Annotated in this window: 102 protein-coding genes and 7 tRNA genes (2 of these 109 only partly in view); 67 read left to right on the top strand and 42 right to left on the bottom strand. The window is 71.3% G+C overall.

What is annotated here, in order from left to right; all coding sequences use genetic code 11:
• The 3 genes from IE250_RS01550 to acnA all read left to right on the top strand — a co-directional run.
• On the top strand, positions 1-64 hold the end of the coding sequence (locus IE250_RS01550) for a class I SAM-dependent RNA methyltransferase (RefSeq protein WP_189667507.1). Its footprint begins 1,337 nt before the window's first position; the window shows 64 of its 1,401 coding nt (coding positions 1,338-1,401); the start codon falls outside the window, past its left edge; the stop codon is at positions 62-64.
• A 48-nt stretch (positions 65-112) separates the two neighbouring features.
• On the top strand, positions 113-874 hold the full coding sequence (locus tag IE250_RS01545; protein ID WP_189667506.1) for an SGNH/GDSL hydrolase family protein: 762 nt from the start codon (positions 113-115) through the stop codon (positions 872-874).
• 142 nt (positions 875-1,016) lie between these two features.
• Positions 1,017-3,779, top strand: coding sequence for an aconitate hydratase AcnA (gene acnA, locus IE250_RS01540; RefSeq protein ID WP_189667505.1), 2,763 nt, complete (start codon positions 1,017-1,019; stop codon positions 3,777-3,779).
• Positions 3,780-3,910: 131 nt separating this feature from the next.
• On the opposite strand, the gene IE250_RS01535 is transcribed toward acnA, so the two are convergent.
• The 6 genes from IE250_RS01535 to IE250_RS01510 all read right to left on the bottom strand — a co-directional run bounded on the left by IE250_RS01535 (position 3,911) and on the right by IE250_RS01510 (position 14,301).
• Complete coding sequence (locus tag IE250_RS01535; protein ID WP_189667504.1) at positions 3,911-4,804, bottom strand: alpha/beta fold hydrolase; 894 nt, start codon at positions 4,802-4,804, stop codon at positions 3,911-3,913.
• 184 nt (positions 4,805-4,988) lie between these two features.
• The gene (locus IE250_RS01530) at positions 4,989-6,860 is read right to left on the bottom strand and encodes an OmpL47-type beta-barrel domain-containing protein (RefSeq protein WP_189667503.1); all 1,872 of its coding nucleotides are present in this window, start codon (positions 6,858-6,860) and stop codon (positions 4,989-4,991) included.
• A 29-nt stretch (positions 6,861-6,889) separates the two neighbouring features.
• Positions 6,890-10,858, bottom strand: coding sequence for a ThuA domain-containing protein (locus IE250_RS01525; protein ID WP_189667502.1), 3,969 nt, complete (start codon positions 10,856-10,858; stop codon positions 6,890-6,892).
• A gap of 46 nt (positions 10,859-10,904) precedes the next feature.
• Positions 10,905-12,002 carry a multicopper oxidase domain-containing protein gene (locus tag IE250_RS01520; RefSeq protein WP_189667501.1) on the bottom strand — a complete coding sequence of 366 codons (1,098 nt, stop codon included), beginning with the start codon at positions 12,000-12,002 and terminating at the stop codon, positions 10,905-10,907.
• A 266-nt stretch (positions 12,003-12,268) separates the two neighbouring features.
• A complete protein-coding gene (locus IE250_RS01515; RefSeq protein WP_189667500.1) occupies positions 12,269-13,555 on the bottom strand; it encodes a glycosyltransferase in 1,287 nt (428 codons plus the stop codon).
• A 128-nt stretch (positions 13,556-13,683) separates the two neighbouring features.
• Positions 13,684-14,301, bottom strand: coding sequence for a hypothetical protein (locus tag IE250_RS01510; RefSeq protein WP_189667499.1), 618 nt, complete (start codon positions 14,299-14,301; stop codon positions 13,684-13,686).
• Between the two features lie 176 nt (positions 14,302-14,477).
• Here IE250_RS01510 and IE250_RS01505 point away from each other — a divergent pair, with 176 nt between their 5' ends.
• From IE250_RS01505 to IE250_RS01485, 5 genes are read left to right on the top strand one after another with little or no spacing between them, the layout of a single operon-like run.
• Positions 14,478-15,110: a TetR/AcrR family transcriptional regulator gene (locus IE250_RS01505; protein WP_189667498.1), complete on the top strand. Its 633-nt coding sequence runs from the start codon at positions 14,478-14,480 to the stop codon at positions 15,108-15,110.
• 53 nt (positions 15,111-15,163) lie between these two features.
• Positions 15,164-15,946, top strand: a complete 783-nt coding sequence (locus IE250_RS01500; RefSeq protein ID WP_189667497.1) for an alpha/beta fold hydrolase — start codon at positions 15,164-15,166, stop codon at positions 15,944-15,946.
• A 35-nt stretch (positions 15,947-15,981) separates the two neighbouring features.
• On the top strand, positions 15,982-16,668 hold the full coding sequence (locus IE250_RS01495; protein WP_189667496.1) for an NUDIX hydrolase: 687 nt from the start codon (positions 15,982-15,984) through the stop codon (positions 16,666-16,668).
• Positions 16,668-17,414, top strand: a complete 747-nt coding sequence (locus IE250_RS01490) for a nucleotidyltransferase domain-containing protein (protein ID WP_189667495.1) — start codon at positions 16,668-16,670, stop codon at positions 17,412-17,414. The genes IE250_RS01495 and IE250_RS01490 overlap by 1 nt, the downstream gene beginning before the upstream one ends.
• Positions 17,411-18,343 (top strand): threonine/serine dehydratase, encoded by a 933-nt coding sequence (locus IE250_RS01485; protein WP_189667494.1) that lies wholly within the window; start codon positions 17,411-17,413, stop codon positions 18,341-18,343. The genes IE250_RS01490 and IE250_RS01485 overlap by 4 nt, the downstream gene beginning before the upstream one ends.
• Positions 18,344-18,355: 12 nt before the next feature.
• On the opposite strand, the gene IE250_RS01480 is transcribed toward IE250_RS01485, so the two are convergent.
• Entirely contained in the window at positions 18,356-19,057 is a 702-nt protein-coding gene (locus IE250_RS01480) for a phosphotransferase (protein ID WP_189667493.1), read from the bottom strand.
• 126 nt (positions 19,058-19,183) lie between these two features.
• On the opposite strand from IE250_RS01480, the gene IE250_RS01475 reads away from it, so the two are divergent.
• Positions 19,184-19,612 (top strand): DUF1801 domain-containing protein, encoded by a 429-nt coding sequence (locus IE250_RS01475; protein WP_189667492.1) that lies wholly within the window; start codon positions 19,184-19,186, stop codon positions 19,610-19,612.
• 138 nt (positions 19,613-19,750) lie between these two features.
• A complete protein-coding gene (locus tag IE250_RS01470; RefSeq protein ID WP_229872042.1) occupies positions 19,751-21,793 on the top strand; it encodes a HelD family protein in 2,043 nt (680 codons plus the stop codon).
• Positions 21,794-21,873: 80 nt separating this feature from the next.
• Here the strand turns inward: IE250_RS01470 and IE250_RS01465 are convergent, their stop codons facing one another.
• Positions 21,874-23,325: a GuaB1 family IMP dehydrogenase-related protein gene (locus IE250_RS01465; protein ID WP_189667491.1), complete on the bottom strand. Its 1,452-nt coding sequence runs from the start codon at positions 23,323-23,325 to the stop codon at positions 21,874-21,876.
• 173 nt (positions 23,326-23,498) lie between these two features.
• Here IE250_RS01465 and dxs point away from each other — a divergent pair, with 173 nt between their 5' ends.
• Together dxs and IE250_RS01455 are read left to right on the top strand one after the other, a co-directional pair.
• Entirely contained in the window at positions 23,499-25,397 is a 1,899-nt protein-coding gene (gene dxs / locus IE250_RS01460; protein ID WP_189667490.1) for a 1-deoxy-D-xylulose-5-phosphate synthase, read from the top strand.
• Between the two features lie 35 nt (positions 25,398-25,432).
• Positions 25,433-26,530, top strand: a complete 1,098-nt coding sequence (locus IE250_RS01455; protein WP_189667489.1) for a carboxylate-amine ligase — start codon at positions 25,433-25,435, stop codon at positions 26,528-26,530.
• A 40-nt stretch (positions 26,531-26,570) separates the two neighbouring features.
• Here IE250_RS01455 and IE250_RS01450 read toward each other — a convergent pair whose 3' ends face one another.
• On the bottom strand, positions 26,571-26,936 hold the full coding sequence (locus IE250_RS01450) for a helix-turn-helix domain-containing protein (RefSeq protein WP_189667488.1): 366 nt from the start codon (positions 26,934-26,936) through the stop codon (positions 26,571-26,573).
• A gap of 398 nt (positions 26,937-27,334) precedes the next feature.
• On the opposite strand from IE250_RS01450, the gene IE250_RS01445 reads away from it, so the two are divergent.
• Positions 27,335-28,000, top strand: coding sequence for a GNAT family N-acetyltransferase (locus IE250_RS01445; RefSeq protein ID WP_189667487.1), 666 nt, complete (start codon positions 27,335-27,337; stop codon positions 27,998-28,000).
• 33 nt (positions 28,001-28,033) lie between these two features.
• Here IE250_RS01445 and IE250_RS01440 read toward each other — a convergent pair whose 3' ends face one another.
• A complete protein-coding gene (locus IE250_RS01440) occupies positions 28,034-28,678 on the bottom strand; it encodes an MSMEG_1061 family FMN-dependent PPOX-type flavoprotein (RefSeq protein ID WP_189667486.1) in 645 nt (214 codons plus the stop codon).
• A gap of 97 nt (positions 28,679-28,775) precedes the next feature.
• Here IE250_RS01440 and IE250_RS01435 point away from each other — a divergent pair, with 97 nt between their 5' ends.
• The 3 genes from IE250_RS01435 (at position 28,776) to IE250_RS01425 (ending at position 32,748) form a co-directional block, all read left to right on the top strand.
• Entirely contained in the window at positions 28,776-30,977 is a 2,202-nt protein-coding gene (locus tag IE250_RS01435) for a DEAD/DEAH box helicase (RefSeq protein WP_189667485.1), read from the top strand.
• A gap of 119 nt (positions 30,978-31,096) precedes the next feature.
• Positions 31,097-31,960, top strand: coding sequence for a hypothetical protein (locus tag IE250_RS01430; protein ID WP_189667484.1), 864 nt, complete (start codon positions 31,097-31,099; stop codon positions 31,958-31,960).
• A gap of 41 nt (positions 31,961-32,001) precedes the next feature.
• Positions 32,002-32,748, top strand: a complete 747-nt coding sequence (locus tag IE250_RS01425) for a metallophosphoesterase family protein (RefSeq protein WP_189667483.1) — start codon at positions 32,002-32,004, stop codon at positions 32,746-32,748.
• Here IE250_RS01425 and IE250_RS01420 read toward each other — a convergent pair whose 3' ends face one another.
• A complete protein-coding gene (locus IE250_RS01420) occupies positions 32,749-33,387 on the bottom strand; it encodes a class I SAM-dependent methyltransferase (RefSeq protein ID WP_189667482.1) in 639 nt (212 codons plus the stop codon).
• A 382-nt stretch (positions 33,388-33,769) separates the two neighbouring features.
• Between IE250_RS01420 and IE250_RS01415 the strand changes: the two genes are divergently transcribed.
• Positions 33,770-34,000: an excisionase family DNA-binding protein gene (locus tag IE250_RS01415; RefSeq protein WP_189667481.1), complete on the top strand. Its 231-nt coding sequence runs from the start codon at positions 33,770-33,772 to the stop codon at positions 33,998-34,000.
• A gap of 254 nt (positions 34,001-34,254) precedes the next feature.
• Here the strand turns inward: IE250_RS01415 and IE250_RS01410 are convergent, their stop codons facing one another.
• Positions 34,255-35,871 (bottom strand): tetratricopeptide repeat protein, encoded by a 1,617-nt coding sequence (locus IE250_RS01410; protein ID WP_189667480.1) that lies wholly within the window; start codon positions 35,869-35,871, stop codon positions 34,255-34,257.
• A gap of 101 nt (positions 35,872-35,972) precedes the next feature.
• On the opposite strand from IE250_RS01410, the gene pdxR reads away from it, so the two are divergent.
• On the top strand, positions 35,973-37,403 hold the full coding sequence (gene pdxR, locus IE250_RS01405; protein ID WP_229872041.1) for a MocR-like pyridoxine biosynthesis transcription factor PdxR: 1,431 nt from the start codon (positions 35,973-35,975) through the stop codon (positions 37,401-37,403).
• On the opposite strand, the gene IE250_RS01400 is transcribed toward pdxR, so the two are convergent.
• From IE250_RS01400 to IE250_RS01370, 7 genes are all read right to left on the bottom strand, one after another.
• The gene (locus IE250_RS01400; RefSeq protein WP_189667479.1) at positions 37,348-38,646 is read right to left on the bottom strand and encodes an amino acid permease; all 1,299 of its coding nucleotides are present in this window, start codon (positions 38,644-38,646) and stop codon (positions 37,348-37,350) included. The genes pdxR and IE250_RS01400 overlap by 56 nt on opposite strands.
• 96 nt (positions 38,647-38,742) lie before the next feature.
• Positions 38,743-40,554 (bottom strand): potassium channel family protein, encoded by a 1,812-nt coding sequence (locus IE250_RS01395; RefSeq protein WP_189667478.1) that lies wholly within the window; start codon positions 40,552-40,554, stop codon positions 38,743-38,745.
• 80 nt (positions 40,555-40,634) lie between these two features.
• Positions 40,635-42,716, bottom strand: coding sequence for a 3-hydroxyacyl-CoA dehydrogenase NAD-binding domain-containing protein (locus IE250_RS01390; RefSeq protein WP_189668272.1), 2,082 nt, complete (start codon positions 42,714-42,716; stop codon positions 40,635-40,637).
• 66 nt (positions 42,717-42,782) lie between these two features.
• The gene (locus tag IE250_RS01385) at positions 42,783-44,033 is read right to left on the bottom strand and encodes a thiolase family protein (protein ID WP_189667477.1); all 1,251 of its coding nucleotides are present in this window, start codon (positions 44,031-44,033) and stop codon (positions 42,783-42,785) included.
• A gap of 349 nt (positions 44,034-44,382) precedes the next feature.
• Complete coding sequence (locus IE250_RS01380) at positions 44,383-45,438, bottom strand: lipid II:glycine glycyltransferase FemX (protein WP_189667476.1); 1,056 nt, start codon at positions 45,436-45,438, stop codon at positions 44,383-44,385.
• 33 nt (positions 45,439-45,471) lie between these two features.
• Positions 45,472-46,737: an HRDC domain-containing protein gene (locus IE250_RS01375; RefSeq protein WP_189667475.1), complete on the bottom strand. Its 1,266-nt coding sequence runs from the start codon at positions 46,735-46,737 to the stop codon at positions 45,472-45,474.
• Entirely contained in the window at positions 46,734-47,402 is a 669-nt protein-coding gene (locus IE250_RS01370; protein ID WP_189667474.1) for a DUF3000 domain-containing protein, read from the bottom strand. The genes IE250_RS01375 and IE250_RS01370 overlap by 4 nt, the downstream gene beginning before the upstream one ends.
• 162 nt (positions 47,403-47,564) lie before the next feature.
• Here IE250_RS01370 and gnd point away from each other — a divergent pair, with 162 nt between their 5' ends.
• The 6 genes from gnd to zapE all read left to right on the top strand — a co-directional run bounded on the left by gnd (position 47,565) and on the right by zapE (position 53,323).
• Positions 47,565-49,001: an NADP-dependent phosphogluconate dehydrogenase gene (gene gnd / locus IE250_RS01365; protein ID WP_189667473.1), complete on the top strand. Its 1,437-nt coding sequence runs from the start codon at positions 47,565-47,567 to the stop codon at positions 48,999-49,001.
• Positions 48,998-50,302: a carboxylate--amine ligase gene (locus IE250_RS01360; protein WP_229872040.1), complete on the top strand. Its 1,305-nt coding sequence runs from the start codon at positions 48,998-49,000 to the stop codon at positions 50,300-50,302. The genes gnd and IE250_RS01360 overlap by 4 nt, the downstream gene beginning before the upstream one ends.
• Before the next feature lie 211 nt (positions 50,303-50,513).
• A complete protein-coding gene (locus IE250_RS01355) occupies positions 50,514-50,951 on the top strand; it encodes a DUF805 domain-containing protein (RefSeq protein ID WP_189667472.1) in 438 nt (145 codons plus the stop codon).
• Between the two features lie 151 nt (positions 50,952-51,102).
• A complete protein-coding gene (locus tag IE250_RS01350) occupies positions 51,103-51,540 on the top strand; it encodes a DUF805 domain-containing protein (protein WP_189667471.1) in 438 nt (145 codons plus the stop codon).
• Between the two features lie 14 nt (positions 51,541-51,554).
• Positions 51,555-52,229, top strand: a complete 675-nt coding sequence (locus tag IE250_RS01345) for an SDR family oxidoreductase (RefSeq protein ID WP_189667470.1) — start codon at positions 51,555-51,557, stop codon at positions 52,227-52,229.
• Between the two features lie 53 nt (positions 52,230-52,282).
• Entirely contained in the window at positions 52,283-53,323 is a 1,041-nt protein-coding gene (gene zapE / locus IE250_RS01340) for a cell division protein ZapE (RefSeq protein ID WP_189667469.1), read from the top strand.
• Between the two features lie 78 nt (positions 53,324-53,401).
• Here the strand turns inward: zapE and IE250_RS01335 are convergent, their stop codons facing one another.
• The 3 genes from IE250_RS01335 to glgX all read right to left on the bottom strand — a co-directional run bounded on the left by IE250_RS01335 (position 53,402) and on the right by glgX (position 58,288).
• The gene (locus tag IE250_RS01335) at positions 53,402-54,259 is read right to left on the bottom strand and encodes a PPK2 family polyphosphate kinase (protein WP_189667468.1); all 858 of its coding nucleotides are present in this window, start codon (positions 54,257-54,259) and stop codon (positions 53,402-53,404) included.
• A 59-nt stretch (positions 54,260-54,318) separates the two neighbouring features.
• Entirely contained in the window at positions 54,319-56,079 is a 1,761-nt protein-coding gene (locus tag IE250_RS01330) for an alpha-amylase family protein (protein ID WP_189667467.1), read from the bottom strand.
• A gap of 70 nt (positions 56,080-56,149) precedes the next feature.
• Positions 56,150-58,288 carry a glycogen debranching protein GlgX gene (gene glgX, locus IE250_RS01325; protein WP_189667466.1) on the bottom strand — a complete coding sequence of 713 codons (2,139 nt, stop codon included), beginning with the start codon at positions 58,286-58,288 and terminating at the stop codon, positions 56,150-56,152.
• 141 nt (positions 58,289-58,429) lie between these two features.
• Between glgX and IE250_RS01320 the strand changes: the two genes are divergently transcribed.
• Positions 58,430-58,675, top strand: coding sequence for a hypothetical protein (locus tag IE250_RS01320; protein ID WP_189667465.1), 246 nt, complete (start codon positions 58,430-58,432; stop codon positions 58,673-58,675).
• 12 nt (positions 58,676-58,687) lie between these two features.
• Here the strand turns inward: IE250_RS01320 and IE250_RS01315 are convergent, their stop codons facing one another.
• The 4 genes from IE250_RS01315 to IE250_RS01300 all read right to left on the bottom strand — a co-directional run bounded on the left by IE250_RS01315 (position 58,688) and on the right by IE250_RS01300 (position 62,043).
• Positions 58,688-58,963: a hypothetical protein gene (locus IE250_RS01315; protein ID WP_373301553.1), complete on the bottom strand. Its 276-nt coding sequence runs from the start codon at positions 58,961-58,963 to the stop codon at positions 58,688-58,690.
• A 58-nt stretch (positions 58,964-59,021) separates the two neighbouring features.
• Positions 59,022-60,185 (bottom strand): cystathionine gamma-synthase, encoded by a 1,164-nt coding sequence (locus IE250_RS01310; protein WP_189667464.1) that lies wholly within the window; start codon positions 60,183-60,185, stop codon positions 59,022-59,024.
• A gap of 46 nt (positions 60,186-60,231) precedes the next feature.
• Positions 60,232-61,599, bottom strand: coding sequence for a cystathionine beta-synthase (locus tag IE250_RS01305; protein ID WP_189667463.1), 1,368 nt, complete (start codon positions 61,597-61,599; stop codon positions 60,232-60,234).
• 120 nt (positions 61,600-61,719) lie between these two features.
• Positions 61,720-62,043, bottom strand: coding sequence for a DUF2277 domain-containing protein (locus tag IE250_RS01300; protein WP_189667462.1), 324 nt, complete (start codon positions 62,041-62,043; stop codon positions 61,720-61,722).
• Positions 62,044-62,173: 130 nt separating this feature from the next.
• Between IE250_RS01300 and IE250_RS01295 the strand changes: the two genes are divergently transcribed.
• The 3 genes from IE250_RS01295 (at position 62,174) to IE250_RS01285 (ending at position 64,138) form a co-directional block, all read left to right on the top strand.
• Positions 62,174-62,632 carry a MarR family winged helix-turn-helix transcriptional regulator gene (locus IE250_RS01295; RefSeq protein ID WP_189667461.1) on the top strand — a complete coding sequence of 153 codons (459 nt, stop codon included), beginning with the start codon at positions 62,174-62,176 and terminating at the stop codon, positions 62,630-62,632.
• An 80-nt stretch (positions 62,633-62,712) separates the two neighbouring features.
• Positions 62,713-63,282 (top strand): GNAT family N-acetyltransferase, encoded by a 570-nt coding sequence (locus IE250_RS01290; protein WP_189667460.1) that lies wholly within the window; start codon positions 62,713-62,715, stop codon positions 63,280-63,282.
• A gap of 13 nt (positions 63,283-63,295) precedes the next feature.
• Positions 63,296-64,138, top strand: coding sequence for an LLM class flavin-dependent oxidoreductase (locus tag IE250_RS01285; protein ID WP_229872039.1), 843 nt, complete (start codon positions 63,296-63,298; stop codon positions 64,136-64,138).
• A gap of 8 nt (positions 64,139-64,146) precedes the next feature.
• Here the strand turns inward: IE250_RS01285 and IE250_RS01280 are convergent, their stop codons facing one another.
• Together IE250_RS01280 and IE250_RS01275 are read right to left on the bottom strand one after the other, a co-directional pair.
• On the bottom strand, positions 64,147-64,617 hold the full coding sequence (locus tag IE250_RS01280; RefSeq protein ID WP_189667458.1) for a VOC family protein: 471 nt from the start codon (positions 64,615-64,617) through the stop codon (positions 64,147-64,149).
• 49 nt (positions 64,618-64,666) lie between these two features.
• Positions 64,667-65,056 carry a helix-turn-helix transcriptional regulator gene (locus IE250_RS01275; RefSeq protein WP_189668269.1) on the bottom strand — a complete coding sequence of 130 codons (390 nt, stop codon included), beginning with the start codon at positions 65,054-65,056 and terminating at the stop codon, positions 64,667-64,669.
• A gap of 150 nt (positions 65,057-65,206) precedes the next feature.
• On the opposite strand from IE250_RS01275, the gene IE250_RS01270 reads away from it, so the two are divergent.
• From IE250_RS01270 to IE250_RS01260, 3 genes are all read left to right on the top strand, one after another.
• Positions 65,207-66,163: a GlxA family transcriptional regulator gene (locus IE250_RS01270; protein WP_189667457.1), complete on the top strand. Its 957-nt coding sequence runs from the start codon at positions 65,207-65,209 to the stop codon at positions 66,161-66,163.
• Between the two features lie 128 nt (positions 66,164-66,291).
• Complete coding sequence (gene gap, locus IE250_RS01265) at positions 66,292-67,290, top strand: type I glyceraldehyde-3-phosphate dehydrogenase (RefSeq protein ID WP_189667456.1); 999 nt, start codon at positions 66,292-66,294, stop codon at positions 67,288-67,290.
• A 68-nt stretch (positions 67,291-67,358) separates the two neighbouring features.
• On the top strand, positions 67,359-68,114 hold the full coding sequence (locus tag IE250_RS01260; protein ID WP_189667455.1) for an alpha/beta fold hydrolase: 756 nt from the start codon (positions 67,359-67,361) through the stop codon (positions 68,112-68,114).
• A 38-nt stretch (positions 68,115-68,152) separates the two neighbouring features.
• Here the strand turns inward: IE250_RS01260 and IE250_RS01255 are convergent, their stop codons facing one another.
• Positions 68,153-68,590, bottom strand: a complete 438-nt coding sequence (locus IE250_RS01255) for a protein-tyrosine phosphatase family protein (RefSeq protein ID WP_189667454.1) — start codon at positions 68,588-68,590, stop codon at positions 68,153-68,155.
• Positions 68,591-68,674: 84 nt separating this feature from the next.
• Here IE250_RS01255 and IE250_RS01250 point away from each other — a divergent pair, with 84 nt between their 5' ends.
• Positions 68,675-69,256 (top strand): dihydrofolate reductase family protein, encoded by a 582-nt coding sequence (locus IE250_RS01250; RefSeq protein WP_189667453.1) that lies wholly within the window; start codon positions 68,675-68,677, stop codon positions 69,254-69,256.
• Between the two features lie 93 nt (positions 69,257-69,349).
• Positions 69,350-69,730, top strand: coding sequence for a RidA family protein (locus tag IE250_RS01245; RefSeq protein ID WP_189667452.1), 381 nt, complete (start codon positions 69,350-69,352; stop codon positions 69,728-69,730).
• A 109-nt stretch (positions 69,731-69,839) separates the two neighbouring features.
• Here IE250_RS01245 and IE250_RS01240 read toward each other — a convergent pair.
• From IE250_RS01240 to IE250_RS01230, 3 genes are all read right to left on the bottom strand, one after another.
• A tRNA-Val gene (locus IE250_RS01240) sits at positions 69,840-69,911 on the bottom strand.
• Positions 69,912-69,992: 81 nt separating this feature from the next.
• Positions 69,993-70,841, bottom strand: coding sequence for an aminotransferase class IV (locus tag IE250_RS01235; protein ID WP_189667451.1), 849 nt, complete (start codon positions 70,839-70,841; stop codon positions 69,993-69,995).
• Positions 70,842-70,854: 13 nt separating this feature from the next.
• On the bottom strand, positions 70,855-71,445 hold the full coding sequence (locus tag IE250_RS01230; RefSeq protein ID WP_189667450.1) for a dihydrofolate reductase family protein: 591 nt from the start codon (positions 71,443-71,445) through the stop codon (positions 70,855-70,857).
• 213 nt (positions 71,446-71,658) lie between these two features.
• Here IE250_RS01230 and IE250_RS01225 point away from each other — a divergent pair, with 213 nt between their 5' ends.
• From IE250_RS01225 to IE250_RS01215, 3 genes are read left to right on the top strand one after another with little or no spacing between them, the layout of a single operon-like run.
• Entirely contained in the window at positions 71,659-72,984 is a 1,326-nt protein-coding gene (locus IE250_RS01225; RefSeq protein ID WP_189667449.1) for an ABC transporter substrate-binding protein, read from the top strand.
• Between the two features lie 28 nt (positions 72,985-73,012).
• Positions 73,013-74,017, top strand: a complete 1,005-nt coding sequence (locus tag IE250_RS01220; protein WP_189667448.1) for a carbohydrate ABC transporter permease — start codon at positions 73,013-73,015, stop codon at positions 74,015-74,017.
• The gene (locus IE250_RS01215; RefSeq protein WP_189667447.1) at positions 74,014-74,955 is read left to right on the top strand and encodes a carbohydrate ABC transporter permease; all 942 of its coding nucleotides are present in this window, start codon (positions 74,014-74,016) and stop codon (positions 74,953-74,955) included. Before IE250_RS01220 ends, IE250_RS01215 begins: the two co-directional genes overlap by 4 nt.
• 8 nt (positions 74,956-74,963) lie before the next feature.
• Here IE250_RS01215 and IE250_RS01210 read toward each other — a convergent pair whose 3' ends face one another.
• Positions 74,964-75,983: a LacI family DNA-binding transcriptional regulator gene (locus tag IE250_RS01210; protein WP_189667446.1), complete on the bottom strand. Its 1,020-nt coding sequence runs from the start codon at positions 75,981-75,983 to the stop codon at positions 74,964-74,966.
• A 52-nt stretch (positions 75,984-76,035) separates the two neighbouring features.
• Here IE250_RS01210 and IE250_RS01205 point away from each other — a divergent pair, with 52 nt between their 5' ends.
• The 3 genes from IE250_RS01205 to IE250_RS01195 are packed head-to-tail and all read left to right on the top strand — an operon-like array spanning position 76,036 to position 80,882.
• A complete protein-coding gene (locus IE250_RS01205) occupies positions 76,036-76,992 on the top strand; it encodes a family 43 glycosylhydrolase (protein ID WP_229872037.1) in 957 nt (318 codons plus the stop codon).
• The gene (locus tag IE250_RS01200) at positions 76,989-79,166 is read left to right on the top strand and encodes a glycoside hydrolase family 36 protein (RefSeq protein WP_189667444.1); all 2,178 of its coding nucleotides are present in this window, start codon (positions 76,989-76,991) and stop codon (positions 79,164-79,166) included. Before IE250_RS01205 ends, IE250_RS01200 begins: the two co-directional genes overlap by 4 nt.
• 9 nt (positions 79,167-79,175) lie before the next feature.
• On the top strand, positions 79,176-80,882 hold the full coding sequence (locus tag IE250_RS01195; protein WP_189667443.1) for a glycoside hydrolase family 43 protein: 1,707 nt from the start codon (positions 79,176-79,178) through the stop codon (positions 80,880-80,882).
• A 50-nt stretch (positions 80,883-80,932) separates the two neighbouring features.
• Here the strand turns inward: IE250_RS01195 and IE250_RS01190 are convergent, their stop codons facing one another.
• The gene (locus tag IE250_RS01190; protein WP_189667442.1) at positions 80,933-82,690 is read right to left on the bottom strand and encodes an HNH endonuclease signature motif containing protein; all 1,758 of its coding nucleotides are present in this window, start codon (positions 82,688-82,690) and stop codon (positions 80,933-80,935) included.
• Between the two features lie 359 nt (positions 82,691-83,049).
• On the opposite strand from IE250_RS01190, the gene IE250_RS01185 reads away from it, so the two are divergent.
• Complete coding sequence (locus IE250_RS01185) at positions 83,050-86,598, top strand: discoidin domain-containing protein (protein WP_189667441.1); 3,549 nt, start codon at positions 83,050-83,052, stop codon at positions 86,596-86,598.
• A 7-nt stretch (positions 86,599-86,605) separates the two neighbouring features.
• Here IE250_RS01185 and IE250_RS01180 read toward each other — a convergent pair whose 3' ends face one another.
• Positions 86,606-87,706 carry a chorismate-binding protein gene (locus tag IE250_RS01180; protein WP_189667440.1) on the bottom strand — a complete coding sequence of 367 codons (1,101 nt, stop codon included), beginning with the start codon at positions 87,704-87,706 and terminating at the stop codon, positions 86,606-86,608.
• A gap of 193 nt (positions 87,707-87,899) precedes the next feature.
• On the opposite strand from IE250_RS01180, the gene IE250_RS01175 reads away from it, so the two are divergent.
• The 3 genes from IE250_RS01175 (at position 87,900) to IE250_RS01165 (ending at position 88,195) form a co-directional block, all read left to right on the top strand.
• A tRNA-Gly gene (locus IE250_RS01175) sits at positions 87,900-87,971 on the top strand.
• A gap of 65 nt (positions 87,972-88,036) precedes the next feature.
• Positions 88,037-88,107, top strand: a tRNA-Cys gene (locus tag IE250_RS01170).
• Between the two features lie 13 nt (positions 88,108-88,120).
• Positions 88,121-88,195: transfer RNA gene (locus IE250_RS01165), tRNA-Val, on the top strand.
• 58 nt (positions 88,196-88,253) lie between these two features.
• Here IE250_RS01165 and IE250_RS01160 read toward each other — a convergent pair.
• Positions 88,254-88,832 (bottom strand): dihydrofolate reductase family protein, encoded by a 579-nt coding sequence (locus tag IE250_RS01160; RefSeq protein WP_189667439.1) that lies wholly within the window; start codon positions 88,830-88,832, stop codon positions 88,254-88,256.
• 198 nt (positions 88,833-89,030) lie between these two features.
• On the bottom strand, positions 89,031-89,429 hold the full coding sequence (locus IE250_RS01155) for a PPOX class F420-dependent oxidoreductase (protein WP_229872036.1): 399 nt from the start codon (positions 89,427-89,429) through the stop codon (positions 89,031-89,033).
• 56 nt (positions 89,430-89,485) lie between these two features.
• Here IE250_RS01155 and IE250_RS01150 point away from each other — a divergent pair, with 56 nt between their 5' ends.
• The 6 genes from IE250_RS01150 (at position 89,486) to IE250_RS01125 (ending at position 92,650) form a co-directional block, all read left to right on the top strand.
• Positions 89,486-90,400, top strand: coding sequence for a S1 family peptidase (locus tag IE250_RS01150; RefSeq protein WP_189667437.1), 915 nt, complete (start codon positions 89,486-89,488; stop codon positions 90,398-90,400).
• Positions 90,401-90,632: 232 nt separating this feature from the next.
• Complete coding sequence (locus IE250_RS01145) at positions 90,633-91,514, top strand: S1 family peptidase (RefSeq protein ID WP_189667436.1); 882 nt, start codon at positions 90,633-90,635, stop codon at positions 91,512-91,514.
• A 189-nt stretch (positions 91,515-91,703) separates the two neighbouring features.
• Positions 91,704-91,775: transfer RNA gene (locus IE250_RS01140), tRNA-Gly, on the top strand.
• A gap of 27 nt (positions 91,776-91,802) precedes the next feature.
• Positions 91,803-91,873, top strand: a tRNA-Cys gene (locus IE250_RS01135).
• A 1-nt stretch (position 91,874) separates the two neighbouring features.
• Positions 91,875-91,949 (top strand) — tRNA-Val (locus IE250_RS01130).
• Between the two features lie 143 nt (positions 91,950-92,092).
• Entirely contained in the window at positions 92,093-92,650 is a 558-nt protein-coding gene (locus tag IE250_RS01125) for a hypothetical protein (RefSeq protein WP_189667435.1), read from the top strand.
• 96 nt (positions 92,651-92,746) lie between these two features.
• Here IE250_RS01125 and IE250_RS01120 read toward each other — a convergent pair whose 3' ends face one another.
• Together IE250_RS01120 and IE250_RS01115 are read right to left on the bottom strand one after the other, a co-directional pair.
• A complete protein-coding gene (locus tag IE250_RS01120) occupies positions 92,747-93,451 on the bottom strand; it encodes a tyrosine-protein phosphatase (RefSeq protein WP_189667434.1) in 705 nt (234 codons plus the stop codon).
• A gap of 9 nt (positions 93,452-93,460) precedes the next feature.
• A complete protein-coding gene (locus IE250_RS01115; RefSeq protein WP_308434099.1) occupies positions 93,461-95,230 on the bottom strand; it encodes a cation:proton antiporter in 1,770 nt (589 codons plus the stop codon).
• A 170-nt stretch (positions 95,231-95,400) separates the two neighbouring features.
• Here IE250_RS01115 and thrS point away from each other — a divergent pair, with 170 nt between their 5' ends.
• From thrS to IE250_RS01075, 8 genes are all read left to right on the top strand, one after another.
• Positions 95,401-97,428 (top strand): threonine--tRNA ligase, encoded by a 2,028-nt coding sequence (thrS, locus tag IE250_RS01110; RefSeq protein WP_373301550.1) that lies wholly within the window; start codon positions 95,401-95,403, stop codon positions 97,426-97,428.
• 21 nt (positions 97,429-97,449) lie between these two features.
• Positions 97,450-98,028, top strand: coding sequence for an HIT family protein (locus tag IE250_RS01105; protein WP_189667433.1), 579 nt, complete (start codon positions 97,450-97,452; stop codon positions 98,026-98,028).
• Entirely contained in the window at positions 98,028-98,684 is a 657-nt protein-coding gene (pgsA, locus tag IE250_RS01100) for a phosphatidylinositol phosphate synthase (protein ID WP_189667432.1), read from the top strand. Before IE250_RS01105 ends, pgsA begins: the two co-directional genes overlap by 1 nt.
• The gene (locus IE250_RS01095) at positions 98,684-99,637 is read left to right on the top strand and encodes a phosphatidylinositol mannoside acyltransferase (protein WP_189667431.1); all 954 of its coding nucleotides are present in this window, start codon (positions 98,684-98,686) and stop codon (positions 99,635-99,637) included. The genes pgsA and IE250_RS01095 overlap by 1 nt, the downstream gene beginning before the upstream one ends.
• Positions 99,638-99,666: 29 nt before the next feature.
• A complete protein-coding gene (locus IE250_RS01090; protein WP_189668266.1) occupies positions 99,667-100,863 on the top strand; it encodes a glycosyltransferase family 4 protein in 1,197 nt (398 codons plus the stop codon).
• Positions 100,860-101,447, top strand: a complete 588-nt coding sequence (locus IE250_RS01085; RefSeq protein ID WP_189667430.1) for a hypothetical protein — start codon at positions 100,860-100,862, stop codon at positions 101,445-101,447. The genes IE250_RS01090 and IE250_RS01085 overlap by 4 nt, the downstream gene beginning before the upstream one ends.
• Before the next feature lie 122 nt (positions 101,448-101,569).
• Positions 101,570-102,484 carry a pyridoxal 5'-phosphate synthase lyase subunit PdxS gene (pdxS, locus tag IE250_RS01080; protein ID WP_189667429.1) on the top strand — a complete coding sequence of 305 codons (915 nt, stop codon included), beginning with the start codon at positions 101,570-101,572 and terminating at the stop codon, positions 102,482-102,484.
• Positions 102,485-102,813: 329 nt separating this feature from the next.
• Entirely contained in the window at positions 102,814-103,521 is a 708-nt protein-coding gene (locus IE250_RS01075) for a 4a-hydroxytetrahydrobiopterin dehydratase (RefSeq protein WP_189667428.1), read from the top strand.
• Between the two features lie 31 nt (positions 103,522-103,552).
• On the opposite strand, the gene IE250_RS01070 is transcribed toward IE250_RS01075, so the two are convergent.
• Complete coding sequence (locus IE250_RS01070) at positions 103,553-105,052, bottom strand: SDR family NAD(P)-dependent oxidoreductase (RefSeq protein WP_189667427.1); 1,500 nt, start codon at positions 105,050-105,052, stop codon at positions 103,553-103,555.
• Between the two features lie 83 nt (positions 105,053-105,135).
• Here IE250_RS01070 and IE250_RS01065 point away from each other — a divergent pair, with 83 nt between their 5' ends.
• A complete protein-coding gene (locus IE250_RS01065) occupies positions 105,136-105,972 on the top strand; it encodes an MBL fold metallo-hydrolase (protein ID WP_189667426.1) in 837 nt (278 codons plus the stop codon).
• 66 nt (positions 105,973-106,038) lie between these two features.
• Positions 106,039-106,899 carry a phosphotransferase family protein gene (locus tag IE250_RS01060; protein WP_189667425.1) on the top strand — a complete coding sequence of 287 codons (861 nt, stop codon included), beginning with the start codon at positions 106,039-106,041 and terminating at the stop codon, positions 106,897-106,899.
• A gap of 13 nt (positions 106,900-106,912) precedes the next feature.
• Here IE250_RS01060 and IE250_RS01055 read toward each other — a convergent pair whose 3' ends face one another.
• Entirely contained in the window at positions 106,913-107,692 is a 780-nt protein-coding gene (locus IE250_RS01055) for a class I SAM-dependent methyltransferase (protein ID WP_229872035.1), read from the bottom strand.
• 134 nt (positions 107,693-107,826) lie between these two features.
• Between IE250_RS01055 and IE250_RS01050 the strand changes: the two genes are divergently transcribed.
• The 4 genes from IE250_RS01050 to IE250_RS01035 are packed head-to-tail and all read left to right on the top strand — an operon-like array spanning position 107,827 to position 109,453.
• Positions 107,827-108,240, top strand: a complete 414-nt coding sequence (locus IE250_RS01050) for a hypothetical protein (RefSeq protein WP_189667424.1) — start codon at positions 107,827-107,829, stop codon at positions 108,238-108,240.
• 38 nt (positions 108,241-108,278) lie between these two features.
• A complete protein-coding gene (locus IE250_RS01045) occupies positions 108,279-108,845 on the top strand; it encodes a DUF6000 family protein (RefSeq protein WP_189667423.1) in 567 nt (188 codons plus the stop codon).
• 21 nt (positions 108,846-108,866) lie between these two features.
• The gene (locus tag IE250_RS01040; protein WP_189667422.1) at positions 108,867-109,115 is read left to right on the top strand and encodes a CopG family ribbon-helix-helix protein; all 249 of its coding nucleotides are present in this window, start codon (positions 108,867-108,869) and stop codon (positions 109,113-109,115) included.
• A complete protein-coding gene (locus IE250_RS01035; protein ID WP_308434098.1) occupies positions 109,112-109,453 on the top strand; it encodes a type II toxin-antitoxin system PemK/MazF family toxin in 342 nt (113 codons plus the stop codon). Before IE250_RS01040 ends, IE250_RS01035 begins: the two co-directional genes overlap by 4 nt.
• Positions 109,454-109,658: 205 nt before the next feature.
• Here the strand turns inward: IE250_RS01035 and IE250_RS01030 are convergent, their stop codons facing one another.
• The gene (locus IE250_RS01030; RefSeq protein ID WP_189667420.1) at positions 109,659-110,525 is read right to left on the bottom strand and encodes a hypothetical protein; all 867 of its coding nucleotides are present in this window, start codon (positions 110,523-110,525) and stop codon (positions 109,659-109,661) included.
• Positions 110,526-110,571: 46 nt separating this feature from the next.
• Here IE250_RS01030 and hrpB point away from each other — a divergent pair, with 46 nt between their 5' ends.
• The 4 genes from hrpB to IE250_RS01010 all read left to right on the top strand — a co-directional run.
• On the top strand, positions 110,572-113,097 hold the full coding sequence (hrpB, locus tag IE250_RS01025) for an ATP-dependent helicase HrpB (RefSeq protein ID WP_229872034.1): 2,526 nt from the start codon (positions 110,572-110,574) through the stop codon (positions 113,095-113,097).
• A 123-nt stretch (positions 113,098-113,220) separates the two neighbouring features.
• A complete protein-coding gene (locus IE250_RS01020) occupies positions 113,221-113,880 on the top strand; it encodes an NUDIX hydrolase (RefSeq protein WP_189667419.1) in 660 nt (219 codons plus the stop codon).
• 43 nt (positions 113,881-113,923) lie between these two features.
• On the top strand, positions 113,924-114,559 hold the full coding sequence (gene pdxT, locus IE250_RS01015) for a pyridoxal 5'-phosphate synthase glutaminase subunit PdxT (RefSeq protein WP_189667418.1): 636 nt from the start codon (positions 113,924-113,926) through the stop codon (positions 114,557-114,559).
• A 58-nt stretch (positions 114,560-114,617) separates the two neighbouring features.
• On the top strand, positions 114,618-115,032 hold the 5' portion of the coding sequence (locus IE250_RS01010; protein WP_189667417.1) for a YebC/PmpR family DNA-binding transcriptional regulator. It continues 347 nt past the right edge of the window; the window shows 415 of its 762 coding nt (coding positions 1-415); its start codon is at positions 114,618-114,620; its stop codon lies off the right edge, out of view.

Here is a 115,032-nt window from a genome sequence, read left to right as displayed (position 1 = left end):
GTTCGATCTCTTCCCGCACACGCACCACGTCGAGGCGGTAGCCGTGCTCGACCGGCAGGGTTGACGGGCAAGATGGACAAAGCGCCCTGTTCGGGCGCATAGGATGCGCATCGTGAAGCGGTGGCTGGTAGTCGGCGGGATCGTAATTTCCGTGGTGGTGGCGTTCGCCGTCGCCGTCGCGGTGGGCATGATCGTGGGTGGCGGCGGCATGACGTCCGGCGAGCCCACCCTGGCGCCGGACAGCTCGTCGGCCCCGGTCGCGACGGTGTCGCCGTCGCCGACGCCGGCTCCCACGCCGTCGGCGACGAATGCCGAGACCGAGCCGCTCACGGCGCTGTTCGTCGGCGACTCGTACACGGTGGGCCAGGGCGCGTCGTCGCCCGCGAAGCGGTGGAGCACGCTGGTGGCCCGCGAGCTGGGCTGGACCGAGCGCAACGTCGCGGACGGCGGGACCGGCTTCGTGCGCAGGTATCCGGAGCGGGACCTGCTCTCGTACCGGGAGCAGCTGCGCTCCGTGGGCCCCAAGGGCGTGGACGTCGTGGTGATCGCGGGCGGCCAGAACGACTTCGGCGAGCTGCGGACGAGGCCGGCGCGCGTCTTCGAGGCGGTCGCCGACACGTACGCGCTGGCCGCACAGCGGTTCCCAGAGGCGCAGATCGTCGCGGTCGGGCCGTCCACGCCGTGGGCCATCGGGCTGGAGGCTCGCGCCCTCGACAGCGCGGTGCGGGCGGCGGCAGAGAAGCACGGGGCAACGTACGTCTCGCTGATCGACCCCGACGTGGTGCGGGAGGGCTACGTGCACGAGGACGGCGTCCACGTCACCGACCTGGGCAACGCAGCGATCGCGCGCCGGGTGATCTCGCAGATATCTTGACGTCAAGATAAATGCGTTATGCTGGCCTGAGCAGCCCGGCCTAGGCTGGGTGAAGCCCCCTGGAACCCATGCGAAGGCTCCTTTGCGCGATGACCGCGCCTGTGAGAGCCGACGCCCCGTCAGCCCCGCAGAAGGAGCCACAGTGAGCACCGTGGACACGTTCGGATCGAAGGGAACGCTGGAGGTCTCCGGCAAGTCCTACGAGATCTTCCGGCTCAGTGCGGTCGAGGGAGTGGAGCGCCTCCCGTACTCGCTGAAGATCCTCGCCGAGAACCTCCTGCGCACCGAGGACGGCGCGAACATCACCGCCGACCACGTGCGCGCCCTCGCGTCCTGGGACCCCGACGCGCAGCCCGACACCGAGATCCAGTTCACGCCGGCGCGCGTGATCATGCAGGACTTCACCGGCGTCCCCTGCGTCGTGGACCTCGCCACCATGCGTGAGGCCGTCGCCGCCCTCGGCGGTGACGCGACCAAGGTCAACCCGCTCGCCCCCGCCGAGATGGTCATCGACCACTCCGTGCAGATCGACGTCGCCGGCCGCGCCGACGCGTTCCAGCGCAACGTCGAGTTCGAGTACCAGCGCAACCACGAGCGCTACCAGTTCCTGCGCTGGGGCCAGACGGCGTTCGACGACTTCAAGGTGGTCCCGCCGGGCACCGGCATCGTGCACCAGGTCAACATCGAGTACCTGGCCCGCACGGTCATGACCCGCGAGGTCGACGGCGCGCTGCGCGCCTACCCCGACACCTGCGTCGGCACCGACTCGCACACCACCATGGTCAACGGCCTGGGCGTGCTGGGCTGGGGCGTCGGCGGCATCGAGGCCGAGGCAGCGATGCTCGGGCAGCCGGTCTCGATGCTCATCCCGCGCGTCGTCGGCTTCAAGCTGAGCGGCTCCATCCCGGCGGCCGTGACCGCTACCGACGTGGTGCTCACGATCACCCAGCTGCTGCGGGAGCACGGCGTGGTCGGCAAGTTCGTCGAGTTCTACGGCGAGGGCGTGGCCCAGGTGCCGCTCGCGAACCGCGCCACCATCGGCAACATGTCGCCGGAGTTCGGCTCCACGGCCGCGATCTTCCCGATCGACTCCGTCACCGTGGACTACCTGCGCCTGACCGGCCGCTCCGAGGACCAGCTCGCGCTGGTGGAGGCGTACGCCAAGGAGCAGGGCCTGTGGCTCGACGCCGAGACGCCGGAGCCGCTGTTCTCCGAGTACCTCGAGCTCGACCTGTCGACCGTGGTGCCCTCGATCGCCGGGCCGAAGCGCCCGCAGGACCGCATCGAGCTGTCCCACGCCAAGAGCGCCTTCACGCGCGACCTGCCGAACTACGCGCCCGAGGTCACGGACCAGGTGGACGAGGCCGAGAAGGAGTCGTTCCCCGCGTCCGACTCGCCGGCCATCACGCCGAACGGCCGCAAGCACGTGCACGTCACGAACAGCGAGGGCAAGGAGTTCGACCTGTTCCACGGCGCCGTCGCGATCGCCTCGATCACGTCCTGCACCAACACCTCGAACCCGTCGGTCATGATCGCCGCGGCGCTGCTCGCGAAGAACGCCGTCGAGAAGGGCCTCGTGTCCAAGCCGTGGGTCAAGACCTCCATGGCGCCGGGCTCGCAGGTCGTGACCAACTACTACGAGAAGGCCGGCCTCTGGCCGTACCTCGAGAAGCTGGGCTTCCACCTGGTGGGCTACGGCTGCGCCACCTGCATCGGCAACTCCGGCCCGCTCGACGAGAAGGTCTCGGAGGCCGTCAACGAGCACGACCTGTCGGTCGTCTCGGTGCTGTCGGGCAACCGCAACTTCGAGGGCCGCATCAACCCGGACGTCAAGATGAACTACCTGGCGTCCCCGCCGCTGGTCATCGCGTACGCCCTGGCCGGCACCATGGAGTTCGACTTCGAGCACGACCCGCTGGGCCGCGACGAGGCCGGCAAGCCGGTGTTCCTCCGGGACCTGTGGCCCTCGCCGGACGAGGTCGAGAAGACGATCGCGTCCTCGATCGACCGCAAGATGTTCGAGTCGGACTACGCCGACGTCTTCAAGGGCGACGAGCGCTGGGCCGCCCTGGAAACTCCCGAGGGCGACACGTTCTCCTGGGACCCCGAGTCGACCTACGTGCGCAAGCCCCCGTACTTCGACGGCATGGGCATGACGCCGGAGCCAGTCGCCGACGTCACGGGCGCCCGCGTGCTCGCCAAGCTGGGCGACTCGGTCACCACCGACCACATCAGCCCGGCCGGCTCGATCAAGCCGGACAGCCCGGCGGGCAAGTACCTCGCCGAGCACGGCGTGGGCCGTCGCGACTTCAACTCGTACGGCTCCCGCCGCGGTAACCACGAGGTCATGATCCGCGGCACGTTCGCGAACATCCGCCTGCGCAACCAGCTCCTGGCCTCGGAGAACAACGGCGCGGGCGTCGAGGGTGGCTTCACCTTCAACTTCGTGAAGGGCGCGCAGGACACGATCTACGACGCCGCGCAGGACTACGCCGCGGCCGGCACCCCGCTCGTGGTGCTCGGCGGCAAGGAGTACGGCTCCGGCTCGTCGCGTGACTGGGCCGCCAAGGGCACCGCGCTCCTGGGCGTCAAGGCGGTCATCACCGAGAGCTTCGAGCGAATCCACCGCTCGAACCTCATCGGCATGGGCGTGCTGCCGCTGCAGTTCCCGGTCGGCCAGAGCGCCGAGTCGCTGGGCCTGGACGGCACTGAGACCTTCGACATCACGGGCGTCACGGCGCTGAACGAGGGCATCACGCCCGAGACGGTCAACGTCACGGCGACCAAGGCCGACGGCTCGCAGGTCGAGTTCGGCGCCGTGGTCCGCATCGACACCCCGGGCGAGGCGGACTACTACCGCAACGGCGGCATCCTGCAGTACGTGCTGCGCTCGCTGGTCGCGTGAGGTAGTACCGGGTCTCGACAGGCTCGACCACCGGTGGTCGAGCCTGTCGAGGAACCCTTCGTTGTGGGCGCGATCGTTGCGCCTAAAACGGGCGCGTAGTCGCAACGATCGCGCCCACAACATGGTGGTGGTTAGGCGTCAGCGGGGACCGGGGCTGTGAGGTGGTCGACGACGCGGCCGCGGACGGCGTGGTCCCGGACGATCCGGTTGTGGCCGAGGCCTGTGGTGGTCACCAGCTCCGCGGAGTCTGCGTGCACCGCGAGCAGGAGCTCGGCATGGCGATACGGGACCTGCCGGTCGTCCGTGTCGTGCAGGAACAGGGCGGGGACCGCGCCGGGCACCGGCCGCCGCGTGAGGTCGTACCGCTCGTAGACGTCGGGCACGTCGGGGAACCTGCGGCGGCGGACGACGTCGTCGAACTGCGGGCGCAGGCTCGGCGGCAGGCCGGCGAGCGCGAAGAACCCTTCGGCCAGCGCGGACGCGGACGAGACGCCGGACAGGCTGGTGAACCGGCGCGCCGCCACCCCGTCCGCCAGCGCGACGCCGCCGGCGAGGGCCCCGGCGGAGTGGCCGACGACACCCGCCCACGCGGCCGGCTCGGCGTCCGACAGGCGGTGGATGATCGCCACGTCGTCGACGATCGTTCGCCGGCGGCCGCCCGAGTCGCCGTGCGCGGGCGCGTCGTAGGCGACGGCGCGCAGGCCGGCCGCCAGCAGGTCCTCGACGAACGGCGCGAAGAACGACGCGCGGGACTGCCAGCCGTGCACCAGGAGGACGCCGGGCGCGTCGGTCTCGCCCCAGGTGTACACGACGACGTCGACAGGCTTGCGCCCGGTGGTGGCCATGCGCTGGTGCCGGATCGTGCTGGTGCGTGCCGCCTCGTGGACCGCGCGCTCCTGCGGGCGGACCGCGGCAGGCGGCCCGACGCGGAAGTAGAGCCGGGTCGCGACCTCGGCCGCGAGCGGCGGCGCGATGCGGGCGAGGGCCCGGAGCGAGGCGGCGGTGACGCGCAGGGCGGGGGGCATGGTGCGCTCCTTGGGTGCTGAAGAAACTGTCCGTACGATCGTTCGGACACTAGCACGCTGTCCGAACGGTCGTACAGTTTCTTTCGGTTCCCAGGCGGCCCAGGGCCCGGTGATCGGCAAATGGTCAGGAGATCGGCAGCTCGGACTGCCGATCTCCTGACCATTTGCCGACCGTTCTGCTTGGCTACCGCCCGACGTCGGACCGCTTGGCCGCGGCCACCAGCTTGTCGGCCTGCCTCGTGGTGAGGACGCCGGCCGTGCTGAGCCGGTCGGTGACCTGGCCGACGTGGCTCACGAAGGCGGTGTGGCTGACCCACGGCCCGTCCGCGTCGATGAGGTCGGCAACGGTGCACCCGTTGCCGGTGTCGACGTTGGCCACCTTGCTGTCCACATCCGAGATGATCACCGTCGGGCGCTCGTCGGAGACCGGGCAGGCGTCGATGCCCTCCCGCGACACGGAGAACCTGAGCGTCCCCGTCCGGGTGACGTTCCCGGCGTTGTCGGTGGCCCGGTACCGCAGCTCGTGCGCCCCGGAGCCGGTGACGTCGAACGGGCCCGTGTACTCCCGGAAGGCGGTGTCGCTGAGCGCGTACTCGATGAACGCCACCCCGGACTCGTCGTCCCGGGCGCTGATGGACACCGTCGCCGAGTCGATGTAGGCACCGAGCTCGTCCTGCTCCCCGTCGACCTGCGCCGACGCGATCGGCGGCGTCCGGTCCGGCGGATCGCTGCCGCCGACGACGACCAGCTCCACCGAGCCCGGTGGAGAGGTGTTGCCGGCGTTGTCGGTGGCCCGGTACAGCAGCCGGTGCGGGCCTGTGACGTCGACGACGACCGGGGCCGTGTAGGCCACGTACCCGGCGCCGTCCAGGTTGTACTCGACCCCCGCCACCCCCGTTCCGGCGTCCTCGGCCAGGACCGCCACCGTCGCCGAGGCGATGTACGCGCCGCCGCCGTCCTGCTCGCCCGTGACCTGGGTGGTGACGGTCGGTGGCGTGGTGTCCTCCGCCGACGGTTCGACGACGGTGAACGTCGCCGAACCGGGTTGGGACGTGTTGCCGGCGTTGTCGGTGGCCCGGTAGGCCACCGTGTGCTCGCCCGGCGTGTCGACGACGACAGGGCCCGTGTAGGTCGCGTACCCCGCCCCGTCCACGTCGTACTCGACGGTGGCCACGCCCGAGCCGGCGTCCAGGGCCGTGAGGTTCACGGTCGTGGACCCTACGTAGGCACCGTCGTCGTTGAGCTCGCCCGTTATCTCGGGAGTGACGACGGGCGCCGTCGTGTCCTCCCCGTCGGCGGCCACGACCACCACGTGCACCGTCCCGGGGTCCGAGGTGTTGCCGGCGTTGTCCGTGGCCCGGTGCTCCAGCATGTACATGCCGGGCTGGTCGAGGACGACCGGCTCGGTGTACGGGACGTACGCGCCGCCGTCGACCGAGTACTCGACGGAGGCGACGCCCGAGCTGTCGTCCTCGGCCGCGAGGCTCACGGTGGCCGAGCCGATGTACGCGCCGTCGGCGTCCTGCTGGCCGGCGACCTGCGCCGTGACGACCGGGGCGGTGGTGTCCTCGCCCGGCCCCTCCGTGACCACGAGCTCGCCCACCATCGTGCCGTGGCCCGGGATCGCGCAGAAGTACCGGTAGGTGCCCGGGGTCAGGACGACCTCGGCCTCGTAGCGGCCGCCGTTGTTGTCCAGGGGGTTGGCCAGGATGTCCAGGGTGACGTCGTGGTTGTACCCCGGCGTGCTGGTGTCGAACGTCAGGGTGTGGGACATGCCGATGTTGTTGCCCGTGGCGACGCTGTTCTCGAAGACCACGGTGGCGGCCCCGGCGGTCGCCGTGGCCGGCGCCGAGGCGTACGCCGAGACGCCGGCGTTCGCGGTCCAGGTGAGGACCTGGTCCGCTGCGGCCTGGTCCGCCACCTCAGCGGTGGACCAGGCGGTCACGCCGTCGCCGCGGTACTCCACGGCGGTGGCCCCGGTCGAGGCCAGCGGCAGCGCCACGAGTGCGCCGGCCGCGGCAGCGGCGAGCAGGCGGGACAGCTTCTGTCTGAACATGGGGGCGCCTCTCATCTTCGCGGACGTGGTCACAGGTCTCGCACCCGGATGTTGCGGAACTCGATGAGGTCCGAGCTGCCGTGGTTCTGCAGCCCCACGAACCCACTGAGGAACTGCCGCAGGTCCGTCGGCGGGTCACCGGGGCGGGAGGACTCCTTGCCCGGAGAGTTGTCGAACTCGTTGATCACCGCGCCGTTTCGGATGATCGTGTACTGCTGGCCGACCACCCGGACCTCGTACTCGTTCCAGACGCCCTTGGGGGTCGCCCCGGCGCCGTCGAGCGTGACCGGGTCGAAGTTGTAGACCGAGCCCGTCTTCTGGGGCTCGCCCGCCTCCCCGTCGTAGATCTGGATCTCCTGGCCGCAGTAGATGGCGACCCAGGCCTCGGCGTCGGTCAGCTGCCCGCACTCCGGAAGTTCGTCACGGGGGACCCGCGGGTCGGGGAACCGCGTGAAGATGCCGCTGTTGGCACGGGTCGCGCCGGCCGACACGTCCTGGAACTCCAGCTTCAGCGAGAAGTCCTCGAACTCCTCCGCCGCGTACCAGAGCATGCCCAGACCGCCCTGCGACCGCAGGGAGCCGTCCGGCCGCAGGTCGAAGCTGCCGCCCGGCGCCTGCCGCCAGCCCCCGAGGGACTCGGAGGTGCCGTCGAACAGCCACCGGTACCCGGTGCTGCCCTCCGTCCCGATGCCGGACTTCGTGGCGGTCGAGACCAGCGCCGTCTTCTCCTTCCTGGTGATGACCCTGTCGGCCAGGAGCTGGTCGGCCACCGCGGTCACGTGGTTCACGAACTGCCCGCTGGTGTCCCACTCGGCCTCGTCGCGGATCAGGTCGTTGATCGTGCAGCCGCCCAGGTCGTCGTTGGTGACACCGCTGTTCTCGTCGCCGATCCAGACGGTGTCCCGGTCGTCCGGGACTGTGCACGTGGTCCTGACCGGTACGTCCACTTCTCTCGACTCGCCGTCCGCATAGGTCACCGTGAGCTTCGCGTCGTAGCTGCCGACGCGCGGGTAGGTGTGCCGCGGGTTCGCCTCCGTCGACGTGGTCCCGTCCCCGAAGTCCCAGGCGTAGGAGACGCCGCCCGAGCGGTCGCCGGTGAAGGCGACGGTGAGCGGGTCGCTCTGCACGCTCGCCCCGGAACCGGCCGGTGCCGGCGTGGCCGGACCGCCCGTGTAGCTGATCCGGACCAGCTTCTGGCGATCGGTCAGGGAGAAGAAGCCGCCGCCGTAGTCGAGCAGGTACAGGGCGCCGTCGGGACCGAACTTGGCGTCCATCCACTGCTCGACGTCGTTGTCGCCGTTGCCGCCGTGGACGATCTGGCGCAGGTCCTCGGCGAAGACCGGGGGACCGGCCTCCTCGACGGTGTCCGGGTTCACCGTGACGGCTACCCGGTTGTTCGCGTTCGACTGGTCACCGATGAACCACTTGTTGTCCCAGTACGCGGGCCAGGCGACGCCGCTGCCCGTGTCGACCTCGGACCGGTGGTAGGTCGGACCGTTCATCACGGCCTGCCCGCCGCCCCGCAGGTACGGCTGGGTGTAGGTCGCCTCGGAGTCCACGTAGGACGGGACGCCGTTCTCCCGGGCGGGGAACACCGGCCCGCCGCCGCTCGGCGAGTACCAGATCATGTTGTCGCGCACCGGCGGGAGGTCGACCAGGCCGGTGTTGCGCGGCGACGTGTTCTTCGGGTTGTCGCAGTCGTACCAGCCCGTCAGGACCGTCGCGTCCTCGTTGCTGCGGTCCCGGTAGGGCTGCCCGTTGCCCATGCAGTAGGGCCAGCCGTGGTTGCCCGCCGAGGTGATGATCGTGGCGGTCTCGTACTTCGCCGGCCCGAGCTCCGGGTCCGGCAGGCCCGCGTCCGGTCCGACCCACGCCGCGGTCAGCCAGTCGTTCTTCGTGTCGTAGGCCAGCCGCGAGATGTTGCGCACGCCCATGACGTAGATCTCCGGGAGCGTCTTGTCGCCCGGGTCGTCCGCCTCCGGGAACAAGTTCCCCTCCGGGATCGTGTACGTGCCGTCCGGCTCCGGGTGGATCCGCAGGATCTTGCCGTTCAGGTCGTTCGTGCTGCCGGCGGTGCGCCGCGCGTCCTGGAACGAGATGCCCGCGTACTCCTGGGTCCAGTTGTTGCCGGAGTAGCCGCTCGACCCGCCCGACGAGTTGCTGTCGCCCGACCCGATGTAGAGGTTGCCCTCGTTGTCGAAGTCCATGCCGCCGCCCGCGTGGCAGCAGCTGTGGATCTGCGTCTCCCACTGCAGCAGGTCCTTGCGGGTGGACTGGTCGATCGTGTTCGCCTCGGCGTCGTACGTGAAGCGCGACACCGTCCGCTGGCCGACGCGGCGCTCGCGGTCGATCGACTCGTGCGGCATCCAGTAGAGGTAGACCCACCGGTTCTCGTCGAACTGCGGGTCGAGGGTGATGCCGAGCAGGCCCTCCTCGTTCTTGACCAGCTCGCTGCCGCTGCCGCGGTTGCCCATGACGTCGAGGGTGGTCAGGAGCTTCGTGGTCCCGGACTCCGGGTCCCAGCGGTGGACGGTGCCGCAGCCCAGCCCCACGTTCGCGTCCTCCCACGCCACGACCGGTCCGGAGGGGCAGGCGGCCTTGCCGATGTAGAAGACGCCGCCGTCCGGCGCCACCGTGAGTCCGTGCGGCTCGCCGATCTGGTCGAGCGCGCCCGCGGCGTTCTTCACCGTCAGGCGCTCGGACTCGTAGTTCGCCGCGATGGTCGCCTGGCAGTCGCCGCGCACCATGCCGGTCGACCAGAGCAGGCCGCCGAGCAGGTGGTCACGGAACTCCGCCTCCGCGTAGCTCGCGGCGGTGCCGCCCATGCCGGTGTAGAACGACCGGCCGCCGTCGTAGTCGCGGCACCACGAGACGGGGTGGAACGGGCCGTTCGCGCCCTCGCCCGGCTCGTAGTCCCACTCCTCGACCTGCGCCACGGTGTGCACGTCGCCGACCGGGTTCGGCGACCAGTTCAGCCACCGGTCCGAGCGGGTCCAGCTCAGTGGGAGCCCGCCGCCCGCCGGGTGCGCGCGGTCGACGACGTTGACCGTCGCCTCCTGCACCGGGACCTCGGGGTCCGGCTCCGCCTCGCCGGAGCTGTCGAAGAGCTGGATCTCCGCGAGCTGGGTGAGGTCGTCACCCGCGTTCGCCGTGATGTCGAGCCGGTAGTGCTGGTAGGCGACCGTGTTCTCGAACCGGTAGTCGTTGGGGGTGAACCGCTCAGGGAAGTCCTGGTCGGTCTGCGTGTCCAGGTCGGTCCACGTCGTACCGTCCGTGGAGCCCTGCAGGGTCCAGCTCTTCGGGTCACGACCGGCGAAGTCGTTGGCCGACGTGAGCGCGTACCGGGAGGCGACGACCGGCTCGGCCATCTCGAGGTCGATCACCGCCGTCGGCTCGAAGGCGAGCCACTTGGTGTTCGCATCGCCGTCGATCAGGTTCGGGGCGTCCTCGTTCGGCGGGTTCTCCGCGCTCGCGGTGACGCTCGCGACGGCCAGCGGGTCCGGCAGGTTGCCGGCCGGCCGGGTGCCGATCAGGCCCGTGAACCACTGCGAACGGTCCTGCGCCCGCGCCGCGTCGCGGATGCCGAGGAACCCGCCGCCGCCCTGTACGTAGGCCTTGAGGGCATCCTCCTGCGCGGTGGTGAGCTGCGTACCCTCGGCGGACAGGAAGACCACGCCGCGGTACTCCGCGAGATTCTTCGCGGTGAAGACCTTCGGGTCGCTCGCCGTGTGCACGGTGAACCCGTGCTCCGCGCCGAGCTCCCGGATGGTCCTGGTGGCGACCGCCACCGGGTCGAGCTGCTTGTCCGGCGCCCCGTGGAACACGAGCACGGTGACGTCTGCCGCGTCCGGGGTGGTGGCGAGTGCGGCGGGTGCGACGGCTGCCGGGGCGGCGTCGGCCGTGGTGCTCCGCCGGGCCTGCGCCGGGACCGTAGCCAGCCCGACGACGAGGGCGGCGCCTGCCACTGCGGCGAGGATGCGTCTTCCTGTCCGTTCCATCACTGCTCCTTTGCGCGTGATCGAAAAGTCGTCCGGGATGTCCCGGTCAGTGGCCGGTGTGGCCCTCTTCTGCGTGCGTGGCGGCGTCGGTCTGGGTGCGGGTCTCGGCATCGGTCCCGGCGGTGCTGCCCGCCGTATGGCCGCCGTGCTCGTGGAACCGGTCGATGGCCTCCTGCGCGCCGGCGGGCATGGTGCCGTCGGCGTTACGTACCAGGAAGATCCCGGCCATGCCGCCGTCGGAGTGGAACTGGACGTGGCAGTGGTACATCCAGGCGCCTGCGCCGACCGCCTGCCCGGCCTTCACCTGGAACCCGAACGAGTCGCCCGGGTTGAGGTCGCGGGTGTCGATCACCTGGCTGGGGTCGTCGGGGCCGGTCAGGTAGCCGGTCCGGTTGTTCGCCCAGCGGTGGGCGTGCAGATGGAACGTGTGGAGCTGGTCCCCGTGCCCGATCGCGACGAACTCGACGGTCTCCCCGAGGTTCGCCTCGAACATCGGGGTGTCGGGGGCCGACTTGTTGTTGATGGTCATGTCGTTGAACACGACGGTGTACGTGCGGTCGGGCAGGATGTCTCCCTTGCGCCGCACGACGAGCCCGCCGTACAGGCCCGCGCGCAGGCCCGCCGTGCCGTGCTCCCCGTCCATCGCGTGGTCGTGGTAGTGCCAGTAGCCCGCGGTGCCGGGTACCCAGTGGCCGTCGTCGAGCTGGGTCTGCGCGTGGCTGCGCCAGGTGTAGGTGCGGGTCTCGCCGGGCTCGTTGAACGAGTCGTTGAACGGGCTGCCGTCCGACTCGGTCGTGTAGTCGACCCCGTGCGGGTGGATCGACAGGCGCTTGTCGGTGTTGTTCACCAGCTCGACCTGGAGGGTGTCGCCCTCCCACATCTCCAGAAGGGGGCCGGGGATGGTGGCCTTGCCTGGGGCGAGCCCGTAGCCGTGGAGGCCGCCGGGCAGGGGCTCCGCGTAGACGGTGATGTGCCGGGTGGTACCGAGCGGTCTGATGGGCCCGGGGCCGACGGCGGCCGCACCGTCCGCGCCGAGCGTGAGGGCCGCCGTCGGCACCATGAGCCCGGCGAGCGTGCCGGTCAGGATCGAGCGACGGGACACGCCGCTCTGCTGGGATCGGGTGTCAGAGCTGTACTGGGGCATGAGTCTCCGTTCGACGCCGTCGGGCAGCCGTTCCGGCCGTTCCGACGAGACAGGAATCGGGTGGGGACCGGGCTCAGGCGCGCGAAGCCGTCGGCGTCGCCGCGAGTGACAGCGGTGTCACGGACACGAAGGTTGACCTCATCGTCGTTCCCTCCATGGGTGGGTCACCCGACGGGTGATATTGCGAACATAGGAGGACTTATGACGGGTGTCAAGCAAAAGTTCGACAGGGAACGGCAGACTTCGCGTGCAGCACCTGGGAAAGATCAGCCCCGCGCGGCGACGAGGTCGAGCGTGATCTGCGCCACGCCCGCGACACCCGGCGCGCCGGCGATCTCCGCCTGAAGGGCACGTGCGTGCTCCCGGTAGGACGGGACAACAAGCACCTCGTCCACCGCCCGTGCGATGGTCGCCTCGTCGGGTCGTGCCGTTCCCAGGTTCACCCCGGTGCGCGACCACTCGACACGCCGCGTCGTCTCGGCCTTGTCCTCGGTGTCACCGGCGACGACCATCGGCACGCCGTGCGCGAGGGCGTAGTGGAGCCCGCCGTAGCCGCCGTTCGTGACGAAGACGTCGACCTTCGGCATCAGGTCGTCGTAGCCGATGAACTCCGCCGCCCGCGCGTTGGGTGGCAGGGTGCCGAGCGCGGCAAGGGGCGCACCTCCCGTGGTCACGACCACGAGCACGTCGCGGTCGGCCAGCGCGCGAAGCGTGGGGACGATCAGCTCGCCCGGGTCCTCGTTCGCGACCGTGCCCTGCGACACGTGCACGACGGGGCGGCTGCCGTCGAGGTCCGACCACCAGGCGGGCAGCGCAACGGGCCTCGAGGTGCGGGAGACGGGGCCGACAAAGCTGACGGTCGGGGGGAGGTCGCGGCGCGGGTACTCGAACCCGGGCACGGTGAACTGCACGAAGTGGTCGGCGTGTACCGCCCAGTCCAAGAAGTAGACGCCGAGGTCCGCACCGGTCACCTCGTGCACGAACTCCGCGACCTGGTGCTGTGGCTTGCGGAGGATGACATGCCTCGCCATCAGGTTCAGGAAGCGATTGCGGGTGCGACCGATCAGGTCGTCGCGGGGCAGGATGCCCAGTCCCCATGGGGCTGTGTCGACGCTGGACAGCCCCAGCGGAAGGACGCCGCACACCACGAGCGGGGGCCGCGGCTCGCGCGACTGTGCCAGAGCTGCGGCGCCGACGACCGTGAACTCGGTCAGCACCGCGTCGGTCGGCTCTGCATCGATCGCCGCACGCAGCGCCCGGTACTGGTCCAGGGCGGGCGCGATGAAGAACTCCTCGATGTTGCGAACCATCCCCTTCGTCCCCTCGCGCCGGTCTCCGCCCCGGCGGGACTCGGCCATCGCAGCGCGGTGGTCGATCTGGGCGCCGTCCGGCCATCGGATGAATTCCGCACCCGTGCCGCGGACCGCGTCGGCGAACCGGTCGCCGGCGAGGAAACGCACCCGGTTCCCGACGGCGGTGAGGTGTGCGGCGACGCCGAGCATGGGCGCGACGTGCCCGTCCGCGACGTGTGCGGCAAGAAGCATGGAGCGCATCACGGTCCCCTTCGTCCGATCCGCCCGGGCAGGCTCGGCCGAACGTCGTGTCAATGATGCTATTCCTGCCGTCGTGTCGCGGCGCGGCATTCCTCCGCCCACCCTGACCCGGGCGGGTGAGACGTGCCCTAGGCGAGAGCGACGAGCAGCCAGACCGCCGACGCCACCAGGACCGCCCCGGTGAGCAGGCCGGTCAGCGGGTGGGCGAGCGCCGCCGTCGGACGGTGGCCCCGCGGGTGGGTGGCCGTGCGGAGCGCCCAGCCGAGCGGCCACGCCAGCACCGCGGCCGCGAAGGCGGCGGCCGCTCCGAGGTACAGCTCCGGCACGTCGAGCGTGTTGGCGATGACGCCCACCTGGATGGCGGTGGAGATCGCGACCACCGTCGGGATCAGGTGGAGCCGGGGCTTGCCGGCGGTGACGCCCGCCTTGTCCTCGTCCTTGGCCGCGGCGACGGCCCGGCGGTACTTGCTCGCGACGAGCCCGGTGCACAGCCGTGTCAGGGCGCCATGAGCGATCAGCGCCGCGACGTAGATGCTGACGACGCGGCCGGTCACCACGGAGCCGTCGGGCCAGGCGCGAACGGTGGCCAGCACGCCGATCGCCACGACGACCCCGGCCAGCGCGACGCCGGCGACGGGGAGGAGCCGCGTCCAAGGGCCTGAGTGCCGGATCGTCCAGGCGAACCACAGGCCCGCCAGGACGCTGACTGCCGCCGCCGCCAGGGCACCGTCGCTCGTGTGCTCCATCGTGTTCCCCTCCGCGCAGAATCGGTATAAACCGGACAGGAGCGTACGGCGTTTCCGCAGGTCAGGGAAGATTCTCGGTATTCGTTTGGTGATGTCGTGCCGGGACTCGGCCCTGGTTCGGCAAGCAGATCAGCACGGCCGTACAGATCTATCCGAACGGTCGTACACTTTCCACCATGGCCATGAACATCGACGGCCGGCGCGTCCGCGGCGACCGCACCCGTCGCACCGTGCTGGACCACGCAGTGCAGGAGGCGTCGGTGCGCGGGCTGGACGCGCTGTCGTTCGGCGCGCTGGCGGCGACGGCGCCCGTGAACAAGAGCGCGATCGCCGGGCTGTTCGGGTCCAAGGAGAAGCTGCAGCTCGCCGCGGTGGAGCGAGCCGCGGAGATCTACACGGAGCACGTGATCGTCCCGGCGCGGTCCGCGGAACGCGGCCTCCCGCGGGTGTGGGCGCTGGTGCTGGCCTGGATCGAGTACTCGCGCGGGCGGGTGTTCCAGGGCGGGTGCTTCTTCCGCAGCGTCGAGGTGGAGTTCGACATGCGGGAGGGCGCCGTGCGGGACGCCGTCGTCGCGGCGCAGCGGTCCTGGGAGTCGTACGTCGCCCACCAGGTGCGGACGGCGGTCGACGCCGGCGAGCTGGCCCCGGGTACCGACCCTGACCAGGTGGAGTTCGAGATCAACGCGCTCTTGAACGCCGCGAACGACAGGTCCCTCCTGCTCGGCGACGACGGCGTGTACGGGCGCGCCCGGGAGGCGGTCCGGGCGCTGCTGGTGGCGCGGGGAGCGGATCCGGCCGGCCTGGTCTAGCGAGAAGTTCAATTGTTTCAAGCCGGTATACACGTTCTAGTTACCCTCAGTTCATGGCGACGTCGCACGAAGTTCCCGACGGCAGGTCCGAACCACCCGCTGCCGTCGCGCTCGCCACGACCCGCTGGGGCACCGGGCCGGGCCGGGCGCTGTTGCTGCACGGCATCGTGTCCGCCGGGGCCACCTGGTGGCGGCTCGGGGAGACGCTCGCCGACGACGGCTACGAGGTCGTGGCTCCTGACCTCCGCGGACACGGCTCGAGCCCGCGCGCCGACTCCTACCTGCTGGCCGACCACGTCGCCGACATCCGCGCGCTGGGCACCGGCTGGGACCTCGTGGTCGGGCACAGCCTCGGCGGCCTCCTCGGCGCGCTGGCCGCCGACGCCGACCACGGGTTCACGCGGCGCCTGGTGCTGCTCGACCCCGCCCTCGACATAGCGGAAGACCGGTTCGACACCGGCGCGGACGCCGAGATCGAGGACGCGATCCGTCCGCCGTCGACCAGGGTGGTGCAGGGCGCGCACGCCGGCTGGGACCGCCGGGACGCCGCGGCGGTCGCCGCCGCCGCGAGGGCGGCCGACGCCACGGCGGTCGCACACACCCTGCGCGACAACGCGCCCTGGCGGCACACGGACGTGATCACGCGACTGGTGGTCCCGACGCTCGTGCTGGGCGCCGACCCCGCCTACGGCGCGCTGTTCCGCGCCAAGACCGGGGTCGAGCTCATGATCCGTAACCCGAGCGTCCGGGTGCGCGTAGTGGTGGGCGCCGGGCACGCCGTGCACCGCGACCGGCCGTCGGCGGTGGCGACCGCCATCCGGTCGTTTCTCTGGTGAGCCGGAGTGTCAGCGACCCGGGTTAGGGTCGGTCGGTGAGCACTTCCGCATCCGCACGCAAGCAGCTGGTGGCCCTCGCTGAGCGGGGCTTCGAGGGGCCGTGGCGGCACGCGCGCGGTGACTTCTCGGACAGCGCGCGCCCCGCGTCGGTCCTCGTCCTGTTCGGCGTGCTGGACGACCTCGCTGCGGACCGCGACGACCACGACCTGGCGGTGCCGGCCGACCTCGACGTCCTGCTCCTCGCGCGCGCCGCGACGCTGCGCAGCCACGCAGGGCAGGTCGCCTTCCCTGGCGGCCGCGCCGACGACGGGGAGGACGCCGTCACCGCGGCACTGCGCGAGGCAGTGGAGGAGACCGGCCTCGACGCGTCGGGCGTGGAGGTGCTGGGCACGTTCGGCGAGCTGCCCATGCCGGTCAGCAACCACGTGGTCACGCCCGTGCTCGGCTGGTGGGCCCGCCCCACGCCCGTGCGGGTGGTCGACGTCGCCGAGTCCGCGCACGTCTTCCGCGCCCCGGTGGCCGACCTGCTGGACCCCGCCAACCGCTTCACCGTCGTGGTGCGCCGGGGCAACCAGACCTGGCGCGGCCCGGGCTTCCACGTGCACGACGGCGATCTGACGCATCTCGTGTGGGGGTTCACCGCCGGGGTCCTCGACGCGATGTTCGACCAGCTCGGCTGGACCGAGGACTGGGACCGCACCAAAGAGCTGGCCATCAGGTGATGTTCACCAGCGACACCCGCGAGGCGCTGCGCGAGATGCTGGTGGCCGCGGCCCGGGCCGACGACGCCGTGGCCGCCGCCGCGCTGGTCGGCTCCGGCGCGACCGGGCGCGAGGACGAGTGGTCGGACATCGACCTGGTGCTGCGGATCGCTGCCGACGGCGAACCCGCCGACGTCGCCGCGCGGTGGACCGAGACGATGTACACGACGCACGGCGCCGTGCATCATCTGGACGTCGTGGCCGGCGGCGTGCTGTACCGGGTGTTCCTGCTGGCCGGGTCGCTGCAGGTGGACGTGTCGTTCTGGCCGTACGAGCGGTTCGGCGAGACCGGTCCGGGGTTCCGGCTGCTGTTCGGAGACACCAACCCGCCCGCGCACCTCCCACCGCCCGGCCCGGAGCGGCTGATCGGCATGGCGTGGCTGCACGCGCTCCACGCCCGGTCCGCGATCGCCCGCGGCCGCCACTGGCAAGCCGTGAGCATGCTCGACGGCGTCCGCGAGCAGCTCGTCTCGCTCGCCTGCCTGCGGCACGGGCTCAACCCCCATCAGGGCCGCGGCGTCGACGACCTGCCCGCCGCCGAGCTGGACGCCCTCGCCCGGGTGCGCGCGGCGGCCGTCGGCCCGGTGGAGCTGCGGAAGGCGCACGACGCCGCGGTCCGCGCGATCGGCGACGAGGCTGCACGGCACGACGCGGCCCTCGCCGGCAGGCTGACCGGAGTGCTCGAAGAGCTCAGGAGGACGCGATGACCGAAGTGACCCGCGACGCGATCCGCGACGCCGCTGCCGTGATCCGCCCGCACGTGCGGCACACGCCCGTGCTGGACGTCGACCTGGCGGACTTCGGCCGCCCGGCGCGGCCGGTGGCGCTCAAGCTCGAGTGCCTCCAGCACTCCGGCTCGTTCAAGGCACGCGGCGCGTTCACCAGCCTCCTGACCCGCGACGTGCCCGACGCCGGCGTCGTCGCGGCCTCGGGCGGCAACCACGGGGCGGCCGTCGCCTATGCCGCGGCCCGGCTCGGCATCCCCGCGACGATCTTCGTGCCGAGCGTGACCTCCCCGGCCAAGGCCGAACGCATCCGCGGGTACGGCGCGAAGCTCGTCGTTGGCGGCGACCGCTACGCCGACGCGCTCGCCGCGAGCGAAGCGTTCGTCGCCGGAACGGGCGCCATGACCGTGCACGCCTACGACCAGCCCGAGACCCTGATCGGGCAGGGCACGCTCGGGCTGGAGATCGCGCAGGACCTGCCGGACCTCGACACGCTGCTCGTCGCCGTGGGCGGCGGCGGGCTCATCGGCGGCATCGCAGCCTGGTACCGCGGCGACGTGCGCGTAGTCGCCGTGGAGCCGGAGGGTGCGCCGACCCTGCACCGGGCGCTCGCGGCCGGCATGCCGGTGGACGCTCCGACCGAGGGGATCGCGGCCGACTCGCTCGCGCCCAAGCAGGTGGGGCAGCTCATGTTCCCGCTGGCTCAGCAGTTCGTGGCGGAGTCCGTCCTGGTCACCGACGACGCGATCGCGGCGGCCCAGCTCTCCCTCTGGGAGGCGGCGCGGGTCGTGGCCGAGCCCGGCGGCGCGACGGCGCTCGCCGCGCTGCTGTCCGGCACCTATGTGCCGGAGCCGGGGGAGCGGGTAGCAGTGCTGGTGTGCGGGGCGAACACGACGGCCGTCCAGCTCTGACCCGACGGACGGTCAGGCACCCTCGCTGAAGAGCTGCTCGACCGCGTGCTCCCCGACGCGGACCATGATCGGGTGCGTGTCCGGGTAGGAGAAGCAGATGGTCGTGTACAGCAGGGCCCAGCCCTGGGCCCTGCGCCACATCCCGGTGTCCCAGCCGCGCCCGTCCCGCGCCTCGGCGTCCACAACGCGGCGGAACCTCTTCCGGCCCTCGGCGTCGAAGGTGAGCCACATCGTGCCGAGGTCCGACGCCGGGTCGCCGCTGGTCACGTCCCCGAAGTCGATGACCGCGGAGAGCCGGCCGTCGTCCGTCGCGGGCTGGTGCAGCGCCACGAAGAAGCGCGCCAGGTGTTCGGCCCAGGGGGTGCGCTCCGTGGCTGGGACGGTGGCCGCCGCGACGCCGTCGGCCCAGCGCACGACGCCCCACGGCCACGGGTAGCCGAGCGCCGGGCTGGGCACGCCCGTGCGGACGGGGTCAGGGACGGCGACCGGCAGCCGCGGGGCGAGCAGCGGGAGCACCTGGTGCTCGTTGCGCATGAGCTGAGCCCCGAGCTCGCGCCGGGGGAGGCGCAGGGCGAGGTCGTCGCCCAGCCGGATCATCACGTTGTCCCAGCCGTTCGCGACCAGCTGGAGCGGCCGGTCGGCGAGGTCGGGGTGCTGCTCCTCCAGCAGCGACCGGGCGAGGTCGACGGTGACGTCGAGGTCGGCAGCGACCACGGCGGCCTCCTTGTTGGTGTGCGGCTTCTGCTGTGTGGCGTGGTGAGGGCGATCGTCAACGGTACTGGGTGCCCGCCTCGCGCCGTCGGCCGACCAACCGAGCAGTCGCATGCCCATACTGGGACCATGGTCACTACCTGGACCGACGACGACCCCGCCGCCTACCTCGACGCGGTCACGCCGGCCGTCCGGCGGCGCGACGCGCACACCCTCCGCGACCTCATGGAGCGGGTGACGGGCGAGGCCCCGCGCATGTTCGGCACGTCGGTGATCGGCTTCGGCGAGTACCACTACGAGTACGCCAGCGGCCACTCCGGGGACGCCCCCGCCGCGAGCTTCTCGCCCCGAAAGGCCGCCAGCACCGTGTACCTCCCGGACGGGATCGGCGCGCACGAGGACCTGCTCGCCCGGCTCGGCCCGCACACCACCGGCGTCGGCTGCCTGTATCTGAAGGACCTGGAAACGGTGGACCTGGCGGTGCTCGAGGAGATCTTGCGCCGCTCCTGGGCGACGGTCACCGCCGGGACGTTCGGGCAGCGGGCCCGCGAGTCCTGACCCGCCGGCTGAGCCCGCTGCCAGGCCCGTCGCCAAGCCCCTCGCCAGGCCCCTCGCCACGCCCGAGTGCGGTGCATACCTGGGAACGTTCTGGGATTCGTCCGCGTTGACACCAGGCCCCCGACCAAGAGGAGACCCGTGCAGCAGCGCCACACCGAGCAGGCCGTCGAGCAGGAGCACGTCAACGCCATGTACGCGCGGCTCGACGGCGAGGTGGCGCGGGTGCGCGCGGACCTCGACGACGCGGTACGCAGGTCCTCGACCGACCCGGGGGAGGCGTACACCCGCGAGGTGCGCGTCGCCATGCTCAGTCGCCGGGCGCGCACCCTGGGCGCGGCGGAGCACCACCTCTGCTTCGGCCGCATCGACGGTGCCGACGGCCGCTCGCTGCACATCGGCCGCACCGGTCTGAGCGACGGTGACGACCAGCTGCTCGTCGACTGGCGCGCCGACGCGGCCCGCCCGTTCTACGCCGCCACCGCCGCCCACCCGATGGGGCTGCACCGGCGCCGGCACCTCCGTCTGGACGGGCGCAGGGTCTCGCAGGTCAGCGACGAGCTCCTGGACGGCACGGAGCCCGGGCAGGACGACGTCGTCGGCGACGGGCCGCTCCTGGAAGCCATCAGCGCCCGGCGCACCGGCCGCATGCGCGACGTCGTCTCCACGCTGCAGGCCGAGCAGGACGCGGTCATCCGTTCGGCACACCGCGGCGTCACCGTCGTGGAGGGCGGCCCGGGGACGGGCAAGACGGTGGTCGCCCTGCACCGCGCGGCCTACGTCCTGGCGGGTTTCGACGAGGCCCGGGCCGACGGCGTCCTCGTGCTCGGCCCCAACTCGCGCTTCCTCGACTACATCGCCGAGGTGCTGCCCTCGCTCGGCGAGAACGACGTGGCGATGAGCACCGCCGACCACCTGGTCGCCGACGCCCTGGGCGTGGCCGAGGCCCCAGCCGTGGGCCACGACCTGCGTCGCGCCGCCGGCGACGTCCGGCTCGCCGACGAGATGGCCGACATCGTGCGGCAGTACCAGGCGCCCGCCGGCACCCTGACGGTGCTGGTCGACGGCGACCCGGCCACGCTGGACGAGCGCGCCCTCGCTGAGGCGCGGCAGACCGCCGGGGGTGCCGGCCTGCCGCACAACCAGGCCAGGGCGCTGTTCAAGGATCTCGTCGTGGACTTCGTGGCCGACGAGGTCCAGGCCCGTGCCCGCGTGCTGCTCGCGAGGCTGGACGAGGACATGGAGGTGCTGACCGGCGGCGTGAACCTCGACCGGGCCGCGGGGAAGGACCTGGAGCGGCTGGGCTTCGCCCCCGACGAGGGCGGCGCCTTCGGGCACGCCGCCGCCGTCGCCGAGCTGGACCCGGGTGCGCTGCGGGCGGAGCTGGCCGACGACCTCGCCCTGGAGCGGGCGGTCGAGGCCGCGTGGCCGCGCCTGGATCGGGACGACGTGGTGCTGGACGTGCTGGAGGCGCACCCGGAGCTCGCGCTCGACGGCGCCCTCGGGGACGCCGAGGCCTGGACCGCCGCCCACCTGCCGCTGCTCGACGAGGCCGAGCACCTGGTGAACGGACCGCCGGCGAAGATCTACGGGCACGTGGTCGTGGACGAGGCCCAGGAACTGACGCCGATGCAGTGGCGCTCGGTCCTGCGCCGCTGCCCGGGCCGCTCGATGACGGTGGTCGGCGACCTGGCCCAGGCCGGGCCCGCGACGGGCGCCGCGTCCTGGGCCGACGCGCTGGGCAGCGACCTGGCGAAGCGCGCCGACGTGCGCACCCTGACCGTCTGCTACCGCACCACTGCCGAGGTCCTGGAGGTGGCGGCGCCGCTCCTGGCGGAGATCGCCCCGTACCAGGCGCCGAGCCGCGCGGTCCGGCACGGGGACGAGCCCCGGCGTCGTCCGGCGGGCGGCGACCTGGCCGCGGCAGTGGTGGAGGAGGTGGCCACGGAGGCGGCGCACGGCGACCTCGTGGCCGTGGTCGCGGCGGACGACGCCGCGCCCGGCCTGGCCGAGGCGCTGGACGGTGCGGCGCGCGTGGTGCCGGTCTCCCAGGTGCGCGGCCTGGAGTTCGACGCCGTGGTGGTCGCCGACCCCGAGGGCATTCGGCACGCGCGCCCGGGCGGCGAGCGCGACCTCTACGTCGCGCTGACCCGCCCGACGCGCCGGCTGGTGATCGTCGAGTGACCGCGAGGTTGGTTGTGGGCGGGATCGTTGCGACTATGCGCCCGTTTTAGGCGCAACGATCGCGCCCACAACCAAGGGGGTTACCAGCTGGTCTCCAGCGGCATGCCCTCCTGGTAGCCCGCGGCCGACTGGATGCCCACCACCGCGCGCTCGGAGAACTCGGCCAGCGACCGGGCGCCCGCGTACGTGCACGCGGACCGCAGGCCGGACGTGATCTCGTCGAGCAGGTCCTCGACGCCCGGCCGGGCCGGGTCGAGGTACATCTTGCCGGTGGAGATGCCCTCCTCGTAGAGGGCCTTGCGCGCACGGGCGAACGCGGTGCCGGCACCGGCGGTGCGCGCCGCGACCGCCCGGGCGGAGGCCATGCCGAACGAGTCCTTGTAGAGGCGGCCGGAGCCGTCGGACTTCAGGTCGCCGGGCGACTCGTACGTGCCGGCGAACCAGGAGCCGACCATCACCTGCGACGCGCCCGCGGCCAGCGCCAGGGCGACGTCGCGGGGGTGGCGCACACCGCCGTCGGCCCACACGTGCTTGCCGAGCTCGCGCGCGGCGGCCGCGCACTCCAGGACCGCGGAGAACTGCGGCCGCCCGACGCCGGTCTGCATGCGCGTGGTGCACATCGCGCCCGGGCCCACGCCGACCTTGAGGATGTCGGCGCCCGCCGCGACGAGGTCGCGCACACCGTCGGCCGTGACGACGTTGCCGGCCACCACGGGCACCGTCGGGTCCACGGACCGGACGGCGTCCAGGGCCGCGAGCATCTTGGCCTGGTGGCCGTGCGCCGTGTCGACCACGAGCACGTCCACGCCCGCCGCGAGCAGGTCCTTGGCCTTCGCGGCGACGTCGCCGTTGATGCCGACGGCGGCCCCGATGCGGAGGCGGCCGGACGGATCGAGCGCGGGGCTGTAGATCGAGGAGCGCAGCGCGCCCTTGCGGGTCAGGACCCCGGCGAGCCGCCCGTCGCGCACCACGGGCGCCAGGTCGAGGCGGGCGGAGTGCAGCACGTCGAAGGCGGCCTCCAGCCCGTCCGGGCCGTCCAGCAGGGTGGCGTCCAGGATGCGGGGCTCGGCGGACATGACCTCGGAGACCCGCGTGAACCGGTCGACGTCGGCGCAGTCCGACTCGGTCACGACGCCGACGGGCCGGTCGTCCTCGACCACGACCGCGGCACCGTGCGAGCGCTTGCCGAGCAGGTTCAGCACGCTGTGCACGGTGTCCTGCGGCGCGACGATAACCGGCGTCTCGATCACTGGGTCCTTGGCCTTCACGTCGGCGACCACGCCCGCGACGACGTCGGCGGGGACGTCCTGCGGGATGATCGCTATGCCGCCGCGCCGGGCGACGGTCTCCGCCATGCGGCGACCCGCCACGGCGGTCATGTTCGCGACGACCACGGGGATCGTCGTGCCGGTGCCGTCGTCGGACGCGAGGTCGACGTCGAACCGCGACGTGACGTCGGAGCGGGACGGGACGAGGAAGACGTCACCGTAGGTGAGGTCGGTGGCCGGGGACTGCTGGGGAAGGAATCGCACGTTAACTCATGGTAAAGAGTTCTCCTCCTGGTGCATATGAATCTGGCCACATCGGTGTGGAGGTTCGGGAGACAGACGTGCGAGCCAGGGCTCACGTGGCACAGTGGAGAGGTCGGCGCCCCTTAGAGTGGGGCCCCGATTCCCCTGCTGGGGGGCACGACGAAAGGACGCGCATGGGTCTGCTGAGTGATATCCGCATCCCCGAGGACGTCCGGGCGATGACGCCCGGGCAGATGCCGGAGCTCGCCGAGGAGATCCGCAGGTTCCTGGTCGACAATGTCTCGCGCACCGGCGGGCACCTCGGCCCGAACCTCGGTGTCGTCGAGCTGACCATCGCCCTGCACCGCGTCTTCGACTCGCCGCGCGACACCCTCGTGTTCGACACCGGCCACCAGTCCTACGTGCACAAGCTGCTCACGGGCCGCCACGACTTCTCCGACCTGCGCAAGCGCGGCGGCATGTCCGGCTACCCGAGCCGCGCCGAGTCCCCGCACGACGTCGTGGAGAACTCCCACGCCTCGACCGCCCTGTCCTGGGCGGACGGCATCGCCAAGGCCAACCAGGTGCGCGGCAAGGACGACCACGTGGTCGCCGTCATCGGCGACGGTGCCCTCACCGGCGGCATGGCCTGGGAGGCCCTGAACAACATCGCGGAGAGCCGGGACCGCAAGCTTGTGGTCGTCGTCAACGACAACGGCCGGTCCTACTCACCGACCATCGGCGGGCTCGCGAACCACCTCGACACCCTGCGCACCACGCGCGGCTACGAGGCCTTCCTCAGCTGGGGCACGCGCGCCCTGCACCGCTCCGGCCCGCCCGGACGCTTCGCGTGGCGCTGGCTGCACGGCCTGAAGAAGGGCCTCAAGGACGTCGTGGCGCCTCAGGGCCTGTTCGAGGACCTGGGCATCAAGTACATCGGCCCCGTCGACGGCCACGACACCGAGGCGCTCGAGCGGGCGCTCGGCCGTGCCAAGGCGTACGGCCGCCCCGTGATCGTGCACGCGATCACCGAGAAGGGCCGTGGCTACAAGCCCGCCGAGGAGGACATCGCCGACCGGTTCCACGCCGTCGGCGTCATCCACCCCGAGACCGGGCTGCCGGTCGCGCCCAGCCGGTTCGGCTGGACCAAGGTCTTCGCGGACGAGATCGTGAAGATCGGCCGCCGCCGGCCCGACGTCGTGGCGATCACCGCCGCCATGCTGCACCCCGTGGGGCTCGCGCCCTTCCAGGAGCAGTTCCCGGAGCGCACGTTCGACGTCGGGATCGCCGAGCAGCACGCCGCGACGTCAGCGGCCGGCATGGCCTTCGCCGGCCTGCACCCCGTCGTCGCCGTCTACGCCACGTTCCTGAACCGGGCGTTCGACCAGGTCCTGATGGACGTCGCCCTGCACAAGGCCGGCGTCACCTTCGTGCTCGACCGCGCCGGCATCACCGGCGACGACGGCGCCAGCCACAACGGCATGTGGGACATGGCAATGCTGCGCATCGTCCCCGGTCTGCGCCTCGCCGCCCCGCGCGACGAGACGACGCTGCGCGCCGCGCTGCGCGCCGCCGTCGACGTCGACGACGCGCCCACCGTGGTGCGCTACCCCAAGGGCGCCGTGGGCGAGGACATCCCGGCGGTCGAGGAGCTCGACGGCGTGGACGTCGTGGGGAAGTTCGAGGCCAGGGTCTCGACCGGCTCGACCAGCGGGGTGACCCGGCGCGTGCTCGTCGTCGGCGTCGGCTCGATGGCCAGCTGCGCCATGGAGACCGGCGAGGCGCTCGCGGCGCACGGCGTCGAGGCCACGGTCGCGTCCCCGACGTGGGTGCTGCCCGTCCCGGAGAACCTGGTCAAGCTGTGCGGCGAGCACGACCTGGTGGTCACGGTGGAGGACGGCGTGGTCGACGGCGGCGTCGGCGACATGCTCGCGCAGCGCGCGGGGGAGCAGGGCATCGGGACGCCGCAGGTGCACATCGGCCTGCCGGTCCAGTTCCTCGACCACGCGAGCCGGGACCACATCGTCAGGGCGCAGCGCATGACCGCCGCGGACGCCACCCGGGACGCGCTCGCGGCACTCGCGCTGCTCTGACGCCTGTCCCGTGTGCGGCGTGTGAGACTGCGAGGGTGACTGGCACGGGGACTGGGACGGCGCGCACCGTCGGTGTCGAGGAGGAGCTGCTGCTGGTCGGGCACGACGGGGCTCCGGTCCCTCGGGCCGGGGCCGTGATCGGTACTGCCGAGCCGACCGACGGGCCGCTGGAGCACGAGTTCATGCAGGAGCAGATCGAGACGGCCACGCCGCCGCTCGCGGCGCTCGAGGACATCGCCGCGGCGATCCGGGCGAACCGGACGGGGGCACAAGCCGCGGCGGACCGGCACGACGCGCGCATCGCGGCCCTCGCCACCTCACCGCTGCCGGTCGACGGCACGACCGTCGACAAGCTCCGGTACCTGGCCGCCCGCGCGGAGTTCGGCCTGACCGCCCGCGAGCAGCTCACCAGCGGCTGCCACGTGCATGTCGCGGTGGCCGACGACGCCGAGGGCGTAGCGGTGCTGGACCGCATCGGGCCGTGGCTGGCGCCGCTCATGGCCCTGTCGGCGAACTCGCCGTACTGGATGGGCGTCGACTCCGCGTATGCGAGCTTCCGCTCCCAGGTCTGGTCCCGCTGGCCGACGTCAGGCCCCACGCGGTGCTTCGGCACCCCGGAGGCCTACCACGCGGCCGTGGACGGCCTGCTCGCGACCGGAACGATCCTGGACAAGGGGATGATCTACTTCGACGCGCGCCTTTCGGCGCGCTATCCGACCGTGGAGATCCGGGTCGCCGACGTGTGCCTCTCCGCGGACACGGCGACGCTGCTCGCCGCGCTGGCCCGTGGCCTCGTGGAGACGGCGGCGCGGGCGGCGGACTCTCCAACACCCGACGTACCCATCGAGATCCTGCGCACGGCGCTCTGGCGGGCCGGGCGCTCGGGCCTCGCCGGTGACCTCCTGGACCCCCGGACCTGGCGGCCCGCCCCGGCGCACGACGTCGTGGGCGCGCTCGTGGACCACGTCCGCGACGCCCTGGTGGACATGGGCGACCTCGACCACGTGACCGAGCTGCTGGGCGTGCTCTGGGCGGGCGGCAACGGCGCGTCGCGCCAGCGGGCCTGGGCGGTCGAGGCCGACGGCGATCTGGGTGCGGTAGCGCTGCGGGCGGCGGACGCGACGCTGCTGTAAGGCCTGATGTCCGAGGCCGGAACGGGCTCCGTGGAGCTCGTCAGCAGTTCCCGGCGATGTCCCGCACGGGCTTGCGCGGCTCGTTCACGAGGACGGCGGGATCGCAGCCGAAGAGCTCGGCGATCACGCCGACCTGGTCCAGTGTCCAGGGCGTCCGGCCCCGGAACCGGTCGGAGACCGCCGCGCGGGAGAGCCCGACCTCGGCCGCGATCTGCATCTGGCTGAGGCCGCGCCGAGCGGCCTCGAACCGGATCGCCGCGGCGCACAGCAGGGCGAGCCCGTCGCGCTTCAGCGTGGGTGCGGGCCGGGGTCGGACGACGGGTCGGACCTCGTCGTCGAGATCGGGGTCGAGCGTGCCGTCGAAGAGCGGGTCGGGGTCCAGGGGGTCGTAGGTGGTGCGTGCCATGGAACCAGCCTGGCGCCTGCCGAGGGCTGGCGTCCGGGGCCGTCCACAGGGCTAGTCGTGCTGTGGCTCTCTCATGTGCGGAGCCCTGTCGTGGCGGGCTGCGTGGGGACAGCTACACCCAGCCGAGGGGTTACCAGGTGCGGTGAATTTCGTTCGGCTGAACCCTGTCCAGCTCACCGTGGCCGAACAGATCGGCTGAGCCGGATCACGCGTGGCTGAGGCGAACGAAATTCACCGCACCTGACAACCCTTCACCTGGGTGTGGTCTCCGCCGCAGTGCCGGCCACGCCATCCGCGGCCGTCGACCACGCCGCCCCGCGGCTGTGTCGAGGCATCAGCCGCCCGCTCGACCAGAATTCCCGTTGCTCCGGCCTGCGCAGTCTGGGACATTTCCGCGCATGGATCTTGCCACCGCCTTCCCGCCGTTCGGCCTCCGGGCTACCTGCGGGGACCTCGAGCTGCGCCTGCCTGACGACGCCGAGCTGCTCCGCCTGGCCGACGTCGCCCTGGCCGGCGTCCACCCGCCCGAGCGGAGCCCGTTCTTGCACCCCTGGAACGTCGGCGAGCCCGATGAGGTGCGTCGCGGCCTGCTGCAGTACCACTGGTCGTCGCGCGGCAAGGTCTCGCCCGAGGGATGGGCGCTGGAGCTCGCGGCGTTCCGCGATCGCGAGCCGATCGGTATCCAGAGCGTGGGCGCCAAGAACTTCCCGGTGACCCGTTCTGCGGGGACCGGCTCCTGGCTCGGCCTGGCACATCAAGGTCAGGGCATCGGCAAGCGGATGCGCCTGATGGCGCTGCACCTGCTGTTCGAGGGGTTCGACGCCGTCGACGCGACGACCGAGGCGTTCGACGACAACCCGGAGTCCAACGGGGTGACGCGGTCGCTCGGCTACGTGCCGAACGGGGTCGGCCTGGCGGACCGGCAGGGCGAGGCGGCCACCGAGAACCGGTACCGGATGACGCGCGAGATGTGGGAGGCGCGACCGGCTGTGCACCGGCCGGACGTCACGCTCCACGGGGTGGACCCGGTCCGGGCAATGCTGAAGATGGACCCTCAGCCGTAGGTCGTTCTCGCGTCTCACCCGGACCGGGGCCGGTCACCCGTAGATCGTCTCGGCGTACTTCGGGCCGTAGTGCTCCTCGACCTCTTCGAGCGTCTGGTCCTGGCGCTCCAGGGTGTGCGCGATGACGGCGCGGCGCGGCACCGACTCCAGGTCCCAGGCGGCGGGGTCCCAGGTCTTGGAGCGGAGGAACGCCTTGGAGCAGTGGTGGAAGACCTCCTCGACGTCCACCTCGAGCGCGAGCACGGGGAGGTTGCGCCGGACCTGGAGCTCGGCGAGGTAGGGCGCGTCGCGTACGAGGCGGGCCGAGCCGTTGATCCGCAGCGTGTCGCCGCGCCCCGGGATCACGAAGATGAGGCCCACGTGCGGGTTGGCCAGCACGTTGAGGAACCCGTCGGTGCGGCGGTTGCCGGGGCGCTCGGGGATCGCGATGGTGCGGTCGTCCAGGACACGCACCAGCGAGCCTGCCGGGTCGCCCTTGGGGGAGACGTCGAGGTTGCCCTCGGCGTCCGACGTGGCGACCAGGCACAGCGGCGCGGCCTGGAGCCACTGCCGGTCGAGGTCGTGCAGCGCGGTGCGCACCTTGCCCGCCGCCGGGCCGAGGGGCGGAGGGATGATCTCGCGGAGCTCCTCGACGGTGGTGACGGGAGTCCCGCCGAACCTGCTCGGCTGGTTGGTCATGGCCTCAACATAAGCCGGTCGCGTCGTCGGCGACCAGTGCCTGACCCACACCCCGCGAATGGGGCATGTCAGACCATCCGGGTACGCTCGCAGCGCCATGACCGAGCAGACGACCCTCCCCAGCCCAGCAGACGCCCCCGCCGGCACGCCCCGGACGTGGAAGGCCCGCGCGGCACGCCGCGTCGTGGAGCAGGCCCAGGCGCTGCTCGACGACGCCCGGCTGCTCACCACCGCTGACGTCGGCCTGCGCGAGCGGGTCCGCGACGCCTATGCGGCTACCCGCGAGGTGCGCATTCACGCCGACCTGCGCACCGTCGGCGTCACGGCCCTGGAGGAGCGGCGCAAGAAGCTGCGCGTCGCCGTCCTGGAGAAGGCCGGGTTCAAGACCGTCACCCAGGTGCTCGTCACTGGCACCGACCGGCTCGTCGAGGCGGGCATCGGCGCGGGCACCGCGAAGCTCGCGACCTCGGCGGCCCGCGAGCTCGCCGACGAGGTCGACGCCGACCTGCGGTTCCGCATCGACGTCGACCCCGACGACCCGTACGCCACGGTGCTCGTCCAGTCCCTGTACGCGTTCGGGCTGGCCACCGACGCCCGGCACCGGCATCTCGACGAGGCGCGCCGCGTGTCCGCCGTCGTGCCCGGGCACCTCGAGCCCGCCCGGCTCGCCACCAGCGTCTGGCGCCGGCTGGTGGCGCCCGCCGACCGCAGGGCCGCCGCCTTCGGGGCGGTCTCCGCGCTTGCCGACCAGGTCGGCGGTGCGCGGCTGACGGACGACGCGCGTGCGGTGCGCGCCGCTGTCGGGCAGCCGCCCCAGGGGTCAGAGGTGTGGGCGGACTTCGAGGCCCGGTCCGCGGAGTACTACGGCCTGCTGTCGCAGGTCGTGGACCTGGGCGACGATCACGAGGCCGCCGAGGGCGGCCTGCCCGCCGACGTCGTGCGGCGGGTCGAGGCGCAGCCCCTGGACCGGACCCTGCTGCGCGCGAACCTGCGCGGTTATCAGCAGTTCGGCGCCAAGTACGCGCTGGTGCAGCGGCGCACGATCCTCGGCGACGAGATGGGCCTCGGCAAGACCATGCAGTCGATAGCGGTGGCCGCGCACCTCATCGCCACCGGCGGCACCCACGCGCTCGTGGTGTGCCCGGCGAGCGTCGTCACCAACTGGAAGCGCGAGGTGGAGCAGCACTCCGACCTCACGGCCGTGGTGATGCACGGCAACGACCGGGAGGAGGCAGCGACGGCCTGGCTGGACGGCGGTGGCGTCGCGATCACGACGTTCGAGGTGCTGGGGCGGCTCGACCTGCCGTACGACCTGCGGCCCGCACTCCTGGTCGTGGACGAGGCGCACTACGTGAAGAACCCCGAGACCCTCCGCGGCCGCGAGGTGCGGCGCTGGGCCGACCGGTCCGACCGCGTCCTGTTCCTGTCCGGCACCCCGATGGAGAACAAGGTCGCCGAGTTCAAGAACATGGTGGGCTACCTGCAGCCCGAGGTGGCGGGGCAGCTCGACCCGAACGCGGGCCTGTCCGGGGCCAAGGCGTTCCGCCGGATCGTCGCGCCGGCCTACCTGCGGCGCAACCAGGAGGACGTGCTCACCGAGCTGCCCGAGATGGTGCAGGTCGAGGAGTGGGAGCAGTTCGGCCCGGTTGACGGCGCCGCCTACCGCGACGCCGTGCTCGCCGGGAACTTCATGGCGATGCGCCGGGCCGCGTTCGCGGTCTCCGCGCCCGAGGAGTCGGCCAAGCTGGTGCGCCTGCGCGAGATCGTCACCGAGGCGGTCGACGGCGGCCGCCGCGTGATCGTCTTCTCCTACTTCCTGTCGGTGCTGGAGCAGGTGATGGACCTGCTCGGGGACCTTGCGGTGGGCCCCCTGACCGGATCGGTGCCCGTGCCCGAACGGCAGACCATGGTGGACGCCCTGTCCGAGCCCGGCGGGCCGTCGGTGCTGGTCAGCCAGATCACCGCCGGGGGAGTCGGCCTGAACGTGCAGGCCGCGAGCGTCGTCATCTTCTGCGAGCCCCAGGTGAAGCCCACCATCGAGGCGCAGGCCGTGGCGCGGGCGCACCGGATGGGCCAGACCCGCACCGTCCAGGTGCACCGGCTCCTGGTCGAGCAGTCGGTGGACCAGCGGATGATGGAGATCCTCGGCTCCAAGTCGGCGCTGTTCGAGGAGTTCGCCCGGCAGTCCGAGATCACCGACGCTGCGCCGTCGGCGGTGGACGTGGCGGCGCCGTCCGAGACCTCGCTGTCGCGCACGATCCTCGCCGAGGAGCAGGAGCGGCTGAGCCGCACAGCCTGAACGCCCCGCGCACCTTGCAAAACTGATGTTTCGTTAATGTCTAGACTTGACTAGTTTGTTGCCTTAGCATCAAATTCCTGGAACCAGGTCGTTCTGCGCGATTCCTGGGGGTGGTCCACATGAAGAACTGGGCTCGGGGAAGTCTCCTGGTCGTTGCGCTGGGTGCGATGTCGAACCTCGCTCTCACCTTCATCCCTGACGTGATGCCGCACCAGGTCACGATCCCGATCATCTGGTGCACCGCCGTCGCCACCGTTGTCATCGCCGTCGTGTACCTGTTCGAGCAGACCATCGCCGCCCGTCAGCGGGTGGAGCGGGAGGCCGAGCTGGAGCGGGCGCGCCTGCTGAACGAGCTGCGCCAGTACCGGGGCATCGAGTGGGTGAGCGCGGACCGGGAGCACCGGAACGCGTCGCTCGACATCTGGAAGACCGCCCGGCGTCAGGTCGTCGTGTTCGGGTTCGGCATGACGAGCGTGGCGCGCGACCCCAACCTGATCTGGGCGATGGTCAACCGCGGCGTGGACGTCGATGTCATCAAGGTCGATCCGGAGTGGCTCGTGAACCACCCGGCGATCGCCGCGACCATCGACGGGTACTACGACCGGAACGAGGCGTTCATCGGGCAGGTTCTGCAGGCGCACGACCGGTTGGAGGAGCTCGCTCGCCAGATCAACGCGGCGGGGCGCGGTCAGCTGACCATCCACACCTACCGGACCACCGTCCAGTACAGCGGCTCGATCCGGGATCCCGGGACGTCCGGAGCCTCCGGCTACGTGGAGTTCCATCTCTACCGGAAGTCCATCGAGCGGCTCGGCATCGGCCTGACGCAGTACGACGGCGATGACGACCTGAATCCGCCGATCCTGCAACACGTCCTGCACTCGCTCGCGCTGGCCGTCGGGCATCCTGTGCCCGCGGAACGGAGGCCGCCCCCGCTGAGGGTCGGCGACGAGGGGCTGGCGCTGGGCGAGGAGTCCGACTGAATCGACGTGACGCGAAGCCAGGGTGTGGGACGATCCAAAGCGTGCTTTTGGAGCGGATTGCCCTCATCAGTGATGTCCACGGCAACCTCACCGCCCTCGATGCAGTGCTCGACGACATCAAGTCACGTGGGATCGAGCGGATCATCAACCTCGGTGACTTCGTCGGGAAGGGGCCGCGGGGGAGTGAGGTCGTCGACCGGTGCGCCAAGGCGTGCGACGTCAATATCCGTGGCAACTGGGACGACCACCTGCCGGTGTGGAGCGACGAGTCGGCGACGGAGATGGTCTGGTGGCGCGACGAGCTGCGCCAGGACCAGCGTGACTGGCTGAGGGCGCTGCCGCTGAGCCACGACCTGCTGATGAGCGGGCGGCACATCAGGCTGTTCCACGCTTCGGCGACCAGCCCGCACGTGCGTGTGCATGCCAACCACACGGCAGAGGAGTTCGAGGGCATGTTCGTCAACACCGGGATGACCGGCAACGGGCCGGTGCCCTCCATGGTGGGTTACGGCGACATCCACGACACCTTTGTCGAGGTCGAGCGCGGCCGGACGCTCTTCAACGTGGGGAGCGTCGGCAACCCGTTGGACGAACCGGTCCCCAGCTACGCGATTCTTGAGGGCGTCGTCGACGAGCCCGAGCAGGCGCCGTTCGGCCTGCACTTCATCCGCGTGCCGTACGACATCGAGGCCGAGATCGCCGCAGCCGCGCGCCTCGAGATGCCGTCGTTCGAACCGTACGCGGTGGAGCTGCGGACGGCCGTGTACCGCGGGTCTCAGGGGATGTGATCAGGCCGGTCGGGTCACGACGACGTCGACCCAGAGCTTTCCTTCGGAGTCCGGGTCCACGACGACCCAGGGCCGCACCGGAACCTTGACGCCGAACACGTCGCGGGCGGCTTCGCGAACGAGCCACACGAAGTATTCGAGCGTGTAGTGGTTCCGCCAGCGGCGGGCGACCTGCCCGCCCGCTCCGACCTTGAGCTCGAGGCCCCGCCGGTTCGACATCGCGGCCGTCGTCGAGAGCAGTGCCGTGCCGCCGGGGGCGACATGGCTCAGCACCTTGCGGACGGCGTCATCGTCGGCGTCCGGCGGGAAGAGGTGGACGAAGGCGGTGGCGAGCACCAGGTCGAAACGCGCGCCGTCGATCCGGGCGCGCGTACCGTCCTCGTCGACGTACCGTCCGGCCAGGAACTCGCCGTGCAGCAGGGACGGCTTGTTCGGGAGTGTCGGGTCGTCCGTGAGCTCGCGCGCGGCGGAGATCATCTGCGCCGAGAAGTCGACGCCCGTGACCGTGTACCCGAGGGCGGACAGGACGCGGGAGTGAGTGCCGTCCGCACATCCGACGTCCAGCGCCGTCCGTTGCCCCGCGGTGGTGATCTCCGGCAGTCGCTGAATGAGCCACTTCTTGGCGTTCTCTTGACGCACCGCGGCCGTGCCTTTGTACGTTCTCGCGAGGATGTCGTAAGCGGCGCGATTGATATCAAGAATGGACAGGAGATCGGGAGGGGCGCTGCTAACGGCTGGAATGAGTGTGGGCACTGCGGACGGCGCGGCCATCCATCCCCCTCGCGCGCGACGGATCGTTCCGATCCGCCAGTTGACAGGAAATCGCCGATCTGCAATCGCGATCGGCCGAATGGCGCTTATCGTGTCACATCTTGCGTGGCGCTGCTTTCAGGCGTTCGACGTGGTGAGTGGGCAATTGCCGCGACACTCTACCTCCCGGAGAAAAGAATCACCGGCCGGATAGCGAAACTCGGACCGATTCGACTGGACTTCGGCCACCTCGACGCGCAAGACTGGTTGTGTGAACGAAATCACATTGGAAGCAGAAGTCAACAGGCCGCACCAAGACCTCACTGCGCTCGAAGCCGCGCGGCTGCTGGGCGTCTCGAAGCTGCACGTGATCGACCTTCTCGAGGCTGGTGAGATCGACTACCACATGGTCGGGGCGGACGTCATGTTCAACGCCGCGGAGATCGAGTCCTACAAGTCGGACCGCGAGCACCGCGACGCGGAGGCACTCGTATCCGCATGACCCCCGCGCGGCGGCAGGCGCTCTGGCGCTTCCGCTGACGCAGTGCGTCGGCCCCGCGAACCGACGAAGCCACGCACCCTGACGCCTGAGCGCACGTTCATCACCTCCGAACGTGCGCTCTTGTCATGTCCCGCCTCATGTCACGCCCAGCTCGAGGGCTCCAGCTCACCTGGCGTAGTCATGTCAGAACGCATTCAACCGCTCCCGCGCCGCCGGGGGAACTGAATCCGGCGGTGCGGGAGCGTGTCGGGCGCTCAGGGCTTGTAGATCCAGGTGCAGTACCAGGTGCCGTCAATGCTGAAGTCCGCCTTCTCAACACTCTCCTGACCACCGTCGTCCATCCAGCCGGTCACGACTCCGTCGCGCCGGACAGCCGTGAGGTAGCTGCCGGCGGGGACCGTGACCTTCGTGCTCGGGACGGTCAGGGAGTAGCCGGTGCACTCCGGCGCGTCGCCCTCCGCGTAGTACGTGCAGTCGTCGCACGGGTCGATCGTGACCACCCCCGTCGCTGGGCCGGTGTAGACCATCTCGAAATCGTCGGGGCTGTAGTTGTAGACGGTCAGCGTGATCGTTGCCTCGGGCTCGGTGCGGGCGGGGAGCTTGACGCCTGCCTTCGGGTCCACATTCGCGATCCCCGCGGCGATCTGGAGCCGCTCGGCGTAGCCGGTCTCCTTGGCCCTCGGGTACGAGTTGAGGAGACCGTCCAGGTTCTCCAGCGCCGCAAGATACTGCTGGTTCTGAAACTGCCGCTCCGCGCACTTGAGCATGCCGGCCGGCACCTGCTTGCGTACCTCGTCGGCCAAGGCGCTGACCTTGCCGGAGTCGAACCCCCCGAGGAAGTGCACCGAGTCCCTCGCGTCCTCCGTGTCGGTGCAGCCGCCCTTGGCCGCGAGCTTCTTGAGCAGGCGGTCACGCCATGTCGCGAGGTCTTCGGGCAGGGCAGCGGCAGGCTCGCTGGCCGGGTGGTTCGCAAGCAGCTCCTCGAGCGTGGGCCGCGCGTTGTTGAAGTCGCCGTCCTCGGTGGAGCGCATACCGCAGTCGTGCAGCGCGCCGGGCAGCTCGTCCTCCGCAACCAGCTGCAGAGGGCCGGGCGTCTTGGGCTTCGCGAAGTGCCGCACTGCGATGAGCGTCTTGCACTCGTCCTCGTCCTTGGCCTGCGCGTACAGGCCGTCGATGAGCTCGGGGACCCGGTCGGCGGCGCGTGTGTCGGGGTGGTCGGCCGCCGTCTGCACGTAGGTTGCGTACGCGTCGTCGTACGTGTTGGTGAACGTGCCGAACGAGGTGCCGATGGACTTCAGGCTCTCCTCGGCCTCGTCCAGGTCGTAGGCGAGGTGCTGCTCCAGCACCTCGTGCTGCGTCACCACGTACGCGGCGCCCAGGAGCGGCACGACGGCGAGGGTCGCCCAGGCGGCACGGCCGGCGGCGCGGGGCGACCAGACGGTGCGGCGCCGCGCCGGGCGCCGTGCCCGGCGTCGGGTGAGGAGTGCCGCGTCCAGCGCGAACAGGGCGAGCGCGCCCAGGTAGCCCACCGCCCACCAGAGGTCGATCGGCTCGCGCCCGATCGGCAGCGCGACCCACGCGAGCCCGGCCGTCGCGGCGAGCGCGACGACCAGCCGGACCCACGCCCGCAGGTGCAGGTAGCCCAGTCCGAAGCCGCTCAGGTTGAGCAGGGCTGCGGTCAGCGGGCGGGCCGACGGCGGGGGGTCGGCCGGGACCTCGTCGGGTGCCTCGGACGTCTCGGGCGCCCCAGTCTCCTCCGTCGCCTCGGGCGTCTCGCCGGTGGTCCCGAGGAGGGGCCCGACGGGGGTGTCGACGGCCGCGTCGGCCGGCTCCGCGGGTGGGGTCGCCGTCGGCGCGGGTTCACTGCTCATGAGCCGCGATGCTAGGGCCGGTATCGCCCCGAAAGGAGCCAAAAAGCTGTATCAAGCCGGGTGAATTGCCCCGATGAGTCTGAACTGTAATGAGCGACGCGATGCGCCATGATCGGCTGGTGGACCTCGCCGTCGATCTCAGCAGCCGCACCGGGCGCACCGACGCCATCTACCGCGCCCTGCACGCGGCCCTCACCACGGGCCGCCTGCCCGCAGGGGAGCGGCTCCCCTCGACGCGTGACCTCGCCCGCGATCTCGGCGTCTCGCGCGCGAGCGTCGCCACGGCGTACGAACGGCTCATCGCCGAAGGCTTCCTGGAGACCCGGACCGGCGCGGGCACCTTCGCCACCACGGCGGCGAGCGACGCGCCACCCGTGCGGCACCGTAGCCCGGGCGCTCTGCGCCCGCGGGCGGGCTGGCGCTGGGCGGTGCATCCCGCCAGCGGCGACGCGCCCGTCCCGGCGCACGACTTCCGCGTCGGCATCCCGGACGCGAGCCTCTTTCCCTTCGACACGTGGCGGCGGCTCCTGGCCGCCGAGTCGCGCGCGGGCGGCCCCGCGGCCGGCTCCTACGCCGGTCCGGCGGGCCTGCCGCGGTTCCGCGAGGCAGTGGCCCGCTACGTTGCCGGCTCCCGCGGGGTCCGCGCCGGGCCCGACGACGTCATCGCCACCACGGGCGCCCAGCAAGCGCTCGATCTCGTGTCGCGGGTCCTCCTCGAGCCGGGGGACGTCGTCGCGATGGAGGATCCGGGGTATCCCGAGGCGCGGGAGCTCTTCGCGCTGCACGGGGCCCGGGTGGTGCCGGTGCCCGTCGACGCGGAGGGCCTGGTCGTCGGCGAGATCCCGGCGCGCGCCCGCCTGATCTACACCACGCCGTCGCACCAGTTCCCGCTCGGGATGCCGTTGTCGCTCGCCCGGCGCCGGGCCCTCCTGGCGCATGCCGCACGCCACGGCGCGGCGGTGATCGAGGACGACTACGACAGCGAGTTCCGCCGCGCCCGCCGCCCGCTGGAGTCCCTGCAGGCCCTCGACCGGGACGGCCGCGTGGTCTACGTCGGCACCTTCTCGAAGTCGCTGCTGCCCGGCCTGCGCGTCGGCTACCTGGTCGCGCCGCCGTCGCTGCGCGAGGCGCTGCTCGCGGCGCGCCAGCTCACCGACGGCCACGGGGCCGTGCACGTGCAGGCCGCGCTCGCGCGCTTCATCGACGACGGCCTGCTCGCCCGGCACGTGCGGAAGGCCTCGGCGCTCTACACGGAGCGGCACGAGATCCTGCTGGACGCGCTGGCGGACCTGCCCGTCGAGCCCGTCCCGTCGGCGGCGGGCCTGCACGTGGCGGCCTACCTGCCCGCTGACGCCCCGGTGGGTTCGCCGGCCCTCGTCGCCCGTGCCCGACGCCGGTCGGTCGCCCTGGACTCCCTCGCCGCCTTCGCGGTGGGTCCCCACCGGGACGGGATGGTGCTCGGGATCGGCGGCGCGGTCACGAGCTCGATCCGGCCAGGAATTCAGGCGCTGGGGCGTCTGCTGGCGCCGTGACGGCCGCCGCCGCCCGTGCCCGTCGCCGTCGCCAGGTCGCCCAGGCGAGCCCGCCCAGCGCGGCGACGACCGGGCCGGTCATGTGCGCCCCGGTCATCACGAGGAGGCCGAGCGCGGCCACGAGCGAGAAGGCCGCGCACCACCAGGCCGCGCCCCACCGCGGCAGGAGGCGCAGCGCCGCGGCCGTGCCCACCACGTAGAGCAGAGAGAACGTCGCCGTCGCCATGAGGAGGATCGCGTCGGTGGACAGGTGCAGGGCGGCGAGCACCGCCGTCGTGCCGAGGGCGACAGCGGTGATGAGCGCCAGGGAGCGGCGGGGCGTGCGGCCCGGCCGGGTCGCGAGCCACGCCGGGAGCGCGCCGTCGCGCGCGAGGGCAGCGCCCATCCGGCTGCCGCCCGCGAAGTAGACGTTGATGGCCCCGACGGTCAGCAGCACGGCCACGACCGTGGTGACCGGCCGCGCCTGCTCCCCGAACCCGAGCACGAGCAGGTCCGAGAGGGGCGCGGGGCCGGGCGTCGGGCCGAGCACCGCGACCGTCGCGAACGCGACGCCCAGGTACAGCACGCCGACCACGGCCACCGCTATCGCCGTGGCCCGCGGGATGTCCCGGGCGGGGTTGCGGTACTCGGCGGACAGCGAGCCCAGGATCTCCCAGCCGGCGAACGCCCAGACCAGCAGGGCCGCCGCGGAGCCGACCGCGCCCCAGCCGTGCGGCGCGAACGGCGTGAGGCTGCCGACCTGCGCGTGCGGCAGCGCCACCACCACGGCGACGGTCAGCAGGAGCGCCACCACCCCCGCGATGACCAGCTGCGCGGTGCCGGATACCCGCAGGTCGAACCAGTTCATGACCGCGCACACCGCGATGATGGCGACGGTGGTGGCCAGCGCGGTGCCCGTACCGCCGCCCGTCGCGTCCGCGACGTAGGCGCCGGCGAAGCCCGCCGCGGCGGGGGCGCCCACCGGGATGGTGGCGTAGAACGCCCAGCCCACCATGGTGGACGCCCGCTCGCCGAACGCGAGGCGCGCGTAGGTGGCCACACCGCCGCCGTCGGGGTGGCGGGCGCCGAGGGCCGCGAACGTCGTGGCGAGCGGGATGGACAGGAGGACGAGCGCCGCCCACGCCACCAGGGACGCCGGGCCGGCCACGCCCGCGGCGAGGGCCGGGAGCGAGATGACGCCGGTGCCGAGCATCGCGCCGAGGGTGAGCGCCGCGCCCTGAGGGACGCTGAGTCCGTTCTGCATGACCCTGACGCTATGCGCCCGGTGGACCGGCGAACGGGCCGATCCTGGGCCAGTTGTTCAGGCCGGTTCGGCAGGCCGGCCGGCCTGGTCGTCCAGCTACATCCGCAGCGGTGGCCGCGCCATCTCGCGCACCCGGCTCAGCCCAGCGGTGGTGGCGATGACGACCACCGTGTCGCCCGCGTTCAGGTACCGGCCCTCCGACGGCTCGATGGTGACCCCGCCGCCGCCACTGGGATGGCTCCTTGTCCGGATCGCCAGGAGCCGGCTCTTGGCGTCATCGTCGCCGTGCTCCCCGGACCCGTCGAGGTCGACGTCGTCGGGGCGCATGCGGGCCATCGGGCTGCCGTCCAAGATGAGTACCTCGGCGAGCACGAGCACCCGGTCCAGGTAGGGGACGGTGGCCGTGACGTCCTGGCCGATCATCGCGGCGGCGAACGACGGCGCGGCGAGGAACGAGGAGCTGAGCCCCGCTGAGTCGGGGATCTCGCGCCGGATGCGCCGCGACAGGTCCTTGTCGAAGACCCGCAGGACGGTCCGCAGCGCCGGGGCGTCCTTGGACCGGGGGATCGAGCGTGCCGCGAAGCCGATGCCGATGGTGATCGCCCCGCCGCTCGTGACGACCACTATCGCCTGGGCGGCGTCCACGTACGCGGCGCTCAGGGTCGCCGCCCGGCGGGCGTCGCCGATCACGACGGGCACGTCCCGGGACCGCGCGACGGCGATACCGCGCGCCGACTCGTCGATATCGACGGCGACCACCGGCACGCTGCGCCGGTCGAGGGAGCGCACGATGCGGGTGCCGAGGTCGCCGAGCCCGACGACGACCACGTGGCCGGCCATCGGGCGCCGCGGCGAGCCCGCGTCGAGCAGGCGCTGGGTGCGCACCACGCCGTCGACCACCACACCGGTGACCCACGGGATGACGGCGACGCTGACGATCGTCAGGACCACCTGGGTGGCCTTGACCAGGGGGCTCGCGTCGTGGTCCGGGTCGCTGCCGGCCAGGGAGGGCAGCACCGCCTCGTACAGCGCCCCGGCGAAGGACGAGCCCGTGGCGAGCTGCATGGTCACTGCGCCGATCAGCACGACCACGAGGAGGACGCCGGCGGCGAGCAGCAGGTTCCGCCCGGACGTGATCGCGAGGGTGCGCAGGTACTCGCCCACCCGGCGCCGGCGGTGCGGGTCCACCTCGTCCTCGTCGGGCTCCAGGTCCGCCTTGACCTCCGGCAGCACGTCGTCCTCGGCGGCTTCCGCCAGGAGGACCTTCGGGGTGAGGCCGTTCGCGATCTCCTTGTCGCTGGGGAGCGCGGTGACGGCGCCGTCCCGGTCGGTCGCGAACAGCACCATGTGCGGGCGCAGGGACGTGACCTCGTCGGACACGGCGACCAGGCGCCGCCCGCCGCGCACCGGCAGGCTGATCTGCCGGCGCAGGGCGGCGCCGACGATCTCCGGCGCGGCGAACGCCGACGACGACAGCACGGTGCAGTGGTCGCGCTGCAGGTGCCGGCCGAGCGACTCGTCGAAGATCCGGACCACCACGTGCAGCCTCGGCCAGGTCTCGCGGAGCAGGAGCGCCAGGGCGACGTTCCCGCCGTCGTCCTGGTTCACGAGGGCGGCCGCCGCGGCGCGGTCCGCGCCGGCCTCCTTGAGCGCCCCCTCGTCGACCCGTTCGGTCTCGAACAGGCTGACGAGTTCGAGGAGTTTGCCGTCGCCGTCGCGCTTGGGCTTGCCGTCGTCGTCGAGGTTGAGGTTGAGCATGTCCTGCGCGTACCGGGAGGTGCGGTCCGGGACCACGACGGTCACCGTGCCCCGGAACCGCGTGCTGAGGGCGCGGGTGAGGCGATAGGCGAGGGGATTGTCACCGACGACTATGTAGTGCGCGTTCGTGCCCGGTACGGCATCCGTCATGGTGGCAGAGCGTAGCCGGGCCCTCCGACAACTCCCACGAATGTGTGGGCTGGTCGCCGGAGGGCCCGGGGGACTCCAGGTCAGGAGGGGACGTTCGCCACGCCGTCGGGCAGGAACCGCCTGCCCAGGATCTTCTCGCTGTAGCCGGTGCGGTCCAGGTACGGCGTGATGCCGCCCGTGTGGAAGCCCCAGCCGGCGCCGAGGATCATGGCGAGGTCGATCTGCTCCGGGCCGGGCACCACGCCCTCGTCCAGCATGAGACCGATCTCGACGGTCAGGGCGCTGAGCACCGAGTCGAGCACGCCGTCGGCATCGAGCACGCTCTGCCCGCTCCTGCCGGGCTCGCCCGGGCTGAGCGCAGGGCCGAAGTACTCCTGGATGGCCGGGTTGACGGGCTTGGGCAGGCCCTTGGCCGGGGCGTCCAGCACCACCCGGGTGCCGTCCTCGACGATCTTGGCGAGGCCCGCCGACGCCGGGATGCGGTCGCCGAGGTTCTCCCGCAGCGACGTGAGCACGTGCTGCGCGACGGCGGGGCCGACCAGGTCGGTCAGCTCGAACGTCGGCATCGGGAGGCCGAGGGGTGCGAGCGCCCGGTCGGCGACCTCGACGGGGGTCCCGCCCTCGATCGCCTCCATCACCTGGCCCATCACGAGCAGCAGCAGGCGGTTCACGATGAAGCCCGGGCGGTCGGCCGACATGATCGCCGTCTTGCGGAGCTTCTTCGTGATGGCGAACGCCGTGGCGAGGGCCTCGTCGGAGGTCCGCTCGGCGTTGATCACCTCGACCAGCGGCATCTGGGCCACCGGGTTGAAGAAGTGGATGCCGACCACGCGCTCGGGGTGCTGCAGGTCCGCCGCCATCTCGGTGACGGACAGCGCCGAGGTGTTGGTCGCGAGCACCGTCTCGGGGGTGATGACGCCCTCCAGCTCGGCGAAGACCTTCTTCTTGAGGCCCATGACCTCGGTGACGGCCTCGATCACGAAGTCGCAGGAGGCGAACTCGTTGAGGTCCGTGGTGCCGGACACGGAGGCGACGATGCGAGCAGCGGCGTCGGGTGAGAGGCGCCCGCGGCCGGCCAGTTTCTCGGCCGTCTCGCGGACGAAGGCCAGGCCCTTGTCCACGCGCTCCTGGTCCAGGTCGCGCATGACGACGGGGACGCCGAGGCGCTGCGCGAAGAGGAAGGCCATCTGGGCGGCCATCAGGCCGGCGCCCACGACGCCGACCCGGGTGACGGGCCGGGCGAGCTGGGGGTCCGGGGCGCCCTGCGGCTTCTTGCCGCCGCCCACGAGGTTGAACGCGTAGATGCTGGCGCGCATCTCGTCGGACATGATCAGGTCCGCCAGGGCCTGGTCCTCCGCCGCGAACGCGTCCGCCTTGGTCGCGTTGCCGGCGGCGGCGATGAGCTCCAGCGCGCGGTGCGGCGCGGGGCGTGACGCGCCGACCAGGGTGTCGACCTGCGCCTTCGCGGCGGCGACGACGCCGTCCCACACCGGCTGCGGGTCGAGCTCGCGGCGGGGCACCTCGATCTCGCCGGTGACGACCTTGGCGGCCCAGATGATGGACTGCTCCAGGAAGTCGGCGGCCTCGAACAGCGCGTCGACCAGGCCGATCTGCAGGGCCTCGGCGGGCTTGTACGGCTTGTTCGCCGCCGGGCGCGTGAGGATGACCTCGACGGCCTTCTCGACACCGACCAGGCGCGGGACCAGGTACGCGCCGCCCCAGCCGGGCACCAGGCCGATGCCGGTCTCGGGCAGGCCGAGCGCGGCGGCGTCGGACGCCACGGTGCGGTAGTCGCAGTTGAGGGCGACCTCGAGGCCGCCGCCGAGGGCGAGGCCGTTCACGAACGCGAAGGTCGGCACGCCGGTGGCCGCGCGCAGGTCGCCGAGGATCGTGTACGCGGCGTGGCCCATGCGGCCCAGCTCGACCGCCTCGTCGTGGCTGCGCACGGAGGTGATGCCCTTGAGGTCGGCGCCGGCGGCGACGAAGTAGGGCTTGCCGGTCACGCCGACGGCGGCGATCTCGCCGGCCTCGGCGCGGGTGCGGACGACCTCCAGGGCCGCCTTGAGCTCGGCGATGCCGGCCGGACCGAGGGTGTTGGGCTTGGTGTGGTCCAGGCCGTTGTCGAGCGTGACCAGCGCGAGGACGCCGGCACCGCCGGGCATCTGCACATCACGCACCAGCGAGTGGGTGACGCGCTCGCTGAACGTCGAAGGGGTCTCAGGCACGGGTCAGTTCTCCTCGTCCGTGTGGCCGGAGTAGTCGGCGTTGTGCGGGTTCTCCCAGATGACGCTGCCGCCCTGGCCGAGACCCACGCACATGGCGGTGAGGCCGTAGCGGACCTCGGGGTGCTGCTCGAACTCGCGGGCGAGCTGCGTCATGAGGCGCACGCCGGAGCCTGCCAGGGGGTGGCCCATCGCGATGGCGCCGCCGTACGGGTTGACCCGCGGGTCGTCGTCGGCGATGCCGTAGTGGTCCAGGAAGGACAGGACCTGCACCGCGAACGCCTCGTTCAGCTCGAACAGGCCGATGTCGCCGATGGTCAGGCCGGCGGTCTTCAGGGCCTTGTCGGTGGAGGGCACCGGGCCGTAGCCCATGATCTCCGGGGGCACGCCGGCGAAGCCGTACGACACCATGCGCATCTTGGCCGGCAGGCCCAGCTCGGCGGCGACGTCGCCGGCCGCGAGGATGGCGCCTGTCGCGCCGTCGGTCAGCGGGGACGACGTCGCGGGGGTGACCCGGCCGCCCACGCGGAACGGCGTCTTGAGGCCCTGGATGGACTCGAAGGTGGTCTCGGGGCGGGGGAGCTCGTCGGTGGTGGCCAGGCCCCAGCCCTGCTCGGAGGAGCGGATGGCCACCGGGACGAGGTCCGGGTCGATGTTGCCGTTGGCCAGCGCCTTGGCGTACTTGGTCTGCGACTCGACGGCGAACCGGTCCGCGCGCTCCTTGGTGAGGTGCGGGAACTTGTCGTGCAGGTTCTCCGCTGTGACGCCCATGTTCAGGGACTGGGGGTCCACGAGCTTCTCGGCGACGAAGCGGGGGTTGACGTCGGCGTCGAAGCCCATCGGGTGGCGGCCCATGTGCTCCACGCCGCCCGCGATCGCGATGTCGATGGCGCCCATGGCGATGCCGGCGGCGGTCGTCGTGGCGGCGGTCAGGGCGCCGGCACACATGCGGTCGATGGCGTAGCCCGGCACGGACTGGGGGAGGCCGGCGAGCATGCCTACCGTGCGGCCGAGCGTGAGCCCCTGGTCGCCCTGCTGGGTCGTGGCGGCGATGGCCACCTCGTCGATCCGCTCCGGCGGGAGCTCGGGGTGGCGCCGCAGCAGCTCGCGTACCACCTTCACGATGAGGTCGTCGGCGCGCGTCTCGGCGTAGAGGCCGTCGGGCTTGGCCTTGCCGAAGGGCGTGCGGGCGCCGTCGACAAAGACGACGTCGCGTACCGCACGGCGGGCACGCGGTGTTTCCGGGGCTGCGGTCATCAGCAGAACTCCTGGTTTTGGGGACGGCGGCGTCCGTTGAGCGGCGCCGCTGGATCGAGATACACGCTACCGCGAGTACCGGTAAAAAGCACGCACGAAGTGAGACCCGGTTCGGTGGAACGTGACACCGAGTCTCGGATGGCGGTGCGGGAGCCACTGCGGCGCGTCGGACGACGACGGCGGCGCTGCCGTGAGTTCGGTCAGTGGCTACCGGCGCTGGCATGAGTTCGGTCGCCTGCCTTGAGATCGGTCCGTTGAACGACCGATCTCAAGGCAAGCGACCGAAGTCAGCGTGATGTGGCGTGCGGGGGACCGAAGTCACCGTGATGTGGCGTGCGGGGGACCGAACTCAGCCGTTGCCGCGGAGCTTGCGGACTACCTTCTTGGCCGTCGGCAGCGCGGTGTTCCAGGTGTTGTACCAGCGCGAGAACGCGACGTCGATCGAGCCCACGAGCTCGTCGGTGTGCTTGGCGAAGCTCTTCTTGAAGTCGCTGATGCCGTCGTTGAGCAGGCCGTTCATGTCGTACCGCACGAGGCCCTGCTCCCGGGCGATCTCGATGGTGCGCCAGTAGGTCGGCGCGGTGGCCGTGGCCTTGCGGCCGGCGTCGTTGCCGCCCCCGTACAGCAGGAACGAGGTGCTGGCCGAGTTCACGCACCACGCGAAGCATGCGGGCGCGTCGTCGATGTAGGTGGCCACGAGCACCGACTTGTCGCCGAGCGACCGGTTGACGTCGAGGTAGTACTCGTCGGAGTGGATGGCGAAGCCCGCGCGCTCGGCGGTCTCCTTGTAGACGTCGAGCACGCGCAGCACCTCCGCGTCCTCCGTGACCCGGCGGATGTCGAGGCCCGCCCGGCTGCCCTTGCGGATCTCGTACCGGGTGGACTTGCGCATGTCCGCCAGCAGCTCGTCGGCGGACTGGGTGAGGTCCAGGATCAGCGTGCTGGGGATGAGGATCTGGTTCGGCGCGTACCGCCGTCCGGCCAGGTCGAGCTGGGTGCCGGCGGGCCAGTCCGGCTCGATGGTGATACCGACGCCGCCCACGTTCTCGCGCGCCCACTCCACGACGGTGTTCGTCACGGCGTTACGGGTGGCGGTGTCGCCGACGCCGAAGACGGCCTGGGCCGTCTCGCCGTCGTGGTGCGCGACGACGGGGCCGCGCGGCACGTACGAGAGAGCCTTGAACTGGGCGGGCAGCGGCCGCACGAGCAGCTGCGCCAGGCCGACGGTGGCGCCGTCCTCAGTCACCCGCAGGCGGTGCGCGCGCCAGTTGCCGGCCGCCTTGACCTCGCCCCATCCCCACAGCTGGAGCGGGTGCCCGCCCAGGGCGAGCACCTCGCGGTCCCAGGTCGAAGGTTCGGTGACGACGTCGACGGCGAGCGTGATGGGCTCCGACAGGGCTGGCATGGGGACGACTCTACTGGGGTCGACGCGGGGCTTTCACACCTGTTCCCGTGTCACCTCGGCGAACGCCCGCTCCAGGCCCTCCACCAGGAGGCCGAGCTGCCACTCGCGGGCGCCACGGCTCCGCAGGAACTCGGTGATCGCGCCGGCGTCGGCGGGCGACGGCGGCGTCCAGCACAGGCGGCGCAGCGCGTCGGGCTGCAGCAGGTTCTCGACCGGGATGCTCAGGTCCTCGGACAGCGCCGTCACGAGCTCGCGGGCCGCCGTGAGGCGGCGCGCCGCCGTGGCGTCCCGGTCGCCCCAGGTGCGCGGGGGCGGCGGGCCGTCGGTGCGCGGGCCGCGCACGCTGGGCAGCTCGGCGTCGGGCAGGGCGCGTGCCTGGTCGATCGCACTCTGCCAGTAGGCGGCCCGGCGCCTGGTGCCCTTGCCGGCGAACTCCGGCAGCAGCACGAGCTGGCCGGCGGTCTTCGGCATGGCCTTGGCGGCTGCGACTATCGCGCGGTCGGGCAGGACCCGGCCGGGCGAGATGTCCCGCGCCTGGGCGCTGGCGTCCCGCGCGAACCACATCGCCCGCACCGCGGCGACCTGGCGCGGGTTGCGCAGCACGTGCATGCCGGACGTGCGCCGCCACGGGTCGACCCGCGGCGCCGGCGGGGCGGCGGTGCGCACCGCCTCGAACTCCTGTGCCGCCCACTCGGCCTTCCCGGCGGCCTCGAGCCGCTCGGCGAGCCGGTCGCGCAGCTCGACGAGCACCTCGACGTCGAGCGCCGCGTACCGCAGCCAGTCCTCCGGCAGCGGGCGGGTGGACCAGTCGACGGCGGAGTGCTCCTTCGCCAGCCCCAGCCCCAGCACGTCGGCGACGACGGCGGCGAGGCCCACGCGCTCCATGCCGAGCAGCCGCGCGGCGAGCTCGGTGTCGAAGACCCGGGCGGGGCGCAGCCCGTGCGCGGCGAACCCCGGCAGGTCCTGCGAGGCGGCGTGCAGCACGAACTCGGCGTCGCCCACGGCCTCGCCCAGCGGCGAGAGGTCGGGGACGCCGACGGGGTCGATCAGCGCGGTGCCCGCGCCCGCGCGCCGCACCTGGATCAGGTAGGTCGCCTGGCCGTACCGGTACCCGGAGGCGCGCTCGGCGTCGGCGGCGACCGGCCCCGAGCCGGCGGCGAACGCCTCGACGACGCGCGCGAAAGCACTCTCGGTGGCCACGACGTCAGGCAGTCCGTCGGCGGGCTCGGTCAGTGGTGTGACGGGGGCCGGCACGGGCGTCGATGTCTCCGCAGGGACGCCTCGCTCCGTGGTGGTCATGGACCTACCGTATGGCGTTGCCTGGACCTGTCGGTAAACCGCCTGGTGAGGGTAGCGACGCCCTCGGGAAGCGGGGGCACTCCCGCGGCCATGGTGAGCAGCGCCGCCCACGCGCTCAGGTGCCTGCCCAGCAGCGTGTCCAGCGGTGTCCACGACGCTCGGATCTCGAGGTCCACCGCGTCGGGCGTGCCGTCGAGGGCGCCGTAGCTCTGGGACAGCACCCGGGTGACCGTGCCGCCGTCGGCAACGGTGTCCGTGCCCGGGGCGAGCCCTGCGGACTCGAGGCACTCGTGGACCCAGGACCAGGCGACGTCGGCCAGCATCGGGTCGGCGGCCATCTCGGGCTCGAGCGTGGCGCGGACCAGCGTCACCACGCGGAAGGTGCCGTGCCAGGCCTCCTGCCCGGCCGGGTCGTGCAGGACGACGAACCGGCCGGTCGCGAGCGGCTCATCGGAGTGGTCGTGGTCCTTGTCACCGCCCCGGTCGGGCCGGCCCTGCGGCGCGCCGGGCAGGACGTCGCCCGAGAGCGCCACGCTGAACGGTGCCACCCGGCGGGGCGCGGGGATCTCGGTGAGGCGCACCTCGGCGCGCAGGGCCTGCCGTCGCAGGTCGGCGAGGGCTGCTGCGAAGTCGACGGGAACGCCGGTGGGCGGGCCGCTGGTCACTTCTTCACGGTACGTCCGGGCCGGTGCCTCCAGGCGGAGGCGCGCGGCTGTCGCCGGATCGTGACCTGCGTCGCCCTGTGTTCACGGGCCCTACTAGGCTGACCGAGGGTCACGGCGCGCTGCGCGTGTGCCGGCCCGTTCCCACGGAGAAGGAGCAAGAACGTGTCAGGCACAGCACAGATCGGCGTCACCGGGCTGGCGGTGATGGGTCGCAACCTCGCGCGGAACTTCGCACGTCACGGCTACACGGTGGCGGTCCACAACCGCTCGTACGCCAAGACCGAGTCGCTGGTCGCGGAGCACGGCAGCGACGGCGAGTTCGTCCCGGCCAAGTCGATGGCGGACTTCGTCGCGTCGCTCGAGCGGCCGCGCAAGGTGGTCATCATGGTCAAGGCCGGCGGTCCCACGGACGCGGTCATCGACGAGCTGGTGCCCCTCCTGGAGGAGGGCGACATCGTGGTCGACGCCGGTAACGCGCACTTCCCGGACACCATCCGGCGCGAGGCCGCCCTGAAGAAGCACGGACTGCACTTCGTCGGCAGCGGCGTGTCCGGCGGGGAGGAGGGCGCGCTGAACGGCCCGTCCATCATGCCGGGCGGCACGCCCGAGTCGTACGAGTCGCTCGGCCCCATCCTGGAGGACATCTCCGCGAAGGTGGACGGCGTCCCGTGCTGCACCTACGTGGGCTCCGACGGCGCCGGGCACTTCGTCAAGATGGTGCACAACGGCATCGAGTACGCCGACATGCAGCTCATCGCCGAGGCGTACGACCTGCTGCGCCAGGGGCTCGGGGCTTCCGCGGCGGAGATCGGCGAGATCTTCGCGCAGTGGAACACCGGCGACCTGGAGTCGTTCCTCATCGAGATCACCGCCGACGTGCTGCAGCACGTCGACGCGGAGACCGGCAAGGCGTTCGTCGACATCGTGCTGGACCAGGCGGAGCAGAAGGGCACGGGCCGCTGGACCGTGCAGAACGGCCTGGACCTGGGCGTGCCGATCACGGGCATCGCGGAGGCCACGTTCGCCCGCGCTCTGTCCGGCTCGGTGCCGCAGCGCGCCGCCGGCCGCGCGGCTCTGCCCGCGCACGCCGCGAGCTGGGAGGTCAAGGACCGGGCAGCGTTCATCGAGGACGTCCGCCAGGCCCTGTACGCCTCCAAGGTCGTCGCCTACTCGCAGGGCTTCGACCAGATCGCGGCGGCCGCCACCGAGTTCGGGTGGGACATCGACCGTGGCGCGATGGCCCGCATCTGGCGCGGCGGCTGCATCATCCGTGCCCGGTTCCTGAACCGGATCACCGAGGCGTACGAGCGCGACCAGGACCTGCCCCTGCTGCTCGCGGACCAGTACTTCACCGACGCCGTCGCGAGCGGTCTGCCCGCGTGGCGCCGCATCGTGGCCGGTGCGGCCCAGAACGGCGTGCCGACGCCGGCGTTCTCCTCCTCGCTCGCGTACTACGACGGCGTCCGCGCCGAGCGGCTGCCCGCCGCCCTGGTGCAGGCGCAGCGCGACTTCTTCGGGGCGCACACCTACAAGCGGGTCGACCGCGAGGGAACGTTCCACACCGAGTGGTCCGGGGACCGCACGGAGGCCGAGGCGTGAGGGGTTTCCCCGCGGACAAGGGGCTGGCAGGTGGCGGCGGGGAGAGCCCGGTCCCCGAGATGATGGTGGTGGGGATCGGCGGCGACGTCGGGATGTACGCCCTGGTGCGCGCGTTCCACGAGCAGTACCGCACCCACGCCGTCGTGCTCTCCAAGGTCGCCACCCGCGCGATGCAGGACTCGGCGATCGCAGAGAACCTCGTGGTGCCCGGCCTGGACGAGGTGGACGTGTTCCTCGCGACGCTCGAGGGCATCGCGCAGCAGCACAGGGACAAGGTGCTGATCCTGCTGACGAACGCGGACTGGCACGTGCGCACCGTCATCCTGAACCGGGAGCGCCTGGAGGCGGCGGGTTACGTGCTGCCGTACCCGTCGCTGCCCGTCCTGGAGCAGGTGAGCAGCAAGGAGGGCTTCGCGCAGGTCTGCGACCGGCTCGGCATCCCGACGCCGCGCACGGTGGCGGTCGACGTCGCCAAGCTGGTGGCCGAAGGCGGCCGTGCCGCCGTGCCCACCCTCGAGGTGGACCTGCAGTACCCCGTGGTGGGCAAGCCGTCGAACAGCGCCGAGTGGTACTACGTGGACTTCCCCGGCAAGGCGAAGATCCACCACATCGACTCCCGCGCAGAGCTGGACGAGCTGCTGGGCAACCTCGCGGACGCGAAGTACCCGGGCACGTTCTTGGTGCAGGAGTTCATCCCGGGCGACGAGACGCAGATGCGGTCCCTGACCGCGTACCGCGACACGTCGGGCGAGGTGACGCTCCTGGCCACCGGGCGGGTGCTCCTGGAGGAGCACACGCCGGGCACGCTCGGCATCCCGGCGGCGATCCTGGTGGAGGCGTACGACGACGCCATGGACGCCGCCACCCGGTTCCTCGACACGACCGGCTACGTGGGCTTCGCCAACTTCGACTACAAGCTGGACCCGCGCACGGGCCGGCACGTGTACTTCGAGGTCAACCCGCGCATCGGGCGGAACAACTACTACGTGACGGCGGGCGGGGCCAACGTGGCCCGCGTGCTCGTCGAGGACTGGATCCTGCACCGCCCGATCCGCCCGGTGCGGGCGGTGCGTGAGGTGCTGTACACGGTGGTGCCGTTCGGCCTGCTGTCGAGGTACGTCCTGGACCCCGAGCTCAAGGCCCGGCTCAAGGCGCTCAAGTCCAGCGGCGACGTGGTCAACCCCCTCAAGTACGACGCCGACTCCGGTCTCAGGCGCCGGCTCATCGTCGAGGCGATCACGCAGAACTACCGCCGCAAGTACTCGCAGTACTACCCGGAGCCGACCGCTACGGGCTACTGAGGCGGGCAGTCCCGCCGACGTGTCAGACGCTCAGGTCGCCCAGGTGACCTGAGCGTCTGACATGTCCGGGCCGGGCCATGGGTACTTCTGCCCAGGTCCCCGGCTTGTCCGTCGCACGACGCGCCGAGACACTGTGGGCACATCGCCGGAGGTGTCCTGGACAACCGGGTCCTCCGGCCCGACCCACAAGACAATAGGGAACTTCCAACACATGTCGTTCTTGGACTCCGTCCGGACCTGCCTGCGCAAATACGGCGACTTCAGCGGGCGTGCGCGCCCCTCCGAGTACTGGTTCTGGTACCTCGCGGTGTCGGCCGCGTACGTCGTCGTCTTCGTGGCGTTCATGATCCCGGCCCTGATCACGATGGACCCGGTCACCGAGGAGCCCGGGGTGCTCGGCACGATCGGGATGATCCTCTGGACGATCCTCGCGCTCGGGACCGTCGTGCCGATGATCTCGGCAGCGGTCCGCCGCCTGCACGACACGGGCAAGTCCGGCTGGTTCTTCCTCCTGACCTTCATCCCGTTCGCCGGCGGCATCATCGGCATCGTGCTGCTCGCGGCGGGCGGCGAGCCCGGGCCCAACCGGTTCGGGCCGGACCCCAAGGGGCAGCAGACGGCGCCCGCGCAGCCCGCGATCGCGTACTGACGAACACACCTGGGGCGGGGCGATTCATACCTTCGGAGTGGACCGCCCCTTCTGCCCCATTTCAACCTTGTGCAGAGTTCTCCAAATCAGGAGACTATGTGCGCAGTTGCCGGAGATCTCCGGCACAACACCTGAGAGAGGTTTTCCTCCGATGTCGTTCATCGAATCGATCCGCACAGTGCTGTCGAAGTACGCGGTCTTCAGCGGCCGCGCCCGCCGCTCCGAGTACTGGTGGTTCGCCCTGGCCTACACGATCGTCATGTCGATCCTCTATTTCGCCCTGGTCGTGCCCGGCCTCACCGCCTACACGGCGGACCTCATGGCTGACCCGGCGGCGCAGATGCCCGGCTCCGTGATGACCGGCTACCTCATCGTGTCGGTCGTCGGCCTCGCGCTGTTCCTGCCGAGCCTGGGTGTCCTGGTCCGTCGCCTGCACGACACCGACCGCTCCGGCTTCTGGTACTTCTTCGCGTTCGTTCCGGTCGTCGGTCCGATCATGCTGATCGTCTGGGAGGCGACCGAAGGCACCCAGGGGCCCAACCGCTTCGGCGCGGACCCCAAGGCAGTGGAGCAGACGTCTGCCGTCTGATCTAGCCTGAGCCAGTGAACAGCCCCCGCCCCGTCCTCGTCGTCGGGGCGAGCGGGTTCGTCGGCAGCCGGGTCGCTCGCGGCCTGGCTGCCGGCGGTCGGCCGGTGCTCGCGGCCGCGCGCCGTCCGCTGCCCGAGTGGTTCATCGCCCAGCCCGGGGTGATCCCCGTCCTCAGCACCGAGGTGACCGCACTGCCCGGCGCCGTCCGCGCCGCCTGCGCGCAGGCCGGCGCACCGCTGCCCGGGGCCGTCGTGGCGTCGATCGGCGGCTGGCACAAGGGCGCCCCGCTCCTGGACGTGGACGCGTCCGAGTGGTCCGCGACGCTGGCCTCCCACCTCACCGCGCACCTCGAAGCCGCACGCGCGCTCGTGCCGCTGCTGGAGCCGGGCGACCCCTACATCGTGCTCAACGGCGCCGCGTCCCGCGAGGCCATGGCCGGGTCCGGCGCGATCAGCGTCACCGGCGCCGGGCTGGCGATGCTCGTCCAGGTGCTGCGCCTCGAGTCCCGACAGGCTCGACCACCGGAAGCCGGGCCGCCCGTGCGCTTCCACGAGCTCGTCATCGACCACGCGGTCTCCGGCGACGACCGCAACGAGGACCCGGCCCAGACCAGGACCCCGGCCCAGGTGGTCAGCGCCCTCGGCGAGCTCCTCGACCACCCCGGCGCGCCCGTCGTCGTGCACGTGTGACGTTGCTCTCCCGGCACGCCCGGTGAGCCGACCCGCCGGTAATCTTTTGCTTCGTGACAGCCGCTACCTCGACCGACAGCCAGACCGCGACGACAGCCCTGTGCGCCGTCCGACCGCAGGTGCCTGTCGACCGGCTCGTCACCGACCTGGTGCCGCCGCGCCACTTTGCGCAGGCCCGGTTTGCCACCTACCGCGCCAACCCGGTGCACCCCAGCCAGGGCCGAGCGCTCGCCCGCCTCCAGGAGATCGCGCAGCAGATCGCGGCCCCGAAGCGCGGCCTGTTCGCCCGCCGCCAGGCAGCTCCCGCGGTCTACCTCGACGGCGGCTTCGGCGTCGGCAAGACCCACCTGCTCACCTCGCTCGCCCACGCCGTCGGCGAGGCGCTGGGCCGGGACAAGGCCGCATACGGCACGTTCGTCGAGTACACGAACCTCGTCGGGGCGCTCGGCTTCCTCCCGACCGTCGAGGCGCTCGCCGCCAAGAAGCTGGTCTGCATCGACGAGTTCGAGCTCGACGACGCGGGCGACACGACCCTCATGTCCCGGCTCATGCGCGAGCTCGCGGACCGGGGCGTGGCGCTCGCGGCGACGTCGAACACGCTGCCCGGCGCGCTCGGCGAGGGCCGCTTCGCCGCCCAGGACTTTCAGCGCGAGATCAAGGCCCTGTCCGACCGCTTCGAGACCCTGCGGGTCGACGGCGAGGACTACCGCCACCGCGACGTGGTGACCGACCCCGAGCCGCTGACCGCTGACGCGGTGGCGGCCGCCGCGGCCCACCCGGGCGCCACGCTCGACGCGTTCGACGACCTGCTCGCGCACCTCGCCACGGTGCACCCCAGCCGCTACGGCGCGCTGCTCGACGGCGTCTCCGCCGTCGCCCTGACCGGTGTGCACCCGGTGACGGCGCAGGACGTGGCGCTGCGCCTGGTGGTGCTCGTGGACCGCCTCTACGACCGGGACGTGCCCGTGCTGCTCAGCGGCACCGAGGACAGCCTGTTCACCGCCGAGATGCTCGCCGGCGGGTACCGCAAGAAGTACTACCGCGCGCTGTCCCGCCTGGGCTCCCTCGCCGAGGAGGGGCGCCGCCTGGTCTGACCCCTTGGTTGTGGGCGCGATCGTTGCGCCTAAACCGGACGGATAGTCGCAACGGTCGCGCCCACAACCAGGATCCGGTCAGCTGGCCGCCAGGCGTTTCTTCTCCGCCTCTACGTCGAAGCCCGCGGGCGGCCAGCCCAGGTCCAGCGACCGGAGCGCGCCGGTGAGCAGCTCGGTGACGGCCAGGCGCGCGTACCACTTCCGGTCCGCCGGAACGGCGTACCAGGGCGCCACCTCCGTTGAGGTGCGGTCCAGCATCTCCTGGTACGCCGCCAGGTACTGCGCGCGCTTCCGGAGCACCTCGATGTCGCCCGGGTCGTACTTCCAGTGCTTGTCCGGTCGCTCGAGCCGCGCGGCCAGGCGCTTCTTCTGCTCGTCGGCCGACACGAAGAGCGCCACCTTCACGATCACGGTGCCCGCAGCGGCCACCTCGGCCTCGAACTCGTTCAGCTCGCGGTAGTGCTCGCGCCAGGTCTTCTCCGGTTCGAGCCCGTCCACCCGGACCACCAGGACCTGCTCGTAGTGCGACCGGTCGAAGGCGCCGAGGTAGCCGGGGCGGGGGAGCGCGTTGCGGATCCGCCACAGGTAGCCGTGCTCCCGCTCCTCCTCGGTGGGCACGCCGAACCCCCGGTGCATCACGCCCTGCGGGTCCACCATGCCCACGACGTGCCGCACGATCCCGCCCTTGCCCGCCGTGTCCAGGCCCTGCAGCACGAGCAGCACGGCGCGGTCACCGCCGGTGCGGCCGTGTGCGAAGAGGCGTTCCTGCAGGTCGGCGAGCTCCGGGGCCAGGGCCTCCTGGAGCGCCTTGCCGTCGCTCCGCTTGCCGGCCCAGCCGGGCTTGGCGCCCTGGTCCAGACCGTCGAGATCGGTGCCGCGCACCCACCGCAGGGCCTCCTGTGCCGGGGTCTTCCACAAATCGGGCTTGTTCGCCATCTGGGGTGCCTCCTCCGCGCGACCGGTCGGCACCGGTCCCAGGATCTCAGGTTCCCAGGTCAGGTGCCCGCGCGCAGCACGGCGGTCATCCGCGGCGGGACCGTCAGGGTGTCGCCGACCAGGCGCGTCGCGCCCGGCTCCCAGGCGGCCGCGAGCCTGAACGCAGCGGGCAGCGGCGCCTTGACGGCGCCCTCGGCGGGCCGCAGCAGGCTCCCGAGGCGCAGGGCGGCGAGGCCGTGGCCGGTGTTCAGCACAAATGCCAGGCTGCCGCGCAGCACCGCGATGACGGAACGGTCGGCGGTGGACCGGACCTCCAGCGGGAGGTCCAGCTCGTCGGCGATGCTGAGCCGGATGGTGATCAGCTCGTGCGCCCAGCGGACCAGGCGCCGGTCGTTGTCGTTGTGCGGGACCACCGGGACGTGCACGGTGTCCAGGACCAGCGGGTTGCCCGCGAGGATGACGGCGGCGAGCACGCTGGACCGGATGTCGACGTCGTCCACGCCGAGAAGCGCAGTGGCGGGGCTCTCCTCGCCAGCCCACGGAACCGTGAGCTGGGTGCCGGGGAGCCGGGTGATGTCCTCGACCACGCTCGCTCCGGCCCGGACCCGGTTGCGCCGCCCGCCGCTCTGGCGGGTGGCCCGGCGCACCGACGGGTGCACCAGGTCGGCGAGCATCTGCAGCGCCTGGATGTCCTCGGACCGGCCGGGGCCGGACAGGATGCGGAGCAGGATCGTGGTGAGCCGGTCGCTCCGGCCAGGACCGTCCACGAGGAGGCTGAAGCGGCGGTCGAGCTGTTCGCCCATCCCGACCACGTAGTCCGCCAGCTCGCCGAGGAAAGGGTTGGGCGAGCGGTCCACGAGCGCGTCGACGTCGAGCACCAGGCCGTCCACGTGGTACTCGCGCAGCCAGTGCCGGGCGTCGTCCACGAGGAAGTCGCGCGGGCCCCGGCTGCCGCTGCCGTCGAGGTTGATGCGGTCGCCCACGTAGTCGGTGCGGACCGTCGGCGCGGACGGGACCTTGCCGGCCCGCGTGCCGATCGCCGGGACCTGGCCGGTACGCAGCTGGATAGGGCCGGTGCGCGGCCGGTCCAGGGGGACCTGCCCGGTCCGTGGGCGCATCGCCTGCAGGGCGTGCTCGCCCGCGTCGCCGACGTCAGGGCGCGGCGTGCGCGACCGGCCGCCGCCGCCCGTCAGGTACGGCCCGTAGGCCTCCAGGCCGAGCTCGTCGGCCACGGACCATCGGTACGGGATGTCCAGCACGACGGCGAGGCCGGCGGCGTGCGCGGCGTCGACGAACCGCTGCAGCGCCCGCGGGCCGCCGTACGGCTCGTGCACGGAGTAGAGGCGCACGCCCCGCGCGGGGCCGAGCGCGGGGTCGAACGCCGCGACCGGCGCGAGCTCGACGCCGTGCATGCCGAGCTCCGCGAGCGTGGGCAGCAGCGCCGCCGCGGCGTCCAGGGTGCCCTCCGGTGTGAACGTCTCGACGTCGACGTGCATGAGCACGCTCGTGGAGAGGTCGGGAGGCGACCAGGTGCCGTCGGTCCACTCGAAGGCCGGGTCGAAGACCCGGGTGGGCCCGTGGATGCCCTGCGGCAGCCACACGCTGCGCGGGTCGGGCAGCATGGGCCCGCCGTCTATCGAGTAGCCGTAGTCGGTGCCGTGCCCGAGCACGCTGTCGGCGCCCCAGTACCCGGGCTCGCCGGCGCCCACGAGGCGCAGCGGCATGTGCTCCGGCTCCTCGTACTGGTCGTAGGGCACGACCACCTCGATGATGCGGGCGCGCGGGGCCCATACCACCGGCCTGGGCCCGGGAACAGGCATGTCAGGCCCTGGTCGGGGCGGTGGCGTGGTTCCCCCGGTTCCACTCCTCGGTCCGGTCACGCCGGACAGCCTAGCCCGGTGTTCCGGGTGGGCGGGTCAGTACGACGACGCTGCGGCCCGTCACGGTGAGGCCGGTACCCGCCTCCAGCACGCTCCCCGGCGCGGCACTGCCGTCGGTGTCCAGGACGACGGTCCAGTCCTTCCCGTAGGCAGCGGGCGGCAGGGTGAAGCCCAGAGCCCCGGAATGGGCGTTGAGCAGCAGCAGGAACGAGTCGTCGACCACCGCCTCGCCCCGTCCGCCCTTCTCCGTGATCGCGTCGCCGTTGAGGAAGACGGTCACCGTCCTGGCGTACGACTGGAGCCAGTCGGTGTCGTCCATGAGCGCGCCGGTGAGGTCGAGCCACTCGACGTCGCCGAGCGCATCCGTGCCGCTGCCGTCGAAGAACCTGCGGCGGTGCAGGATCGGGTGGTCGCGGCGCAGCCGGACCGCGTGCCGGGCGAACTCCAGCAGCTTGGCGCCCTCGTCGTCGAGCCCGTCGGGGCCGCCCCAGTCCACCCAGGTGAGCTCGTTGTCCTGGCAGTAGGCGTTGTTGTTGCCCTGCTGCGTGCGCCCGAGCTCGTCGCCGTGCGCGATCATCGGCACGCCCTGGCTCAGCATGAGGGTGACCAGGAGGTTGCGGCGCTGCCGGGCGCGCAGCTCCCGGATCTCCGGGTCGTCGGTGGGGCCCTCCACGCCGCAGTTCCAGGACCGGTTGTGGCGCTCGCCGTCCTCGTTGTGCTCGCGGTTGGCTTCGTTGTGCTTCTCGTCGTAGGCCGTGAGGTCGGCGAGCGTGAAGCCGTCGTGGGCCGTGACGAAGTTGATGGAGGCGCTGGGCATCCGGCCGCTGTGCTCGTACAGGTCGCTGGACCCGGTCAGGCGGGAGGCGAACTCCGGCAGCGTGGCCGGCTCCCCGCGCCAGAAGTCGCGAACCGTGTCGCGGTACCTGCCGTTCCACTCGGTCCACAGCGGCGGGAAACCGCCCACCTGGTAGCCGCCGGGGCCCAGGTCCCACGGCTCGGCGATCAGCTTGACCTGGGAGATCACCGGGTCCTGGTGCACGATGTCGAAGAACGCGCTCAGCCGGTCGACCTCGTGGAACTGGCGGGCCAGGGTGGCCGCCAGGTCGAACCGGAACCCGTCGACGTGCATCTCCTCCACCCAGTACCGCAGCGAGTCCATGATCAGCTGCAGCACGGCGGGGGAGCGCATGAGCAGGGAGTTGCCCGTGCCGGTGGTGTCGAAGTAGTGCGCCTCGTCGCTGTCCACCAGCCGGTAGTAGGCCGCGTTGTCGATCCCGCGGAAGCTCAGGGTCGGGCCCAGGTGGTTGCCCTCGGCGGTGTGGTTGTAGACGACGTCGAGCAGCACCTCGATCCCCGCCTGGTGCAGTGCCTTGACCATGGCCTTGAACTCCATGACCTGCTCGCCGCGCTGGCCGTAGCCCGCGTACCTGTTGTGCGGGGCGAAGAACCCGATCGTGTTGTAGCCCCAATAGTTCGTCAGGCCCTTGGCCCGCAGGGACGGGTCGGTGACGAACTGGTGCACCGGCATGAGCTCGATCGCCGTGACGCCCAGCTTGGTCAGGTGCTCGATCACCGCCGGGTGGGCGAGCCCCGCGTACGTGCCGCGCAGCTCGTCCGGGACGTCCGGGTGGCGCATCGTGAGGCCCTTGACGTGCGCCTCGTAGATCACCGTGTCGTGGTACGGCGTAGCCGGCGGGCGGTCGTGGCCCCAGTCGAAGAACGGGTTGACCACCACGGACACCATGGTGTGGCCCAGCGAGTCGGCGGAGTCCGGCGTCGTGCCCGTCGTGGCCTGCCGCGTGTCCGAGAACGGGTAGGAGAACAGGGACGGGTCGCCGTCGAGGTCGCCCTCCACCGCCTTGGCGTACGGGTCCAGCAGGAGCTTGGCCGGGTTGCAGCGGTGACCTGACGCCGGGGCGTACGGCCCGTGCACGCGGTATCCGTACCGCGTCCCGGGGCCGACGCCGGGGAGGTAGACGTGCCACACGTGCGCGTCGGTCTCGGTCACGTCGATGCGCGTCTCGGTGTTGTCGTCAGTCAGGAGGCACAGCTCGACCCGCTTCGCCACCGACGAGTAGAGAGCAAAATTGGTGCCCGTACCGTCGAACGTCGCGCCGAGGGGGTAGGGGCGCCCTGGCCAGGTCTGCATCGCACGATCATCACACTCCTGCGGGGTAGGTGGGGGGAGATCTGCGTGCTGGGCGTGCCGTCGTCGTGGAGGCTTGGCGCCGATTAGAAATACTGTGCCAAGCGGGTGCGCCGAGGTCCGTTTTGCTGCGAGAATGAGACCATGATCACGGGGGAACCCCAGCCCGCCACCGACCCTGACGATTCGGTCCCGACCGATCTGATCGACGAGTCGAATGCTTTCTATGCAAGCATCGCGCCGCCGGCCGTCCGCCGCGCCGCAACCCGCCGAGGCCTGCTCGGCGGCGGAGACGTCTCCAAGGCGCCGCGCAACCTCACCGACTGCGAGCTCGACCCGATCTCAGGGGCCTCGAGCGGCGTGTCCTGGGACGACCCGGACGAGCTCTGACGCCCCGCCCGTTCAGCGGGGCAGCCGCCCGGGGTCCACGGGGATGATGCGCGGCATGCCCGCCGGCGCAACGCGGCTGAGCGCCAGGTAGCGCGCCTCAGCCCGGTGCAGGCGGATGTGCTCGTCGAGCGACCACTGCGGTCCGTTCGTCAGCGTCATGCCGCAGGAGCAGTCGATCTCCTCGCGGTTGCCCGGCAGATGCCGCACCAGGCCCACGGTGACGTGGGAGGCGCGGGCATCGGCCTTGGCGCGGTGCATCGCTGCGCTCACGGGGGAGTGTTCTGTCACGCGGGCCAGGCTAACGGGCTCGACCCGCGCGACCAGCGGTGCGCCGCGGTGACGTGGTTCAGATCCGGTCCAGCGCTTGCAGCACGTCGTCGAGCAGGTCGGTGACGTCCTCGAGCCCCACCGACAGCCGCACGATCGACGGCGAGACCTCGGCCTCCGTGCCACGCACCGACGCGTGCGTCATCTCGCTCGGGTAGTTGACCAGCGACTCCACGCCGCCGAGCGACTCGGCGAGCAGGAAGACCCGCATCGACTCGGCGAACGTGCGCGCGGCGCGCTCGCCGCCCGCGAGGTCGAGCGAGATCATGCCGCCGAAGCGCGACATCTGGTGCGCGGCGGTCTTGTGGCCCGGGTGATCGGGCAGGCCTGGGTACAGCACACGGGCCACCGCCGGGTGGCCGACCAGGCGCTCGGCGAGCGTCTGGGCGTTCTCGGAGTGGCGCTGCATCCGAACCGCGAGGGTCTTGATGCCGCGCGTGGTAAGGAACGCGTCGAACGGGCTGGACACGGCGCCCGCGGCGAACTGCACGAACCGCACCTGGTCCGCGAGCTCGTCGTTGCCGTTCCCCACGACGACGGCGCCGCCGACGACGTCCGAGTGCCCGCCGAGGTACTTCGTCGTGGAGTGCACGACGACGCCGGCCCCGAGGTCGAGGGGGCGCTGGAGGGCGGGCGACGCGAACGTGTTGTCGACGACCAGCAGCAGGCCCGCGTCGTCGGCGAGGCCGGCCAGCGCGGCGATGTCACTGATCTTCATCAGCGGGTTCGACGGCGTCTCGACCCACAGCACCTTCGACTCGGGCCGGACAGCCGCGCGCACGGCGTCGAGGTCGGCCGTGTCCACAGTCGTGTGCTCCACGCCCGCGCGTCCGTGGATCGTGCGCACGAGCCGGTGCGTGCCACCGTAGACGTCGTTCGGCACGAGCACGTGGTCGCCGGGCGAGAGCACGGCCCGCAGGAGGGCGTCCTCCGCGGCGAGGCCGGACGCGAACGAGATGCCCTGCGCGCCACCCTCGATCGCCGCGAGCTGCTCCTCGAGGGCGGTGCGCGAGGGGTTGCCGCCGCGGGAGTACTCGTACCCGCCGCGCAGCCCGCCGATGCCGTCCTGCACGTAGGTGGAGGTGACGTGGATGGCGGGGATCGCGTCGCCGGTCGTGGGGTCGGGGTGCTGTCCTGCGTGGATCGCGAGCGTGTCGAAACGGCTCGTCCGTGCGTCGTTCATGGTCGCCTCTCTTCGGCGTTCTGGGCGTTTCGGCGTTGTGGTGCGGTCAGACCGCGAGGTAGTCGAGCAGGTCGGAGCGGGAGACCACACCGAGGGCCTTGCCGCCGTCGGTCACCAGCAGGGCGGTCTCGTCGGCGAGGGCGGCGCGGAGCGTCCCGACCGGCTCGTTGACGCCCACGAGCGGCAGGGGCCGGCCGATGAGCCCGCCGACCTCGTCGGAGAGGTTCACCTTGCCCGTGAACACCCCGTCGAGCAGGTCCTCCTCGTGCACAGCCCCGGTGATCTCCCCGAGCACCACCGGCGGTTCCGCGGTGAGCACGAGCAGCTGCGAGACGCCGGTGCGCGTCATCCGGTCGATCGCGTCCCGCACGGTGTCGGTCTTGTACACGTAGACCAGCGGCGGGGTGCGGTCCGCCCTGGCGGCCAGCACGTCGGCGACCGTGTGGCTCTCGACGGCGGGCGAGAACCCGTAGGACCGCATCCAGGTGTCGTTGAAGATCTTGCCGAGGTAGCCGCGGCCGCCGTCGGGCAGCAGGACCACGACGACGTCGTCCGGGCTCGCGTCCCGCGCGGCACGCAGGGCTGCGACGACTGCCATGCCGCTCGACCCGCCCACGAGGATGCCCTCCTCGCGGGCGAGGCGCCGGGTCATCGCGAACGACTCGGCGTCGCTCACCGCGATGACCTCGTGCGGCACGCTCGGGTCGTAGGCGGACGGCCAGAAGTCCTCGCCGACACCTTCGACCAGGTACGGGCGGCCGGTGCCGCCGGAGTAGACCGACCCCTCGGGGTCGGCGCCGACTATACGCACCCGGTCGCCCGAGACCTCGCGCAGATAGCGGCCCGCGCCCGTGATCGTGCCGCCAGTGCCGACGCCCGCGACGAAGTGCGTCACCCGGCCGTCGGTGTCCCGCCAGATCTCGGGACCGGTGGTCTCGTAGTGGGAGCGGGGACCGTTGGGGTTCGAGTACTGGTCCGGCTTGAAGGCGCCGGGGATCTCGCGCACCAGCCGGTCGCTCACCGAGTAGTACGACTCGGGGCTGTCCGGCGCCACCGCCGTCGGGGTCACCACTATCTCTGCGCCGTACGCCGTGAGCACGTTGCGCTTGTCCTCGCCCACCTTGTCGGGCAGCACGAAGACGCACCGGTAGCCGCGCTGCTGGGCGACGAGCGCGAGGCCGACACCGGTGTTGCCCGACGTGGGCTCCACGATGGTCCCGCCCGGCCGGAGCTTGCCCTCGCGCTCGGCCGCCTCGATGATGCGGGCCGCTATGCGGTCCTTCGCGGACCCGCCGGGGTTGAGGTACTCGAGCTTGACGAGCACGGTCGCACGCGTCACGCCCTCGGTCACCCGGTGGAGCCGGACGAGGGGCGTGTTGCCGACCAGGTCTACGACAGAGTTGACGTACTGCACCTGTTTCTCTTCCTGTTGCTGTGCGCGCAGCAGTGCGCGCGGACTACGGACGGGTCCGGGGTCAGCGACAGCAACAGGCGAGGCGGGCGAGCACGCCGCAACTGTAACGGCGCGGCCCGCTCAGTGCGAGTGCGCGATCCCCAGCTCGTGCATGCGCTCATGCTCCTCGCGCTCCTTGATGCGCTGCGCGATGCGCGCCTGGACCTCCGCGCGGCGCAGCGGCGGCACGTTCTTCGGTGGCTGACGGCGTTCAGGCAGCGTGTCGAGCAGGCGCGTCACGATGTCCGCGATCTCCTGCGTGGCCTGCTCCACCGGTTCGCGGGTGGCGTCGCTGACCTTCGTCACACCCGTGACCTTGCGCACGAACTGCAGGGCCGCGGCCATGATCTCCTCGTCGGTGGCGGGCGGTTCGAGCCCGCGTAGCGTGGTGATGTTCCGGCACATGCTCCGACCGTACGCTGCTCGGTGGTCCTCCTGCAGGGCCAACCTCACGGGGCCGTGGCGACGCTCGGGATGGCGTACGTTGTGCATGATGCATAGACGCCGACCGGCGGCGCCGGACCGGAGGTAGACGATGTCGTCCCCGATCAACCGGATCGAGTACGAGGCCATGCTGTTCGGTCGGCACCTGGCGACGTTGCCCGCCGGCCGCTCACGGCGCAAGGGCGGGCGCCTCGACCAGAGCGCGTACACCCTGCTCAGCCTCCTCGACGCCGGGGGACCGGCCAGCCTGGCCGAGCTCGCCGTCGCTACCGGCCTGGACGTGTCCACGCTGAACCGGCAGACCGCGGCGCTGCGGCGGGAGGGTCTCGCGGAGCGCTTCGAGGACCCCGACGGCGGTCAGGCGCGCAAGCTCCGGCTGTCCGACGTCGGACGCCGTCTGCTCACCGAGGAGCGCGAGGCGAGCCAGGCGCTGCTCGCCGACCTGCTCGCCGACTGGCCGGAGGAGGACCGGGTCCAGCTCGCGGAGCTGCTCGGCCGCTACAACCGGGTGGTCGAGGAACGGTCGGGTCGGCGCTGGCCGCGGCCGTGAGCCGTGTGCGGGCAGCAGGCCGGGAGCAGGACGACCCGATCGGCTGGCGAACGAGTCGGGCCGTGCGGCAGGGTGGCCGCATGAGCGCAGCCGCCGAGACCCTTTCCGTGACCACCGTGCGGGAGGCCCGCGCGGAGGACTGGCCAAACATCTGGCCGATCGTGGAGGAGGTCGTGCGCGCGGCCGACACGTTCGCCTACGAACCCACCATGACCGAAGAACAGGCCAGGTCGGTGTGGCTGGACGCGCCCGAGCGCGTGGTGGTCGCGGTGCGCGACGACGTCGTGGTCGGCACGGCCAACATGTACCCCAACCGGCCAGGCCCGGGTAGCCACATCGCCTCGGGCAGCATCATGGTCGACCGCGCGGTCCGCGGCACCGGCGCCGGCCGAGCGCTCGTCGAGGACATGATCGACTGGGCGGGCCGGCAGGGGTACGCGGCCATCCAGTTCAACGCCGTCGTCGACACGAACGCCGCCGCGGTGCACCTGTACGAGAGCCTCGGCTTCGTGACGCTCGGCATCGCGCCCGGCGCGTTCCGGCACCCCGAGCTGGGCGACGTCGGGCTCCGGATCATGTGGCGCGACCTGGGCCGGCCTGCGGTCGAGCCCGCCGGCGACGCCGCCCTCGAGAACGGGACGGGCGCCTGAGATGCGTTTCTCCGTGAACGTCCCCAACTTCGGCGACTTCGCCGATCCCCGTGCCGTCGCGAACGTCGCCCGGGCCGCCGAGGACGCCGGCTGGGACGGGCTGTTCGTCTGGGACCACGTGGTGCACAGCAAGGAGATGCGCCGCGGCCAGCCCTTCGGCGACCCGTGGATGCTGCTGACCGCCGCGGCGCTCGCGACGTCGAGCCTCCGGCTGGGCACCCTGGTCACCCCGGTGGCGCGGCGCCGCCCGGAGCAGCTCGCCCGGCAGGTGGCGACGCTCGACGCCGTCAGTGGCGGCCGCGTGGTCTTCGGCGCGGGCCTGGGCGGGCCGGTCGAGGACGAGTTCGGCAGCTTCGGTGACGAGACCGACCCGGTGGTGCTCGCGGAGAAGCTGGACGAGGGGCTCGGCCTGCTCGGCCGCTACTGGGCGGGCGAGCGCGTCGACCACGACGGGGAGCACTACTGGGTGCGGGACGTGGAGATTCTCCCGCCGACGGTGCAGCGGCCACGGCCACCGGTCTGGGTGGGCGGCTTCTGGCCGAACCGCCGGCCGTTCCGGCGCGCGGCCCAGTGGGACGGCGTCGTGCCGCTGTTCGCGTCCGGACATGGCACCCCGCCGACACCGGACGAGGTGCGCGAGGTGGCCGGCTACGTCGCGGAGCACCGCACGTCGGACGGCCCGTACGACGTCGTCGTCGGTGGCCTGACGACGCCGGAGGCGGCGGCCGACGTCGTCGGGCCGCTGGCCGAGGCCGGGGCGACCTGGTGGGACGAGCGCGGGCTGTACGCCTCACCGGACCTGTACTCGCTCGGGCCGGTGCTGCGCCGGGTGGAGGCCGGGCCGCCCCGGCCCTGAGGCCCGCCTCAGACTTCCCGCGCCGAGCTGCTCCAGCGTGCGATGTCCTCGTCGGTCACCTCTACCGGACCGGTGGCCGGCTGGGTGATCCGGATGTGGTTGCCGAACGGGTCGCGCAGGGCGCAGTCGATCCCGTACGGCTGCTCGACCGGCTCCTCGGTGAACTCGACGCCCTTGGCGCTGAGCTCGGCGTAGGTACGGCGACAGTCGTCGGTGGTGAGGATGCACGCGACCCCGAGCGCGCCCTTGGTCAGCAGGTCCCTGACCTGTGCCGCGACTTCCTCGCTCAGCGCTGGAGGTCCCGGCACCTCGAGGAGCAGGTGGCGGTCGGGATCGGCCGGCAGGGAGATGGTCAGCCAGCGCATGAAACCCATGTCGACGTCGTTGCTGACGTCGAACCCGAGCTTGCCGACGTAGAAGTCGAGGGCCTCGTCCTGATCGATGACGTACACGGCGGTGATGGAGATGTTCTTGAACATGTCGACCACGCTACGGCGGCTCCCGCAGGGCGCGCTTCTCCGAAACTGCTCAGCCGGCAGGCCGCATCCAGCTCTTCGTGAAGCAGACGGGGGCTGCTACCCGGCGCGCCCGGCGCCGGTACTCGCTCGGCGAGACGCCGACGATGTCCCGGAAGGTGCGGCTGAACGTCCCGAGGCTGTTGGACCCGACCATCAGTGCGACGTCGGTCACCGGGTCCGCGGTGTCGCGCAGCAGCGCCATCGCGCGCTCGATCCGGCGCCGCTGCAGGTAGCGGTGCGGTGTCTCCCCGAACGTCGCCCGGAAGCTCCGGCTGAAGTGTGACGGCGAGACATGAGCGATACGGGCCAGCGCGGGTACGTCGAGCGGCCGGCCGTAGTCGCGGTCGATGGCGTCCCTGGCCCGCAGGAGCCGACGATTGTCTCGCTCTCGTGGGGACATCATGCGGCCCGACGCCGGGCGGCTCATCGTGCTGGACGTCACGCGGTCAGCCTACGACGCGGACCTGAGAGCCGGTGTCGCACCATCAGGGTGCGCATGGGGTCGGCGGAAGCGGACCTTCCGGCCGACGGCGGCCTATCATCACGTCCCGTGAGTGCGTCTCGCCGGAAGAACCACCAGATCGCCGTGCTGGTGCTCGAGGGCGCCAAGCCGCTCGACGTCGGCATCCCCGCGCAGGTGTTCTCCAACCGGCCGAGCATGCCGTACGAGGTGCGGGTCTGCGGCGCCGCGCCCGGACTCGTGACCGGTGGCGACGGCCTCTCGTACCACGTGGCCGAGGGGCTGGACGCCCTCGAACGCGCCGACACCGTATTCATCCCCGGCTATCGGACGCCGGCGGCCGCCGACCCGCCGGCCGTGGTGGTCGACGCGCTCAAGACCGCACACGCACGGGGGGCGCGTCTCGCCGCCATCTCGACCGGGGCCTTCGCTCTGGCCGCGACGGGCCTGCTCGACGGCAAGCGGGCGACCACCCACTGGCACTACACCAAGGTGCTCCGGGAACGGCATCCGCGCGTGCAGGTGGACGAGAACGTTCTGTTCGTGGACGAGGGCGGCGTGCTCACGTCGGCGGGAGCGGCGTCTGGCATCGACCTCTGCCTGCACCTGGTGAGGCGCGATCACGGCGTCGGCCTGTCCAACCACGTGGCCCGCAGGCTGGTCGCGGCGCCGTACCGCAGCGGGGGGCAGGCGCAGTACGTACCGCGCAGCGTGCCCGAGCCGCTCGGCGACCTGTTCGCGGACACGCGCGCGTGGGCGCTGGAGCACCTCGCCGAACCGCTGACCCTCGAAGCGCTCGCGCGCAACGCGCGGGTCTCGGCGCGCACGTTCTCGCGGCGATTCGTGGAGGACACCGGGTACACGCCGATGCAGTGGGTGCTCCGGGCGCGGGTGGACCTGGCGCGGGAGCTGCTGGAGCGCAGTGACCTGAGCGTCGAGCAGATCGCGCACCGGGTGGGGCTGGGCACCGCCGCCAACCTGCGTCTGCACTTCCATCGGATCCTCGGTACGTCACCGACGGAGTACCGGCACACGTTCTCTGCCTGAGCCGGAGTGGCCGGATCCTTGCGGGTAGTGGCGAAAGGTCTGGCGGAATACTTGCGCACCATGGCGTTCAAGCCGCTTTCGGGCCGCCGCCCAGGCGCCGAGCATTGAGGCGAGAGAAAGGAACCTCCATGACTCGCATCGCCATCAATGGCTTCGGCCGCATCGGCCGCAACTCCCTCCGCGCTCTGCTCGAGCGCGACAGCGACCTCGAAGTGGTCGCGATCAACGACCTCACCGCCCCGGACGCACTCGCCCACCTGCTCAAGTACGACAGCGCGCTCGGCCGCCTCGGCCGTTCGGTCGAGGTCGACGGGACCGAGCTCGTGGTCGACGGTCGCCGGATCAAGGTGCTCGGTGAGCGCGAGCCCGCCAAGCTGCCGTGGGCGGAGCTCGGCGTCGACATCGTGCTGGAGTCCACCGGACGCTTCACCTCGGCCGACGCCGCCCGCGCGCACCTCGACGCCGGGGCAAGGCGGGTGCTGGTCAGCGCCCCCTCTGCCGGCGCCGACGTGACGCTCGCCTACGGCGTCAACACCGATGCCTACGACCCGACCCAGCACGTGATCGTCTCGAACGCCTCGTGCACCACGAACGCGCTGGCTCCGCTGGCATCCGTCCTGGACGATCTGGCCGGCATCGAGCACGGCTTCATGACGACGGTGCACGCCTACACCCAGGAGCAGAACCTGCAGGACGGCCCGCATCGGGACCTGCGTCGGGCCCGTGCCGCCGCCGTCAACATCGCGCCGACCACCACTGGCGCGGCCAAGGCCATCGGCCTGGTGCTGCCCAACCTCAACGGCAAGCTGTCCGGCGACTCGATCCGGGTGCCGGTCCCGGTGGGCTCCCTCGTGGAGCTGAACACCGCGGTCTCGCGCGAGGTCACCCGCGACGAAGTGCTCGCGGCCTACCGCGCAGCGGCCGACGGCGGGCTCAAGGGCATCCTCGACTACTCCGACGAGCCGCTGGTCTCCAGCGACATCACCGGCGAGCCGGCGTCCGCGATCTTCGACGCCGCGCTGGTCCGCGTCGAGGGCAAGCACGTCAAGGTGGTGGCCTGGTACGACAACGAGTGGGGCTTCTCCAACCGGGTCATCGACACGCTGGAGCTGCTCGCGCGCGACTGAGCGACCCCGGGCCCTCGACCGGCATTCCTGCTGGTCGGGGGTCAAGGCCACGGAAGGGAAATCGCCTCATGATGAACGGCCTGCCGTACTTCTCGGCTGGTAAGGGCCCGCCCCTGGTGGTTCTCCTCTACACGCCGCGAGCTGCCAACCCGACTGGTCTGGCTCGCTGGTCGACGATGCGGATGCTGCGTCCGTTCACCGAGCACTTCACCGTCTATATCGTCAACCGCCCACCGGGGCTGCCGCCGACAACGACGATGGCCGACCTCGCGGCCCTCTTCGCGGCAGCGATCAAGACGACCTTTGAAGGGCCGGTGAACGTGCTGGCCATCTCCACGGGCGGATCCATTGCCCTCCAGCTTGCCGCGGACCATCCCGACCTGGTCGACCGTCTTGTCCTGGGAGGTGCGGCCTGCACTCTCGGCCCTGTCGGCAGACGAGCCCAGCGCGCCTACATCGAACGCGCGCGCCAGGGCAAGCGGCCAAGCCCCGCGCTGGCCGAGGTCGTCACGGAATCGGCCACCGGCCGGAGACTGCTCAGCGGCCTTCTCTGGATGTCGGACGGCGGCAACGAGGACCACACCGACGCCGTCACCGTGCTCAATGCCGAGGACGGCTTCGACCTCCGTGGACGGCTGCACGACATCAAGGCACCCACGCTGCTGATCCAGGGCGACAAGGACCTGGTCTATCCGATGGAGCGGGCCAGGCAGACGGTCGAGGGCATCCCTGACGCCAGACTCGTCGTCTATGCGGGCCGAAGCCACAGCGGCACGTTCAACGACAAGCGCTTCGCTCCTGACGCGCTCGCCTTCTTGCTGTAGTCGCACTTCACGCGTGGTGTCGAGCTCCGGCCAGCACGTCAGCTGGAGAGAGAAGCCGCGACGGTCTCGACCCAGCGCTTCTGGGCCCGGGTCTCCACCGCGCGCGGGTGGTAGTGCGCGCGGACCCAGGCCACGGCGCCGTCGGGCGCGACGCCGCTCATGATCGCGAGGACCGCCAGCGCGGTGCCGGTCCGGCCGATCCCGCCGCCGCAGGCGATCTCGACCCGCTCGGACTCCGCGCGCGTGTGGACTTCCCGGAGCGCTGCCAGTGCTTGGTCCGTCGAGTCGGGCAGGCGGAAGTCGCGCCAGCGGACCCACTGGTACTCCCGGTCGGGAACCCGTGGGTCCCGGCCGAGCAGGTAGACGGCGAAGTCCGGGACGGGGGCGTCCCGCCGCCGACGCCGCAGCCCGGTGCCGCGGACGCGGCGGCCGTCGGGAAGCTCAACAACGCCGTAGGTCATGTCCCAATGGTCCATCGCTCCAGGCTATTTGGGCCGCGCACCGATGAGTACTGGGGTCTTCCGCCGTCGGACAGTTGTGGAAACCGGAAGGAGCCGGCAATGAGCAAGGTCTTCACGCACATGACGATGTCGCTGGACGGATTCATCGCCGAACCGAACAACGAGATCGGAGAGCTCTTCGAGTGGTATCAGGCCGGGGACGTGACCGTGCCGAACCCGAACGAGCAGGTCACCATGAAGGTCGACGAGGCCAGCGCGGGCGTGCTGCGCGACATCCTCACGAACACCGGTGCGCTCGTCGCGGGCCGGCGTCTGTTCGACATCGCCGACGGGTGGGGCGACAACCATCCGGTGGGCGCCCCCGTCGTCGTGGTCACTCACCGCCCGCCCGAGGACGCCGACAAGTGGCCGAGGACTACGTTCGTCGACGACGTCGGCACGGCGATCGCCCGTGCCAGGGAGATCGCGGACGGCAAGGACGTGACGATCGCGAGCGCGAACGTGGCCCAGCAGGCGGTCAAGCTCGGCCTTGTGGACGAGGTGTGCGTCAGCCTCGTGCCGGTGCTGTTCGGCGAGGGGATCCCCTACTTCGCCAACCTGGGCGGCCACCAGCTCCTGGAGGACCCGGTGGTCGTCCAGGGCCGCCGTGCCCTGCACCTCAGGTACCCCGTGCGGCGCTGAGCGGGTACACGCTTGGACGGCAGCCTTTAGTCTTCGAGGCAGACAGTGCACTCCCTCGGAGGCAGTGGAAACCACACGGACGGAGGCCTGGGGATGGGCAGAGATGTGTTGCGGACCGACGCGGCGCCGAGCTCTGCGCTGTACGCGCAAGGCACCAAGAACGGTCAATTCATCGTTGTGTCCGGCATGGTGGGCATCGACCCGGTCACGGGCGCCCTCGCGGGCCCGACCGTTCAAGAACAGACCCGCCAAGCCGTAGCGAACTGCTCGGCAGTACTCGGGGCCGGAGGCGCAACGCTCGAAGACGTGCTGGAGGTTGGTGTGCTCCTCGCGGACCCTGATGACTTTGCGGGCCTGAACGAGGCATGGGCCGAACTCTTCGCCGCTGACCCGCCGGCTCGCTACGTCGCCAAGCTCGGTGCCGTGCTTCCAGACGTCCTGGTCTCAATCCGGATGACGGCCATGACCGGTTGATACATGTCACCCACTTTGTCCACCCGACCTCTCGCCCGGGCGGGTTTGGCGCAACGCGAAAGGCCCCCCGCGTCAGCGTTTCCGCTGGCCGGAGGGCCCTTCGACACGGTGGGCGATACTGGGATCGAACCAGTGACCTCTTCGGTGTGAACGAAGCGCGCTACCCCTGCGCCAATCGCCCGTGCTGCATGCCCGCTAGGGCGTGCGTGGACGATATTAGCCTGGTTCGAGCGCGGATGCGAAATCCAATCGCCCCGTCGGGTCAGGGATCCAGTCGCTCGCGCATGAACCGCTCGAACACGTCGCGCGCGGCGGCGGAGAGCTCGCCGATCGGCAGGTCGACGCCGTCGAGCCACACCGTCGGCTGCACGTTCCGCACGGAGCCGGTCAGCAGCATCCGCGCCTCACCAGCGGCTACCTGGTCGAGCACCGAGAACGGCAGTTCCCCGTCCTTCGCCTCGCGAACGGGCAGCCCCTCCTCGGTGCCCCACTCGAGCAGCAGCTCACGCGTGATCCCGGCGAGGCAGCCCGAGCTGAGCGGGGGAGTGACGAGCTCGCCGTCGAGCTCGATGAACACGTTCGAGCCGGTGCCCTCGCACAGGTCGCCCTTGGTGTTCGCGAACACGGACTCGTCGGCGCCCTTCTTGATCGCGTTCGCGAGGGCCACGACGTTCTCGGCGTAGGACGTCGTCTTCAGCCCGGCGACCGCGCTGCGCTCGTTGCGCGTCCAGGGGGACCGGGCGGCGCGCCCGATCGGCACGACGACGGCGGCGGACGCGGCGACGACCACCGTCTGCGGTCCGACCGAGCGTCCGGAGCCGAGCGGCCCGACGCCGTCGGTCACGGTGATCCGCAGCCGCCCGGCGTCGGGTGCGGCGGCGAGCACGGCGGCCACGCCGTCGTGCACCTTCTGCAGGTCCGGGCGCGCCATGCCCATGCCGGACGCCGACCGCTCCAGCCGCGCGAGATGTCGCGTCAGGGCGAACGCCTGACCGTCGAGGACGGCGCAGGTCTCGAAGACGCCGTCGCCGACCGTGATGCCGTGGTCGACCGCGCTGAGCGCGGCCTCGTCGGGCGCGACCATGCGCCCCTCTGTCCAGATGACCGTCATGCCTTCCAGTCTGTCACCGGCGCAGCGTCATGTGCGTGACCTCGGGCGTGTGCCGCACGGTGGTGGAGGAGAACTCGATGGGCGGAACGCCGTCGAACACCCGCGTGCCCGAGCCGAGCGTGAAGGGCACGATGTGCAGCCGGAGCTCGTCGACGTACCCCGCGGCGAGGTACTCGTTGAGTGTCGTGGCCCCGCCCGTGATGGAGATGTCGTTGTCCCCTGCAGCCGCCAGTGCCTGCTCCATCGCGCTCTCCAGGCCTTCGGTGACGAAGTGGAACGTGGTGCCGCCGTCCATCGGGATCGGGTCACGTGCGTGGTGGGTGAGTACGAAGACGGGTCCGTGGTACGGCGGATTGTCGCCCCACCAGCCCTTCCATTCCGGGTCCAACGGTCCGCGCCCGGGGGAGAACATGTTGCGCCCCATGATGTACGCGCCGGCGCCGACGATGGCGTCTACCTCCGCCTTGTGCTTGTCCCCGTACTCGAACATCCAGGTGTGCAGGCGTTCGCCGGCGAGCGGTCCGAACGGGTGCTCGAGAGTCTGGTCGTGGCCGGCCGAGTAGCCGTCGAGCGAAACTGCCATGTCTGCCTTGACGATTCCCATTCCTGTCCGACGACGAGGGCGCTGCGAACTCATCGGTGGGTGACCCTTCGCGCGGGATAACGTTGTCCGCCAGCCCGTGGGCGAGACCAAGGCTCCGATGCCTGTTATGAGACCGTTGCTTGACACATGGGGTCAGTCCGTTAATCTGAGAACGTTTTCCTGCGCCGGACCGCGGCGCGGCTCAAGGGAGAGTAAATCTCAAGGGAGAGAGTCATGATGCGATCACGCGCACGCTGGGCGACCGCAGGGCTGGCCGTCACGGCGCTGACTGGCCTGACCGCCTGTTCGTCGACCGGAGCGTCCGCCGGCCCGGCCGAGGCCGAAGGCCCGGTCACGATCGAGATCTGGGGCTGGAACGCCGAGACCGGCGAGCAGATCGTCGACGCGTTCAACGAGGCACAGGACGACGTCGAGGTGAAGTACGTGCTGCAGGCCAGCAACGTCGCCACGCAGACCAACTTCCAGAACGCGATGGAGGCCGGCTCCGGAGTGCCGTGCCTGGTGCAGGGCTTCGCGCCGCTGACCACCATGGTCGTCAACGGCTGGGCGCAGGACATCACCGAGCAGGTCGAGGGCTCCGCCGACCTGTACAACGAGGGCGCGCTCGCCGCGGCCCAGGTCGACGGCCGGTACTACGGCCTGCCGTCCGGGTCGGACGGCCAGTTCTACATCGTGAACCAGAAGACGTTCGACAAGTACGACGTCGAGGTGCCGACCACCTGGGACGAGTTCGTCGACGCGGGCCGCGAGCTCAAGCCGCACGGCGTCGACATCACGAACCTGGCCGGCGAGGACCCGAGCAGCCTGATGAACCTGGCCCAGCAGGCGGGCGCCGAGTGGTTCGCCATCGACGGCGACCAGTGGGTCGTCAACTTCACTGACGACGGCACGCTGGCCGCAGCCGACGTGTTCCAGCAGCTCATCGACGAGGACCTGGTATCGAACCAGACCTACATGGACAAGCCCGCACTTCTCAAGTACTTCGACTCGGGCAAGATGGCGTCCGTGACCACGCAGTGGTGGTCGCTTGGCGGCTACCAGGTCGGCTTCACCGACTCGGCGGGTGACTGGTCGGCGCACCCGATCCCGCAGTTCGCGGACGCGGCCGCGCCCGTGACGCCGGGGCGCACGGCTCCGTCGTTCGTGCCGGAGGGCTGCGAGGAGCCCGACGCGGTCATGGCCTACACGGACTGGCTCACTACTCCCGAGGCCGTCGAGGCCGGCCGGAACGCGGAGACGGGCGCCATCGGCTTCCCGACGCAGATTCAGGACCCGGCTCCCTACGTCGAAGAGGTCATCCCGAAGGACTTCTTCGCCGACGAGAAGGCCGCGGGCGAGGAGATCGTCGCCGCCCAGGAGACCGTGATCGGCAAGTTCGAGCTCGGCCCGAACTACGACGCCTGGTTCCCGGAGCTCCAGGACCAGTGGGGCAAGGCCGTCGCGGGCAAGATCACGCTCGAGGAGGCCATGACCGCCGTGGAGGAGTTCGTCGCCTCCGACCTGGAGAGCAAGGGCATCTCCTACACCGTGGCCGAGTGACCCACTGATCCACGAGGGGAGGACGCCGATGTCCGTCAACACGCAAGACCACCACACCACCGCGCGCGAGCCGGTCCCCGGCTCGCCACCTGGCGGGCGTGCCAGGAGCGGCTCCTCCCCTCGTGGGCGTACCCCGCTCTGGAACTGGCGCACCGCACAGAGCGTCAAGGGCGCTTCGCTCACCTTCCCGTTCCTGGCCGGCTTCGCACTCTTTGTGCTCGTGCCGGTCGGGATGGCCCTGCGGGAGAGCGTCTACACCACGAAGTCCACGGGCGGCCTGGGCTTCGGCGGGCAGACCGTCTCCTTCGCCGGGCTGGACAACTTCGCCGCCGGCCTCGTCGACGGCTCCTTCTGGACCGGGATGCTCAGGGTGTTCCTGTACGCCCTGGTCGTGGTCCCGCTGACCCAGGTGCTGAGCCTCGCCCTCGCCCTCCTGCTCGACGCCGCGCGCCGCCGCGCCGCTGCCCGGTTCCGGATTGCGCTGCTGCTTCCCTACATGGTGCCGGGCGTCGTCGGCACGATGGTCTGGATCTTCCAGTACAGCCCGACGGTCGGGCCGCTGACCCCGTTCTTCGAGATCTTCGGCCTCGACGTCAACTTCTTCTCGAGCTCGATGGTCTGGGTGTCGATGGGCAACCTTGCGGTCTGGGGCTCGCTCGGGTTCACCATGCTGATCCTCTACGGGGCGCTCCAGTCGGTGCCCCACGAGATCTTCGAGGCGGCGCGGCTCGACGGCGCGTCCGAGCTGCGGATCGCGTGGTCCATCAAGGTCCCGTTCGTGCGCGCGTCGCTGGTGCTGACGTCGCTGCTCTCGATCATCGGCACGCTGCAGCTCTTCGACCAGCCCCTGCTGTTCCGGGCGGTCACCCCCGAGACCATCACGCGGGACTTCACGCCGGCCATGATGATCTACGACCAGGCGTTCAAGGTGGGCAACCTCAACTACGCCACGGCTCTGTCGGTCATCCTCGCCCTCGTCGTCGGCGTCGCCTCCGCGATCATCTACCGCTTCATCAACAGGGAAGAGCCATGAGCGACACGACACTGGTGCCCGATGCCGCCGCCGTCGGCGAGACCGCGCGCAAGCCAGGACGACGTCGTCGACGGGCCGACGAGTACTCCTCCGTCGCGGAAGCCCGCGGCGCCTCCCGCTGGGTGGTCCTGGGGGTGCTGGTCGCCCTGGCGCTGTACGCCGTCGGGCCGCTGTGGTGGCTGCTCGTCGCAGTGACGAAGAACCAGCGCGAGCTGTACACGACCAACGGGCTCTGGTTCAGCCAGTTCAACCTGTGGCAGAACCTGGGCGACCTGTTCACCTACCAGGACGGGATCTTCAGCCGATGGCTGTGGAACACCGTCGTGTACGCGGGGCTCGGTTCGCTCGGGCTGACGCTGGTCGCGCTGGCGGCCGGCTACGGCATCGCCAAGTACCGGTACCGCGGGCGTGGGCTGACGATGGGCCTGATCATCGCGTCGTTCCTGATCCCCGGCTCGCTGATGGTCGTGCCGTCCTTCATCCTCTTCGTCAACCTCGGCCTGTACGACACCATCTGGGCAATGATCCTGCCCGGGATGTTCGGGTCGTTCTCGGTCTACCTCGCCAAGGTCTACGCCGAGGGCGCGGTCCCGACCGAGCTCATGGAGGCCGCCCGCATCGACGGCGCCGGCGAGTACCGGATCTTCTTCTCCATGGGTCTGCGCCTGCTTTCCACGGCGGGTGCGACGATCTTCCTGCTGCACTTCGTGGCGTCGTGGAACACGTTCATGTGGCCGCTGGTGTTCCTCAAGGGGGCCGAGAAGTGGCCCGTGATGCTCGGCATGTACTCGTGGCTGCAGCGCGGCACCGACAGCACCGTCGACCTCACCAGCCTGGTCCTGACGGGATCGCTCATCTCGACGATCCCGATGGTCGTCCTCATGATCGCGATGCAGCGCTACTGGCGCTCGGGCGTCACGCTCGGAAGCCTCAAGTAGTGGGCCGCTCAGCCCTTCGGCGGAGCGGTCGACTCCCGCACGACCAGCTGCGGCGCCTTGACCGACGACGCCGCGTCCGGCTCCCCGCCGATCACCTGGGACAGGAGGCCGAACGCGCGGGCGCCGAGGTCCTCGAAGTCCTGGTCCACGGTGGTCAGGGAGGGGCGCCACAGGGCGACCAGCGGCTGGTCGTCGAAGCCGATCACGGAGATGTCCCTCGGGACGTCGATGCCGCGGTCGGACAGGGCGCGCATGAGGCCGAGCGCTATGTCGTCGTTGGCGCAGAAGACCGCGGTGACGTCGCTCATCCCGGCGATCCGTTCGCCCCAGCGGTAGCCGGCGCTCGCGTCCCAGTCGGCCCGCATGATCTGCGGGGCCGGGGCGCCGGCGGCGGTGAGGGCCGCGCGCCAGCCGTCGGTGCGGCCCGAGTGCTTGCCCTCGGTGGGTCCCGCGATGTGGTGGACCGTCCGGTGGCCGAGGTGGAGCAGGTACTCGGTGGCCTGGCGGCCCGCCGCGCGCTCGTCGATCAGGGCGGCCGGGACCTGGCCGGTGCGCCGCGAACCCCCGCCGGCGACGACGACGGGCAGGCCCTCGGGCAGCGCCTTGGCGGCGTTGATGCCCGCGCGGTCGAACTCGAGGACGATCACGCCCGCCGTCGGCTGCGCCAGCGTGAGGTCGATCGCAGCGCGGACGTGCTCGTCTTCACCGGACTCCACGACGGTGATCGAGACCGACATGCCCGCACGGCGGGCGGCGGTCTCGACGCCCTGGAGCGTGCGCGCGTAGCCGTAGTTGGCGGTCGCCCCGGCCAGGACCGACACGAGTGTCCGCCGGCCGGACCGCATCGAGCGGGCTGCGCCGTTCGGGCGGTACCCGAGCGCCTGCACTGCCTCGTTCACCCGCTGCGCCAGGTCGGGCGCCACGTACTTCGAGCCGTTGAGGACTCGGGACACGGTGGGCACTGAGACGTCCGCCGCCCTGGCGACATCGGCGAGGACGGGTGCGCGGTACGGCTTCGGACTGGCCATAAGGCCGAGCATACTTCAGATGATAACGTTTTCCCCCGATCTAGGAGACTGTGTGTCCACCCATCCGCGAGCCGCACGTGAAGTCATCGCACCAGGACGGCTCTTCGTCGACGACCAGGGCGCCGTCGCCCAGCTGCACGGCGTCGGCATCCAGAAGTTCGGGAGGAGGTTCTACGCCTGGGGCGAGGACAAGACCAACGCGGGGAAGTTCGGGGGAGTGGCCTGCTACTCGTCGACGGACCTCGCCACGTGGACCGCACACGGGCACGCCCTGCCGGTCTCGCCGGACGTCCCCGACCTCGCGCCCGGGCGGGTGATCGAGCGGCCGAAGGTGCTGCGCAACCCGGCCGGGACGTACGTGATGTTCCTGCACGTCGAGTCCGAGGACTACTCCTACGCCCGCGTGGGCTGGGCGGTGGCCGACCGGCCCGAAGGCCCGTACACCTACCTGCGCAGCGAGCGCCCGCTGGGCAACATCAGCCGGGACATCGGCGTCTTCGCGGACGACGACGGCACGGGGTACCTGCTTTCGGAGGACCGTGAGCACGGCCTGCACATCTACCGGCTGTCCGCGGACTACCTGGCCGTCGAGGAGATCGTCTCGACGACGCTCACGCCGCCGAGCGACCACCCGGCGGGCCCGCACGGGTACGAGTCGCCGGCGCTGGTGAAGGTGGACGGCCTCTACTACCTGTTCGGCTCGGACCTGACGGGCTGGTCCACGAACGACAACAAGGTGGCGACGGCGTCGGCGCTCGCCGGGCCGTGGAGCGACTGGGCGGACATCGCGCCGCCCGGGTCGGCCACGTACGACTCGCAGATCTCGACGATTGTGACCGTCCAGGGTTCGCAGACCACGAGCCACGTCTATGTCGGCGACAGGTGGGACAGGGACGACCTGTTCCACTCCGCGCCGGTGTGGCTGCCGGTGCGGATCGGGGGCGGCGCCGCCGAGCTCGAGTGGCGGGACGAGTGGACGATCGACACCGTCACCGGCGTGATCGCATGAGCGTCACCCTTCCGGGCCTGGCGGACGACACCGAGAGCAACGTCGAGTGGGGCAACGACGTCCTGCGGCTCCTGATCGCCCACGGGCCGCACACGACCCCGCGTCTGGTGGCGCTGTGGCACACGGCCGAGGACGGGCCGGACCAGCTCGGCCTGCGCCGGTCCGCGCTGCCCGTGCTCGAGGTCGCCCTTGCCGGCGACGGCCGGGTCGGCACCTCGGGCAAGCGGCACGTCGACGGCGCGGCCGCGCAGCGGATGCGGCTCACCGGCATCGCGGAGGACCGGGAGAAGACGCTGCGGCGGCTGCGCCTGGAGCTCACGGACGAGACGTCGGGCCTGCACGCTGTGGTCCACCTCGAGCTGGCCGACGGGATCCCCGTGCTGCGCTCCTGGGCGGAGCTGTCCTCGGATCGCGGGGTGGCGGTCGACTACGCCACGACCGGGGTCGTGTCCGGCCTGGGCCACGGCGCCCGGTGGGAGGACGAGCTCGCCGTCTGGGAGGCGGCCAACCCCTGGAGCGGCGAGTTCCGCTGGCGGCGCTCGACCCTGTCCGAGCGTGGCCTCTACGACGTGGGTATGACCCGGTTCAACCAGGTCGGTTCGAAGAACCGCGTCAGCCTCACGTCGACCGGGGCCTGGTCGACGTCGGAGCACCTTCCGCTGGGCATCGTCGAGGACTTGCGGACCGGCCGCATGCTGGGCTGGCAGATCGAGTCGAGCTCCGCTTGGCACGCGGAGCTGGGGGACCGGTACGGGGACGTCTACCTCGCTGTGCTCGGCCCGACGTCGCACGAGCACCAGTGGGCCGCCGAGCTGATTCCGGGTGACACCTTCACCACCGTCCCGGTCGCGTTCGCGGTAGTTCCCGGAGCGGGCGACGTCGACACGACCCTCGGTGCGCTGGCGGCGGCGCTGACAGCGCACCGCCGGCGAGCCCGGCGTCCGCACCCGGACCACACGGGGCTCCCCGTGATCTACAACGACTTCCTCAACGCGCTGATGTCCGACCCGACGACGGAGCGCGAGCTGCCGCTCATCGAGGCGGCCGCGGACCTCGGAGCCGAGTACTTCGTGATCGACGCGGGCTGGTACGACGACGAGTCCGGTGGCTGGTGGGACTCCGTCGGCGCGTGGGAGCCGTCCACGAGCAGGTTCCCCGGCGGCGGGCTCGACGCCGTCATCGGCCGCATCCGCGAGCTCGGCATGAAGCCCGGGCTCTGGCTCGAGCCCGAAGTCGTCGGGGTGCGTAGCCCGGTTGCGGACGAGCTGCCCGACGAGGCGTTCTTCCAGCGCGGCGGCCGGCGGGTCGCCGAGTGGGGCCGCTACCAGCTCGACCTGCGCCACCCCGCGGCCCGTGCCCACGTCGACACTGTCGTGGACCGCCTCGTCGGCCGGTTCGGCCTCGAGTACCTCAAGCTCGACTACAACGTCGACACCGGCCCCGGGACCGACGGCGGCTCGGGAGAGGCGGTGGGCGCCGGGCTCCTCGGGCACAGCCGCGCGCATCTGGCCTGGGCGGCGGACGTCATGGACCGGCACCCCGGCCTGGTGGTCGAGGGCTGCGCCGCCGGCGGGTCACGCATGGACGCGGCGAGCGGGTCGGTGTTCCCGGTCCAGTCGCTCACCGACCAGCAGGACTTCCGGCTCGTGCCACCGGTGGCTGCGGCGGCGCCGCTCGCCATCACGCCGGAGCAGTCCGGCGTGTGGGCCTCGGTCGAGGGGTCGATGAGCCAGGAGGAGCTTGCCTTCTCCCTCGTCACCGCGATGCTGTCGCGGGTCCACCTCACGGGACGCATCGACACCCTCGACGAGCCGCAGCGCGCCGTCGTCCGCGACGCCCTCACCGTCTACCGGACGGTCCGGCCCGCGATTGCCCGATCCGTACCGGTCTGGCCGCTCGGCCTGCCCGGCTGGCGGGACCCGTGGGTCGTCCTGGGCGCCCTCGACGGCACGGACCTCTACCTCGCCGTCAGCCGGCGTGGCACCGAGCCGGGCGGCGCCGACGTCGTCCGGCTGGCGCTGCCCGGGCTGCGCGCGGTCGGCGAGGTCCAGGTGCTCTACCCGGCCTGGCACGACGACTCGATCGCCGTTGCCGACGACGGCTGCTCGCTCGAGATCAAGCTGCCCGCCCCGATGACGGCGCGACTCCTGCGCGTCACCGTCACCCCACGCTGAGGAGGACCCGTGCGTCTCGTCAACCCCGTGGTGCGCGGATTTGCACCCGACCCCTCGGTGATCCGCGTGGGCGACTGGTACTACCTCGCCACCAGCTCGTTCGAATGGTTCCCGAGCATCCCGCTGTACCGCTCGCGGAACCTCGCGGACTGGGAGCCGGCCGGGGCGGTCGACACCGCCGCCCCCGGCCGGTCCCTGCTCGGGGTGCCCGACTCGGCCGGGATCTGGGCGCCCGCCCTGAGCCACTCCGACGGCGTGTTCTGGGTCGTGTACTCGATAGTCCGCTCGCTCGGCACGCGGCACTTCGACCTGGAGACGTACCTGTGCACGGCGGCCGACGTCGGCGGCCCGTGGTCGGAGCCCGTGCGCCTGCCCGGCCATGGGTTCGACCCGTCGCTGCTGCACCACGAGGGCCGGCACTACCTGCTGAACCTGCAGAACGACTCGCGGGTCGGCGGACGGCGGTTCGACGGGATAGTGCTCACCGAGCTCGACGTCCCGCTGACCGGCGGCGTGCCCGACGTCGACCGCGTCCGCGCCGTGGGGCCCACCCGCCTGCTGATCCAGCGTGACGAGCTGGTCGAGGGGCCCAAGATCACCGTCAAGGACAGCTGGTTCTACCTGTTGCTCGCCCAGGGCGGTACCGGCGTCGAGCACGGTGTGCTCGTCGCCCGGAGCCGTTCGCTGACCGGGCCCTACGACGTGGACGACGTCCCGCTGCTCACCTCCAGGGACGACCCGGCGGTCCCGCTGCAGAAGGCCGGGCACGGCGAGCTGGTCCAGGCGCCGTCGGGCGAGTGGTACCTGACGCACCTGGCGGCCCGGCCGCTGCAGACGCCCGCCGGGCCTCGCAACACGCTCGGCCGCGAGACGGCGGTGCAGCGGGTGGTCTGGACGGACGGCTGGCCGCGGCTCGCGCAGGGCGGCTGGCATCCCGAGACCGAGGTCGAGGTGCCGGACGTCGCCGCTGCCCGTCTCGATCCCGCTGGGGTGGCCGGTCGAGACCCGGGTCTCGACAAGCTCGACCAGCGGAGGCTCGACCAGCGGAAGCTCGACCAGCCGGGCGGGCTCGACGTCGCGCCTGCGTGGCCCTGGTCGACGCTGCGTGAGCCGGCGGGGGACTGGGTGGAGCACGTGCCTGGCCGACCGGACACGCTGCGGCTGCGCGGCCGGCTGTCCGCCGAGTCGCTGTGGCAGCAGTCGCTCCTTGCCCAGCGGCTGACCGAGCACCGGGCCGAGGTCGAGGTCACTGTCGATGCCGAGCCCACGACGTTCACCCAGTCCGCCGGGCTCATGCTCTGGTACGGCACTGCGTCGTACTACCAGCTCCACGTGACGTGGGCCGAGCCGGAGGGCGAGCCCCAGGCGGGCCAGCAGTGGCAGGGGGGCCGGGGCCGCCGCGTGCTGGTCCTCGTGCACGGGCACCCGGACGGCGCCCGGGTGCTGGACACCGTGGACCTCGACGGCGGGCCGGTCCGCCTGCGGGCGCAGATCGACGGCGCCACGGCGAGCCTGTGGTCGGCGGGCGGCGGCGGGCCGTGGGCACAGGTCGGGCCGGACGTCGACTTCAGCGAGCTCTCCGACGACTTCGGCCCGAGCCTGCGGTTCACAGGCGCCTTCGTCGGGATCAGCGTGGTCGACCTCGTCGACGGCGCCTTCACCGCGGACTTCTCCGACTGGGCCCTCCGGCACCGGAGTGCCATGCCGGGTGGCTGACTCGCGGGACCTGCTGTCCTGGTCAGGCTGCCGGGCCGCCGACCCGTAGGTCAGGCGGCTTCGGCGGCCGGCGGTGGCTCCGCGGTCTGGTCCGCGGGCAGGTCGGTGCCCGGCGGGGGTAGGACGTCGATGGCTTCAGGCAGGCGGATGCGGTGCCCGCGGGCATCGGTGAAGACCCACCCGGTCTCCACCAGCACCCCGGCCCCGGTGCCGGTCATAGGCTTGCCGGTCCAGTGCATGGTGATGCCACGCGCGTCGACGAGCTGATGATGGAACCAGCACAGCAGGGCGCTGTTGGCCACCGACGTCTGGCCGCCGTCGGCCCAGTGCCGTACCGCGTGGTGGACCTCGCACCGTGACGGCGGCTGATCACACCCCGGATACACACAATGCTCATCCCGCGCGATCACCGCACGACGCATCTGCCCCGACACCGTCCGCTGTGCACGCCCGACATCCAGCACGGCACCATCCGGCCCGAACACGATCCGGGTGACCGCACTGTCACACGCCAGCCTGCGCAGCAACGCCCGTGGTGCCCGGCCACCGGTCTCGGTGAAAACCGGACCGCCCGCTGACAGCAACCGGGACACCGCCGCCGTGCCTGCCACACCCCAGCCTGCTACATCCGAGCCCGCCGTCGTCGTACCGCCAGCGCCTGCCGCGCCGGTCGTGCCCGCGGCACCTGCCGCGCCCGCCGTGCCTGCCGTGCCTGCCTGGTTCGTGCGTGTGGGCGTGGACTGTCCGCAGGTCAGGCACAGGCCGTCCCGGGTCCGCGTGACCTGGGTGACCAGCTCGGTCCAGGACACCGTCACGTTCAGGTGCGCCGCGATCGCCGCCCCGGGGGAAGCCTGGTTGGTGTCCAGCACCACGCGGGCCACGTCCGCCAACCCCTGCGCACGACGCTGCCCAGCCGTACGGGTGTCTTCGGCAGCGGGCGCACCCATGACCGCGGTGATCGCGGTAGTCAAAAGCAGGCCGTGCTCATCGGTCAAGAAGCCCGCCACGTGATACCCGCCGAAGGTCTTGGCCAGGTCCAGGAACTCGCCCTGCGCGGCCTTGTCGTCCTCGGCGTCGTCGGTGTCCGGGTCGGTCACCGATGCGAACCGGCGCGCCACGATACGGAACTGGTCCGCGTTCAGCACGGTCGCCTCACGCAGGACCATGCCCTCCCCGGTCACCAACGTCCCCACCGCCACCGCCTCCTCCAGCACCGCGGTGAACAGTTCACGGGTGCGGTCACCGTCCGGGTCCTCGACCGGGTCGGGGAAGTCCACCGCGACCGTCTGCACGAACTGCTCCGGTGTGGTCGTCTCTCCGGTGCGGGTGTCGATCAGCCAGGCCAACGCGTCCGTACGCGTCTCGCTGGTGGGCGCGACCTCCGTCATCACCCGGGCATGATCCACACCCAGGTCTCCGGCGACCATGCGCTCCCGGGTCACCGGGAGTGCGGTGGCCAGGCGGCGTGCCATCGTCATGTCCTTGCTCGCGGTCGACGCCGACACTCCCTCACGCACCCGCAGCCACGACGTGAACGTGCGGGCCATGCCGCCCGAACGCCACGAGCCCTCGGCTTCGATCCGCGGTAGAAGGGTGTACCGCACCCCGTCCAGACGACCCGTCACCCGACGGATTCGCGTGTGCGCCTCGGCCAGACGCGCGACGCTCGGCACGTTCCACCCGTCCAGCACCTCGGGACCGGTCAGGTCCGCCAGATCGTCCATCGCGTTCTCGATCCGGGCCAGCGCCTCCTCGATCGACTCCGCCGGCGGCATGCCACTGGCCGTGCCGTTCGTCGACTGCTCCACCAGTCACCACCCCCACCCGTTGTCCGCTGATCCCTTGTTATTCGCTGACCCCATTCTCTCGAACATTCGTATGACCTGCTAGTGCTATCTGGAATCTGTGGATAACTCTTCGAGGCACGATTGACCTTGTGCGATAGCTGTGACCGTCCTCGGCAGTGCCACAGGGATCACCAACCCGAGCTGAGCTTCTCCAAGCACCTGAGAGGTCGCGCGGACGCGTCCCAGGACCCCTTGTGCTCGTCGGTGGCATCGGGATAACGTCTTCCTGGGATAACGATATCCCGATCACGACGAGGTGACGACGGCGCGGCCCCAGGTCGCGCTCGGCCCGCAGAGCTGCGGCCGTGAAAGGGAACACCATGAGGCAACGCACGTCCAGGCTGCGCTCGAGGGCCGCGGCACTGATCAGCACGGCGGCCGTCCTGGCCGCGGGGGTGGTCCCGGCACCCGGGGCGGTGGCCGACGTCGGCCCGTCGGCCGGGCAGGCCGTCGAGATCCACGAGACGTTGAGCGACGCGGGGTTCGCGCACCCCGGCGTCGGGCTGACGGCGGACAACCTCGAGAACATGCGGACCCAGGTGCTCGCCGGCGTCGAGCCGTGGGCGAGCTACTACGACGCCATGAAGCAGACGCGCTTCGCTGCCGTCGACTTCAAGGCGTCGATCCAGGGGCCGGCCGACGACCAGCCGACGGCCGTCGCCTACAACACCGCGAGCATGCGTAGCCGCCAGCACGCCGACAGCATCGGCGCGATGACGCAGGCGCTGCTGTATGTCGTCACCGGCGACGAGGTCTACCGGGCCAACGCGTTGCACGTGATCCGCACCTGGAGCAGCCTGGACCCGGCCAAGTACCAGTACTTCCCCGACGCCCACATCCACACGGGCGTCCCGCTGTACCAGACGCTGGTCGCCGCCGAGATAATCCGCTCCACGGAGCCGGTGAACGACGAGCTCGACGGCTACGACCTCCGCTGGACCGAGCGCGACCAGCAGCGGATCGAGGACAACCTCGTCCGCCCGGTGCTCGACACGTTCCTGTTCTCCCAGAACCGCCTGTGGAACCAGCACCTGTACGGCGTGATCGGCATGGTGGCCGCCGCGATCTTCCTCGACGACGCCGAGCTGTACGCCGAGCGCGTCGAGTGGTTCACCGTCAACGCGGGCTACGAGAGCGAGCACACGATCAACGGCGGGGACGTCAACGGATCGCTGGCCGCGCTCTTCCGCACCATCGACGAGGACGACCCGCTCAACCCGTACGGCAAGGACTTCGTCCAGCACGTGGAGATGGGCCGCGACCAGGCGCACGCCGAGGGCGACGTCGACCTCCTGGCGGCCCTGGCCCGGATCGTGCACAACCAGGGCACCCAGATCGACCCCGCGGACGGGACGGTCTCGACCGCGCCGGACGCCGTCACCCCGTACGAGTTCCTGGACAACCGCATCCTCGAAGGAGGCGACGTCTTCGCCGCCTACATGATGGGCGAGGAGCCGCCCTACATCGACACCTCCGGCGGATCGGGGAAGCTCTCCGAGGCCTACCGGGGACGCCTGCGCGAGCCGCTGAACGAGCTGTACTACCAGTACAAGTACGTCGCCGGCGTGGACGTCGAGAAGGAAGCGCCGTTCGTCGCCGAGATGTATGAGCATGGCGACGGGCCCCTGTACCGCTACGGCACGGGAGTCTCGAACTTCTGGAACGAGGCCGGCTCGGACTTCACCGGAGCCGAGTACTGGGTGGCGTTCCCACCCGCGCTCGCCGACCAGGACGTGACCGTCCCGCCGTTGGGTGATGGGCCAGAGCTCCCTCTGGAGCAGTTCGGCCACACCCTCGGCAAGGGCGCCAAGCAGCTGACCGACGACGCCGGCGAGAGCTTCGTGCGGCTGGACGCCACGAAGGACGACGCCGAGGTGGCCGTGCGTCGCGTCGTGTACCGCGACCGCAGCAGCACGGCGCTGGTCGGGGTGCGGGTCCGCACCCAGGCCACCGCGACCCTGGAGGTCTCCCGGACCTCGTACGACGAGCCGTTCACCACGGTCCAGCTCCCCGACACCGACGGACGGTGGCGCTACGTCTGGTTCGACGTCGCCTTGGCGAAGGTGCCGAACGCCGGCGCCAACCTCGTGGTGCTCCGCGCGACCGGGGGTCAGACCCAGGTGGACGTCGCGGGCCTGCTCGCCGACGCGAACGGGACCCTCGCCCCACCAGTGTTCGCCGACGGCGCGTCGCTGGACGCCGTTGCCGTGGCCGGCGAGCCCTACACCAGGGACCTCGGGGTGACCGACACCGACGGCGACTTCTCGCTGGCGCTCCAGGACGCGCCACGCGGCGCGGCGGTCTCGGCGGACGGCACGTTCGCGTGGACGCCGGACGGCAGGCGGGGCGTGGAAGACCTCGTCGTCGTCGCTTCCGACGACGAGGCCGACACGGCGCTGCCCGTCTCCCTCACCGTCGCGCCGGACCGGGCGGGCGCGGTGGCCGCGCTCCTGGACGGGCTGGCGGAACCGGCGGCATACACGACCGCGAGCTGGACGCCGGTCGCCGAGGCGCAGGTCGCCGCGCTGGACGCCGTGGACGGCGCCGGCCCGGCAGCGTTCGGGGTCCTGCTGGAGGGTCTGCGGCTGGCCGTCGCGGACCTGGAGCTGCTCGACCCGCGCCTGCCGGACGACACGCTCGACTTCTCCCGCATCGTCTCCTCGGCCCAGATCACGCCGAGTACCCTCCTGGCCCTGACGGACGGGGACAGCCAGTCCACCTGGGGCGACCTGCGGGTGCCGAGCGTCGTGCTCGACTTCGGACCGGGCTACCGCGTCCGGGCCGACGGCTTCGGGTTCCTGGCTCGGGACACGTTCCCCAACCGGGCCGAGGGCACGAACGTCTACGGGTCGTCCGACGGCCAGGCCTGGACGCTGCTGACCGAGCATCCCAACGCGGGCGACGACACCGACATCGAGCAGGTCGCGGTGCGCGAGGAGGAGCGCGACAGTGCCTTCCGGTACCTCAAGCTCCAGATCGATGAGCCCGGCGTGCCGACGGATCCGGCGTACCCGGCTGTCATCTGGACTCTCGCGGACTTCCGGATCGACGGTGAGCGGATCGAAGCCGGCCTGGACATGCTGCTCACCGAGGCGGAGGCCGCTGACCTGTCGGGCTACTCCCGTGGGTCGGTGGTGCTGTTCACGCGGGAGGTCGAGGCAGTCCGTGCGGCCGTGGAGCCGGGAGCGGACGAGACGGCCCTCGCTCAGCGCGTTCTCGGCGCCTGGGACCTGCTCGAACCGCCGACGCCCGAGCTCGCCTCCGTCGAGCAGGCGTGGGTGACAGCGAGCACGCCGTCGTGGGACGGCAGCCGGGACGCGGCAGGCAACGGCTGGGCGATGTTCGACGGCGACCCGGCCACCTTCACCGACACGAAGCTGGCCAGCGGCTGGGTCCAGGTCGTTCCCGACGACGGCACGGCCTTCCACGTCGAGTCGGTGCGGTACGTGCCCCGGTCCACCCATGTGAGCCGCGCCGAGGGGATCCAGTTCCAGGGATCCGCCGACGGCGGCCAGACCTGGCAGACCTTCGCCACGGTCAAGGGCGCGGCGGCGGGCTGGAACCAGATCGACCTGCCCGAGCCCGTCGACACGGGCGCGATCCGCGTGCTGGCCACCTCGGGCAACACGAACGTGGCCGAGGTGGCGCTCGTCACCAGCACCGTGGACCGCTCGGGGCTCGACCTGTACCTGGCGGAGACCGCGGACCTGGTCGCCGCGGACTGGACCCCGGAGTCGTGGCAGCGCCTCGCCGCCGCCCGCGATGCGGGCCTGGCGCTCCGTGCGGACGACGCGGACCCCGGTCAGGAGGAGGTGGACGCCGCTACCGACGAGCTCGCAGCGGCCGTGGCCGCACTGGAGGAGTCCTGATCTGACGTCACCGGGGCTCCGACGCCAGCGAGACCAGCCGCTCCGCCTTGAGCTCCGTCTCGTGCCACTCCGCCGTCGGGTCGGAGCCCCAGGTGATGCCGGCGCCCGTGCCGAACCGGAGCACCCCGTCGGCCCACCAGAACGTGCGGATGCCGACGGCGAGGGAGGCCTCGCCGTCGGCCACCCACCCCACGGCGCCGCAGTACGGGCCGCGCGGCACGGGCTCCAGCTCGCGGATGATCCGCAGCGCGCTCGACTTCGGCGCGCCCGAGACCGAACCCGGCGGGAAGGTGCCGGCCAGCAGCCGCCGCCACAGCTCACCCGAGCGCGCGACGTCGTCGGACAGGACGCCGCGCACGCGCGAGACCAGGTGGACCAGCCCCGGGTGCACCTCGACCTCCAGCAGCGAGGTGACCTCGACCGTGCCCGGGCGGCAGACGGTCTGCAGGTCGTTGCGCACGAGGTCGGTGATCATCACGTTCTCCGCCCGGTCCTTGTCCGTGAGCCCGTCGGGATCGCGCGCGGTGCCCTTGATCGGGCCCGACTCCACGACCCGTCCGATCCCGCCCGGCTCGTCCCGCAGGGACAGGTACAGCTCGGGGGACGCGCTCACGACCCACACGGGGTCCAACCCGGAAGCAGCGGGGACGTGGACGGCGGCGGCGTGCGGCGCCGGGTTGCCCGCGGCGAGCCGGGCCGCGAGCGCCCAGGCGTCGGGTTCTGCGCCGGCCGGGCCGGCGTGCGGCGCCGACAGCACCCGGCAGATGTTGGCCTGGTAGACGTCGCCCTCGCGGACATAGGCGCGCACCCGGTCGACGGCTGCCTCGTAGGTGGTCTGGTCCATGGAGGAGGTCCATGCGTCGGGTGCCGGTCCGTTCCAGGTGGTGGCGGGCGGGGCCTCGGCGTCGTGCACCTGGGCGAACCGCCAGGCGCGTGCGCGGCCCTGCGAGCCGGTCCCGGAGCGGTTCCCCGCCGCGGCTTCGAAGTCGGCGACGACGAACCACGTGCCCGTCGTGAGCCGTTCGGGCTCGGCCAGGACATCGACGCACTCGACCGCGTCCGTGGCGATGCGTCCCGCGAAGCTCGCCCAGCCGGTGTCGCCTGTCACGTCGGAAAGAGATGTGGGGACTCCGGGGCGGGACGGAACCGGTGGGATAGTGCGGTTTGCGGGCGGATGAGCCGGACTGGGGGACACGGGACAACGGTACGGGCGGCGTGCGCGATTGGACGGTTCGCCCCCCGTTCGATTAATGTTCAGAACGCGCCGGAACGCCGGGGGAAACCCCAGGATGCCCGGCTTCGCGGATGTAGCTCAGTGGTAGAGCATCACCTTGCCAAGGTGAGGGTCGCGGGTTCAAGTCCCGTCATCCGCTCGGAACGCCGCTCTCGTGATTCTTCGGCTGAAGAGAGCACCCCAAGGTCGTAGGTTGGCCGAGTTGGTGGGTTGGCCGAGTGGCGAGGCAGCGGCCTGCAAAGCCGTATACACGGGTTCGAATCCCGTACCCACCTCGCAGTGCAGCATGGGCGATTGGCGCAGCGGTAGCGCGCTTCCCTGACACGGAAGAGGTCACTGGTTCGATCCCAGTATCGCCCACCAGCGCGTAAGGCCCGGACCTGACGGTCCGGGCCTTCGCCGTGTTCCGGCGCGGCGGCGCTCAGCTACTGGCGCCGGGCGGTCCTTCCAGCACCCGGGGCACGTACTCGAGCAGCTGGATCCGACCGTCGAACGTGCGGCTCTCGACCAGGTCGAGGGCGACGTCGGGATACCCGTCGAAGATGCGCTCCTTCCCGGTGGCGCCTGTGATCACCGGGAACACGCCCACCCGGAAGCGGTCCACCAGGCCAGCTGCGAGCAGTGACCGGCACAGGCTGAGGCTGCCGATCGTGCGCAGGGGCCGCGAGGAGCTCTGCTTCAGGTCCCGGACGGCTTCGACGGCGTCCTCGCGGACCAGCTCGGTGTTGGCCCACGAGAGTGGTGCCTTCAGGGTCGAGGAGAACACCACCTTGGGCAGTGCGTTCATGGCGGCCATGCCAGGATCGTCGGGCATCTTGGCGGCGAACCCGGACATCAGCCGGTACGTCGTCGCACCCATGAGGGCGGTGTGCTCGTACTCGGGTCCGGAGGTGACCCACTCCAGGTACTCGGGCCCCTCCATGCCCCAGAAGCCGGGCCAGCCTTCCGCGGACGCGTAACCGTCGAGCGAGATGATGAAGTCCACCATGAGGTTCGGCATCGGTCTCTCCCTTGTCTTCCGTCGGGGTGCGCTACCTGTGGTGACCGACGGCGAGACGGAAAGTCATCGTGTCGCTCCCACGTCGCTCAAGCGAGCCGTGCGGGTTAAATTTGGCGGGAGCATTACAACAAGGATCTTGGTGATTTGGCGTAGTTGATCGTGGAACGTGGCACTCTGCCCGGTTCTCGCGAGGTGTGCCTACTGCGCCGTGTAGTGCTCGATGCTCATCACCAGGATGACGCGGTCGGCGCTGTCCGCCGGCGCCTGCTGGTCGGGGTTGCCGTACCGCTTGCCCAGATGCACGTAGAACTCGCCGGTCGGGTCGGGGATCACCTCGATCAGCTTGCCCCGGACCTCGACATAACTGAATACGTTCTTATCGTCGAGGATCGCGAGGCTCATCGACGGGTTGTGCTGCAGGTTGCGGTACTTGGCGCGGTACGTGGTGTGTGTGAAGCGCAGCGTCTCGCCGTCGAAATCGAACCACATGGGGTTGACCTGGACCGTGTCGTCCGGACGGATGGTGCCGAGGAACGCGTAGTTCGGCGCTTCCAGGAGCGGGATCAGGTGGGCGGGGATGATGTCGGTTGCACTCATGCCGCTGAACATAGCCCCTCGTGGACGGCCGAACTCGCCTACCTGAAGGGGTTGCCATGAGGTTCATTCCCACGACGCCAGGCTCCGTCGCCACGAGACCGGCCCGTCTCATCACTCTCGTCGCGCTGGTCGCGCTCGTGACGTCGGCCATGACCGGGCCGGCAGCCTCGCGAGAGCCCGACGGCCGCACAAGCTCGCCGGAGCCCGACGAGCCGACGGCCGCCGAGCTGGCCGAGGTGCACGCCGCCGTCGGCGAGGCGGAGGTCGACGGGCTCGCCTGGTACACGGACGCGGCCACCGGCGAGGTGGTCGTGACGGCCGACTCCACCGTCTCCGCGGCCGAGCGGAACGCGGTCCGCAAGGAGGCCGGGGCCGGAGCGGACGACCTGACCATCAAGCGGGTCGACGGTGTCTTCAAGCCGATGCTGGCGATGTACTCCGGCAACCCCGTCTACGGCCGGAGCACACGCTGCTCCCTGGGCTTCAACGTCCGCAGCGGCGCCAAGCACTACTTCATCACCGCGGGACACTGCGGCAACAAGGTGTCCATGTGGTACGCCAACTCGTCCAAGACCAAGCGGATCGGCCCCACCGTCGGCTCCTGGTACCCGAACAACGACTACGCGCTCGTCAAGTACGACCCCACGGGGCTGAAGCGGCCCGGCGGATACATCCTGGGGCATGCCTGGGTGGGCCGGGGAGTGACCCGTGAGGGCTCCACGACCGGTCGGCACTCCGGCACGATCACCGCGGTCAACGTCACCGTCAGGTACGGGGGCGGCATCGTGGTGCGGGGCATGATCCAGGCCGACATCTGCGCCGAGCCGGGCGACTCGGGCGGCCCTCTGTACAGGGGCCGCAGGGCCATCGGCATCACGTCCGGTGGCGCCGGCGACTGCCCCTCCGGCGGCATCACGTTCTACCAACCCGTCGCCGAGGTGGTCAAGGCATACGGCGTCAAGCTCTACTGACGACCAGCTGCGCCTGACCTGCGCGGGCAGTGGCCCGAGGGTGTCGGGCCGTGCCGGGTGAAACGGCTCTGAGGAAGCCAATTTCGTTTCCGGTCGGTTACATTCGGTTTGGGGTCTTGTGGGGTGAATTGGGGAGGGGCAATACTCGCGCCCAGCGAGACGGTGAGCGACGTGACCCGTCCTTGCCGAGCTGGGTCTGCCGCCAGCGGGCCCCTCACCCCAGGAGGATGCAATGAGGTTCATTCGCACCACACTCCGCCCCCGCTCCGCGAAGCGGGCCCGTCTGATCGCACTCGCAGCAGGCCTCGGGCTTGCGGTATCCACCATGGCGGGGCCTGCGGCCACCGCCGCGCCCGACAAGCCGACCTCCGCCGAGCTCGCCACGGTGCACGCCGCCGTCGGCAAGGCGGACGTCGACGGCGTCGCCTGGTACACCGACACCGCGACCGGCAAGGTGGTGGTGACCGCCGACTCGACCGTCTCCGCGGCCGAGCTGAAGGCGGTCCGCAAGGCGGCCGGCGCCGACGCCGACGACCTGACCATCAAGCGCGCCTCCGGCGTCTTCAAGCCGTTGCTGGGGTCGGGCGACGCCATCTACGGCTCGGGGTACCGCTGCTCGCTGGGCTTCAACGTCCAGAGCGGCGGCCAGTACTACTTCATCACCGCCGGGCACTGCGGCGACGTGGCTCCCACCTGGTACGCCAACTCGGCGCAGAGCACCCTGATCGGCCCCACCGTGGCCTCCAGCTTCCCCGGCGACGACTACGCACTGGTCCGGTACGACAACACCTCGCTGACCCACCCCGGCGGCTACACCGCAGGAAACGCCTACGTGGGCGAGCGTGTCACCCGTGACGGCTCCACCACCGGCGTGCACTCCGGGACCGTCACCGCGCTCAACGTCAGCGTCAACTACCAGGGCAGCGGCCGCGTGCGCGGGATGATCCAGACCAACGTCTGCGCCGAGCCGGGCGACTCCGGCGGCGCCCTCTACGACGGCACCATCGCCCTCGGCATCACCTCCGGCGGCAGCGGCAACTGCACCACCGGCGGCACCACGTTCTTCCAGCCCGTCACCGAGGCGCTGAGCGCGTACGGCGTGTCGATCTACTGACGACCGACCGCGCCTGACCTGCGCGGGCGGTGTCGCCGGACAGTTCCGGGGCACCGCCCGCGTTCTGCTCCGGGCCCTCGGGCATGGCGCAGGTGGCACGGCATTTTCGATTGGACCGGCACGCCGTTTGTGAACTACTCTTCCGGAGCGTCACCACGGGGGTCCGAAAGGGTCCAGGATGGTGGCAACGCGGATGTAGCTCAGTGGTAGAGCATCACCTTGCCAAGGTGAGGGTCGCGGGTTCAAGTCCCGTCATCCGCTCGATACCCGCTTTTGGGTGGGGAGCACGGTGGGTTGGCCGAGAGGCGAGGCAGCGGCCTGCAAAGCCGTACACACGGGTTCGAATCCCGTACCCACCTCGGGCGATTGGCGCAGCGGTAGCGCGCTTCCCTGACACGGAAGAGGTCACTGGTTCGATCCCAGTATCGCCCACCAGCAAGGCAAGGCCCTCTGACCAGCGGAAACGCAGGTCAGAGGGCCTTTTGCATGTCTGGCGCTGGTGACGCACGTGGCCAGGAGGAGCCCGGTCGAGAAGGAGGGGTTCCTGATTGTCTGGAGCAGGGCGGTAGGTTCTCGCTGTGTATCCCTGGACGTACTGGCGCAGGTTCGGCATCTACGTCAAAGGACTCGCGCCAGAGGCGAGTCATCCGGCGTACGTAGCCATCGTTCCGGAGTCGTTCTACTCCGGGACGGACGAGTTCGCGCCCTTCGGCAACGACAGCGGCCACGACATCCTCGGGTCGCTCGAAGACTGGTACGTCGCCGGCGGACGGGACGACGACGTACCACGCTTCCTTGCTGAGACGTTCGTCGCTTACGAATTCGACGTGCCGACAGACTTGTGGAGTGCGGACTCCGACGACGCTCGTGCCTGGGCCAAGGCGGTGCCCGACGAGGTCGACCACATAGTGGACGCGGCGGCGCAGACGGCGATCGGTGTCGCGATCGGGCAGCTCAAGATCCGCGGTCACATCACACCGGCGGTGCGTCGCATCGGGTGGCAGGCCATCACGCTGCAGCGCTTCATACTCGAACGAGCATCTCGGATGCATCCCGCCTGGGCGCACACGGACGATGCAGCCGCCGGCATCAAGGCCGTCGTGCGTGTGCTGTCGCGCGCGCCGTCGGTGAGATGACGAACTCTCGGGGTCTTCGCGTCACAGCCGACCGTCACAGCCGACCGTCACATCCGACCGTCCGACCAACTCGCCCGACCAGGTCACCCGACCAGGTCACCCGACCAGCCGGGTCCGCAGTGCCCGCACGTGCCCCGGGGTGAGCCCGCCCTGGGCCAGGTACGCCTCGACCGAACCGTGCCGCGTGCGCAGGTGCTCCAGCGCCCCGAGGATGACCTCCCGGGTGGGCGGGACGAGGCGGCCGACGGGCCGGTCGTAGTCGGGCTCGTCCGCCAGCTGGGCGTACCGGGGAGCGAGCCGCTCGTTGGTGATCTCGTAGTCGTCGGCGAGCGCGTCGGCGTCGGCCCCGACGAGGGTGAGCGCGAGCGCCACCACGAGACCCGTGCGGTCCTTCCCGGCGGCGCAGTGCACCAGCACAGGCCCTTCGGGCGCGTCGGCGACCGCCGCGACCGCGCGCGCGAACAGCTCCGGACGCCGGTCCAGCAGCCCCGCGTACAGGTGGACCCACGGCCCTTCCTCGGGGTCGTCGGGCTCCTGGACCGGGAGGTGGAGGTGGGCGGGGAGGCCGCCGAGCCTGCTCGGCCACCGATCGATCTCGTCCGGGCGGCGCAGGTCGATGATCCGCGACAGGCCGTAGTCGGTTGCGGCTACGACGCCGTCGTCGGTCAGGTAGCTGGGGCAGTCGGAGCGGACCAGGACGCGCTCGCGGATTGTGCCGCCGCCCGTGAGCGGGAGTCCGCCCAGGTCACGCACGTTGAGACAGCCCGGCCAGTCGAGGTGGAGCGGTATGTATTCCGTCACGTCCGGAGGCTAGCGCTCCGGCTCGTCGTTGCGTATCGGTTTCTTGCCCTTGCGCATCTCGACGGCTATCTGCTCGGCGTCGAGCAGGTCCAGGACGTTGCCGAGCTGGGCTGAGTCGTAGGTGCCCGCGGAGCGGGCGGCGAGCAGCTCGGTGCGCTGGGCGGCGATGGTCGCCAGCCGCAGCTCCCGGTACTGGATGAAGCGCTCCCTGGTGAGCACCGCGTCCTCGTCCTGCGACTCGTGCTCCCGGAACGTGTCCTTGCGCACCCGGGCGACGACCCCGGCGTCGTACGGCGTGCCGTCGGGGCGGCGGGGCTCGGCGAGGAAGGCGCGGGCCGCCTGCTCGGTCTCCCGGCGCAGCGCGGGCAGGTCGCCGGTCGTGTCCTGCCCGACGAGCCCGAGCCGCCGCGCCACCCACGGCAGGGTGCTGCCCTGGACCAGGAGCGTGCCGAACGCGACGCCGAAGGCGACGAGGACCAGGAACGACCGGTCGGGCGTCTCCGCGGGCAGGGTCTGCGCGGCGGCGAGCGTCACGACGCCGCGCATGCCCGCCCACACCAGCAGGGTGCCCTCCCGCCATCCGAGCGGCTTGGCGAGGACGTAGTCGATGTCGGCCCTCCGGCGTCGCAGCGTGCCCTGGATGCGTTCCAGGCGGGCCGCGGGCGAGCGCCGGCCCGTGCCCTCGGTGGACTCGATGCCCGTGGGCGGTGCCGCGGCGGCCCGCTCGTCGAGGCGGTCCTGGATGCCGGTGAGGGTCTCCCGCACCGCCTCGCCGCGGCGCGCCCGGCGGCCCTGGATGCCGATCAGCGGGGTCACGAACGCCGCCCGCACCAGGAGCACCGCCGCGCTCGCGATCGCCGCAACGACGGCGGCGTGCCAGACCGAGCCGCTGCCGCGCTCCGCGTCCTCGACGAGGTCGAACAGCTGGATCCCCATCGCGAGGAAGACCGCGCCCTCGAGCAGGAGCTCGACGGTCTGCCAGTTGGACCGTTCGGCGATGCGGTCCTGCGGCCGCAGGTGCCGCGCCGACCCGTTGCCGGTCACGAGGCCCGCCGCGACGACGGCGACCAGTCCCGACGCGCCCAGCTCCTCAGCGGGCAGGTACGCGACGAACGGGACGACGAACGACATGGCGGTGCTGAGGGCGGCGTGCCGCAGGCGCTTGCGCACCCGCAGGCCCACCCAGCCGACGGGCACGCCGATCGCGACGGCCACCGCCGCCGCGTACGCGAAGTCGCCCACGACTTCCCACAGGCTGACCGTGGCTGCCGTCGCAGCGATCGCCGACCGCAGCAGCACCAGGGCGGAGGCGTCGTTGAGCAGGGACTCGCCCTCGAGCATCGTGACGCTGCGCGGGGAGGCACCGAGCCGCTTCACGATGGAGGTCGCCACGGCGTCGGTCGGGCTGACTATCGCGCCCAGGGCGATCGCCGTGGCCAGGTCGATCCCGGGGACCAGCAGCCGGAAGAGCAGCCCGACCAGCACCGAGCTGATCACCACCAGCGTCACGGAGAGGCCGCCGATGGCCGTGAAGTCGCGCCGGAAGTCCATCGACGGCAGGCCGACCGCCGCGGAGTACAGCAGGGGCGGCAGGACGCCGCCGAGGATCAGCTCGGGGGGCACCTCCACGGCGGGGACCCACGGCAGCAGGCTCACCCCGGCGCCGAGCACCACGAGGACCAGGGGCGAGGCGACCCCGGCCCGGGGCGCGAGCGCGGTCACGGCGATGACGAGGATCGCCGCGACGACGGCGATGGTCAGGTACTCCACGTACTCCACGGCCTGACGTTACGAGACGGCGGCCGCCGGCGCCGACCTCGCCGCCGTCGGCAACCGGCGCGACCGGCGGGCACGGGACCGGAACTGAATCGGTACGATCGAGGGGCACCGTCTCAGTGGACGGGGCCCCTCGATCCGTTTCTTCCCGTTTCCCCCCAAGGAGCACTCCTGTGTCCGACGTCGCATCGCCGCCCAGCCCCATCAACCTCGCCGGTGGCGAGACCCTGGCGCAGGCCTCCACCGAGGCGACGACGACCACGGCCACGACTACGGGCGTCGAGCTGTACGGCGAGCGCCGCGACGTGGTCGTCGTCCGCGTGGACGGCGAGCTGTGGGACCTCGACCGCGAGATCCCGGCAGGCCACAAGGTCGAGCCCGTGACCATCGGCGAGCCCGACGGCCTGGCCGTGCTGCGGCACAGCGCCGCGCACGTGCTGGCGCAGGCGGTGCAGCAGGTCAACCCGGACGCGAAGCTGGGCATCGGCCCGCCCGTGACCGACGGCTTCTACTACGACTTCGACGTCGAGACGCCGTTCACGCCCGAGGACCTGAAGGCCCTCGACAAGATCATGGGCCGCATCATCAAGGAGGGCCAGACGTTCCGCCGTCGGGTCGTCACCGAGGACGAGGCGCGCGCCGAGCTGGGGGGCGAGCCCTACAAGCTGGAGCTGATCGGCCTCAAGGGCTCCTCCGCGGAGGCGGGCGAGGGGGCCGACGTCGAGGTCGGCGCCGGCGAGCTGACCATCTACGACAACGTGCGTGGCGCCGGGCGCGAGACCGAGGCCGTGGTCTGGAAGGACCTGTGCCGCGGGCCGCACCTGCCGTCCACCAGGCTGATCGGCAACGGCGTTCAGCTCATGCGCTCGGCCGCGGCGTACTGGCGCGGCAGCGAGAAGAACCCGATGCTGCAGCGCATCTACGGCACGGCGTGGCCCAGCAAGGACGAGCTCAAGGTGCACCTCGAGCGCCTGGCCGAGGCCGAGCGCCGCGACCACCGGCGCATCGGCTCGGAGATGGACCTGTTCAGCTTCCATGACGAGGTCGGCTCCGGGCTGCCGCTGTTCCACCCCAAGGGCGGTGTGATCAAGCGCGTCATGGAGGACTACGTCCGCCAGCGGCACATCGAGGAGGGCTTCTCCTACGTCGGCACGCCGCACATCACCAAGGACGGGCTGTTCCACACCTCGGGCCACCTGCCCTACTACGCGGACACCATGTTCCCGGAGATGGACCTCGAGGGGTCCAAGTACCGGCTCAAGGCCATGAACTGCCCGATGCACAACCTGATCTTCGCCTCGCGCGGCCGCTCCTACCGTGAGCTCCCGCTGCGCCTGTTCGAGTTCGGGTCGGTGTACCGGTACGAGAAGTCCGGCGTCGTGCAGGGCCTGACCCGCGTGCGCGGCCTGACCCAGGACGACTCGCACTCCTACGTGACCCCCGAGCAGGCGCCGGCGGAGGTGAAGCACTTGCTGGACTTCATGCTCAGCGTGCTGCGCGACTTCGGCCTCGACGACTTCTACCTGGAGCTGTCCACCCGTGACGACTCCAAGCCGGAGAAGTTCGTCGGCTCCGACGAGGACTGGGCCACCGCCACGAAGATCCTCGAGGACGTCGCGCGCGAGACCGGCCTGGACTTCGTGCCCGACCCAGGCGGCGCGGCGTTCTACGGCCCGAAGATCTCCGTGCAGGCCAAGGACGCCATCGGCCGGACCTGGCAGATGGGCACCGTGCAGTACGACTTCAACCAGCCCAAGGGCTTCGGGCTGGAGTACACCGCCGCCGACGGCTCGCGGCAGCAGCCCGTGATGATCCACTCGGCCAAGTTCGGCTCCATCGAGCGGTTCATGGGCGTGCTCATCGAGCACTACGCCGGCCAGTTCCCGGCGTGGCTGGCGCCCGTCCAGGTGCTCGCCGTACCCGTCGCCGACGCGTTCGACGACTACCTCAAGGACGTCGTCGCTCAGCTGCGGTCCCAGGGCATCCGCGCCGAGATCGACCTGTCGGACGACCGGTTCGGCAAGAAGATCCGCAACGCCGCCAAGGACAAGGTCCCGTTCGTCCTGATAGCGGGCGGGGAGGACGCCGAGGCGGGCGCCGTCTCATTCCGCTTCCGCGACGGCACGCAGGAGAACGGGGTGCCGGTCGCCGACGCGATCGAGCGCATCGTGGCCGCCGTCCGCGACCGCGTGCAGGTCTGACGGGCCTTCGATGGTCATCCGATGAGCGGCGATCCCATCTCCGAGTCACCGGCTGGGTTCGGCCCGCCGCACGACAGCCTGCAGCGACTCTGGACGCCGCACCGCATGGTCTACATCGGTGGGCAGGACAGGCCCAGCGACTCGACCATCGAGACGTGCCCGTTCTGCCGCATCCCGGCGGGCGACGACGAGCTGGGCCTCGTCGTCGCCCGCGGGCAGCTGTGCTACGTGGTGCTGAACCTGTACCCGTACAACTCGGGGCACCTGATGGTGCTCCCGTACCGGCACGTGTCGGACTACACGGACCTGGAAGCGGCCGAGACCGTCGAGCTGGCGCAGATGACTCAGCAGGCCATGCGCGTGTCGCGCGCGGTGTACGCGCCCGCAGGCTTCAACCTTGGTATCAACCAGGGCGAGGTGGCGGGCGCGGGCATCGCGGCACACCTGCACCAGCACGTGGTGCCACGCTGGCTGGGCGACGCCAACTTCCTGCCCGTGGTGGGCCAGACCAAGGCGCTGCCCGAGCTTTTGGGGGACACCCGCCGCCGGCTCGCGGAGGCATGGACGTCCGCGGGGGGCGGCGGCGGAGAGGAGAACTGATGTTGCGGGGCCTGCGTTCGTTCATAATCACGCTGTTCACGCCCCTGGCCAGGCTGCTGCTCGCGCTGCGGGTCTCGCCGGACGCCGTGACCATCGCCGGCACAGTGGTGGTCACCGTGGTGGCCCTGACGCTGCTGCCCACCGGGCACACGCTCGTGGGTGGTCTCCTCCTCGGCTTCTTCGTCCTCTTCGACTCGCTCGACGGCTTGATGGCGCGCATGGCCGGGCGTTCGGGCCCGTGGGGCGCGTTCCTCGACTCGACGCTGGATCGCGTGTCGGACGGCGCGGTGTTCGCCGGGATCACGCTCTGGTTCGTGCTGCACCCCGACGAGCACCACGGCCTGTGGGGCATCTCGGCCGCGCTCGCGTGCCTGGTGCTGGGCAGCGTGGTCCCGTACGCGCGGGCCCGGGCAGAGAGTGTGGGTGCTACCGCGCAGGTCGGCATAGCCGAGCGCGCCGACCGGCTCCTGCTGGCGCTCGTCCCGATCACGTTCATGCAGGTCGGCCTGCCGGTCGTGGTGCTGGAGGTGATGCTCACGCTGCTGGCGCTCGCGAGCCTCGTGACCGTGTTCCAGCGCATCGCCACCGTGCGGGCGCAGCTCACGCGGCGCATGGTCCCTCCGCGCGACGACCCGCCGGCCGGCCAGGGGGCCTGATGAACGTCGCGGCGGTGTTCACGTTCGCGTGGCGGAACGCCACGAAGGTCCCCGAGCCGGTGCTCCGGGGCCTGTTCACGGTCGTGGCGGACGTGACCTGGCTGCGCCGCACCAAGAGCGTGCGCCGCATGGAGGCCAACTACGCGCGGGTCCGGCCGGACCTGGACGCCGCGGCGGTCCGCCGGCTGTCCCGGGCCGGCATGCGCAGCTACATGCGCTACTTCCGGGAGGCGTTCACCCTCCAGGGCGTCACGCCGGAACGGCTACTGGCGCGCGTGCGCGTGGAGGGCTACGACGAGCACGTGCGGCCGGTGGTCGACGGCGGCGGCGCCGCCGCGCTCGCGCTGGGCCACCTCGGCAACTGGGACCTGGCCGGCGCGTACGGCTCCCAGTACCTCGCGAGCGTGCTCACCGTCGCCGAACGGCTCAAGCCCGACGAGCTGTTCGAGGAGTTCGTGCGGTTCCGCAGCTCGCTCGGCATCGACGTCCTGGCCCTGGGCAACGGCGACGTGCTCGGCGCCCTGGTCCGGGGGGCCAAGGAGGGTCGCAAGCTCATCCCGCTGCTCAGCGACCGCGATCTCGCCTCGACCGGCATCGAGGTCGACCTCGCCGGACACCGCGCCCGGGTGGCGGCCGGGCCGGCGCTGCTCGGCCTGGAGGCCGGCGTCCCCGTGCACGCAGTGGGGATCAACTACGAGCGGCTCCGGGGCGCCCGCCGTCGGGCGGCCGGGACGCCGTGGGGAATCGTCATCCGGTTCTACCCGCCCCTGCCCGTGCCCGACGCCGGGCTGCCGCGCGACGAGCGGGCGCGCCTCCTCACGCAGGGCTGGGTGGACCAGGTCGCGCAGACCATCGTCGAGCACACCCAGGACTGGCACATGCTGCAGCGCGTGTTCGTCGCCGACCTCGGCCCCGCCCGCCAGCGTTCGGCCGGCGGTCAGGAGACCGGATGATCACCATCCGGCGGCGCGGCCACCGCACGCTGCGCGTCGGGATCGTCTGCCCCTACTCGTTCGACGCTCCCGGAGGCGTCCAGTTCCACGTGCGCGACCTCGCGCAGGCGCTGCAGGCCGCCGGGCACCACGTGTCCGTCCTGGCCCCGTCCAGCGACGACACCGAGCTGCCCGACGTCGTCACCGCCGCAGGCCGGGCAGTACCCGTGCCGTACAACGGGTCGGTGGCGCGGCTCACCTTCGGCCCCCTGGCCGCCACCCGGGTACGCCGCTGGCTGGAGGGCGGCATCGACGGCCGCCCCTACGACATCGTCCACCTGCACGAGCCGATGGTGCCGTCACTGTCGATGCTGGCGCTGTGGCAGACCACGGAGCCGGTGGTCGCCACGTTCCACACCTCCCAGGTGCGCTCGCGGGCGCTGCAGGTCGCCTACCCGCTGGTGCGGCAGTCCCTGGAGAAGATCGCCGCCCGCATCGCCGTGTCCGAGGACGCGCGCCGCACCCTGGTGGACCATCTCGGCGGCGACGCGGTAGTGATCCCGAACGGCGTCTACACCGAGGTGTTCGCGAGCAGCCCGCGGCGGCACGAGTGGACCGGGACGCCCTCCGCTCCGACCGTCGCGTTCCTCGGCCGGCTCGACGAGCCGCGCAAGGGCCTGCACGTCCTCGTCCAGGCGATCCCGGCGATCCTCGACCGGATGCCCGGCGTGCGGTTCCTGGTCGCCGGCCGCGGGGAGGACGTCGTCGGCGAGACCCGGGAGCTGCTGGGGGCGCGGGCCTCCTCCGTCGAGTTCCTGGGCGGGGTGTCCGACGCCGACAAGGCGGCGCTGCTGGCGTCCGCCGACCTGTATGTCGCGCCGCAGACCGGCGGCGAGAGCTTCGGCATAGTGCTCGTGGAGGCCATGAGCGCCGGGTCCGTCGTGGTGGCCAGCGACCTGGGCGCGTTCCAGCGCGTCCTGGACGACGGCGCCGCCGGCGCCCTGTTCCGCAACGGCGACCCCGCTGACCTCGCCGCCACCGTGCTGGACCTGCTCGCCGACCCCGCGCGGCGGGACGCCTACCGCGCCCGTGCCGCCGAATGGGTCCAGCGGTTCGACTGGTCCGGCGTGACCGAGCAGGTGCTCGCCGTCTACGAGATGACGCTCGCGGCCGACCACGCGATCGGCGGCGACGTCGTGGGGCGCTTCATGGGCCTGTTCCCCCGCCGGGTCGGAGGCGACGCATGACCTGGTCCGAGATCGCGCTCGTCGCGCTGGCAGTGCTCGCGGTCGGCCTCGTGTTCGCGTGGCAGGGTGCGTCCCGCCTGGACCGGGTGCACCGCAAGGTCGCCGCGTCCCGGATCGCGCTCGACTCGCAGCTCGTGCGGCGGGCCTCGGCGGCCATGGAGCTGGCGGCGTCGGGCGCGCTGGATCCCGCGAGCGCGGTGCTGGTGGCCGACGCCGTGTACACGGCATCGGACATCGGGCCGGTCACCTCGCCCGCCGCCGCACTGAAGATGGACGGGCTCGGCGCTGAACGCGAGCGGGCCGAGTCTGGGCTCACGGCGACGCTGCGGGAGGCGCTGGGCGCTCCCGAGGCTGTGCGTGGCCTGCGGGCGGGGCCGTCGGGCGAGGTGGTGGAAGGACTCGCGGCCGCCTGGTACCGGGTGACGCTGGCCCGCCGCTTCCACAACGAGGCCGTGGCGCAGGCTCGGCGGGTACGCCGGCTCTGGTACGTCCGGCTGTTCCACCTGGCCGGCCGCGCCCCGATGCCGCGCACGGTCGAGCTGGACGACGCCCTGCCGCACGGCCTGGAGCCCAGCGGCGGGTGACTGCCCTGCCGGGCCGGGGCCGGGCAGGGCGGGCAGGGCGGGGCGATAGGATCGAGTCAGGGCGCCGACCGCGCCCGGAACGACCCCGTCGATCCCACCGGCGAGAACTATGCGAGGTAACCGTGACTGAATCCGTGACCGGCGAGAACACCGTGGGTACGGTCGGCACAGCGCGCGTGAAGCGCGGCATGGCCGAGATGCTCAAGGGCGGCGTCATCATGGACGTCGTCACGCCCGACCAGGCGAAGATCGCCGAGGACGCGGGCGCGGTGGCCGTCATGGCGCTGGAGCGGGTGCCCGCGGACATCCGCGCGCAGGGCGGCGTGTCGCGCATGAGCGACCCCGACATGATCGACGGCATCATCGAGGCCGTCTCGATCCCCGTGATGGCGAAGGCGCGCATCGGGCACTTCGTCGAGGCCCAGGTGCTGCAGGCGCTCGGCGTCGACTACATCGACGAGTCCGAGGTGCTGACCCCCGCGGACTACACGAACCACATCGAGAAGTGGAACTTCACCGTGCCGTTCGTGTGCGGTGCGACGAACCTGGGCGAGGCCCTGCGCCGCATCACCGAGGGCGCCGCGATGATCCGCTCGAAGGGCGAGGCCGGTACCGGCGACGTGTCGAACGCGACCACGCACATGCGCCAGATCCGCCAGCAGATCCGCCGTCTGACGTCGCTGCCCGAGGACGAGCTGTTCGTCGCGGCCAAGGAGCTGCAGGCGCCGTACGAGCTGGTCAAGGAGATCGCGACCACCGGCAAGCTGCCGGTCGTGCTGTTCACCGCCGGCGGCATCGCCACCCCGGCGGACGCGGCGATGATGATGCAGCTCGGCGCCGAGGGCGTCTTCGTCGGCTCGGGCATCTTCAAGTCGGGCAACCCCGCCCAGCGTGCGAAGGCGATCGTGCAGGCCACGACCTTCTTCGACGACGCCGACGTGATCGCCAAGGTCTCGCGCGGTCTCGGCGAGGCGATGGTCGGCATCAACGTCGAGGAGGAGCCGGCGCCGGTGCGGCTGGCTGAGCGCGGTTGGTGAGCTAGGTCGTCGGAAGGCCCCGCAGACGTCGTGTCCGCGGGGCCTTTCCGTCTTGCCCGCCAGGGCATGAAAGGACCTGCGAGGCGATTTCCCTTCGCCGGCATTGTCCGGATCAGGTTATGGGGGTCGCCAGCCGGCCTTTCGACCTTCTGGCCTCTCAGCCTCTCGGCTCCCTCGCCTGTCTCGCAGGCCAATACTTACGCTACCCCCGCCCGGGCTGGTTGGGTAGGGCCTTCTGGTCCCTAGTTTCGAGCCTCAGCCAGGAGCGTGCGCGAAGGTGTTCGTGGGTTGAGCGCTGCCGACTGCACCAACGAGTAGGCTCCTTGCCTATGGACATGCTGACGGGGAAACAGATCGCCGCGGCCAACCTGACCGACTGGCGCAAGCTGGCCCAGGGGCTCCATGCCCGCTACATAGTCGACGATTTCGGCAGCGGTGCACGGTTTGTCGCCACGGTGGGCGAGGCGGGCGACGAGCTCGGACACCACCCGCGCGTGTCGATGGGCATTGGATACGTCGACCTCAAACTGGTCAGTGACGACGCCATCTACCGCGACGACGCGGGCACCGAACACGTCGTCGAATGGGTGACCCAGCAAGACCTCGACCTCGCGCGACGGATCACCGAGATCGCCGCCGACCACAGGGTCGGTGCCGACCCTGCCTCGGTCAGCCACATCGAGCTCGGCCTCGACACGTCGCGCTCCGCGATCATCGCCCCGGTGTGGGCCGCCCTGCTGACCGGGAGTGCCGAGGCTCAGGGCCGCGGGACCCCTAGCGACGAGATCCGGGACGCCACCGGACGGGTACCAAACCTATGGTTCGGGCCTGCCGACGAGCACGAGACCCCGCCTCAGCGGTTCCACATCGAGGTCTATGTGGCGCCCGAGGTGGCCGAGCAACGGATCGGCGCTGCCCTCGCCGCCGGCGGGACCGTCGTCGATGACAGCAACGCGCCCTCGCTCACCGTGATCGCCGACCAGGACGGCAACAAGGGAATCGTCTGCGTCGACGTGTCCGCCACCCTAGGTAGTTGATCTCTCAACCACCGAGGGTCATCTTCCAGTTCTACCAGGGCGACGGCTCGTAGTCCTTGAGGAAGCAGCCGTACAGGTCGGTCCCGGCCTCGCCCCGGACGATCGGGTCGTAGACGCGGGCCGCGCCGTCGACCAGGTCGAGGGGCGCATGCCAGCCCTCGGCGGCGATCCGCAGCTTCTCCTGGTGCGGGCGCTCGTCCGTGATCCACCCGGTGTCCACCGCGGTCATCAGTACCCGGTCCTTCTCGAACATCTCCGCCGCGGAGGTCCGGGTCAGCATGTTGAGGGCGGCCTTGGCCATGTTGGTGTGCGGGTGTCCCGCGGACTTGTATCGGCGGGAGAACTGCCCCTCCATCGCAGAGACGTTGACGACGTACCCGCGTCGCGCCTTGGACGTCGCGGCCCGCATCGCGGGCCGCAGCCGGGAGATGAGCAGGAACGGCGCGATCGCGTTGCAGAGCTGGACCTCCAGGAGCTCCAGCGGGTCCACCTCGTCCACGACCTGGGTCCACGAGTTGGTCGTCTGCAGGTCGGGGAGGAGCCCGCCGGCGTCGACGGCGGTGCCGGCCAGGTGGGCATCCAGGGAGGCCGAGCCCGCCCTAAGGGCCAGCGCTGTCAGGGACGCCGCGGTGTGCATCGCGACGGCGTCGTCCTGCGACTGCCCCTCGTGGTGGGCGACCGACAGGGCGGTCAGTGCCCCCGCGATCGCGGCAGGGTGCGCCTCCGAGATGCGATCGAACGTGACCATCTCCGGCGCTACCAGCCCGTGGGGAAGCGGGGCGACCGGCGACGACTCGCCCGTGACGAGCTGCGAGTAGGACCCCGGGGACCGGCGGACGGTCTGGCAGGCGTTGTTGACCAGGATGTCGAGCGGTCCCGCCGCGGCGACGTCGTCGGCCAGGGCGATCACCTGGGTCGGGTCACGCAGGTCGATCCCGACGATCTTGAGCCGGTGCAGCCAGTCGGCGGCGTCGGGCATCGCCGAGAAGCGGCGCACCGCGTCTTTCGGGAAGCGGGTGGTGATGGTGAGGTGAGCGCCGTCGCGCAGCAGGCGCAACGCGATGTACATGCCGATCTTCGCCCGGCCCCCGGTGAGCAGGGCGCGGCGGCCGGTCAGGTCAGTGCGCTGGTCGCGCCGCGTGTGGCTCTTCGCGGCACAGGCGGGGCACAGCCCGTGGTAGAACGAGTCGACCAGCGTGTAGTCGGTCTTGCAGATGTAGCAGGCGCGGGCGGTGCGCAGCTCCCCGGCGAACGCCCCCGGCGCGGTCGAGACCAGCGGGATGCCGGCGGTCTCGTCGTCGATCCGCGCCGCCGAACCGGTCGCCGTCCGCTCGATGACGCTCCGGTCGTGCGCCTGGATCTCCTCGCGGACCGCGGCCTTACGGGACTTCTTGAGCAGCTTCCACATGTAACCGGTCGCCCGTTTGACCGTCTGGACGTCGGGATGGTTGGGTTCGAGGTCCTTGAGCCGGCCCAGCACCCGGAGGGTGGTGGCAAGCTCGTCCGGGTCGATCCCCGCGTTCGTCGGCACGCCGTAGGATAACCGGCGCGCAGGCCCGGCACCCTGCTCGGTCCACACGGAGCGGGCTATCGTGACCGGATGTCGGGAGTCCCATGCTGAGTCGGGTAGCGGACGGCGTGCTGACGCACCAGAGCGAGCTGCTGGAGAACAATGCGGTCGTGGTGCAGGGCCCGAGCGGCGTACTGCTCGTCGACCCGGGGTTGACCGAGTCCGAGATGACCTGCCTGGCACGCGATCTTCGCGAGCTCGGCCAGAGCGTCGTGGCGGGCTTCGCGACCCATCCGGACTGGGACCACGTGCTGTGGCACCCCGAGCTCGGCGATGTGCCCCGGTACGGCACGGCACGCTGCGCGGCGGTCATGCAGGCGTTCCGGTCGGACCCGGACTGGAAGGCGCACGCCGCCGAGGCGCTGCCGCCGGAGATCGCCGAGGAGACGCCGCTGGACCTGTTCGGCCTCATCACCGCGCTGCCGGCCGGAACCACGGAGATCCCCTGGGAGGGACCCCGGGTCCAGGTCGTCGAGCTTCCTGCGCATGCTCCGGGGCATGCGGCGCTGTTCATCGAGGAACGCCGGGTGCTCGTCGCCGGCGACATGCTCTCCGACGTCCTGGTTCCCAATCTCGACGTCCTGAACGACACCAACGACCCGATCGAGGAGTACCTCGTCGGACTGCAGCGGCTCGAGGACCTGACCGGCAAGGTCGATGTCGTCGTCCCCGGGCACGGGTCGGTCGGCAGCGCCGACGAGCTGCGCGCACGGATCGAGCTGGATCGCGCGTACGTGCTCGCCTTGCGCGAGGGCCACGTCCCCAGCGACCTCCGGGTCGGCGAGACGGCGAAGCCCGGCTGGGAGTGGACCAGCGACATCTCCGCCGAGCAGGTCCAGCGCCTCTCCGAGCGAAGCCGACACGGCGGCAACCCCGACTAACTCGGGACCGGTCCCCAAAGATCTGGTCGCTCTCCCGCTCGTCCGTGCCAAGATTCGTCGGTGGAGATGACCGACGTGACCCGTGCGATCGCGGCTGCGACCTCGGTCGCCGCATCGCTGGACCTGCCTGCCAAGGACGCCATCGTTCTCCATAACTCGAACAAGCTGGCACTGCGGCTGATGCCATGCGACGTCCTTGCTCGGGTCGCCCCTCTGGGGCAAGAGGTCGCACAGTTCGAGGTCGAGCTCGCTCAGCGGCTCGCCGACGTCGGAAGCCCGGCGGGCCGGTTGGAGCCGAGGGCGGACCCGCGTGTGTACACGCGGGATGGCTTCGCAGTGACGCTGTGGACCTACTACGAGCCCGTGACACCCCACACCTCACCAGCCGACTACGCCAAGGCGCTGGAGCAGTTGCACGACGGCATGCGCAAGGTCGACGTGCCGAGCCCGAGGTTCACCGACCGGATCACGGAGGCGGAAGAAATCGTCGCCGACCCGGACCGCTCGCCGGCGCTGGCCGACGCGGACCGCGTATTCCTCGGCGGCAGGCTGGCGAGCCTGCGACGAGCGATCGACGACCGCGGCGCCGTGGAACAGCTGCTCCACGGCGAGCCGCATCCGGGCAATGTGCTCAGCACGACGAACGGCTCATTGCTCATCGACCTCGAGACGTGCTGCCGCGGGCCCGTCGAGTTCGATCTCGCCCATGTTCCCGAGGCGGTCTGCGAGCACTACCCGGGCCTTGACCAAGGGCTGCTGGACGAGTGCCGGCAGCTCGTCATCGCGATGGTCGCCGCGTGGCGTTGGGACCTCGATGACCAGTTTCCGAACGGGAGGCGGTTCGGGGAGGAGCTCCTGCGCTTGCTGCGCGAGGGTCCTCCGTGGCCGACGCTCGACACGGTGACCCGGCGACTGGACGGTCTGTAGAAATCGCTGAAGATCAAGCGGACTCGCAGATGCAGAGTTGAAGGGGAGCATCCATGGCAAATGGGCGACCGGACCAGTCGCCGAAGCGTTCGACGAGCTGGAGGCCGCCGAGCGAGAGGAGCAGTGGCAGCTCCTGCGGGAAGATGCTCCTGATCTCGAGCGGTGCGACGACGAAGTCTGGCTCGGAGCTGGTCGAGAGGTGCCACGTCCCGCGTGTTACCTGCGCGGACGCGTCGTAGGTATCGGCGACATCGACGCTGACGTCGCCACGGTCCGGGTCCCTGAACGACAGCGACTTCCGGTTGCGTCGCACCCCATCGGCTTCGGCAAGTAGCCGCACGCTCGGGTTGAATACATCGAGGACGAACCTTGCTCCAGGTGCCAGGTGTCTTCGAATCGACCGGAAGCAGCTCACCAGATCCTCGGCTTCGTGCAGATGCAGCAGAGAGTTGGCTGCGATGAACACGTAGTTGAATGTGCGGCCCAGATCGAAGTCCCGCATGTCGCCCTGGATCCACTCCACCCCGACACCGCGCTCGTTCGCCTTGCGGCGGGCCTCGGCCAGCATGTCTGCCGAGAGGTCCAGGCCGACGCACTGCTGCCCGTCGGACGCGATGGGGATCAGCTTGCGCCCGGTGCCGCACGCGAGTTCCAGCACGCGCCCGCCTTGCCGTTTCGCGTCGGCCCGGTAGAAGTCGACCGAGGGCCCGCCGCCCGGGAACATCAGGTCGTACAGCCTCGCGTGCGAGTAGAACGCTTCACTCTGGTTCGAGGGCTGTCGTCGACGACTCACGCCGAGAGCCTACTGACCTTCTCCCCAGGAAACCGCCGCCCTGTCTGTTGTCAATGGACGGGGGTTCGGCAAGACTCGGCTGGCCGGAGCCATGCCGGTGCGTCGACAGGGCACGGTTTCGGCTGGAGGATCACGTGATCAGAAGGCTCGTGTCGTGGGCGTTCTCGCTCGTGTCCTTCGGGGGCGGTGGAGCCGCCGCAGTGCTGATCTATCCGCTGCTGGCGATTCCGCTCTACATGGTCCTGGTCGTGGTCGCGATCCTCACCGACACGTCCACGGGTGGACCGTTCGCTCTGCCGCTCATGCTCGTCGTGGCGACGGTCGTGGGCATCGTGTACACGGTGCTCGCCTACGTCGCGGTCGGGGTTCGCGAACCGGCGATGACCATCATCGAAGCCCTGGCCTGGTCGGCCAGAATCGCGGTTGTCGGACTCCCCGCGTGGGCGGTGATCGCGTCGGTGTGGTTCGGTCTCCGCATTGTTCGCGGGGCGGTTCGACTCGCCGAGAACTCTGTTGTCCACCAAGACCGCGCCGTCGTCGGAGTATGAGTGGCGCTGACCGGGGCCAGGAGTGGGGGCGCACCTCGATGCTCTACTCGCGTGAAGAGGTCCGGCTGATCAGGCGGCTGGTTCGGCCGTTCTACCTGAAGATGTACCTGGTGGAGGCGCCGACCGAAGTTGATCCGGGCGCTGCACCTCGGTTCCGGCGAAGGCTGATCAGAGCGGGTAGGGGACTGACTTCCGAGCAGGTGGAATGGCTGCTCCTGAGCGGCGGGTGGCGTGAACAGACCATGGGCGCGTGGTTCGCTCTGGCGGTACCCGTCGACAGAGTTCGCGAGGCAGTCGCCGCGGCGTGGATCGACGGGCCCTCCCATGCTGCAGGCCCCTTGGCGGTCGTCAGCGCGCTGATCACTGGGTCGGACGCCGTCGCGGGGATGCAGTCGTTCGTTGCGCGTCCCGATGGCCGTGATGACCTCGGAACCACGGGGTTCGTATCGGCGGCCATCACCCACCTGGGTGGTTCTCCGCCCTTCGATCCCGATCCCATGGTCGTTGCCTCGTTCCAGGACTCACTGAAGGTCGCTACCGATCTTCAGAGCGACTTCCGAACGGCGCGTGGTTCATTGTGGCTTGCCTCTCTGGCGGGGCGGTAGAAAAAGTTATACCGTTGCTTCATGAAGACAGCGATCAGCCTCCCGGACCACACGGCCGAACGCTTCGACCACATCGCCCAGAAGCACGGCATGACGCGGTCGGAGTTCTACAGGCGTGCTGCCGAGCACTACGCCGACGAGCTGACCGGTGCGGACCTGACCGCCCAGATCGACGACGCTATCGAGGCCATCGGCCAGCCCGGCGACGACACCGCCGACTTCCGTCGCACTGCGAACGCCCGCCTGGTCGAGGCCTCGGACGAGTGGTGATCCGGCGCGCGGAGGTGTGCTGGGTCGACTTCGGAGAACCCCGGGGAAGCGTTCCGGCCAAGCGGCGCCCAGCCGTCGTCGTGCAGTCCGACCAGTACAACAAGTCCCGCATCGCGACTGTCGTCGTCCTGCCGATCACATCCAACACGGCCCATGCGCGGCACCCTGGCAACGTGTTCCTCCCGGCTCTGGCGTCCGGGCTGCCGAAGGACTCGGTCGTCAACGTGTCCCAGCCGATGACCGTGGATCGCGCCGACATCGACGCCACCGGATTTGCGCTTCCTGACAACCTGATGGACGCCGTCGACGCCGGCCTTCGACGCGTCGTGGACTTGTAAGGGTCGACCTGGCGGGTGGGCGATGGAGGAGGCGGTTCCTCCGCCGTCTCGTTGGTCCTGAAGCCCGATCAGCTCAGCGGAACGATCCCGGTCCGCCCCCCAGGCGCCGTGCTCCGAGAGCGGTCGGAAGGCGGCCAGGGCGAGCGTGGTGCCGGGGTGGTCGCGCACCACGGCGGCCGGCATCTCGGTGGGTGGAAGGTGTGGTTCATCTGGCGTGCTCCATCTTGTAGTGCAGGCGCATCATCCAGGTGCGCCACATCCGCAGCTCGTGGTCGGTGCGGAGCACCCCGTACGGGTCGCGGTACAGGCGGAAGGTCTCGTGGAGCGGGACGCGCGCTGCGAAGTCCCGTCCGCCGTCGTGGACGACGACGTACGCGCCGTCCTGCCCGAACCGTCCCGGGGGCGACTCCAGGACGAGCCCGCCCTCGTCGGTGACGGCGGGCCGCAGGAAGACCTGGACGTTGCCGGACTCGAGCGGGAACGCGACGTGGACGCTCGGCCGCGCTGCGCCGGGAATCCGACGCGCCGAGTAGCAGCCGCTGAACACGTAGCGGCCCGACGGCTTGAGCGTCCGCAGCCACGCGGCGCCCACCTGCTCGCCGTCCCGGTCGCGGATCACGCGGACGCGGCTGTCCATGCCGTGCGCGACGTCGAGCGGGCGCATCGGGAGAGAAAGCTGCTCGACCCGGCGGGCGAACAATCGCGCGATCAGCTCACCCGCCGGCCAGAACAGCGGCGACCATCCGGTCCACACCTCCATGTGCCAGGCGGCGGTGTGCTCGTAGAAGTCGCGGATCTGCGGATCCAGCCGGGCGGCGTCGAACCCGGGACCGTCGAGGACCGTCATCGCCGGAAGCAGGCCGGGCGCCGGGCCTGCTGACGGATCCGTGGTCGCGGGGGCGTCGTCGACCGTGCCGCCGTGGTGCGCGGCCTCGGCGGCGAGCCAGCCGTCCCCGACCGTGGACGAATGACTCATCGGGGCGCGCAACCAGGAGTGGTGCGTGGCGAGGTCGACGGGCTTGCCGACCAGTCGCCAGAACTTCCGGGACCCGAGGTCCAGCAGATGGTTCACGAGAACGCATTCTCGCAGGGGGTGAGCGGTCGGTTACCGTCAGGGCGTGCTGCTGCCTGAACCGTCGGTGCCCGGGGCGGACCTGCCCGTCCGGGCGGTGCTGCCTGCCGCGGTCGACGCGGTGCGGTCGCACGGTACAGCGGTGCTGGTCGCGCCGCCTGGATCGGGGAAGACCTCGCTGCTCCCGCTTGCGCTGGCCGACGCGCTCGGGGGCACGATCATCGTCGCCGAGCCGCGAAGAATGGCAACCCGTGCGGCTGCTGCTCGCCTGGCGATGCTGGTCGGCGAACCGCTCGGGCAGCGGATCGGCTACGCGATGCGCGGTGAACGCAGCGGCGGCAAGGGACTCCGAGTCGAGGTGGTGACGACGGGGCTCCTAGTCCGGCGTCTGCAGCAGGACCCGGAGCTGCCGGGTGTCGCCGCGATCGTGATCGACGAGTGCCACGAGCGGCACCTCGATGCCGATCTGCTGCTCGCGCTCTGCGTCGACATCCGGGCGAATCTCCGGGAGGACCTGGCGATCGTCGCGACCTCGGCCACGGCGGACACGGTCAAGCTGAGCCGCGCACTGGGCACGGACGTTCCGGCGCCCGTGATCACCGCAAATGCCGCGCTGTTCGACGTGGCGGTCGAGTGGGCCCCACCCCCGGTCGCCGTGCCGCTGCTGCCCGGTGGGCGGGTCGACCCGCGTCTGCTGGACCACGTCGCGGCCGTCGTCCGGCGTGCCCTGACGGAGAACGACGGCGACATCCTCGTGTTCGTCCCGGGGGAGGGGGAGATCAACGGTGTGACCCGCCGGTTGGCCGGTGAGAACGTCCTGCCGTTGTTCGGTCGCCAGTCGAGGGCTGAACAGGACCGCGCGCTGGCGCCGGCCGCCACTCGCCGGATCGTGGTCACCACGTCGGTCGCGGAGAGTTCGCTGACCGTGCCCGGGGTCAGGGTCGTGGTCGACGCGGGTCTTGCCCGGGAGCCGCGGACCGATCAGTCCCGTGGGCTCGGTGCGTTGGTCACCTGCCGGGTGTCGAGGTCGTCGGCCGACCAGCGAGCGGGTCGCGCCGGGCGGGAGGCGCCTGGCCGGGTCTACCGGTGCTGGTCCGCCACCGACCACGGCCGTCTCGACGATCATCCGGCGCCGGAGATCGCGATCGCCGACCTGGCAGCTTTCGCCCTCGACCTCGCGGCGTGGGGCGCGCCCGCTGGTGACGGTCTGACCTTGCTCGACGCGCCGCCGGCGCCGGCGATGACCGCGGCCACCGAGCTGCTGCGCCGCATCGACGCCTTGGACGACGACGGCCGGATCACCGAGCGGGGCCGGCGGATGAGGGCGGTCGGGGCGCATCCTCGCCTTGCTCGTGCGTTGCTGGACGGGGCGCCGCGGGTCGGCGCCGACCGGGCGCGCGAGGTCGTCGCGATGCTGTCGGACGACTCCGGCCGCGGCTCCGGCGATGACCTGCCGGCCCGCTGGCGAGCCCTTCGCAGCGGCGCGGACCGCGGAGCCACGGCCCGCTGGCGCGAAGAGACGAAGCGCCTCGGCCGAGGCACGACGTCCGGCGACCCGTCGGGTGGGCAGGCTGGCCGGGGGACGCGGGGCGTCCCGGACGATCTCGCAGCGGGAATCGTGGTGGGGCTGGCGTATCCGGACCGGATCGCGCGGGCCCGGGGGACCGACTCGGCGACCTACCAGATGTCCGGTGGCACGGGTGCCGCCCTGGATCCGCAATCGCCCTTGCGGACCACGACCTGGCTGGCCGTCGCGGTCGCTGACCGGGCACCGGGTCGCGCCGACGCCAGGATCCGTTCCGCCGCGCCGATCGACGAGCAGACCGCGCGAGACATCGCAGGCGACCTCGTCTCGACCACCGACCAGATCCGCTGGGACGACGGCCGGATCGTGACGCGGCGCGTGGAGACGCTCGGCGCGATCGTGCTCGGCGACGTCCCGCTGACCAATCCCGACCCCGTGCTCGTCCAGGCGGCCGTGCGCGACGGTATCCGGCGCAGCGGTCTGTCCGTACTGCGCTGGTCAGAGGCCGCACTCGCCCTGCGGGAGCGGCGCGCCTTCTGCCACGCCCACCTGGGCGCCCCGTGGCCTGCGGTCGACGACGAGGCGCTGCTGGCCGATCTCGACGGGTGGCTGGGTACCGAGCTCGCCTCGGTGCGCGGCTCGCGCGACCTTGCCCGCATCGACGTGGCGTCGGCGCTGCGGCGGCTGCTGCCCTGGCCTGCGGCAGCCCGGTTCGGCGAGCTCGCACCGGAACGGCTCCAGGTCCCATCGGGCTCCGAGGTCCGGCTCGCGTACGACGGTGTCGAGCCGCCGGTCCTCGCAGTGAAGCTGCAGGAGGTATTCGGCTGGACCGCCACGCCGGCCGTCGCGGACGGGCGCGTCCCCGTCGTGCTGCACCTGTTGTCGCCCGCACAGCGTCCGGTCGCGATCACGAGCGATCTCGCCTCGTTCTGGAAGCAGGGCTATCCGCAGGTCCGGGCCGACATGCGAGCCCGCTACCCCCGCCATCCGTGGCCGGAAGATCCACTCACCGCCGTCCCCACCAAACGACTAAAGCCTCGCCAGTGAACTGAACTGCCCACGCCGAGTTCTGTCGTGTGGGGGGTAGTGGTTCGGCCAGACGGTCGCGTGCTGCGCGGGCACGGCCGCCCGGTGTAGGACTTTGCCCGGTGCGAACGTATCGTCAGCGGCATGACCTGGCGCAGCGACAGCTCTGAACAACGTCGAGGAGAGGCCGGCTCCCGTCCGCCGGGCGGAGCGTGGCTGGTGACAGACGTCTCGTCGCAGCCGTCCGGCCTCGGTACCCCGCCGGCCAGCACCTCGTCCCTCGGGGACGAATGGGTGCCGGGGCCGGACGGTATCCGCGAGCGCTCAGCGGCCCGCGTCATCCTGATGGACGACGACGGCCGCGTCCTTATGATCCGTGGGCACGACGTGAACCAGCCGGAACGGTCCTGGTGGTTCACGGTCGGCGGCGGGATCGACGCGGGGGAGACACCGGTTCAGGCCGCGCTGCGTGAGGCCCGCGAAGAGGTGGGGATCGACCTGGCGCCCGGTGACCTCGTGGGGCCCGTGCTCACCCGCACGGGGATCTTCGAGTTCTTCGCGGAGACGTGCCGCCAGTACGAGGTCTTCTTCGTGGTGCGGACACCAGTAGCGGTCGAGGTGACGACGGCCGGCTGGACCGCCGCGGAGCGTGAGCTCCTTGACGAGATGGCCTGGCTGACGGCGGCGCAGCTGCGGGAGCAGCCGCTGGAGGTGTTCCCGCCGGAGCTGCCGGACGTCATCGACCATCTCGTGGCCGGCTGGGACGGTGAGGTCCGCCACCTCGGCGAGCAGTTCGACGACTGACGGCGTGCCTGCCCCGGTCCGCGGCGACGTAAGATCGACGGTTGTGACAACCCCGACCGTCGGAGTCCTCGCCCTGCAGGGCGACGTCCGTGAACACCTGGCCGTCCTCGAGTCCGTGGGTGCGCGCGCAGTGACCGTGCGGCGCCCGGCCGAGCTGGCCGACGTCGACGGGCTCGTGCTCCCCGGCGGCGAGTCGACGACCATCGACAAGCTGCTGCGGATCTTCGAGCTGCACGAGCTGCTCCAGGCCCGGATCAAGGAAGGGCTGCCGGTGTACGGCTCGTGCGCCGGGATGATCCTGCTCGCCGACCGGATCCTGGACGGCACGGCCGACCAGCAGACCGTCGGCGGCATGGACATGGTCGTGCGGCGCAACGCGTTCGGGCGGCAGGTCGACTCGTTCGAGACCGACCTCGACTTCGCAGGCATCTCCGACGTGGGCAGCGGCGGCCCGGTGCGCACGGCGTTCATCCGCGCTCCCTGGGTCGAGGAGGCCGGGCCCGACGTCGAGGTGCTCGCCCGGATCCCTGCTGTGGATACGCAGGGCCGTTCGGTGGCGGCCGCCGGTAGGATCGTTGCAGCACGGCAGGGGCCGCTGCTCGCCACCGCATTCCACCCTGAGATCACGGGGGACGCGCGCGTGCACGGGCTGTTCGTCAGCATGGTTGCGGGCGGCTGAGCGGTTCCCCGCCCCGCCGTCCGAGCGCCATCGAGATAGCAAGGAGTCAGGTAGAGGCATGTCAGGTCACTCCAAGTGGGCCACGACCAAGCACAAGAAGGCCGCGATCGACGCCAAGCGCGGCAAGCTCTTCGCGAAGCTGATCAAGAACATCGAGGTCGCGGCGCGGACGGGCGGCGGCGATCTCGCCGGTAACCCGACGCTGTTCGACGCGGTCCAGAAGGCGAAGAAGTCGTCGGTCCCGAACGACAACATCGACCGCGCGCTGAAGCGCGGTTCGGGCGAGGGCGCCGACGCCGTCGACTACCAGACGATCATGTACGAGGGTTACGGCACGAACGGCATCGCCGTCCTGGTCGAGTGCCTGACGGACAACAAGAACCGGGCGGCCTCCGAGGTGCGCCTCGCGTTCTCCCGCAACGGCGGCAACCTCGCCGACCCGGGCTCCGTGTCGTACCTGTTCTCCCGCAAGG

Source organism: Promicromonospora soli (assembly GCF_014653785.1).
GTDB lineage: Bacteria > Actinomycetota > Actinomycetes > Actinomycetales > Cellulomonadaceae > Promicromonospora > Promicromonospora soli.
This window is presented reverse-complemented; position numbering and strand designations above follow the sequence as displayed.

Bases quoted from the DNA above. Each gene is read 5' to 3' on its own strand.
- IE250_RS01535 (WP_189667504.1), bottom strand. From the start codon at position 4,804: ATGCCCCCCGCCCTGCGCGTCACCGCCGCCTCGCTCCGGGCCCTCGCC.
- IE250_RS01530 (WP_189667503.1), bottom strand. From the start codon at position 6,860: ATGTTCAGACAGAAGCTGTCCCGCCTGCTCGCCGCTGCCGCGGCCGGC.
- IE250_RS01525 (WP_189667502.1), bottom strand. From the start codon at position 10,858: ATGGAACGGACAGGAAGACGCATCCTCGCCGCAGTGGCAGGCGCCGCC.
- IE250_RS01520 (WP_189667501.1), bottom strand. From the start codon at position 12,002: ATGCCCCAGTACAGCTCTGACACCCGATCCCAGCAGAGCGGCGTGTCC.
- IE250_RS01515 (WP_189667500.1), bottom strand. From the start codon at position 13,555: ATGCGCTCCATGCTTCTTGCCGCACACGTCGCGGACGGGCACGTCGCG.
- IE250_RS01510 (WP_189667499.1), bottom strand. From the start codon at position 14,301: ATGGAGCACACGAGCGACGGTGCCCTGGCGGCGGCGGCAGTCAGCGTC.
- IE250_RS01505 (WP_189667498.1), top strand. From the start codon at position 14,478: ATGGCCATGAACATCGACGGCCGGCGCGTCCGCGGCGACCGCACCCGT.
- IE250_RS01500 (WP_189667497.1), top strand. From the start codon at position 15,164: ATGGCGACGTCGCACGAAGTTCCCGACGGCAGGTCCGAACCACCCGCT.
- IE250_RS01490 (WP_189667495.1), top strand. From the start codon at position 16,668: ATGTTCACCAGCGACACCCGCGAGGCGCTGCGCGAGATGCTGGTGGCC.
- IE250_RS01485 (WP_189667494.1), top strand. From the start codon at position 17,411: ATGACCGAAGTGACCCGCGACGCGATCCGCGACGCCGCTGCCGTGATC.
- IE250_RS01475 (WP_189667492.1), top strand. From the start codon at position 19,184: ATGGTCACTACCTGGACCGACGACGACCCCGCCGCCTACCTCGACGCG.
- dxs (WP_189667490.1), top strand. From the start codon at position 23,499: ATGGGTCTGCTGAGTGATATCCGCATCCCCGAGGACGTCCGGGCGATG.
- IE250_RS01450 (WP_189667488.1), bottom strand. From the start codon at position 26,936: ATGGCACGCACCACCTACGACCCCCTGGACCCCGACCCGCTCTTCGAC.
- IE250_RS01445 (WP_189667487.1), top strand. From the start codon at position 27,335: ATGGATCTTGCCACCGCCTTCCCGCCGTTCGGCCTCCGGGCTACCTGC.
- IE250_RS01440 (WP_189667486.1), bottom strand. From the start codon at position 28,678: ATGACCAACCAGCCGAGCAGGTTCGGCGGGACTCCCGTCACCACCGTC.
- IE250_RS01435 (WP_189667485.1), top strand. From the start codon at position 28,776: ATGACCGAGCAGACGACCCTCCCCAGCCCAGCAGACGCCCCCGCCGGC.
- IE250_RS01430 (WP_189667484.1), top strand. From the start codon at position 31,097: ATGAAGAACTGGGCTCGGGGAAGTCTCCTGGTCGTTGCGCTGGGTGCG.
- IE250_RS01410 (WP_189667480.1), bottom strand. From the start codon at position 35,871: ATGAGCAGTGAACCCGCGCCGACGGCGACCCCACCCGCGGAGCCGGCC.
- pdxR (WP_229872041.1), top strand. From the start codon at position 35,973: ATGCGCCATGATCGGCTGGTGGACCTCGCCGTCGATCTCAGCAGCCGC.
- IE250_RS01400 (WP_189667479.1), bottom strand. From the start codon at position 38,646: ATGCAGAACGGACTCAGCGTCCCTCAGGGCGCGGCGCTCACCCTCGGC.
- IE250_RS01395 (WP_189667478.1), bottom strand. From the start codon at position 40,554: ATGACGGATGCCGTACCGGGCACGAACGCGCACTACATAGTCGTCGGT.
- IE250_RS01390 (WP_189668272.1), bottom strand. From the start codon at position 42,716: ATGCCCGGCGGTGCCGGCGTCCTCGCGCTGGTCACGCTCGACAACGGC.
- IE250_RS01385 (WP_189667477.1), bottom strand. From the start codon at position 44,033: ATGACCGCAGCCCCGGAAACACCGCGTGCCCGCCGTGCGGTACGCGAC.
- IE250_RS01380 (WP_189667476.1), bottom strand. From the start codon at position 45,438: ATGCCAGCCCTGTCGGAGCCCATCACGCTCGCCGTCGACGTCGTCACC.
- IE250_RS01375 (WP_189667475.1), bottom strand. From the start codon at position 46,737: ATGACCACCACGGAGCGAGGCGTCCCTGCGGAGACATCGACGCCCGTG.
- IE250_RS01355 (WP_189667472.1), top strand. From the start codon at position 50,514: ATGTCGTTCTTGGACTCCGTCCGGACCTGCCTGCGCAAATACGGCGAC.
- IE250_RS01350 (WP_189667471.1), top strand. From the start codon at position 51,103: ATGTCGTTCATCGAATCGATCCGCACAGTGCTGTCGAAGTACGCGGTC.
- IE250_RS01335 (WP_189667468.1), bottom strand. From the start codon at position 54,259: ATGGCGAACAAGCCCGATTTGTGGAAGACCCCGGCACAGGAGGCCCTG.
- IE250_RS01330 (WP_189667467.1), bottom strand. From the start codon at position 56,079: ATGCCTGTTCCCGGGCCCAGGCCGGTGGTATGGGCCCCGCGCGCCCGC.
- glgX (WP_189667466.1), bottom strand. From the start codon at position 58,288: ATGCAGACCTGGCCAGGGCGCCCCTACCCCCTCGGCGCGACGTTCGAC.
- IE250_RS01320 (WP_189667465.1), top strand. From the start codon at position 58,430: ATGATCACGGGGGAACCCCAGCCCGCCACCGACCCTGACGATTCGGTC.
- IE250_RS01310 (WP_189667464.1), bottom strand. From the start codon at position 60,185: ATGAACGACGCACGGACGAGCCGTTTCGACACGCTCGCGATCCACGCA.
- IE250_RS01300 (WP_189667462.1), bottom strand. From the start codon at position 62,043: ATGTGCCGGAACATCACCACGCTACGCGGGCTCGAACCGCCCGCCACC.
- IE250_RS01295 (WP_189667461.1), top strand. From the start codon at position 62,174: ATGTCGTCCCCGATCAACCGGATCGAGTACGAGGCCATGCTGTTCGGT.
- IE250_RS01290 (WP_189667460.1), top strand. From the start codon at position 62,713: ATGAGCGCAGCCGCCGAGACCCTTTCCGTGACCACCGTGCGGGAGGCC.
- IE250_RS01280 (WP_189667458.1), bottom strand. From the start codon at position 64,617: ATGTTCAAGAACATCTCCATCACCGCCGTGTACGTCATCGATCAGGAC.
- IE250_RS01275 (WP_189668269.1), bottom strand. From the start codon at position 65,056: ATGTCCCCACGAGAGCGAGACAATCGTCGGCTCCTGCGGGCCAGGGAC.
- gap (WP_189667456.1), top strand. From the start codon at position 66,292: ATGACTCGCATCGCCATCAATGGCTTCGGCCGCATCGGCCGCAACTCC.
- IE250_RS01260 (WP_189667455.1), top strand. From the start codon at position 67,359: ATGATGAACGGCCTGCCGTACTTCTCGGCTGGTAAGGGCCCGCCCCTG.
- IE250_RS01255 (WP_189667454.1), bottom strand. From the start codon at position 68,590: ATGGACCATTGGGACATGACCTACGGCGTTGTTGAGCTTCCCGACGGC.
- IE250_RS01250 (WP_189667453.1), top strand. From the start codon at position 68,675: ATGAGCAAGGTCTTCACGCACATGACGATGTCGCTGGACGGATTCATC.
- IE250_RS01245 (WP_189667452.1), top strand. From the start codon at position 69,350: ATGGGCAGAGATGTGTTGCGGACCGACGCGGCGCCGAGCTCTGCGCTG.
- IE250_RS01235 (WP_189667451.1), bottom strand. From the start codon at position 70,841: ATGACGGTCATCTGGACAGAGGGGCGCATGGTCGCGCCCGACGAGGCC.
- IE250_RS01230 (WP_189667450.1), bottom strand. From the start codon at position 71,445: ATGGGAATCGTCAAGGCAGACATGGCAGTTTCGCTCGACGGCTACTCG.
- IE250_RS01225 (WP_189667449.1), top strand. From the start codon at position 71,659: ATGATGCGATCACGCGCACGCTGGGCGACCGCAGGGCTGGCCGTCACG.
- IE250_RS01220 (WP_189667448.1), top strand. From the start codon at position 73,013: ATGTCCGTCAACACGCAAGACCACCACACCACCGCGCGCGAGCCGGTC.
- IE250_RS01215 (WP_189667447.1), top strand. From the start codon at position 74,014: ATGAGCGACACGACACTGGTGCCCGATGCCGCCGCCGTCGGCGAGACC.
- IE250_RS01210 (WP_189667446.1), bottom strand. From the start codon at position 75,983: ATGGCCAGTCCGAAGCCGTACCGCGCACCCGTCCTCGCCGATGTCGCC.
- IE250_RS01200 (WP_189667444.1), top strand. From the start codon at position 76,989: ATGAGCGTCACCCTTCCGGGCCTGGCGGACGACACCGAGAGCAACGTC.
- IE250_RS01185 (WP_189667441.1), top strand. From the start codon at position 83,050: ATGAGGCAACGCACGTCCAGGCTGCGCTCGAGGGCCGCGGCACTGATC.
- IE250_RS01160 (WP_189667439.1), bottom strand. From the start codon at position 88,832: ATGCCGAACCTCATGGTGGACTTCATCATCTCGCTCGACGGTTACGCG.
- IE250_RS01155 (WP_229872036.1), bottom strand. From the start codon at position 89,429: ATGAGTGCAACCGACATCATCCCCGCCCACCTGATCCCGCTCCTGGAA.
- IE250_RS01150 (WP_189667437.1), top strand. From the start codon at position 89,486: ATGAGGTTCATTCCCACGACGCCAGGCTCCGTCGCCACGAGACCGGCC.
- IE250_RS01145 (WP_189667436.1), top strand. From the start codon at position 90,633: ATGAGGTTCATTCGCACCACACTCCGCCCCCGCTCCGCGAAGCGGGCC.
- IE250_RS01105 (WP_189667433.1), top strand. From the start codon at position 97,450: ATGAGCGGCGATCCCATCTCCGAGTCACCGGCTGGGTTCGGCCCGCCG.
- pgsA (WP_189667432.1), top strand. From the start codon at position 98,028: ATGTTGCGGGGCCTGCGTTCGTTCATAATCACGCTGTTCACGCCCCTG.
- IE250_RS01095 (WP_189667431.1), top strand. From the start codon at position 98,684: ATGAACGTCGCGGCGGTGTTCACGTTCGCGTGGCGGAACGCCACGAAG.
- IE250_RS01085 (WP_189667430.1), top strand. From the start codon at position 100,860: ATGACCTGGTCCGAGATCGCGCTCGTCGCGCTGGCAGTGCTCGCGGTC.
- IE250_RS01075 (WP_189667428.1), top strand. From the start codon at position 102,814: ATGGACATGCTGACGGGGAAACAGATCGCCGCGGCCAACCTGACCGAC.
- IE250_RS01065 (WP_189667426.1), top strand. From the start codon at position 105,136: ATGCTGAGTCGGGTAGCGGACGGCGTGCTGACGCACCAGAGCGAGCTG.
- IE250_RS01060 (WP_189667425.1), top strand. From the start codon at position 106,039: ATGACCGACGTGACCCGTGCGATCGCGGCTGCGACCTCGGTCGCCGCA.
- IE250_RS01045 (WP_189667423.1), top strand. From the start codon at position 108,279: ATGCTCTACTCGCGTGAAGAGGTCCGGCTGATCAGGCGGCTGGTTCGG.
- IE250_RS01040 (WP_189667422.1), top strand. From the start codon at position 108,867: ATGAAGACAGCGATCAGCCTCCCGGACCACACGGCCGAACGCTTCGAC.
- IE250_RS01020 (WP_189667419.1), top strand. From the start codon at position 113,221: ATGACCTGGCGCAGCGACAGCTCTGAACAACGTCGAGGAGAGGCCGGC.